Raw genomic sequence first — 89,326 nt, forward strand, 5'->3', positions numbered from 1 at the left:
TATATACAAACGATTGTTTCACACTCCAGAGGGGCGGTAAACCACTCTGTTAAGGGCGCGATATTCTAATAACAATTGAATAACTCACAGCAAAGGGCCAAGTTATAAACAGAAGATACGCTACATAGGCGATTTTATTCACCTTTTCTGTGGATATAGTTGTGAAGAAGTACGGAATTACTATGGGAAAACCCGGAACAGTCTGAATAAGACATCCGTCACATAACAAAAATAGTCTTATATATTCATTAAGTTAAAAGCAACAACTGTAGCTAAACATGCAGAAATGTGATGTGCATCACGCATACAATCTCCGACCTGATGAAAGATCGACCAGCGTTGGTTTTATCCACAGATTATGCCAATAAGTTAGGCACAATTTGTGTGAAAATTCGATTTTCGTCGCACGTCAAGGCTGTAAATTGAAACAGTAGTGGGGGTTTTTCACAGTTATCCCATCTTTCTGTGGATAACATGGTGTAAGATCCTGTTCATTGTCAGTGACCAGAATTGGAAAACCCAGTTTTCTGTTGCGCAACACTTTACATAAAAATATAAAAACCACTATAAATCATGCAATTGGATAAAGCATGTGGAAAAAGATAAACTCTGTCCACACGGTATAAAATCATTGCTCATTTTTTAACCCAAGGGTAAACCTGATGCCAGAACTCCATCCATTGCTTTCGCCTCCTGAATCCGAAGCCCAGTTGCTGCGCCAGGCACGGCAACTTTCGGGCTACACGCTGGGAGAACTGGCGGCGATGGCTGGACTCGTCGCGCCAAAGGATCTGAAGCGGGACAAAGGCTGGATTGGCGTGCTGCTGGAAATTTGGCTTGGGGCCAGTGCGGGCAGTAAACCGGAGCAGGATTTTGCCGCGCTGGGCGTGGAGTTAAAAACGATCCCTGTGGATAGCCTTGGCAGACCGTTGGAAACGACCTTTGTCTGCGTGGCACCGTTAACCGGCAATACCGGCGTGACCTGGGAAACCAGCCATGTTCGACACAAGCTTAAACGCGTATTGTGGATACCCGTAGAAGGTGAACGCAGCATCCCTGTGGCTGAACGTCGCGTTGGATCCCCGCTGTTGTGGAGTCCGAATGAAGAGGAAGATCGACAGTTACGTCTGGACTGGGAAGAGTTAATGGACATGATTGTGTTAGGGCACGTCGAACGTATCACCGCCCGTCATGGTGAAGTTTTACAACTACGCCCAAAAGCCGCCAACGCCCGGGCGCTTACCGAGGCTATCGGTGCCCATGGTGAACCGATCCTGACTCTGCCACGCGGATTTTACCTGAAGAAGAACTTTACGCGCGCACTGCTGGAACGGCATTTTCTATTCCAGCCGCAATAACACACCCTAACCTTTCGCCCGTCGCGTTACGCGCCTATAATTACCGCTTCTTTTTTTTGGCAGGACTTTGTTCGATGTTATTTGCATGGATAACCGATCCTAACGCCTGGCTGGCGCTCGGTACGCTGACGCTGCTGGAGATCGTTCTCGGGATCGACAATATTATTTTCCTTTCTCTGGTTGTAGCAAAACTCCCAACAGCACAACGCAATCATGCCCGACGAATCGGGCTGGCGGCGGCGATGGTGATGCGTCTGGCGCTGCTGGCATCCATCGCATGGGTAACGCGGCTCACTAACCCGTTATTCGAGCTGTTTGGCGAGGCGATTTCAGCGCGCGATTTGATCCTTCTGCTCGGCGGATTGTTCCTGATTTGGAAAGCGAGTAAAGAGATCCACGAGTCCATTGAGGGCGAAGAGGAAGGGCTGAAAACCCGCGTGTCCTCTTTTCTCGGCGCGATTGTGCAGATCATGCTGTTGGATATTATCTTCAGTCTGGACTCAGTAATCACCGCAGTAGGCTTGTCCGATCATCTGTTTATTATGATGGCAGCCGTCGTGATTGCCGTGGGTGTAATGATGTTTGCAGCCCGCCCAATCGGTGAGTTTGTTGATCGTCACCCTTCGGTAAAAATGCTGGCACTCTCTTTCCTGATACTGGTTGGCTTCACGCTAATTCTGGAAAGCTTCGATGTCCATGTGCCGAAAGGATACATTTACTTCGCTATGTTCTTCTCTATCGCTGTAGAGACTCTGAACCTGTGGCGCAATAAAAAAAATCCGCTCTGACAGATACTATCGCTCCCCGTATGGGGAGCGAATACTCCCTGCGCACCTTCCCTCTCTCACAGATTAAGATTTTACTGCTTTCGCCCTGCACAACTTCGCGTTATTACTAAACTAGTGTCAGACGCAGGCCATGTGAGGATAAGCAGATGAAAAAATGGGCAGTTTTAATTTCCGCCGTCGGGCTGGCTTTTGCCGTTTCCGGATGCAGCAGTGATTATGTGATGGCAACAAAAGATGGTCGAATGATCCTGACCGATGGTAAACCAGAAATTGACGATGATACCGGTCTGGTGAGTTACCACGATCAGCAAGGCAATGCGATGCAAATTAACCGCGACGAAGTCTCTCAAATCATTGAGCGTTGATGGTTAAGGTCAGCCACGCTGCTGGCCTTAACAATTTTGCTTCCCTTTTTCCCTTCCCTCAGCCATTTTTATAATCCTTATGTCGTGATTATAAAAAGGAAACGGCTATGCAATATCACCGTATACCCCACAGCTCGCTGGAAGTCAGTACACTGGGGCTGGGCACAATGACGTTTGGTGAACAAAACAGCGAAGCCGACGCACATGCACAGCTCGACTATGCCGTTGCACAAGGCATAAATTTAATCGACGTTGCCGAGATGTATCCGGTACCACCTCGCCCTGAAACCCAGGGACTCACCGAAACTTATGTGGGCAACTGGCTTGCCAAACACGGCAGCCGCGAAAAACTGATCGTTGCCTCTAAAGTCAGCGGCCCGGCACGTAACAATGACAGCGGTATTCGACCGAATCAGGCGCTGGATCGTAAAAACATCCGTGAGGCACTGCACGACAGTCTGAAAAGACTGCAGACCGATTATCTCGATCTCTATCAGGTCCACTGGCCGCAGCGTCCAACAAACTGCTTTGGTAAGCTGGGATATAGCTGGACGGACTCCGCGCCAGTCGTTTCCCTGCTGGATACGCTGGACGCGTTGGCAGAGTTTCAGCGTGCAGGTAAGATTCGTTACATCGGTGTTTCCAACGAAACGGCGTTTGGCGTAATGCGTTACCTGCACCTGGCAGACAAACATGACCTGCCGCGTATCGCCACTATCCAGAACCCGTACAGCCTGCTAAACCGCAGCTTTGAAGTTGGACTGGCCGAAGTGAGCCAGTATGAAGGCGTTGAGCTCCTGGCCTACTCGTGTCTTGGTTTTGGCACCTTAACCGGCAAATACCTGAACGGTGCGAAACCTGCCGGCGCGCGCAATACGCTGTTTAGCCGTTTTACGCGCTACAGCAGCGAGCAAACGCAAAAAGCGGTAGCTGCCTATGTGGATATCGCCAAACGCCATAACCTCGATCCTGCGCAGATGGCGCTGGCCTTTGTTCGTCGTCAGCCGTTTGTCGCCAGCACACTGCTGGGCGCAACGACGATGGAGCAGCTAAAAACCAACGTTGAAAGCCTGTATCTGGAGTTGAGTGAAGAAGTACTGGCGGAGATTGAAGCGGTGCATCAGGTGTATACCTATCCTGCACCGTAACAGTTAGCGCCTGATGGCGCTACGCTTATCAGGCCTACAAAGTGTAGCATCCTGTAGGCCGTATACGGTAACGCCGCCATCCGGCACATTCATAGCATACTTATCTCGCACCGCGACGATTAGCGCCTGATGGCGCTACGCTTATCAGGCCTACAAAGTGAGCGTCCTGTAGGCCGGATAAGGCAACGCCGCCATCCGGCAACAGCATACAACAGACTAATGGCGGCGCTGCCAAATCCACAGCGCCGCAATCGCCAGCGCAAACAGCGCACCAAATCCAACGCCAATGGCTACCGCAGGAATACCCACCAACACCGCCAGTGAGTATATACCGAGCATCAGCAACATCGCGCTGTTTTCACCGAGGTTTTGCACCGCTATCGCATTACCCGCACCGACACTTTTCTTGCCCCGCTCCTGCAGCAACGCATTCAACGGCACCACAAAAAAACCGCCCAACACGCCGATAAGCATCAGTAAGGCATAGGCTGGCAACAGCGCATGCTGGAGCGAGAAAATCAGGACGACCACGCCAATCAGGATCCCCGCGGGCATACAGCGCGACACCGTTTCCAGCGTCACCAGTTTTGCTGCCGCCCCGGCACCCACAACAATCCCAATAGCCACCATAGCGTTAAGATAGGTCGGTGTGGCGTTATCGGTAATGCCCAACGCCACCGGCACCCACAACACCAGAAGAAAACGCAGTGTGACGCCCGCGCCCCAAAACAGGCTGGTTCCTACCAACGAGAAACGTGTTTCGCCGTTACGCCACAGCGAAGAGGCGGCACAGAAGAAACTGCGCGTCATTTTCCCCAAATGCCACGACTGACCGGGGCGAGCCGCGGCCAGTTTCGGGATAAACAGGTTAGCCACCACAGCACCAGCATAGGCCAGGGCGCAGGCGGAAAGCGCAGCAATGACATGCCAATCGGCCAGCACACCGCCAGCAACAGAACCCAGCAAGATAGCGGCAATGGTGGAAGCTTCCATCAGACCGTTGGCTTTCACCAGCTTGTCGCCGGTCGTCAGCTCACCCAGGATGCCATACTTGGCCGGAGAATACGCCGCTGCGCCAATACCCACCAGCGTATACCCCAGAAACGGGTTAAAGCCGAAACAGATACTCGCCGCCCCCAGCAGCTTGAGACCGTTGGCGAACATCATCACTCTGCCTTTCGCAAAGCTATCCGCGACCTGCCCGACAAAGGGAGCAAACAGAATGTAAGCACCCACAAACACCATTTGCAGAATTGGCTGGCTCCAGTCCGGGTAGAACTGCGCCTTGAGCAAAGCCAGGGTAGCAAACAACAACGCGTTATCGCCAAACGCTGACAAAAACTGCGCGGCGATAACGGACATCATCCCTTTTGACCAGATTGAAGTGCTAGTGTGTGCTGACTCACGCATGTTGTTTTCCCGGTTCATCGACCCAGCTTTTCAGTGTGACAAAATCTGGCTTACCGCTGCCGAGCAGAGGGAGTTGTTTCAGGTGGCGGATATCACGCGGTACGGCAAGCTCTGGAATGCCGTGGATGCGCGCATACTGGAGTAATTTTTCACGGGTCAGCTCGCCGTCGGTAGTAAACAGCACCAGCGCTTCCCCTTTATTGGCATCGCTCTTGATAGCTGTGGCATGCATTTTGTCAGCAGATACCGCCAGCGCCAGTTGTTCAACCATTTCCAGTGACACCATCTCACCGGCGATTTTGGCAAAGCGCTTGGCACGCCCCTGAATCTGTACAAAGCCATTTTCATCAAAGCGCACGACATCACCGGTGTCGTACCAGCCGTGTTCTATCTGACCCTGCGCATTTTCTGCGGTTGGGACTTCCAGCACTCCCGGCTTTTCGACACGCAGATAGCCACTCATAATATTAGGACCTTTCAGCTGTAAACGCCCGCCATCTTCAATACCAGGAACCGCTAACAGTCGGGCATCCATACCAGGCAGAATGCGCCCTACCGTTCCCGATTTCGCCGCCATTGGTACGTTAATCGACACCACAGGCGCGCACTCCGTCACCCCATAGCCTTCAAGGACGCGCAGACCGAATTTCTCCTGCCACAACTGCTTCGTGCTGTCTTGCAGCTTTTCGGCTCCGGCAACAACATAGCGCAGACGGTGGAAATCATAGGGATGAGCAAACCGCGCATAATTGCCAAGGAACGTTGAGGTACCAAACAACACGGTGCAGTTACGGTCATATACCAGCTCAGGAACGACGCGGTAATGCAGCGGACTGGGGTACAAAAACACTTCAGCACCGGTCAGCAACGGCGTAAATAACCCTACCGTCAGGCCAAAGGAGTGAAATAGCGGCAATGCTGACATAAAGCGATCGTCGGCGGTGAAATCGGCAATCGTCTTAATCTGTTCGACGTTCGCCAGGAGGCTCTTATGGCTGTGTACGACACCTTTCGGGTGGCCTTCTGATCCCGAGGTAAAGAGGATCACCGCGGCCTCTTCCGGCTGCTGTTTCACCTGTGCCAGGTGCGGAGCCAGCAGATGTGAAAAAATCCACAGCTTATCGCCAAAGGTCACATCGGCCTTCAGGTCTTCCAGGTACACCCAGCGCACTTGAGTAAGTTGTTCCGGCAAATGCCAGAGCTTGCCTTTATCGAGAAACTGCCGGGAGGTAAAAATGGTTTTGATTTCTGACGCGGTAATGGCGCTGGTTAACCCCTTCACACCCGCGGTGTAGTTCATCATGGCCGGGATACGTCGACGCGCAATAGCACCAAAAATAACCGCCGCGCTGATACCCGCATTTGGCAGCATCAGGCCGATTCTTTCCCCCTCGGCGCTGTATTTTTCCAGAATACGTGCGACAAACAGCGTTTTCGTCAGCAGTTTGCGATAGCTGTCCGGCGTGAAATTAATATCTTCAATGCAGTTTTTGCCTGCGCCAAACCGGTATTTTGCCGCCAGCAGAGACTCATATAACGTTTCACGCGGGCGGACGGCCATACGCGCTTCCATCATAATCTGATGCAGCATTTCACCGGCCATTTTGCGACGATCGCGCGCGCGCGGCGCTTCCGGCATCGGCAATGACGTTGGCGGTAGGATATGGATGCTGATTTGCGGGAAGAATCGCTGTTTAACCAGACCTTTCAGACGGCTGAAATGGGTCAGTTCCGCGCCTTCAATACGCACAGGCACCACCGTCGCCTTTGATTTTGCGGCAACAAACCCAGCACCGTCGTAGATTTTCATCAGTGAACCGCTGGTCGAAATACGCCCTTCCGGGAAGATAACCACCGGACGGCCCTGTTCAACCAGGCGTACCAGATGTTTAATCGACATCGGTTTGGTTGGGTCTAACGGTACGAAATCAATCAGTGGAGTGAGCCAGCGCATATACCATTGCTGACTAATAGAAGTATAAACGGCAAACACAGGGCGAATCGGTAAAAAGAGCGCCAGCAGGATACCATCGATAAATGAGACATGGTTAGGCGTGATTAAGACACGTTCTCCCCGTAGCACGCTGACATCGCCCGTGACGCGAACACGAAAAAGTACGCGAAACAGCTTACGAAAAAAGCCAAATAGCATCTCAACTCCCTGTGCCATTAATTATATAAACATCAATGATGGGAGAGTATACGAGTTGGGGAATGGGCGCGACAGGTAACGGGTAAATAGAGTCCGAAAAAAAACCTGCGCATCCGCGCAGGTCGGTGCAAGAGACAGGTACGAAGTGCGTACCGAATAATCTCACCAATCAATACCTCTGGGATCTTGATTGTGGTCGTCACCGCGCCGTTCCGCCAGTTGGAAAACGCAAAGGAATGAACCCAAGTGCAACGAGTTGTGTAAATTATCGGTTACTGTTACAGATACGCTGAACGCAAAAAAAAACCTGCGCATCTGCGCAGGCTGGTGTAAATCTTGTGATCAACCCGAAAGTTGATTTCACCTATCAATACCTCTGGGATCTCAACTTTATCAATCCGCTCTCTCCCCTCACCAGCGAACAATCGCAACAGCACATCGCAAAGTGTAAGCAAAGGTTTTCATTTTCAATTTTCTGTCTTACTTCGCTCGTGTCCGCTCACATTTGCGACGTCCTGACGGGCAATCTGCTTGAACAGACAGCCGTTTTCCGTAACACTGACGGGATGTAAGCGTTTACCCACAACAGGTACTATCATGGCGACCATAAAGGATGTAGCCCGACTAGCTGGTGTATCAGTCGCCACCGTTTCTCGAGTGATCAATGACTCCCCCAAAGCCAGCGAAGCATCGCGTCTGGCTGTAATGAGTGCAATGGAATCACTCAGCTACCACCCCAACGCCAACGCGCGTGCGCTGGCACAACAATCTACTGAAACCGTCGGTCTGGTAGTAGGTGATGTGTCCGATCCATTCTTTGGGGCAATGGTTAAAGCTGTCGAGCAGGTGGCCTATAACACCGGTAATTTTTTACTGATTGGCAACGGCTACCATAACGAACAAAAGGAACGTCAGGCGATTGAGCAGCTTATTCGCCACCGCTGCGCAGCCCTCGTGGTTCACGCTAAAATTATCCCGGATGCCGAACTGGCATCATTGATGAAACAGATCCCCGGTATGGTACTGATCAACCGAATCTTACCGGGATTCGAACAACGCTGCGTTGCGCTGGACGATCGTTACGGTGCCTGGCTGGCAACCCGTCATCTTATTCAGCAGGGCCATACGCGCATCGGTTATCTGTGTTCCAACCACAGCATTTCAGATGCGGAAGATCGTTTGCAAGGCTATTACGACGCGCTGGCGGAAAGCAATATTCCGGTAAACGATCGACTGGTCACGTTTGGCGAGCCCGATGAAAGCGGCGGCGAGCAGGCAATGACTGAGCTGCTTGGTCGCGGCAAAAACTTCACGGCTATCGCCTGCTATAACGACTCAATGGCGGCGGGCGCTATGGGTGTATTAAACGATAATGGCATTGATGTACCGGGCGAAATCTCGCTGATTGGTTTTGATGATGTACTGGTTTCACGCTACGTGCGCCCACGGCTGACGACGGTACGCTACCCTATCGTGACGATGGCAACCCAGGCCGCCGAGCTGGCGCTGGCGCTGGCCGAAAAACGTCCGGTCCCGGAAATCACTCACGTCTTTAACCCAACGTTGGTACGTCGGCATTCCGTTTCAGCGCTGACAGAGCCGGGAAATTCTTCGTCAAACGATTAATCAGGATTGCGTCATGACAACGATGTTAGACGTTTCACGACATGCTGGCGTATCGAAAGCGACCGTTTCACGCGTACTTAATGGTACGGGGCAGGTTAAAGAAAGCACGCGCCAGAAAGTCTTCAAAGCCATGCAGGCGTTAGATTATCGGCCTAATTTTTTAGCCCGCTCACTGGCAAACCGCACCAGCAACAGCATTGGTTTGGTGGTGTCTACATTTGATGGATTCTACTTTGGTCGTTTGCTGCAACAGGCATCGCGCCAGACGGAATCTCACGGCAAACAGCTGATTGTCACCGACGGCCATGATACACCAGAGCGTGAGCAGGAAGCTGTTCAAATGTTGGCCGACCGACAGTGCGACGCCATTATTCTCTACACCCGCTACATGAGCGAAAAAGCGATTATGTCGTTGATGACCCGCATTGATATGCCATTGCTGGTCATTAACCGCGACGTCAGCCAGGCCCGCGACCGTGCGATTTTCTTTGAACAGGAAGACGCGGCGTTTCAGGCAGTCGATTACCTCATCTCGCAAGGACATCGTGATATTGCCTGCATCACCGTCCCCGGCCATACGCCAACCGGTAAATCCCGGTTGATGGGATATCGTAAGGCGCTGGAAAAAAATGGTATTCCCTGGGAACCCACCAAGGTCAAATACGGCGATTCAACGATGACCAGGGGCTATGAAGCCTGTCGTGAATTGTTGGATGAAGGGGTGAAATTCAGCGCACTGTTCGCCTGTAACGATGACATGGCGTTAGGTGCATCGAAAGCATTACATCAGGCTGGACTAAAGATCCCCGAGGATATTTCGCTGTTCGGTTTTGATGATGCGCCCAGCGCGAAATGGCTGGAGCCAGGACTCTCCACCGTCTATCTGCCGATCGATACCATGATAACCACGGCAATCGATCAGGCGATTCGTCTGGCTAATGACGAAGACGTAGAACCCATTCCACCGTTTACGGGCACCCTGGTGTTGCGTGACTCCGTAATGCCTGGACCGTACTTTAAGTAATCAGAGGCCGGATGGTGACTTCGCCTTATCCGGCCTACAGACCCATCGTTAATTTCGTAGGCCGGATAAGCGTAGCGCCATCCGGCATGCAATCAGATAAGCTCCAGCGCCAGTAGCTCTTCAATGGTCTGGCGACGACGAATCAGTCGCGCCACGCCGTTATCAAACAGCACTTCCGGTAGCAGCGGGCGGCTATTGTAGTTCGACGACATCGATGCGCCATACGCACCGGTATCATGCAATACCAGGTAATCTCCCGGCACTACCGCAGGTAATAGACGGGTTTCGACTTTGCCACCTTCCTGTTGGGTAAAAACATCGCCCGATTCGCACAGTGGACCGGCAACCACCGTCTCAATCTGCGCCGCATTATCCAGCGAGCGGCCATCCCCGGCCAGTGCGGAGATATGGTGATAGCTACCGTACATTGCTGGCCGCATCAGATCGTTGAAGCCAGCGTCGATCAACACGAAGTGACGACTGCCCATCTCTTTCACACTGCGCACCTGCGCCACCAGAACACCCGCTTCCGCCACCAGAAAGCGTCCTGGCTCGATCTCAAGCTTCACCGGATGCCCCAGATGTTTGGCTATTTGATCGCGTGCCGCGCTCCACAAACCAAAGTAGTGATCGGTGTTGATCGCCTCTTCTCCTTCGCGATACGGGATCGACAAACCTCCGCCCGCAGATATAGCGTCCAGATCCTGACCTAATTCAACAACCTGACGCACCATCGCGCCACACACTTGCTCCAGATGGCCGTAATCCACACCGGAACCTATATGCATGTGAATGCCCACCAGTTTCAGCTGATAACGCTGAATCACCTCCAGTGCTGCCGGAAGGTCGCTATACCAGATACCGTGCTTGCTGTTCTCGCCGCCGGTATTGGTTTTCTGGCTATGCCCGTGACCAAAACCTGGGTTGACGCGTAGCCATACACGATGCCCTGGCGAAACCTGGCCCAGCTGTTCCAGCATATCAACCGACCCGGCGTTTACAGGAATACGTAGCTCATGCACCCGGGCCAGCGTCGCCTGGTCAATCATATCGGCGGTAAAGACGATTTCATCATTCTCCGGCACAAAACCTGCCGCCAACGCACGCTCAATCTCACCCAGCGAGACTGAATCCACCTTCACGCCCTGCTCACGCATCAGACGCAAAATATGGATATTCGAGCAGGCCTTTTGGGCAAAACGCACCACATCAAACTGACTCAGTTTGGCTATCTGCGCGCGGATAATCTGCGCATCGTAAACCCATACCGGACAGCCGAATTCGGCGGGCAGACGCAGCAGGTTATCTGCGGTCAGGTCAGTATCAGTGCTGTTGAGTGGGCGTGGCATGGTGTGCTCCGGTATTGGCTTTTTTATGATTACGCCACAGCACGAAGAGAATAAAAAATATCGTTTTATCGCGAGTCTATGCAAAAATGATATGGGATGTTTATTTGAGGATCGACAATGCCCGCCGTTAACTTACGCCACATTGAAATTTTTCACGCCATTATGACAGCAGGCAACCTGACGGAAGCCGCACGGATGCTGCATACGTCGCAGCCTACCGTCAGTCGCGAGCTGGCAAGATTTGAAAAAGTTCTGGGGTTAACACTGTTCGAACGTACGCGAGGTCGGCTGCATCCTACAGTGCAAGGTCTACGCCTGTTTGAAGAGGTGCAGCGATCCTGGTATGGCCTGGATCGGATCGTCAGCGCCGCCGAAAGCCTGCGTGAATTTCGTCAGGGTGAACTGTCGATTGTCTGTCTGCCAGTGTTCTCACAGTCCTTTTTACCTCCGTTGCTACACCCCTTCCTCACCCGCTACCCGCAGGTTAACATTCAGATTGTGCCGCAGGAGTCACCGCTGCTGGAAGAGTGGCTATCAGCACAACGTCACGATCTCGGGTTAACTGAGACCCTGCATACCCCCGCTGGGACTAAACGCACTGAGTTACTGTCGCTGGATGAAGTGTGCGTGCTGCCGCAGGGACATCCGCTAACTGGGAAAGCAGTATTAACACCGCAAGATTTTCAGGGGGAAAACTATATCAGCCTGTCGCGCACCGACAGCTATCGCCAGTTGCTGGATACCCTGTTTAATGATCATCAGGTCAAGCGCCGAATGGTCATAGAAACGCACAGTGCCGCATCAATTTGTGCGATGGTGCGTGCCGGCGTGGGGATCTCAGTAGTGAACCCGCTGACCGCACTGGATTACGCAGGCAGCGGGATTGCCATCCGGCGTTTTAGTGTTTCAGTACCTTTTACCGTCAGCCTGATTCATCCACTGCATCGCCCGGCATCCGCGCTGGTTGATGCTTTTACGGCACATCTACAGGACCATCTCCACCGGCTTACCGATCCACTGGATGCTATTTTGCAGTCTCAGGTGAAAGCATAAACGTCACAGCATCCTGCGCATGGATCGCCGCGGTATCGAAGACCGGCAACGGGCTCATTTCAGTGGGAACCAGCAGGCCAATTTCGGTGCAGCCGAAGATCACCCCTTGTGCACCCTGACGAGCCAGTCGCTCAATCACGCTCAGGTAATAATCGCGGGACGTTTCGCTAAATTCACCAAGGCACAGTTCCTCGAAAATAATCTGGTTTATTTTCTGTCGGTCATCAGCGTCAGGGATTAGCGTGCTAATGCCAAATTCCGTCTGTAAACGCCCACGATAGAAATCCTGTTCCATGGTGTAACGCGTGCCCAACAGCGCAACGTTACTCATCTTCTGCTGTTGTATGGCCCGCCCTGTTGCATCGGCAATGTGCAAAAACGGGACATCGCAGGCCGTTTCAATGGCCTCGGCCACTTTATGCATGGTGTTGGTACACAGCACAATCCCTTCAGCACCCGCTTGCTGTAACCCCACCGCAGCCTGCGCCAGGATCTCCCCTGCCCGCTGCCAGTCACCGTTCGACTGACAGGCTTCAATCTCATGGAAATCGACGCTGTGCAGCAGAATTTTCGCAGAATGCAGACCGCCCAGACTCTGCTTAACCCCTTCATTAATCAGACGATAATAGGGAATAGTGGATTCCCAGCTCATTCCGCCTAACAGACCGATCGTTTTCATCATTTGCCCTTATTCGTGGTTGTCCTCCCAGTGAACCAAAGATGTGATCAACTTTCCACATCTGTCGGCGCACATTTCCTTTTTTTATTTTCTGATATAAATTTAATGAAATAATGTTTCATTTTATTGCGAGAATACCGAATGTTTATTTTTCATAAAGAAACCACGCTTGAAGATCTGGGTAACGGCGTTACCCGGCGTATTCTGGCTCACGATGGCAAAATGATGGCAGTGGAAGTGAATTTCGAGCAGGGCGCAGTTGGCCCGATGCACCACCACCCGCATGAACAACTCACGTACGTTTTATCGGGTGAGTTTGAATTTACGATTGGGGAAGAAAAGCATGTCGTCAGTGCAGGAGACACCCTGTACAAGCAACCCAATATCATGCACGGCTGCGTCTGTTTAAAGCCGGGGACATTGCTTGATACCTTCACGCCCATACGCGAAGATTTTCTGCACGGGTAATTTCGCTGTTCTCAAGCCGTGCTACTGAACGGTTTGAGAACACGCTAAAATGCGTACTCAGTTCCCTAAAAATGAATGCGTTACAAGGTGGGGCATTTTCCTTCGATACCAGCTCGCATAAGCGTTAATCACCCAATGCGCCTCGCCATGTGGGCGATTACAGTCACGTTATCTTAATTAACGGTGACGGATCGCCATGACAAAAATGACAACAGCCACTCCACATGACGCAGTCTTCAAACAGTTCTTGTACCATCCCGATACCGCAAGAGATTTTCTGGATATCTATCTTCCATCAACCTTGCGGGAGCTATGTGATCTGCAAACGCTAAAACTGGAATCAGGCAGTTTTATTGAGGATAGCCTGCGAGCCAGCTACTCCGACGTGCTGTGGTCATTAAAAACAAACGAAGGCGATGGGTATATCTATGTTGTTATCGAGCATCAGAGTTCGCCAGACGCTCACATGGCATTTCGGCTGATGCGCTATGCCATGGCTGCAATGCAACGCCATTTGGATGCTGGCCATAAAACATTACCTTTGGTGATACCGATGTTGTTTTATCATGGCGCTCTCAGCCCCTACCCCTTTTCACTCTGCTGGCTGGATGAGTTTGACGATCCCGCACTGGCACGACAGCTTTACTCAGCAACATTTCCGCTGGTGGATATCACAGTAATACCCGATGACGAAATTATGCAACATCGCCGTATAGCACTGCTGGAATTGATGCAAAAACATATCCGCAAGCGTGATTTAATGGGGTTAGTGGAGCAACTGGTCTCGTTGCTGGCTACGGGATACGCTAATGACAGCCAGCTCAAAACGCTATTTAATTACATGATGCAGTTTGGAAATACGCCTCACGTTGATAAATTTATCCGTGAGGTTGCCCATCGGGTACCACAGCAAAAGGAACGTCTGATGACTATCGCGGAAGTCTTGCAACAGGAAGCCAAACAACAAGAGGCATTACGCATTGCCCAGATGATGTTAGCGAATGGTATTAGTCATGAAATTATACTAAAGATAACCGGGCTGTCTGCTAAGGATCTCCTCGTCAGGCAGGCGGCTCCACATTGAAATAGGTAGCAATGGAAGCCCGATAATCAATTGATCTATCGGGCTTCCTGCTCACTTACACCCCAATATCTCTTAGTTTCTCGCCAGCCATCAGCTTGCGCTCGATGTGTTCCAGCGTGACGTTTTTGGTTTCAGGAATAAGCCAGAATGTAATACCGATAAAGACGACGTTCAGTGCGGTATAAAGCCAGAACGTACCCGCGGCGCCAATACTGTCGAGCAACGTCAGGAAGGTTGCGCCGATAATCATGTTCGACACCCAGTTCGTGGTGGTGGAACAGGTGATGCCAAAATCGCGACATTTCAGCGGCTGAATCTCAGAACACAGGATCCACACCACCGGTGCGGCGCTCATTGCATAACCGGCGATACACATCATGGTCATGCCGACTGACAGCCAGGAAAGCCCACTGGATGCGGTGCCGTTATCAAACTGCATCAGGCAATAGCCGAGGACCAGGGTCCCAATGGCCATCACGCTGAAACCAATTTTCAGCGCCGGTTTGCGCCCGGCTTTATCTACTGTAAAAACAGCAATAAAAGTCGCGAACATAAAGGTTAAGCCTACAACCAACGTCGCAATCATCTGCTGTTCAGTGGTGGTAAAACCGGCCATTTTAAAAATGCGCGGCGCGTAGTACATAATGATGTTCATCCCGGTGAACTGCTGCATTGCCTGCAACAACATCCCGAGGAAAACCGCGCGCCGTACGTTACGGTTAATTTTAAACAGTGCCCAACCGCCCTGCTTCAGCTTCAGGCTTTCACGAATTTCGTTCAGCTCATCACGGGCCTTTTCTGAGGTATCACGCAACATGCGTAATACTTCTTCTGCTTCAATATGGCGACCTTTCTCTGCCAGCCAGCGCGGGCTGTTAGGCAGGAAAACGACCAGAACAATCAGCAATACTGCCGGGAGCGCCAATACGCCCAGCATAGCGCGCCAGTTACCGCTGTAGCTAAACGCGGTATCGGATAAAAAGGCCAGCACAATGCCCAACGTAACCATCAGTTGATACATACTGATCATCTTGCCACGCACATTCTCACTGGCCATTTCAGACAAGTAGAGTGGCGCAGTGTAGGAGGCGATACCTACGGCAACGCCCAGTACCACGCGGGCAACAATGAGCATTTCCACGCTGGAAGCCAATGCCGACCCCAGGGAACCCACGACAAACAGGATCGCCCCGGCCATCAGGCTGTATTTGCGCCCCAGTCGGAATGACAACCAGCCGTTAAACAGCGCACCAATTGCCGCACCCAGCATCATACTGCTCACCACCCACTCCTGCAGACGGCTGGTCAATACAAAGTGATCGGTGATAAAAGGCAACGCGCCGGCAATTACGCCGATATCGAGACCAAATAACAACCCTGCGACAGCCGCAGAAATAGAGACAAACAAGTTCATACGTCGCGTATCGCGCTGCGTACGCGGTGTTAAAGCAGCTTCATGATTAATTGAGACCATTTTTTCCTGCCAGATACAGAGTAAGCCATGTCGATGAAAGTAAGGGATCCCTTGCAGGAAGCGTCAGGCGGGAAACGGCAAAAACATGGATGAAATTGCTGCACCACATCGTTATGTGATGGATATTCCAATTTTAAAATTTACCGCTAATTACTCAATTAAATTTAATACACTGATATTAAAGAGTATTAATTATTACCAATCCATACATATATAATTATGTATGGATTAATTTATAAACAGAATATGGATTAAAATAACTTAAAACCAAAAAAAACCCTGCCATTGGCAGGGTTTGTTGATGCTGGACGATAAATTAACGCGCCAGCCAGCCACCGTCGACCGCAACGGTATAACCGTTAATGTAGTCAGATGCGCTGGAGGCCAGGAACACAACAGGCCCCATCAGATCGCTTGGCAGACCCCAACGGCCCGCCGGGATACGATCGAGAATTTCGGCGCTACGCTGCTCATCGGCACGCAGCTGCTGTGTGTTGTTGGTCGCCATGTAACCCGGCGCGATCGCGTTCACGTTGATGTTATGTTTTGCCCACTCGTTGGCCATCAGACGCGTCACGCCCATTACGCCGCTTTTAGACGCGGTGTAAGACGGAACGCGGATACCGCCCTGGAAGGAGAGCATAGAGGCGATATTAATAATTTTACCGCCGTTACCCTGGGCAATGAAGTGCTTCGCCGCCGCCTGAGACATGAAGAACACGCTCTTAATGTTCAGGTTCATCACGTCGTCCCAGTCTTTTTCGCTGAAGTCGATAGCATCTTCACGACGGATAAGACCGGCGTTGTTCACCAGAATGTCGATATGACCGAATTCTGCAACCGCACGCTCCAGCAGTGCCGGAATACCATCAATCTGACGCAGATCGGCGGTCAGGCTTAAAAAACGGCGGCCCAGTGCGGTAACACGTTCGATGGTTTCAGTCGGCTCAACAATGTTGATACCCACGATATCACAACCCGCTTCCGCCAGACCCAGTGCCATCCCCTGACCCAAACCGGTGTCACAACCCGTCACAACGGCGACTTTACCTTCAAGAGAGAATGCATTCAAAATCATTGTAAATCCTTATTTTTTATAATGCCCGTCACAGACAGGCTGAGTAGCCGCCCGCGACTAGCGCAGATCTTTGACTGCAACGTGGTCCATATCATCAAAGACCTGATTTTCGCCAACCATACCCCAGATGAAGGTATAGGCTTTCGTACCAACGCCAGAATGGATAGACCAGCTAGGGGAAATTACCGCCTGCTCATTGTGCATGACGATATGACGCGTTTCCTGAGGCTGCCCCATCATGTGGAAGACACAGGTGTCTTCTTCCATATTGAAGTAGAAATAGACTTCCATACGGCGTTCATGGGTATGGCACGGCATGGTGTTCCACAGGTTGCCTGGCGCCAGTTCGGTCAAGCCCATGCTCAGTTGGCAGGTTTCCAGTACGTCCGGCACAAAATACTTGTTGATGGTACGGCGGTTACTCGTGAGATCATCACCCAACGTCACTGGCGCAACGTCGGCTGGGGTCACTTTTTTGGTTGGATAAGTCATGTGTGCCGGCGCGCAGTTATAATAGAACTTGGCGGGTTTTGCAGGGTCAATGCTTGCAAAAACAACTTCTTTTGCCCCTTTACCGACATACAGCGCATCGCGATGACCAATTTCATAGCACTGGCCGTCAACAGTAATCGTGCCCGGCCCACCGATGTTGATCACGCCTAACTCACGACGCTCCAGGAAGTAGGTTACGCCCAGTTGCTTACCCACTTCGCCACCCACGGATACGGTTTTTCCCACTGGCATAATGCCGCCAACAATAATGCGGTCAATGTGGCTGTAGACCATGGTGTATTCGTCAGCAACAAACACTTCTTCTACCAAAAACTCATTACGCAGCGCCTGGGTATCCAGGGTTTTAGCATGCGCACTATGGATGCTTTGTCTTACGTCCACATTTACCTCCAGTGATAAATTGACCGTGAATTCTTGAGCGATAGCAAAACGCCGTTCCGTTTTACCTAATGCGTTCATGATATCCCTCCCCGAACGGGTTTTCAATTATAACTAAAACGATGTTTCACTTTTTCCGCATCTTATTATCAAAAGTGTAATTGCGATCACGCTAGCCTGGGTAAACTACGAAAGCAGCACCAAAGACAATAAATAAAACACAAACAAAACAGTTAGTTATAAAGATACAACAAAGAGTAGGTAATAAGAGGGACAAGTAGCGTTGTGAAAAAACAGCCCTGCTGAAGAGGAATTCACACACCTTTTCTTACAAAGTGCGTTGTGAATCACACGAAATGAAACGACGTTTTGATAAGTTAACGTTGTTTTAGAGTGGATGTTTCTGTAACTGGCCTTGCCCTCCTTGTGGAGGGCTTTTTTACATGAACCGGAACTGCGCGGTGGTGGTGTATCTGATAGGGGATTTTAAAGAGTTAATCACGTTCGATGGCAAGGGCGACACCCTGGCCACCACCAATACATAACGTTGCCAGCCCTTTATGCGCACGGCGTTTAACCATCTCGTGGACCAACGACACCAGAATACGGCAACCAGAGGCACCAATTGGGTGGCCGAGCGCAATGGCCCCACCGTTCACATTTACCCGACGCTCGTCCCATTCCAGCATTTTCCCAACGGATAATGCCTGCGCAGCGAATGCTTCATTGGCTTCAATCAAATCGACATCCGCCAGTTGCCAGCCGACGCGCTCAAGGCAGCGACGCGTCGCGTACACTGGCGCAATCCCCATGAGTGCGGGGTCAACGCCGACACTGGCAAAAGCGCGAATACGGGCCAGTACCGGTAAATTCAACGCCTGCGCTTTGGACTCGCTCATCATCATCACGGCGGCAGCACCATCGTTTATCGATGACGCATTACCCGCCGTTACCGAACCAAGCCTGTCAAAAGTAGGGTCCAGACGCGCCAGTCCTTCGGCGCTGGCATCGGTGCGCGGTTGCTCATCGGTATCCACCACAAAGGATTGCCCATTACGCTGGGTCACCACCGGCACGATTTCATCTTTAAAACGTCCGGCATCAATCGCCATACGCGCTTTGTGCTGAGAACTCAGCGCATAGGCGTCCTGTAATTCGCGGCTGATACCATATTCCCGTGCCAGATTTTCAGCGGTAACGCCCATATGGTAGTCATTGAAAGCATCCCACAGTCCATCATGAACCAGGCTGTCGACCAGTTGACTGTTACCCAGTTGCGCGCCAGTTCGGCTGTCGGTGAGGACGTGCGGTGCGCGACTCATGTTCTCTTGCCCGCCGGCTATCACGATATCAGCTTCACCACACTGGATAGCCTGAGTCGCCAGGTGCAGCGCTTTCAAACCTGAACCACACACATCATTAATGGTAATAGCGGAAACGGTATTGGGTAATCCACCATTGATAGCAGACTGGCGCGCCGGGTTCTGTCCGGCCCCTGCAGTGAGGACCTGACCAAGGATCACCTCATCAACGGCGTGAACATCCACGCCAGTGTGTTCCAGTAATGCCCTGACCACCATGCTTCCGAGTTCAACGGCAGAGTGGCGCGCCAGCGTTCCCTGGAAGCAGCCAATCGGTGTCCTTAACGCCCCCACTATCACAACCTCTTTCATCACCACCTCAGCGCAAAATAACATCGCAATAGTAGATGATTGTTAAAGATAGTTATCGTAGTTGTTTAAAAATGGTGATTTTTATCACAAAGGAAATAGGTATCATTTATTCGTCATCGCGACGCCACTTTGCTGCAAATGGTCACGTAACCAGCTTCCCGCTACCCCCGGAGGGGATTTCTTATTCCATAACAGATCGATTGAGATAGCTTTTGGCCAACCCGGTATCTTCAACTGAACCAGTGGTTTTTCTGCCGCAAACTCTTCCACCAGCGCGCAAGGTAGTGCGCACCAGCCAAATCCCTGTACCGCCATACTCAGCAACAACAGATAGTTGGGAGCAGACCAGACAGGGCCACGTGCGACGTTGGTCCCACTTTCCAGATAAGTATTCAGACGCAGTTCGCGCCAGGTGTGGAGCTGCTCCCATTGCAGATTTTTTAGCGTTGCCAGCGGATGCGTGGCCGCAACGTACAGTCCCATCCAGGTTTGCATCGGCAAACGCGTGACGCCCATATCTGTCGGATAATTTTCTCGCGCTTCGATCAGCCCAACCTGCGCACGTCCTTTTTGCAGCAGATCGATCACATCGTCATCTTCACCAATCAGACATTCAAATTCTGTGTGGGGGAACTTGCGGTCAAACTGCACCATTAATTCTTCCAGCACATCCGGATGCAGCGTGTCCGAAAGCACAAAGGTCAGACGCGCTTCGGTATCCCCCGACAGCGAAATCGCCGCTTCATCCAGACGCTCGCTGGCTGACAAAATCGCCTGTACGTAGCCAAGCACCCGCTTGCCTTGTTCGGTAAGCGTTGGCTGACGTGACGAACGGTCAAACAGCGCAAAGCCAAGATCGGCCTCCAGATGTGCAATCGCCGTGCTGATGGTGGACTGGCTTTTACGTAGCCGCCGGGCCGCCGCAGAAAATGAACCGCAGGACACCGTCTCAACAAATGCCGTTAATGCTTCAGGAGAGTAACGCATGAACTATCTACTTTATCGATGGATACTATCTTTTAGATATCACATAAAACGATAAAATTACCACCATTCCGTTATCCGGGCATCAAAGAAGGTTTGTAGGTTATGCAACACGATACTGTCCAACGTCGCTCGTTAGTGGAGCGCATTTTTCATGCTGTCTGTTTTGAAGGCATTGCGACCGCGATTCTCGCACCAACCACCGCATGGTTGATGCAGCGCTCGGTACTGGAAATGGGCGGGCTGACCATTCTGCTGGCAACGACAGCAATGATCTGGAATATCATTTATAACGCCCTGTTTGACCGCTTTTGGCCATCACACCTGGTAAAACGTACGGCGAAAGTCCGCGCATTTCACGCCTTAGGCTTCGAGAGTGGTTTTATCGTCATCGGGGTCAGCATCGTGGCGTATGTACTGAACGTTAGCCTGCTTCAGGCATTCACGCTGGAAATAGGTTTCTTCCTGTTCTTCCTGCCATACACCATGTTCTATAACTGGGCTTATGACACATTACGCGAGCGCGTAATGAAGCGTCGTCAGCTGCGCGTTACTGCCTGATAATTCAAAGAATAGTCGGAATTTTCTCAATTCCGGCTATTCATCCATTCACCAGCCCACTTGTTCACACCTCCCCCAGCCCCTCTCATTTGTGGTAAATTGCGCTTCTTTTTGTTTATTTTATAGTTGATACGTTCAAATAATGTCGAAATTTTGGTCAAAAGAAGAGACTCTCTGGAGCTTCGCACTATATGGGACTGCCGTCGGCGCAGGAACCCTCTTCCTTCCCATACAGCTGGGTTCTGCAGGCGCGGTGGTACTTTTTATCACCGCACTCGTCGCCTGGCCTTTAACCTACTGGCCGCACAAGGCGCTATGCCAGTTTATCCTGTCATCAAAAACCTCTGCAGGTGAAGGGATCACCGGTGCAGTCACCCACTACTATGGCAAGAAGATAGGCAGCCTGATCACTACGCTTTATTTTATTGCCTTCTTTGTGGTGGTGCTGATCTACGCTGTCGCGATCACCAATTCACTCACCGAACAGTTGGCAAAACATATCACGATTGATCTACGCGTTCGTATGCTGGTAAGTCTCGGCGTGGTGCTGGTGCTGAATTTAATTTTCCTGATGGGTCGCCAGGCCACCATCCGGGTGATGGGCTTTCTGGTATTCCCACTGATCGCGTACTTTCTGTTTCTCTCGCTGTACCTGACCGGAAGCTGGCAGCCGACGCTACTCACCGGCCAGATGTCTTTCGATCAGCACACGCTGCATCAGGTATGGATCTCGATCCCCGTGATGGTTTTCGCTTTTAGCCATACGCCCATTATTTCCACGTTTGCCATCGACAGACGCGAGAAATACGGCGAGCAGGCCATGGGTAAATGCAAAAAAATCATGAAGGTCGCCTACGTCATCATCTGCCTGAGCGTACTGTTTTTCGTCTTTAGCTGTCTGCTTTCTATCCCGGCAAACTACATTGAAGATGCCAAACATGAGGGTGTAACCATCCTTTCGGCGCTGTCGATGATGCCCAACGCACCGGCATGGCTGTCGATTTCCGGGATTATCGTTGCCGTGGTGGCGATGTCCAAATCGTTCCTCGGCACCTACTTTGGCGTGATTGAAGGGGCGACAGAAGTCGTAAAAACGTCACTACATCAGGTAGGCGTGAAGAAAAGCCGGGCCTTTAACCGCGCCCTGTCCATTATGTTGGTTTCGGCCATTACTTTTATCATTTGCTGCATTAACCCTAATGCCATTTCAATGATTTACGCGATCAGTGGCCCGCTCATCGCCATGATTTTGTTTATCATGCCGACTTTATCGACCTATCTGATCCCGGCGCTGAAGCCGTATCGTTCAGTGGGGAACCTGATCACCCTGATTGTCGGTCTGTTGTGCGTATCGGTGATGTTTTTTGGCTAAATGACGTTATCAACGGCTCATTCTCCTGAACGGGGGGCAATGTCGTTCAGCTAACGACCCAGTTTCAGAAAGTATCAACCTGTGTTGGCGGAAGTAATGAACATGCTATCTCAGAGAAAAGGTTCCGTTCACTCATGTTCATCGCGTCTCTGAAGCACCGATTCATGTGAACGTGCAAGGGAGGCTCACCGCCGCCTCCCTTGCATCCCTGGCTCCCGGCACGGAAAATCGTCGCTGCGCGATTATTCGCCCCATCCCTGGGGCTCACCCCTTCGGGGCCATCGCAAGCGCTGTTCAAAATTGCTCCGGCAATTTTGTCATTCGTCTTATGCCGTCTGCCTGTCGGGTCGGGGCCGAGCCTGCGTCCCTGCAGGCCGTCCCCTCTGCCCGCATCCCTGCGGGCAGCCCCGGTCAGCCGTCAACGCCTTATCGATTTTCAGTCGGATATGGGCCATCGCTTCAACTCTCTGATTTTCAGTTAAATCTGTTTTGCTGTTCAGATATATTCAAATAAAAATACAGATGGTCAGGCGTGGCTGGTCCGGCTGAAAATTGCCGACGTGTTTCCGTAAGGCCGGGAGAGCCAGCATGGATGCTGGCTCAGGGCGCGCTTTGCAGGGACGCTACCTCGCGCCCGGCCCGATAGCCTGGAGGAATAAGCGGAGGGTATTGCGCAGCAACAATTTTCCCGCCGGGAGCCGGGATTGTAAAGGGCGTGGCGGAAAACGCCCTTTACACGTTCACGGGTATCGGTGCTTCAGATAAATGACACTGCTGAGGTGAACGGAACCCTGAACAAGAATCACATGTTCACCCGACATGCTTAGCTGGACGGTATTGAACGTGGATGAGCCGCACCCCGCCTTACTTGATGTAAGAATCCAATACCTTCAGGACCACATCCAAATCCTCTTCACGCTTTATTTCATCGCCCTGATGCACAATATGCTCGGTCAGATGGCCTTTAATCACCTCACGCATTAATCCGTTTACCGCACCGCGGATCGCCGCAATTTGCTGTAACACAGCCGCGCATTCATGCGGTTCATCAAGCATGGTTTTCAACGCCACTACCTGGCCCTGAATCTTACTGGCACGGGCTTTGAGCTTTTGTTTGTCGCGGATCGTATGTGACATAGCATTACCTTAATTAACGTAAATCCGTAGCGACAATACCATCGACATTCTACTGGGGGGTAGTATTTGATACTGGGGGGGAGTAGAATCAAGCAAAATTAGACAACTAAGAATCATTCTCATGGGTGAATTTTCTACGCTTCTTCAGCAAGGCAACGCCTGGTTCTTCATTCCCAGTGCAATTTTATTGGGGGTGTTACACGGCCTGGAACCGGGACATTCAAAGACAATGATGGCGGCGTTTATTATCGCCATAAAGGGGACTATCAAGCAGGCAGTGATGCTGGGGCTGGCGGCTACCCTGTCGCATACGGCCATAGTATGGTTGATTGCACTCGGCGGAATGTATATCAGCAAAGCGTTCACGGCCCAGGCCGTTGAACCCTGGCTACAATTTGTCTCTGCGATCATTATTTTGGGCACTGCATTCTGGATGTTCTGGCGGACCTGGCAAGGCGAGCAGAACTGGCTGACTCAGACACATCACGACCATCATCATGATCATGACCATGGCCACGCTCACCACCATCATCACGAACATGACCACGATCACGATCACCACCATCATCACGAACATGACCACGATCATAACCATGCCGCGTTGGCAGGGCTGAGCGAGGGTTCGAAAGAGTATCAGGATGCGCACGAACGCGCACATGCCAACGATATCCAGCGCCGTTTTCAGGGTAAAGAGGTGACCAACGGGCAAATTTTACTGTTTGGTCTGACCGGTGGCCTGATCCCGTGTCCTGCGGCTATTACCGTCTTACTGATTTGTATCCAGCTCAAAGCCTTTACGCTGGGGGCAACGATGGTACTGTGCTTTAGCCTCGGACTGGCGATAACGCTGGTAACGGTAGGGGTTGGCGCGGCGATCAGCGTACAACAGGCGGCGAAGCGCTGGAGCGGATTTAACACACTGGCGCGTAAAGCGCCCTATTTTTCCAGCGCACTCATCGGCATGGTCGGACTCTACATGGGGATTCACGGCTATCTGGGGATCGTCGGTTAACAGCCAACAGAGGGAAACGCGCAGCAACCTGTGCCGCTGCGCGTGTAGCAAGACTAGCTTGCGACGCTTCCCCACACTAGCTGCCCTTTGTGGAAGGTCGCGGTACGAGGGGAAATCCTCGCGACCGCTTCCGCAGAGCAGGACGCATCAACCAGCACAAAACTTGCGTCATCCTGTGCTTTCGGCCACACACGTTCGCCTTTATCGTTCAGCGGCAGTACATCACCTGTGGCGAGGAATAGCGCGCGCGACAGGTTGAGTTCGTTCGGGCGAATATACAGCTGAGCATACAGATTGGCTTTCTCCAGCATATCCCCCAGCCCATACGGCGACCAGTGGTCAATCACGCTGTCGGTGCCGGTAATCACCTCCACGCCTTTATCTCGCAGCTGTTTCAGCGGCATGTGCAAGGTGCCGATAGGTACCGTCGAGGCAATGGTAATCTGCTGCGCCGCCATACGGGTTGCCAACGCATCAACCTGCTGTTCGTTCAGCGTTGCCAATGCGAAAGCATGGCTGATGGTCAGTTTGCCCTTCAGCTGTGGCGTTTTCTCCACCGTCTCCACCATGTAATTTACCGCTGCCACACCTGCCGGGCTGGTTTCATGCAAATGGATATCCACACCTTTATTGTAATCGAGCGCAATCTGGAACATGGTGTCGAGGGATTTTTCCATGGCCCCATCAACGCTGGTCGGGTCCAGCCCCCCCACATACTGTGCGCCAGCCTGCATTGCTTCACGCATCAGCGGTTCAGACTTCGATAACAGCAGACCATGCTGGGGAAACGCCACGATTTCACAAGCGAAACCGGGCTGACGACGCGCCAGTACCGCCTGCAAGTTCTCCAGATTTTTCAACCCGGAAACTGGCTCAATATTACAGTGGCTGCGGGCAATCGATGTTCCTTTTGATTGCAGTAGATCGATAAGCTTTTCCGCTCGCTCCTGAGTATAAGGCTGCAGTTCAGGTAGCAGCTTTTGTTCCAGGCGGATCATATCCTGAATGGTGGTGCCCGCTGGACGGTTCAATGAGCGCCATGGGCCACCGTAAAAGGTTTTATCCAGATGAATGTGCATATCGCGCATCGCGGGCAGCATGAGCTTTCCGCCCGCATCGTAATGCGGCAGCGCCGCATCCGAATGCTGCTTATTCTCGTGCAGCGCAACAATCTTCCCGTCCTGAATTTCAACGGTTTGCAGTGCAGTACGGGTATGTACCACCACGGCATTTTCGTAATCAAATCCCGCTTCCAGCAGAACGTTATCAAGGTAGTAGTGTTTATCGTTAATCGTCATGGTGTTCTTCGCCCCGCAGGCTGTCCCGACAGGATTAGCAGCATACGCGACTGGTGCTACTGCGCCAAACAGCGCAGCAGCAGTGACCATTTTTCCGCTCTGACTTAAAAATTCGCGGCGGCTGTTACTTTCCTTCATTCGCATCTCCTCTCAGGAATGGACAATGTGGGTACCCGTTTCACCGCGCAGTGCGGCAGGCAGGCATTCCGGCGTGGTGATGATCACCCGCTTTCCGCCACGAGCCAGGAACGTCAGGCTGGCGATAATTTTGGGTAGCATGCTGCCTGGCGGGAAGTGACCTTCCTGCATGTAACGGGTCATTGCCGCGATATCCACTGTGTCCAGCGCCTGCTGGTTGGGCTTGCCAAAGTGAATACACACTTTCTCTACGCCAGTGGTGATCACCAGAATGTCGGCGCGGATCTCCTGCGCCAGCAGCGCAGTGGAGAGATCTTTATCAATCACTGCGTCCACGCTGTGATAATCCCCGTGCTCGCTACGGACTACCGGAATCCCGCCGCCGCCTGCGCCAATCACCACAAAACCTTGCTGAGTCAGCGTTTTGATAGCCTCTGCTTCAACAATACGTTTGGGTTCAGGGGAAGCCACAACCCGCCGGTAACCGCGCCCGGAATCCTCCACAAACCGCCAGCCCGGATTAACCCGCAGCAGCTCGTCACGCTGAGCTTCACTGAAGAATGCGCCGATAGGCTTGGTTGGATTCGCAAACCCTGGATCGTTCTTGTCGACTTCTACCTGCGTAACCACCGTCACCGCTTTCTGCTCACCGCGTCGCGCCAGACGGTTATTCAGCGCCTGTTGGATCAGGTAGCCAATACCGCCCTGAGTATCAGCGACGCAGTTTGCCAGCGGAGTGAGCGGCAAGCCTTCGCGTTCGTGCGCGATTTCAGCACGCCGTAGATCCAGCCCCACCTGCGGCCCGTTACCGTGTGTCAGCACAATGTTGTAGTCCGATGCCAACATCTCCAGCACCGTGTCCGCCACCGCTTTCACCGCTTCAGCCTGGTGCTCAATAGACTGGCTGGCGTTATCTTTGATAATGCTGTTGCCGCCAATGGCAACGACCACAAGTTCTTTCATCGTATTTTCTTCCGCTTGCAGGCGATTCAGGTTGTTTTCGTCGGTTCCTGCTCAGGCGCAGTAGCCGCTTCACGACTGTCGAGAATATGTTTGACGACGAACATGCCGCTCATCATCAGGTAGGCCACAACAAACATCATCGAGCTGCCTTCGGCAAAACCCACTGCCGGGGAGTGAATCACACCAAACAGCGACAGCAGTGCACCGAAGGCGGCGGCAATCGCCCCACGTAACGGCTTGTTCATAATGGCGAAGATAGCGACACAGCCCCACAGCATACTGGCCAGCGGCGCACCGCTTCCCAGATGCACCAGCCCGTCGTAGTACACGCCTTTACTGTGCAGCAGGTCACTGCCCAGTTTCCCCGCAGAGGTTCCGGCGGCCCCCATTACGCTGTTAACGATGGTCAACGCCCAGTTGGCAATCCACGGGAACAGACAAATGAAGATGACGGGAACCTCGACTTTGGGGGTTTCTCGTACCACCTGGTTGGCGGTTACCACGCCGATAAACACCAGAATCGGCACTATCGCAGTCATCGGAATAATGGCGAGCATAAACGCGCCCAGCCCAAACAGCGGTACCAGGAACATGGTGATACCAGATGCCAGGGTATAACCGATGCTGGCACCCATTGCTTTCCAGCCCGCGTGCCCAACATACACAGTCACCGGGAACGGGTTACCCAACATGCAGCCAAGCATGGAGGCAAAACCGTTCGCCATCATAACTTTACGGGTGTTGTACTCATCGCCCGCGGCGTGCGCACTTTCAATGTTCTCGAGGTCAAAAATATAGTTCGCCAGACCCAGCGGAACTGCAGAAGCCAGATACGGCAGCGCATGCGGTAATCCTTGCAGGAAGCTGTCGACATGGATTTCTGGCGGGTTAAAGCCAAAAGACGACATCGAGGCTTTAATCGCTTCCGGGCTTTGCAGACCGGAGATCCATGCCAGGGCCGTACCGGCAATCAGCAGCAGCAAACCGGTCGGAATGCGGGCAAAAATCGGTTTCTTACCGAACCAATTGATGAAAATCAGCAACAGGACGATGAAAGAAACGGTTGGCGCTTCAAACGCCTGCAGCATGGGGTTCATCGCCAACAGCAGCAGCCCCAGGCCGGATAAACAGGAGAGCAGTACCGTACGCGGGATCATCTTGCGGATGGTCTCGCCCAGGAAGGAGCCGCCCACCAGGATCAACGCTTCCACAAAGCACCATACCAGTGCTATCTGGATGGCGAAGTTAGCATCTTTGGTTTGCTGATAAACCGGCATCAGCACCAGGAACGTCACGGTAAAGATTGACGGCGCGCTGGGACCGGACGGCAACGCCGTTACATCATTACGGCCGGTGTGTTTTGCCATCTGCAAACCAAACCAGGCGTAACAGATACTGGCCACCAGCACCGCCAGACCAAAGGCAGGCGCAATGCGACCGTAAACTATTTCAGTCGGGATGCCGACAACAAAAATGAGCAGCCCCATCATTGTCAGCAGGTTAGTCAGGTTGTTGGTCATCAGCCCGAAGTAAGCCGCCCAGTCACCACGTTTCCATTCTAGTTTTATGCTGTTCATGGAATATCCTTTACAGGTTAAGCATCGTTTGCGATCACGGAGATCGCCCAGCCCTGCAGGTAAGCAACGTTTTTCGCTTCGCTACCGTGGGGCTAACGGTGTTAGCCCCGGTTATTGTTATGAGCAGTAGCGGTCACGCCAGTTGAGGATCGCCTTTTCAAAACAGGCGAACGGCGGGTGTACAATTCCGGCACCGATCATGCCGATCCCGGCATCTTTGTGCGCAATCGCAGTATTGATCACCGGCAGAATACCGGTACTACCTACGCGCGTAATATCGATAGCCGTTGGTACCCCCATAAAACCGAGCAACGGAATGGTGACGTTCGGGTTTTCACCCAACGTGATTTCACGCATCTGGCGAGAGAAGTCGACGGCTTCTTCAACCGTACCGCCCACCAGCGCCACGATGGCCGGTGCCGTCGCCATCGCGAAACCACCAATCCCGTAGGTTTCGGTAATCGCGCTATCGCCGATATCGCGCCCGGAATCTTCCGGCTTATAGCCCGCAAACATCGGACCAATCACCTGCTGCGCCGGACCGGTAAACCATTGACCCGGTAAACCACTGATGCGCAAACCGAACTCAACACCGTTACGCGCCATCGTCGTCACCACGGTGCTGTATTCGATACCGTGTGCAGCGTCCATCGCCGCTTTACACATCGCCATCCAGGTCGGGCCGGAGAAGTAATCGCTGCTGAGGACAAACTCGAACACTTCCCGCTGTTGCTCAACCGGATAGCCGGTCTGAATGATCCACGGCGTCAGCGCCTGAATCAGCAGTGCGGTACCGGCATTGTTGCGGTTATGGCATTCATCCCCCATGTGCAGCGCCTGCGCCAACATCAGACGCAGATCGATTTCACCCGCCAGCTTCATGGCATCACGCAGCATTGGGCCCATCACATCGCGCATCCAGTTCAGACGATCGATAACGCTCTGATCGTTCGCACCCATACGCAGGATCTTCGCCATCTGCTCGCTCATATTGGTATATGCGCGGTTGCCGTAGGTTTTGTTCTCAACGATGTGCATGAACATTGAGGCAGAGGTGACGCCCGCCATCGATCCCACACAGTCATGTTCGTGGCATGGGGAGAAGATGATTTCACCAGAAGCTGCCAGTTCTGCGGCTTCATCGAGATCTTTTGCCAGTCCTTCAAAAACCAGCGCCCCGGTGACTGCCCCTTTCATCGCACCGCACATTTTTTCCCAACGGATTGGCGGCCCGGCGTGCAGGATAGTGTTACGGGTCATACCCGGCACCACGTTAATGGCCTGGTCATACCCCACCAGCACCGGATGTGACTGGATAATGCGTTCCAGCGCCAGCTGATTAGCGGCAGCAATTTTGTCTGCCAGCGGAGAATCGGCAATCTGATCCAGCGCCGCGACCACCTGCATGTTGCCCTGCCCTGGCGGAGTCCAGTCGAGTTGGGTCACCGGTACGTTCTGCTTTTTCAGGTCATCGCTGAACATCGCGATGCCGACGTTAATCACATTCAGCGGCTGGTTAAACAGTGTCTGGCTCATCAGGCTTCCTCCCCTTTACAGATAAATTCACGCGCCAGCAATCCGGTGTTGGTGCTACTGCTCGCCCAGATAACCCCGGCGTCGGTCAGCATCTGACACTGTTTTTCCAGCGACGGCGTATCAAGATCGGTTCCCAGCACATAGCCGAGGATCTCAAGCGGACGACCGTCTGCGGCGGCGATCGCTTTGGCTTCAACGATCGCCTCAAGCATCACGCCAACCGGATCTTCGTGCGATCCAAAGCCGAGGACGAAATCCATCACGATCACGCCAACTTCAGGATCGCGCGCTTCCTGCAACAGGCGACTAATACGGTTGGTTGGATCGATCATCGGATGCGGTTTACCGTTGGTGAAATCATCATCACCGAAATCGAGGAAGGTATGTGCGATACTGCGGTTGAGATCCTGTAGTCGGAATGCCGGGTCCGGATGAATGTTGCTGTACACTTCGGCATGTTTTTCCATTGCGGCAAACATCGCTTCATCGCACAGCGTGCCGCCACAGAACAAGCCACGAATGTACTTTTGCTGTGGCGTCAGACGGGCGCGGACCTCTTCAATCAGCGGCCAGTTCAGCGGATGCAGGTCCAGAGTCTCTTTTTTCACCCCCGTCAGCAGTACCGCTTTCAGCGCAGCTTCTTTTGTGCCACGTGCGAACTGCAGCCCCGCTTCATCCGCAGGAGCGGCATCACGTCCGAGGAAACAGACCACGACCGGTTTGCGGCAGGCGCGTGCGCGTTCCAGTACCTTACGGGCCACCGCAGGCGCAGGCGGTTTGGAGATCAGTGCAATGATTTCGGTTTGCGGATCGGCTTCCAACATGCCAATCGCGTCAAGCATCATCAGACCACCAATTTTCTCGCTCAGATCGCGTCCACCCGTACCGATCAGTTGGGAAATACCGCCGCCAAACTCATGAATACGCACGCTCAGTTCCTGGCTACCGGTACCGGATGCCCCCACAATGCCAATGTTGCCGCGACGTACCGCATTACCAAAACACAGCGCCGCGCCGTTAATAATGGCGGTCCCGCAGTCTGGCCCCATCATCAACAGCCCTTTTTCGTGTGCCAGCTGCTTAAGCGCCAGTTCGTCCTCAAGAGAAACGTTGTCTGAGAACAGCATCACATTGAGGTTATTTTGCAGTGCCTGACGTGCCTCACGTGCGGCAAACAGACCGTTAACCGAGATAACCGCCAGGTTGCTGTCAGGTACGTGTTTTTTAGCACTGGCGAGCGTGGCGTAGCGCGCTTCGTGCTGGCCGCCCTGCTCTTTATGCGTGAACAGATCCTCAATCGCCACCAGCGTCTGCTCGTTCGCCGCTTCACTCGCGCCTTTAATGACAATCATCAGATCGCCACTCTTCGCGTCTTCCAGCTCAGGCGTGAGCAAGCCAAGATTCTTCAGCACGCCCTTGTTCATTTCTGTCGCCATTGCCACGAACGCCTGCTCCACACCATCGAGCTTATTTGCGCGTGTTGAAATAGACATCAGTGAGACAGAATCAAAATACGTATTCTTTTTAACAACTATCCTGATCGACATAATTCCCTCCGGACCTGTGGCTCAGGGCGCAGGCATCCGCCATGCCGTATAGCATGTCGCAGCCAGAACTTGAGCCGATATTTTTAATATCAGTTATATATTGCGTAGAAACGTGTTGTTGCTCATTAATAATATGGTTCAGCAGCCGTGCGACACTTTCCCGATAGCGCTGATGAAAAGCCTCATCCAGCGTAATTTTACTGAGTAATGTCGTATTATTTCCGTCACACTGCAAGGCGGCTAAAAACTCTCCCCGATATTTTTCCAGCGGGTGTCCTGGAATAAATAAGATGGTACTTAGACCCACTAAATAATCATCGGATGATGGCGTCAGCCCAATACCCAGACCAATTAAACGGCTGACGGCAGCAGAGATATTTGCTCCTGTTTTCAGCGCCGTCATTAATGTCTGGCGACGCTGTAGTAGTTCACGGGTGATTTCCTGATAAAACGGGTTGTCACCCTGGTACAGAAATAAGGTGTCGTCGTTTTTAAGCTGTTGGCGGATATCCTCTTCCCAGCGCTGCCACCGAATAGCTGTGAACGCGGTTGCATCTGGCGTCCACTGCGGCATTCGCCACGGCAGGCACCCGGAAGTCTCTATCCACTTATCCTTACCAACGACAATCCCTGATTCGGTAAAACTGACCGGCTCACCGGGATGAAACAGGTCTTCACAATGCGTCAGCGCCAGCCGACAGCTGTTGGGCGCGTTATCACAGCCTTCACTCAGTAACGTCAATAATCGCTGCTGCTCGGGTATGAACAGATTCACCGCGCGGGAAAATACCTGTTCTACTCGCCCGGTTCCCCGGAATGAAAGAAACGCGCCGTCTGCGGTTAGCGCCCGAACGCATCGCCGTGATGACGTGGCGATAGCGGCGCTCCTCTGTCAGGCTCCGGCGGCAATCAGCAGCTCGGCAATTTCGTGATACCCCTTTTCCCTCGCCAGCTCTAGCGGGGTTTTACCGTATTTATCCGTCATGTGCGGGTTCGCGCCATGGTTGAGCAGCAGCTTGACGATTTCCTGCTGCTTCGCACCACCGTCATTGAGTACGATAGCTTCCAGCAACGGCGTCCAGCCAACGAAATTAGTGTGGTTGACGTTAATATCGGTATGCAGCAGCAGCTCACGCACGATCTCAACATGACCTTTCTCACTGGCAGGCGTAATGCCGACACCGCCAAAACGGCTCAGGCGCTCAAGATCCGGGTTAGCCGGTAATACCGTGCGCAGCAGTGTTAAATCATTTGTCAGGCAGCTAATCAGAAATGGATTAAAACAGGTTTGATCTTGTTTATTAATATCAGCACCGGCAGCAATCAACAAAGAAACGCAGTCATAATGTTTATTCAGGCTGGCAATAATAATGGCAGTACGGCCCTGGCGGTTGGTGGCATTAATATCCACATTTTTTTCCAGACAGGATTTTAATCCTTCGGCGTTACCCTGTTCTGCCGCCAGCAGAAATTCAGTAATAAGTTCTTTCTCTGACATAATCACTCTCCTGCAGTTTTTTAGACTCTTCGTATTTCCGATAACCTGAGAATAGCAACAGAGTTTAGAGAATAACATCCGCTTAAATTTCATTCATCGTAAGCGTGTCGATTGTTGAATCAAATTTAATAATGAGAGTAAAACGTGCTGTAGTGCAATCTTTCCCTTATGGCTGAAGCCGTTTTAGCGGTGAATCAGAGCCTGGGGAAATCAGGCGGCATGCAGCACAAATAGCGGGTCGCAACTAAAATACAGAAGTGTGATTGCCTTCAAATCAAATGTAACTCTAGTGTTAAATTCTGTTCAAAACTGATTGCTCTCGATAAGGATTACAAATACATTCAACAATCATCGTATCGTGGACATCGCCGCATGGCCTGAGGGGAGAACGGATGAATTCAATTTTTACCGAGGAAAACCTGCTGGCCTTTACGATGGCAGCACGCTATAGCAGTTTCAGCAAGGCCGCTGAGGAGCTTGGCTTAACAACGTCGGCCATCAGCTACACCATCAAACGCATGGAGATGGGACTCGATGTGGTGCTGTTTACCCGCAGTACCCGCAGCATTGAGCTCACTGAGTCCGGTCGCTACTTCTTTCGCAAAGCAACCGACCTGCTGAATGACTTCCACGCCATCAAGCGCAGCATCGATACCATCGCCCAGGGGATTGAAGCCAGGGTGCGCATTTGCATTAACCAGCTGTTGTATACCCCACAGCACACTGCACGGCTGTTACAGGTGCTCAAAAAGCAGTTTCCGACCTGCCAGATAACCGTGACCACCGAGGTCTATAACGGCGTCTGGGACTCGATCATCAATAACCTGGCCAATATCGCTATTGGCGCGCCCGATACCCTGCTGGACGGCGGCGGGATTGATTACACCGAAATCGGCGCGATCCGCTGGTCGTTTGCTATCGCACCGGATCACCCACTGGCCTTTATGCCTGAGCCGATTTCAGAGAGTCAGTTGCGCCTGTACCCAAACATTATGGTGGAGGACACCGCGCACACCATCAACAAGAAGGTCGGCTGGTTGCTGCACGGGCAGGAGTCGATTCTGGTTCCTGATTTTAATACCAAGTGTCAGTGCCAGATTCTGGGTGAAGGCATCGGTTTTTTACCGGACTATATGGTACGCGAAGCGATGGAAAAGTCGCTGCTGGTCACGCGACAGATCCATAACCCTCGTCAGGATTCACGCATGCTGTTGGCAACCCAGCACGCGGCAACCGGTCGCGTAACGCAGTGGATTAAAAAAGAGTTTGGCCCACAAGGGGTACTGACGGGGATTTATCAGGATCTGCTGCATCGGCAGTGATGTGCCGGATAAGACTATCCGGCGGAAATCAGTCTTCAGGCACGAATATCGTCGTACTCGCGCGTTTTATCAAACTCATGTTTGGCAAACGGACACAGCGGGATCACTTTGCGGTTTTCGGCGCGCATTTTCTCCACCACCTTCGCCACCAGCAGTTTACCCACGCCCTGACCTTTCAGACTGGGGTCAACATCGGTATGCTCAATGATGCTCAGATGCTCGCCTGTCGGCACAAAAACAATCTCGGCGACCTGCTTGCCTTCAGCATCGTTGACATAAAACTTGTTATGGCCTGCAAGAATTTCCATGGTTCCCTCACTTATTTCTGGCGATATTTCAGCGCACCACTCGGACAGGTATCAATAACCCTGATAACCGTCGCAACATCGACTTCATCCGGGATGATCCACGGTTTACGCTTCAGGTTGAAAAGTTTTGCGCTTCCCCGCACGCAATTGCCCGAATGTTGGCACATCCCCGTGTTGAAATAGACATCGATCTTCTCGCCGGTATAGGCCCGGTAACCTGCATCCAGTAGTTCCTTATCCACGACATTGCCTCGCATTTTTTTATTGTCTGGGTCTAATCATAGACCCATGCGAGGCTGAAGGAAGCGGCTGAAAGCAGAAATATCACTCGGCCCTTGTGTGCAACGACGGCTGCGGCTCCATCGGCAAATACTCCAGCATCGCCGGTGTTGGCGGCGGTAGGCGGTTATCCGCAATGTGTCTGTCCACCTCAACAGAACTGATTTCACCATTCTCATGATGATGAACCGTGAGCACCCTCGCCTTGTTCAGTTCGATAACCAGTTCCCGGGTAATACTCAAACTTTCGGCCAGCTCATGGTCTTCCAGACCCGGCCTGCGGCTGCGTCGCTCCACCCGGAAACGATACTGGTTGTACTTCGCCCAGCCTATTAGCACCAGCCCGTTGACCAGCGCGATAAGAATGTAAAACGTCACCGTATCCAGGGTCGTGAAAAAGGGACGAACTCCCATATACGGTGAATGCGCCAGTGCGACGATCAGCCCTTTATAAATCAGGTATAAGAACCCAACCCAGGCAATAAGCGTCAACACGACGTCGATGAGGCGCGGCAGCAGACGCCGTTCGGTAAAAATCAGCGGTTGGTTCATGATTCAATCCTCCCGATACCGCGGTCAGGACTGACCCAGCGCGCCCTGCCGCGTTTGCGTTTGAGCATCACTTTGGGGAACGCCACCAGCGTAGTGAACAGACTCAGCATCCAGTACACCACCGGGAACCAGATGATCCAGAACAACGAGGCGCCAATGCCTTTTTCATAGCGTCGTTCAATCATCAGACTCACCGCGAACTGCAACAGGCAGACCACGCCGAGGATAAGTCCAGTGAAGGCTGGCGGGAACAGATGCTGAACATACAGCGTGTCTGGCATTGGGAATAGCAGCCCTAACAGGAACAGCACGATACTAACCGCATAAGCAAATGCCCAGGCGGTAGAGAAACAGAACTCAAGGAACAGTGGCCACATACGGCGGAATTCCCACGACCACAAGCGGCGCATGTTAACGATAAACACCTCCGCACCACCTTGTGCCCAGCGCAGGCGCTGCTTCCACAGTCCTTTCAATGTTTCAGGCATCAGGATCCAGCACAGTGCGCGTGGCTCAAAGAATACCGACCAGTGGCGCAATTGCAGCTTCCAACTGATGTCGATATCTTCGGTGATCATGTCCGGGCTCCAGTAACCAACTTCAGCCAACGCCCGGCGACGAAACGCGGCAACGACACCTGAAACAGTAAATATCTGCCCGTAGACTCGCTGGGTACGCTTGATTAAGCCGATAATCGACGAGAACTCACCGACCTGTACACGGCCAATTAACGTCGAACGGGTGCGAATACGCGGGTTACCGGTCACCGCACCAACGCGCGGGAACTGGATAAGCGGAGCCACGATATAGGCGACCGCATCACGATCCAGTAACGCATCCCCATCGATGCAGACCAGGTAATCACTGCGCGCTGCTGCTGCACCGGTCTTAAGCGCCAGGGCTTTCCCCTGGTTTTCCGCTAAGTGAATCACTCGCAGGCTTGGGTACTCTGTTGCCAGCTGTTCCAGTACATCGTGCGTGTCATCTGTCGAACCATCATTGATGGCAATAACTTCAATATTCTTATATCGCTGAGCCAGTGCTGCCTCGATCGTCTCACGCGCGTTGATCCCTTCGTTAAAACACGGGATCAAAATCGAGACCAGCGGATTTCCCTCCAAAGTAGGCGGCGGCGTTTCATCTCCCCATTTCCAGTGACGCTCGCGGTAAAACCAGAAATAGACCCCGCCGCTTATCCACAATGCAGACATGAACAAGGGCCAGAAGAAGACAAAGTTCAACATCACTTCACCCGTGAAGACGACAGCCACGCCAAACGGCAGGCTGAACATCAGGCAAAGTATCAGGAAAGCAATTATGCGATCGGTCATTTTTGCGGGTACCAGTATGAGGAGAACGTCGAACGAATCTCTGACATCTCAGGTTTATCGCTGATGAAATCATCCGGGTAATAGCCGTAGTTGCCTGCGCCGCTTAACTTAAGCTGACGCATCCATTCGGCGAGTTGTTTACCACTGATTTCGGCCTGTTCCCCGGATTTACGCCAGTCGCGTGCCTGCAGTTCAAACACGGTTTTATCCAGCGCGCCGGGAGTCTGTGCAACAGCATTCACCAGTCGGTCGAGCCAGGCGTTAGCATCATTAGCCGGAATTTTTTCCATGAATGGCATCGCCATGGGGGCTGTCCAGTCATAGGTATTCAGGAAGTCATTCAGGTTTTGTGCAAACCAGGCTTCACTTTCAGGTTCCAGTACCGGCATAGCATAGATATTACGGGCGGTTTGCACCTGCGGACCGCGAATATTGCGTACCGATTGCGTCAACTGCTTAGTGAAGTCGATCAGCATCTTACTTTTCAGGCGAGTCCAGCGCTCAAACGCCTGAGGGTTATTACGGATTTGCTCGATGCTTCCCGGAAGTCCTGCGGCACGGTAGGCGGCTAACGCCTCCGGCGACGCATCTTCAAAATCCGTCAGGAAGGCATCATCATGGAACAAGATACCTTTGAAGCTGGCGTGCTTCGCCAGGTCTTCATAGATCTCGGTAATGCGTTTACGCGCTTCGCTATCCCACGGAGAAAGACGCACATACTGTTCACGATCGATAGCCGTACGTCCGGTTTTTGGATCCCATGCCGTTACACGCGGAATTGAGGCATCCAGATCGAAAGCCAGTACCGGCATCCAGGCGTACACGGTAACCCCAGCACGGGTTTGTAACTGCCAGGAGATATAGTTAAACAGATCGGCGCGCATCGGCAGCCAGCGGTTAGGGAAATAGACCTCGCGAATATTCCCGTCGCCCTGCGGATCGGCATATGCCTGCAGGAAGACATGAGAGATACGCATGTCATAAACACGCTGAATCAGCTTATCGATGTTTCTCTTCTGCTGGGCGGGATCTTTGTCGTAGACGTAATCCAGATCGACATGCATCACGCGCATCGTCTGCGGTTCGCGCACCTGAGCAACCTGGCTGGCAAAACGCTTGAGCGATGGGTTATCAGAAATCAGTACGCGCGGGATGTCATCAAGGAATGCCGCATTCGCCAGCCCTTCATTGAGCGTAAACGCCATCTTATAACCTTGCTCTTTGGCCAGGTTTAAGGTCGTCCCACTGGCGGCACCGTATGGCCAGACCCAGGCACGTGGCGATTTCCCCGTTACCGCTTTAATTTTATTGGTGATCAAAGAGATATCGGTATTAATACGGCGATAGTATTGCTCGTCCGTTTCGTAAGTGCCGGTTTTCTTATCGTAAAGGCGGTTTGCCACAGCAGGTTCTTTACTTCCCTGCGGGTTCGCCTCTGCACCGAAATGCGAGTTCCAGGTATGCGCGCCGATTTCCACCAACGGCGATTTGCCCATTTCCTCGACCATCTTCCAGGTGGCGAATTTATCGCGCGCCGTCATCAGGCCACCAAAATCGACTTTTTTGTCCGCAGGGGCATCCACCCAGCTTCCAACCGGTGCCCAAAGAGCTGGCCAGTTGTAAGCTTTCAGCAGCGGCCAGACGCGGGTATAGAAACTGCTATACCCGTCATCAAAGGTGAGCAGAACTGCTTTTTCCGGCAGCACGATTTTACCGTCATGAGCATCCAGAATTTGCTGGACGCTGATCGGGTTATAACCATTATCACGCAGCCAGGCTATTTGATCGCTCAGCGCGCTGGTACGCACAGAGAGGTAACGCTGATCGGCTGCATCATCCTCTACATCGTGATAGCCGAGAACCAAAAAACTATTTTTCGGCCACGGGTGATCGGCCGTCAGCGGCGTTCTCTCATCAGGAGGAACGTAGCGAGGCGTCGTATTGTGCGCACTACTGCACGCGGTAATCATCAACCAGCCAGCGATGAGTGCGCTAAGCCATAGGCATCTTTTCAGCATGAACAATCCTTAAAACCTGACATTCAAATCGAAAGCGAGGGAGATATTCCGCTCACGTTTACCGTCGTAGGGGCGTTTATCCCACACCAGCATCACCCCGCCATCTACGACGTTGTTCCATTTAAGCCGTTGACCGTAACCCAACTGGACGATGGCCCCTGCGTCTTCACCTTGTTGCCAGTAGCCGCCCACGCCAGCCACTCCCTGCTGTGTCCACACGGTGTCATAGTGTCGGTAAAGAACCTGCTCCGCGGTCAAGCCGGGTACCACGGAGAAATCACTTTTGGGGTTGTAATACGGCACATTCTCTTTGGTGTTGGTGCTACCGCCGATTCCCGGGGTAAAGTCCAGCGTGAAACGCGGTGTTGTCCACATACGCTCTTTTCCGCTAAGCCCGTATTCGATACGATCGTTACCATCCGAGAAATGTGAAGCGGCAAACGACAATTGATACTCTCGCCGTTCGTTTTGGTACCAGCGGACATACATATCGCCGCCGTTGGCATATACGCCGCTACGCAGCGCTCGCAGTGGCGTATTGCGGGAAAGACGCTCAGCTGACCCACCCACACGCCAGTTATCATTGAAGTCATGCCAGGCTGAAAGACGGCCCCCCAGTTTCTGCCCGTCGCCATAATTACGGCCAGACAGTTCCATTTCGGCCCAGTAATCACGTGAAGTCCATTCAGCACCGGCCGCCAGATCGCGGCTGATGCCTTTTCCTTCTTCAAACTCGCCCGTGGCAAAGTTGAAACCGGTAAACAGTCGCCAGTTGTCATTAATCGGCGGGCTGTAAATCGCAGTATTGATGTTGAAGTCATTCTTACCGCTCACCGGGCTATCGGAGGAGATCCCCTGCGTACCGCTGATACGCACTTCCGACATTTTGTGCACATCACGGATTCGTGCCAGGCGCAGCGTCGCTTCGTCATCCGGGCTTCGGGCGATGACATCATCGGTCAGCTCGTCGGCCTGTTTCCACTCCTGAAGATCCAGCGCCACATAGGCCTGCTGACGTTCCAGCTCCAGGTTGCTGGGCTCGATCACTTCCGCAAGCTTAAGCTCTTTTTCCGCCGCATGTGGCAATCCACGGGCTTCTAAAACGGAGGCATAGGTTATGCGCAGCCCCTGGTTACCGGAACCCGTTCGTGCCAGATGTTCTGAGAGTTTTTCTGCTTCTGGCAGTTCATTGGCAGCAAGATGATATTGCGTCAGCAGCGTCTGCCCGAGCAGCCAGTTATCGTTAGGCTGTGGCGTTGGCGAGCCATAGATACGACGCAGATACGGGCTCTCTTTGATCAAGTCATCGACTTGTTTTTTAGCGGCAGCAAAGTTTTCATTATCAATATGCGCATAGAACAGATCCTGTTGATCTTCAGGAGTGAGCGGCGTCACAGGGATAGGTCCGTTCGGATAATAGATGCTCGCCAGCATTGCTTCGGTCTTTTCCGGCTGACGTTCGCTAAGCCACGCCGAAGCCACCCAACGTTTGGCATAGTTGGGCACTTCACCGTCCGCGGAGAGAGATTCGTATTCCTGAATCACGTCGGCAGTACGCTTACGCACCAGCAGGGCGCCCATGCGATCAATTCTCGCCCGGCGCACATCGCCCTGGGCTGCGGGATCATCTTTCCAGGCTGCCAGCAACTGGTCATAGCGGGCAAGCGCTTTATCCGCCACGAGAAAACGCTCATCTTCATTTCGTGCAGAGGTATAAGAAGCGCGCACCTTTTCGGCTGCAGCATCAAGCGCCAGACGCCGCTTAACGGGGTCAGATGTCGGAACCTCTTCCGTCAGTTCCAACGCAGGTTCAGCGACACGGTTGGCTGACAGCGCTGACAACAGCGTGGATTTCGCATTTTTGTTACCCGGATCGACTTCATCCGCCTGGCTGGCGACTAACAGCGCATCCCAGTTTTTCCCCTGTGAATGATACACATAGGCAAGCAGTGCATCAGAGTCAGCCCCCGGATGCGCGCGTGCCCATTTATTTGCTTCAGTCAGGGCCTGCTGATTGTAACGTGCATCCGCCAGCGTCATGATCCAGCCGGTACGTACATCGGCGTTCTCAGGCTCTTCCTGTACAACGCTCTCCCAGAGCGCTAATGATTCATTCCAGCTCTTCTGATTGCGATACGCACGCGCAGCGGCCACTTTACCGCGTGCAGGCACATCCATCTGCCCACGATACCGCTGCCAGATATCAATGGTTGCTTTATCGTTGTTATCAACCCAACCAGATACTTGCAGCCAGTCAGCCACCTGATTTGGCGTTAACGCACTTTTCTTTCCCTGCTCCTCAAGGTAGCGCAATAACGGTGTGCTATTACCACCTCGCGCTTCAATAATCAACGCATCATAATCTGATACTGCTGCAGAGGCTTGCATTGGGAAAAGAACGCTTGCCGTAAATAAACAGGTTACTGACTTAAAGCGTTTAATAAAGTTGGCATGTCGACGCATACTGAACATATCTGCCCTTATATCTTACATCACAGTAAAAATAAGCGTTTTCAATAAGTTATAGTCATTCCCTGACGGTTGCCGACCATGTAAAGTGCACTGCCGCTTATTTCGTAATATGACTAAAATCATTTAATTCTTTCGTCTTATTGACTCTCTATGACTCATCCACTCGTCGTTGAGAGGCAGGCGAAAGCTCAGGAATTTTATCACTCAGTGTGGGGTCTTGCTATGTTATAAGAAAACTCTTAGGCAAAAAAAGTATTTTAAACCAAATTATCCTAATACTCTTGGGATCGAATACTGGATTTAGATTAAGTTTCCGTGACGAAACCACGTAACGATGATAACTATTATCAGCAAATATAGAAACACCAGGTAACTGTTTGCCTGATAAGCATTTTGAGAATTGACAGGAAAAACCTGATAATTAACAGTAACTGATAACACTATAAATAACATCAGTTAATTTTAAACGGCTAAGTTTCAGGGTGAAACGAGCAACACAAAACCAGGTAAAAAGAATTAGATAAAGATATAACAAAATGAAATTAAAGGATTTTATTAACAGTAAGTTTATCCCCTACCAAAAATGGCATTGTGGAATCCCCCAATGAACCACCGCAGGTAATTGTTAATTTCACTATGCCCAAGTGTATTTATCATTCCACAAAACTGTACTTATCTATTTGTTAAATTATTGGCGATATCAACGACAATCAATTTTTACCCTTACAAAATACAAGCCTAATGCTATTGAATGATGTCCATTGAGCCATAAGCGTTTGCGCTTACCCTTTGCGCATTCTTTCAGGTAATCTGGCAAAAGACGCCAACGGGAGCTGGTCAATGAAAATCGTTAACGCAGAAGAAAAGCATATCCCCGCTATCCATACTATCTACGCACATCATGTTCTTCACGGAACTGCCAGCTTTGAGACTGATCCGCCAGATACCCGCGAAATGCTTGTTCGCCTGACTAAGATCCGCGAGCTGGGGTTGCCGTGGGTTGTGGCCCTGCAGGACGAAAAAGTCATCGGTTACTGTTATCTCACCCGCTACCGTGAACGCTATGCCTACCGTTATACGCTCGAAGATTCGATTTATATTGATCCGGCAGCACAACGTCAGGGTGCGGGCAAAGCGCTACTACACCATGTCATTACATGGGCAGAAACACACGGCTACCGACAGATGATTGCCATCGTCGGCGACAGCAATAATCAGGGATCGCTGAAAGTCCACCAACAGGTCGGATTTACCGAGGTCGGCACGCTAAAGAATATTGGCTTCAAGCATGGTCGCTGGCTCGATACCGTATTGCTACAACGTAATCTGGGTGAAGGTAACAGCACACTGCCGCCCGATGCTGGCGTGATACTCTGAGGGAAAACGGAGGGGGGAAGCCCCCCTTAATACTAATTAAGGCCGTTTGCCTGCTTTACCTACCAGCTACACGCCATCTTCCTTTGCGAAAGCACCTTTTTGCGCATCCGGGAGGATTTCCTGCACCTCATCAGGCTCACCGCATCTGCGGGGCGTTTTGGAACATAAAGAATATCTCATTCAAGGATAACCAGTTATCGCAGGTAAATTTATTTTTATAAGCGTTATCAGAGATTGAGTGGTTAATATTAAATCTAATATACTCTTATAATTCTAAAGTGATGCAGGGGGATTATTCAATAGCGAATAATCCCCCTGCACCCCCTATCGTTCTATAAATGGGACACTGCTTCCCACTTTTCAATCTGGACGGGTTATAACACATGAATTATAAATGCATCTGTTTTCTATCTCTGAGGTTACACCATGAACAAGAACATATTGATCGCAGTATGCGCATTAGGTTTTGTGAATATTGCACATGCCGAAATATATAAATTAGATAGTACGCATACGAATGCGACATTTAATATCGACCATTTTCAGACATCAACTAACCATGGTGGCTTTTACTCCATCAGCGGAGAAGTGAAATATCTTCCAGAGAAACAGCAAGGTGAACTGCAGGTAACCATTCCTGTAAAGTCTCTAAATACCGGTCTGGAAGCATTTGACAAGCATATCCGTAGCAGCGATATACTCGATGCAGAAAAATATCCGGATATTGTATTCAAATCAACAAAATGGAACTTCTCTGAGGGCAAACCTACCTCCATTGAAGGGATGTTGACGATGAAGGGGGTTACTAAACCTGTCACGTTAACGACGACAAAATTCGGCTGCTATATGAGTCCGGTTTTCAACGCTCAGGTCTGCGGTGGTGATTTCTCTGCAAAAATTGATCGTACCCAATGGGGGGTTGATTATCTCGTCAACATAGGAATGAGCAAAACAGTTGATATTAACATTCAGGCTGAAGCAATACGCCAATAACAAGGAAGTAAGAATGAAAGTGAATAAAACAGTTCTGGCCATAGCCTCTGTGGCTATGATGATGTCATCGGGTCTGGCGCAGGCCGAAGCATATAAAGCCAGCACCGAAGAGCACCCCATTAAAATGGTTAACATTGACTCTCTTGAAAATCAAGTAAAAGCCAGAATGGAAAAGGGAGCATTTGGTTATATTCGTGGAGGCGCGGAAGATGAAAATAATCTGCGCAGCAATACCGAGAGCTTTGATAAGAAATTTATCGTTCCACGAGTATTGCAAGGTATTGAATTAAAAAATATCAATCTTTCAACCAGCTTGCTGGGCATTCCGCTAAAAACACCAATTATCCAGGCGCCAATGGCAGCCCAGGGTCTGGCGCACGAAACCGGTGAACTCGCCACAGCCAGAGGGATGGCCCAGGTTGGTTCAATTTTCTCTTTAAGCACCTACGGAAATAAAACCATTGAGGATGTTTCCAGAGCATCAGGGGGAAATCCGTTCTTCTTCCAGCTCTATATGAGTAAAAATAATAAATTTAACGAATTTATATTAAATGAAGCGGTTAAACATGGTGCAAAAGCGATCATTCTGACAGTCGATTCACCTGTTGGTGGATATCGCGAAGACGATATAAAGAATAATTTCCAGTTCCCTCTCGGCTTCGCAAATCTTGAGATGTTTGCGAAGCAGAGTGATGACGGTTCAAAAACAGGCAAAGGTTCTGGTATCAGCGAAATTTACGCACAAGCCAAACAAGCCTTCACTCCGGAAGATATTAAATACGTTCACCAAATCTCCGGTCTGCCAGTCATTGTGAAAGGAATTCAGTCGCCGGAAGATGCAGAGGTTGCTATTAAGGCCGGAGCTGCAGCTATCTGGGTTTCTAACCACGGGGGAAGACAACTCGATAGTGGGCCATCCTCATTTGATGTACTGCCCTCTATCGCAAAAGTTGTAAATAAACGCGTGCCAATTATTTTTGATAGTGGTGTACGTCGTGGTTCACATGTATTTAAAGCTATCGCTAGCGGCGCTGATATCGTGGCTATTGGACGTCCTGTCCTGTACGGTCTAAACCTCGGCGGAGCTCAAGGTGTTGCTTCTGTTGTCGAGCAACTCAACAAAGAATTAGTCATCAATATGATGCTCGGTGGAACCAAAGATATCGAACAGGTGAAAAAAACCAAATTGTTGACCTTACGTGATCTGGAAGAATAAGAGCATACTTTGGGTTAACGGCATGAAATATTAGCCCCCTCTATTCCACTCACCAGAGCCATTATTAAAGAATAGATAATAATGCTGAATACCGGCCACTATGGCCGGTATTTTATTTATTCACCAGATAACTATGACAGTGCTAAATCGCGGCAACATCACCGACACCAGACGCTATCTGGATTTAGACGAGCAAGCCGTTAGCCAGGAGGTCAATGAGATGGCCTTTTAAGAAGGTACACATTCTGCATCTACAACAACGCCAATTACACCAAAACCGTCACGATCAGACCGTCCGAACAGTGCAACATTTGAAGAGGAGTTGCCCCCTTTACTGGCTGATACGAAATGTAGTTTTACTTAAGTCTAATACTTGTTGCTCATGCGGTTATTGTTTGTAAAATAGCCAATTAAATTATTTCCATAGCAAGTAGAGGGACCTATGAAGCAATACACCAATGAACTTACCGCCGAAATGCTGGCAGCATTTGACCAGTCACCATTCACAGCCGAACAGCTCGCGGAAATGAACGAAGAAACCCGTAATCTGATCGCTGAAGGAAACGCCTATAACCTCGCTCACCCAGTTACAGCCGCTTATCTGATTGCTACAGAGGGTAGCTTAACCCGCAACGGGGGAACGGTTATCAGTGAATACAACGGGCAGCAGATCGAAATTGAAGACGGAACACGCCTAAATGTATCTCTTGTGGGTGATGAAGTTCGTTATCCAGATGGAACCACCGCGAAAATCAGCACTGGAGTAGGCAATACCTCTGGTGACTCCGCCGCTCTTGTCGGTAGCTTACTCGACAACGGCGACGAAATTATCAGTAGCCCACAGAATGCCGGAAGAAGAGTAGTCCGAGCAGGGGAATCGTTGCCAGAAAACTTTCTGAAATAAGGCGGTCACTATGGCATCGGTTAACAGAGGCTGCACAGTTCACGGTAAGAACGTTGGTCTACACGGAGATAAAACCTCTACAGGCGCACAATGTATTGCCGCCCGCCCCGGTATGTCTGTCATGGGCAAGTGGAAACTCTATATCGGCGATAAGACCACCCCTTGCCCTAAATGCGGGAAAGTGGGGGTGATAGTGAGCGGTGATCCTCGCTGCTCAAATAGCGCCGCAGTCGCCGTGGATGGTGCTGAAATCCTCTGCGGTTGTCCACAGGGTACTAATTTTCTTATCGCGCCGGGCACCGTTGAGGTGAATACCCCTTCTTGGGCGACAGCACCTGTAGAGCCAGTGCAACATGCACAGGCAGCGAAGAAACAAAACAGCTTTGCTGACACCTGCAAGCCAGAAGATAACCAGCTATTGAACGGCGTTTACATCTGGACAGAAATCACCGATGCAGGACACGCTTTCGTTTCGGTGCATGAAAATAACTCGATCTACGTTTACACCTACGGGCGCTTTGGTCGAAGAGGACCAGCTAACTTTACAGGCGATGGAATACTTAACTTCTTTACCGGTGACGATGCTCGTAGCTACTACCGTGAAGAACTTTACAAAGTTAATGCTCGGGTATTCAAAATTGATGATGCATCCATAGTGGAGACACGTTCATTGTTTGAAAACCTTTGGAACTCAGGAGCAAAGCCAATCCCTACTGAGAAAATGGGTGAAAGAACCAAACGCAGGGGAAGAGTAATTGACGTCTATGATCTTACTGGTAGCAACTGTACAACTCACACTGTTCAGGTAATTCGTAAATCTGGCTCAAACATTTTCGAAACAAGCTACACATCGACTACAACGCAATTACCGATTGAAGGCGTGGAAGATTTTGCAGTGCCTTTATCTCTGCAAAATTATCTTATGCGCAAGAGCAGCAGCCTAAACTCAATGCAAGTAACTGAAGTTACCAATGAATTTAAAGAGCAGTATCCAAACATAGATAATTACACTCTTGGTGAAGAAAATGCTATGGAGAAAAACCTTGCTGCGGGAGCCTCTACATTAGGTTCGGCTTCTGGTTATTCTGGCGGTACGGTTGGTGGATTCTTGGGTGGTTCATATGACCTTGACGAGTAGAACAAAATGTTTCATCCGATGGGGGAGCATAATCACGATCTCTTTCCTCTACATAGCATCCATTTTGGTCAATGTATTAGATTATGGGATAACGAGAAAATACACTGACATACTCAATGAAAAAACGATCACTATTGAAGCCTGTAATGCTGTGGTGGCTGATTTTGAACAGTATTACGACAGACTGATTGATGTTTCTCTCTTCGGTTACATCATTTCTACCGTGTTGATCCTGATCATCTTCAAGAAAGTGAGATGACCGTCAAAGGCTGGAGAAATCCAGCCTTTCCCCTTCTCCCTGATTTTAGACAATACAAGCCTAATGCCCGTTGGTGGTAAGACAACGCGCGGAGCCGTCAGGCGACAACATCAGGGTATGTCAGACAGTGAAGTTTATCAGGATGACCATGTACCCGAAGGAGCGAGGCCGAACCGCTGGCAGAGCTTGCATGTGGTGTGCAAGTACCGTGACCACCATAAAACCTGTTTATTCCCTGCAACGTCATCGCGACGTGTAGCATGTGGGAGCATCGGCAAAAAATGCGCTTCACTGTAAGGTTATGAGAATCAATGCCCGGGTCAGGCTTTGCCTTCACGTTGTGCTATCGCGGTGTGAGGTTGGAACTGCCGCCGTCGAATAGTTATACTCTTACTTCCATAGTAACTATCCGTGACAACTAACAGTGTACCTCTTGTTGGTAGATCGTCGTTCAATGGTAGAACGATCATAGACAACTTATGTTAAGTAAGTTGTTGATAGCGAAACACATTAAGCCAGTAGCTGGCGGTGTTTTGCAACAAGGGGAGAGATCTGGAGCGGGCGAAGGGATTAGAACAAGCCAATCAATAACTTGAAAAACATAGAGTTTTCAAGTTATATCTTAACTTATACCCCCAAAGATACCCCCAAAGCACAGAGGCTTTGAATTCAAGTAATTACCTTTGTCGATAAATCAGCAGGAAGCGAGATGATAGCAAATGGCAGGCATACTCGAAAGCAGCGACACCGTTAGTATCAGACTAATTACGATTTAATAAACCCAGATCCCGGCGGGCCCTCATGATATCAATAATCGTGAGATATGGCGTTTGTTCTTGCCAGCTAAACCCTCTGCGATCGATACGAACCAGTTCGTACTTTTCCACTAGAAAGTTAATGGCATCAGCCAGCGTGATACCGGCATCGATATGTTCCTGTATAACACGTTCCTCACTGAATGGTGTGTCGTTGAGGGTGAGACCATAGTGCTGTTCCAGCAGACGTGTCAGTAACATTTGCCAGACATCCACGGGTGACAGGCAGGGCTTCGCCGCCCGCTGAGTTGTTGCAGGTTGAGATTTCATGTTTGCTCTCGTGGAAGTTATTAGCGCTGAGTGGGATAAATGGCGATATATACGTAGCCGCAACTGCCAAGGGTATCGGCTTCGCAGGTGAAACCGTTGCGGTACAGAGTGACGCAGTGGGTGTGGCGAGGATTCAGTTCACCGGTAGTCAGCATGGATTCCATCTGGCGGATAAAGTACGGAAATGCCACATCCAGCTTCCGGCATTCTGCGTCACTGAACTGGCCGGTGATGCTGGCCCGGTCAGCTAAATAATGCAGCCGGTTCCCCTCCTGTACCAGACGGGCTCCCAGGCGTGGCGTAATATCCCGCTGCAGGCCCCATGTGATGTTGCTCATTGATAACCTCCGTTATTGTCAGTTCAGGGTAATACTCATCAGGCAGGCATACGGCCCGTTGCGGTCCTGGCGACGTTCGGCGTATACCGCCAGGACACCTGAGATATCCGGCACGTCCCTGCCGGTGTAATGGCAGACGCTACCGTGCCACTGATATTTTCCACTGCAGTATCGAAAAATGCGTGAGGCCGGATGCTGGCGGTATATCGTCATTGCCCGGCGTTTACTGATAATTTTCATGTCATACCTCACAGCAGACCGTGTTCAGCGAACGAATAAATTTGCCTGCCGCCGACAATCAGGTGGTCAGGGACACGGATATCCACCAGCTGAAGTACCTGCACCAGCCGCTGCGTGAGGGTTTTGTCGGCTAGGCTGGGCGTCGTCTCGCCGGAAGGATGGTTATGCGCCAGTATCACCGCCGCCGCATTGAAGTGCAGTGCACGTTTGACTACTTCCCGGGGATGCACCTCGGTGCGGTTAATCGTGCCGGTAAAGAGCGTCTCATGGGCAATCAGTTGATTCTGGTTGTCCAGATACAATACCCGGAACTCTTCCCGCTCAAGCGCGGCCATATGCAGTCGCAGCCACTCCCGGACGGCGTGAGTGGAGGTGAAGGCCACCCCGGGCTCATGCAGATGCCGGTCAAGAATCCTCAGCGCCCGCTGAATGAGATGCCGGTCCTGTGGCGTCATCTCGCCGGGTAAAAAGGAAAGCTGTTTCATTCGTTGTTCCTCCGGTCAGTCAATGATGCGCAGAATGGCGTGGGCTTCTGGATGCTGCAGGGCGTAGTCCCGCAGGCGGTAATAGTGCGCGGTCATTGCGTCACACTCTGTACGGCAGGCATGGTGGCTGTATTCAATCAGGCAGACCGCGATACCGGCAGCGTCTGCACTCATATCTGCACCATTGCCGTTCATGCTGTTGAACAGATGCCATTTATCGTCACTGTCAGCATCAGGGGCCATAAACGCGCCGCCATTGCTGAGGGTGTAAAAGGACCAGATACCACCGCTGTAATCCGCACAGAAGCGGCCCATCCAGGCGAAAATATGCGGTTCCAGCGTTGTCCATTGTGGAATGGTGCCAAAGTGCTGCGGCCAGAAGCAGATACGCTGTTCGTCAGGTAGCTGCGTTACGGTCAGTTCAAATTCGGATTCGTTAGCAGATGCGAGGTTGTTTTGTGTCGCTGTAGTCATGGGTATATCTCCATTAATAAAAAATGCCAGCGACGATGGCTGGCGCATGGGGTAATAAAGTGGGTTCAGGAAGGTTAAATATTGGTGGTAAATGATTCGGGGTCAGCGGGTGAAAATGTCAGTGCGGATACCTGACCTGCGGATATAACGGTTAAGCCCTTCACCGGCATCCGGTTCAAAGTTCCATGCCCGCCAGACCATCCGGCCTTCGGCGTCGCGAACCACCAGGCGGAAGTGACTACCCTGGTCGTCTTCAATGCCGATGTTGCGATACCGGCGGGTAACTGCTTCGGCCTGCTGTCGGGTAAAAGGTCCCGGTGGCAGCATGTGAGATTCAGGCATTCGATGTACCTTAAAAACAAAAGCCCCTGACGCAGATGCGTCAGGGGCTGTGGGAGTTTGCATGTGTAGGGGGATTGTCAGTAACCGGTTTGCACCTTATACAGCCGTAAGGTTTTGCTGCCCCGGACAATCTTCACATACAGGGCATTATCTTTCGTGCCGCGCACAAACCCGGCCTGCACATCGCCCTTGCAGTCACCACCGTCGTAAGGAATGTTGACACCGGTCTGGTGCACCAGGTCGATAACCCCGAAGCTTAAGTCTTCACAGGCCGGGCCCGGCAGGTCCTGAATCAGGGCAAATTTATGGTCGTCGCTGACACCGGTCAGTGAGCACATGGAGGTGTTGATGTCGTTTCCCTGGCACCAGTACTCCTGGCCGGGATTGTCTTTATCCATCAGGTTTGCCGGAAGCTGAGCGGCACTGGCACTGAAGGTGGCGAGCAACAGAATGAGGGCGGATATGGCTGAAGTGATAATACTTAACATGGCATTCTTCCTGAATTAATGGGTGCCAGATGACACCCGATATATTTGCAGGGCATCTGGTGTGATTTAAAACGTCTTTAATCAGATGCTCAGCAGTTACCGGTACGGCGGCACAGTTCTTTTAGGCTTTGCTGAGAGGCCCACTGTTGCAGTTGGCGATCCTTTTCTGTCTGCCTGGCCTTAATGGCAGCCAGTTGTTGTTTATTTATGCAGCTTTCAGGCAGCACCATCAATACACGGGGCTCCGCCTTTTTATTAACCATCTCAAGCTGCACCTGTGTATCGACGATACTGAAGTAACACCCTTTACCGTTATCCTCACCCTGGTACACCACATCAAGATCAGAAGCATATCCGCTAGCCGTTTTCAGGTTCAGGTAACGGACGGTTTTTGTTTTTTTGTCAGCTAGATACAGAGGGGTGTTATAGGCCTGGCGCAGCAAAAATGTATTCGTCCACGGATAATAACCAATGATGTCAGCCTTCAACCCAAGCGCATTGAGCATTTTCACATCATCATAGCCATTCGCAGAGGTCCAGCCGCTTTTCTTCATGTCGTACCAGTTGGTGAGACGACCGGTGACATCGTAGGCATGTGCGCTGGTCGTGAGCAGCAGGAGCCCTGTGACAGCCAGAGTAGTGAGTCTTTTTTTCATCGTGATATCCTTTTATTGCATCATATAGGCATGTTGTTGTCTGAGCAGGATTCAGGCCATAACGGCCAGAACCAGCATTGCCAGCCATACCCAGAAGTAAGCCGGTTTCTGACCGAGGGTTTTCGCCCGCCGCCACAGATAGAACGGTACCAGCCAGGCCAGTTTGCCGAACGTGGTGGTATCCACTCCGGCCTTACGCAGACGGCGTTCATCGAGATACCCTAGAGCGATATTGAGCAACAGCGTGATAAACCAGTACTGCCCACCCGAGACGGCCTCATACGCTTCCTCAAACGCCATCCCGTTCAGCCCTGCCGTCCAAAGCTCGAGCGCATAACCAATAAAAGGCGCAAATGCCAGCGTCCATACCACTCCGCCCGGAATGCGGCTCCCCGGCAGTGCTGGTGGTGTGGTGCTGTGGAGCAGCGCCGAAGCCAGCGGGGTGGCGGAGACCGGTTGCCAATCCGTCATACCCTGTCGCCACACCAGCGTGGTTGCCGTCAGTTCACCGCGCACAATCAGGCCAGTGATGTCGTCTTCGGTCACATTGTCGTGACGTATGCCATTTTTTTCGTAATGCCAGGTCATAGCTTTTCCTTCTTAACAGAGGTTATTAAAATGAAGTCCATCCCGATTCCCCGTTATCAGCAACCTGTGACAAAACTTCATGGATGAAACTGAAGTGCGGAAGAGCCCGGATAAAGCCCGCCTGTGTGGTTAGCTGGCTGAGACGTTTTTTCGGGATAAAAGTGGTATTGAGGACCGTTACTGCATGAATGGCCGTCAGAGGATGCACGGTGATATGCCCGTTAAGTTCACCGGTGAGGTACCAGCAGCCGTCGAGTGATATCAGGCGGTACGGGGCCAGTCCGTCACAGCGCTCTCCCTCAGCCAGCAACAGTACCCGCTGGCAGGCGGTAATGGCACTGACGAGACGGTAGAACACCAGTGAGATGGCGGGTGACACAGACTGTGGTGGCTGCCACACCAGACAGGGCATCCCTCCTGCTGTGAGCAGCATGCCCGCCAGACGCCGGTCCAGCCCCGGAAAGATATCGGCCAGTCCGGACCGGTGAGCAAAGGTCAGCGCATCCAGCTCGCCCTGTACGCCCCCGCCGGTGCTGCGCAGGCGACATTGCCCCCGTCGATACTCAAGGTCGAGGTACATGAGCCGTTCGCGAAAATCCCGTCGCAGGGTACGGACTGACACACCAAACTCTGCAGCCAGCCGCGCCATGTTCAGCGTTTCACCGGCAACCAGGCGGCTGATTATCAGTGACAGCCTGACAGCCAGCCGGTCATGACGGCGCTCTGCCTGTGTCATCTCGGATCTCCGTAATAATTAACTGACTGAATATGAAATGATTCTAAAGAGGGGGGCGGACAGGGTATGGACATGGAATGAACTATTTTTTATCTGCCACCGGAGGCAGGCCCGACGCGGTACTCCGTGGAATGCGGTGATAAAACACTCAATCCAATGGAGGTAAAACGGACAAGGAGTGTCCCTTCCTAACATATTGATAACAAGCTCAGGACTGAAACCCACTCAGCATCGCTTCCGCCATCACCCAGAGAGCCCGGTTGAGCTTCACATCACCGTCAATACCGCGCACCGCACGGGTATGCGTTCGTCCGCCTTTCGCACTCCGTCCACTGAGCCCGCCCTTAATCAGGTTCTCCTGAATACGCTGGTATGTGGTCCACAGATCATTGCTCTCATCCTGCCAGCGGCGTGGGGAGAGTATCTGAGGTGCTGTCACCGGCTGGTGGTCCTCACCGAAGCGGTACGTCAGTGCAGCCTGTGCCAGAGCCTGTTGTGCCGGCGGGGGCAGCATCAGCGACTGCATGGCATCACGTTTTTCTTCCACACGGTCAAAGATCCCCAGTACTTCATAAGCCCCCTCAATCACCTGACTCACCACATCTCCTTTGTGCGGCACCCGTACCTCGCCAAACGACTCACCGCAGACGAGGCCGTTCTGACATACCGCACGGAATAATCCCGGCAACATCTGATACGAGCTGGTGCCATCATGGGAGTTGAGCAGAATAATTTCCGGCACCTGTTTGCCGATAATTTGCCCCTCCCGACGCAGGCGCAGCATATGCTTTGTATGCTCACGACGCCCTGGGTCACGCACTCGGGTCTGGCAGGCAAAGAAGGGCTGAAAGCCTTCGCGCTGCAGACTGTCCAGCAGGGATATGGTGGGTATGTAGGTGTATTTTTCACTACGTGACTCGTGTTTGTCCTCACTGAACACACTGGGTACCACGCGATACAGCTCTTCACGGGTTAGCGGACGATCACGACGAATAAGGTTTGCTGCGCCAAAGCGCGAAGCCAGACGGGTCATAAGCAGACTCCTTGTTGATTCAGAAAACAGATAAAAGAAAGCCCTGTCGCACAGTGGCGACAGGGCTCTGGAAGTACTGGAACAGAAAAGGGTTAAACTCTCAGAAGAAGAAATCCCAGACGGCGCGAACCGTGCTCACTACCATATCGCGCACACTGAGAATAAGCGATTTCACCGGCTCCGGCACAAAAGGCAGCGAAGCAACTGCATCAACAACCTCACCTGCAGCTTCACCAAAACGGTCCCGGGCCTGCGACTTTACAGGCTCGCTGCGCAACTTATCATGCAGCTGAGCGCTAAGCGGGCTACTGGCACGGGCTGGCAGGCTGCGCATCATTGTTTCCACCAGTGACCCGAGCCCCCATCCCGTTCGTGCTGACACGGCGCGTAACGGATGTGATGGTGTAAATAACTGGCGGATATCACTGAGCTTGAGACTGAGATTGATTTTCTGGTGAGAGGATGGAGAGCCGCTGGTAGCATTCCATTGCTGGCAGGGCTCCAGCTTGTCGACCTGGTTTACCACAAACAATACCTTATGCCGGTGAGTGCCAATAACCTCGCGGTAAAAACGCTCATCCACCGACAACGCCCGGTCATCGGCTTTAATCACCCACAACACCAGGTCCAGTTGCGGCAACTGACGCCGGTACAGCGCCCGATATTCCCGGTCGCGGACCTCACTTTCACCGACACCCGGCAGGTCTATTAGCACCATGCTGTGCCGCCCGACTTGCAACCGGCAGCGCAGGGGCTCACGGGTACAGGCCGACACATCACTGACCGGGGACATTTCTCCGGCAAACAGCGCATTACACAACGATGATTTACCCGCTCCGGTTTTACCCATCACACCAATCACCGGCTCGTAATTTATCAGCTTGCTGATATGCGCCAGAATGTGTTTTCTGACTGTATCGGGTAGCGTAGCAACAGACTGCGTGACACCCTGCAGGCCATCGTGTTCATTCATGAAGTCACCTCTGACAGATAAAAGAAAACCCGCGAGGAACACAGCAATTCTCGTGGGTTTAGGGGGATGGTCATGCCGATAATATCTGTCTGAGATTATTTGGAATGAGAGGGCGTTATTTAGTTAAAATAAATACAACACCCATGAAACATGTGTGCATCTAAAATTTCAACCTTTATCACTCTTTATAATTTCAGAATATTTATGCTCAAGAAGATTCACCATAATTTCCGTTTCCGATACACCATAATGATTCGACAATTTGAAAAGCTGTTTTTTTGATTTAGTAGGTAATTTTAAAGCATCGACGCCAGTTTTAGATTTCTTCCTTCGAAGTTGCTGACCCCAGGCTTTTTCAAGCTCATCCATCAATACTGCTTTGTGTTTCTGGGGAGCAGTAGGTGACTCCGTTAACACAAGAAATTGCTGACTTACTTTTTTACGACTCCTCTTCAACTCTTCAAGCTGCGCATTCGTCCAGCCATTCCAGAAATCAAAAGTTGCGCAGATAAAATACCAACGCTGGTAATTATTAAGAGGATTAAGTGGGGGCGAAACACCTTTGTTTTTCATTGTTTCCCATACCCACACACATTGCTCCTCATTTTTAATGTCCATCCATGAAAAAACTTCTGGAAAATCTGCGTAAACTTTAGACCATGCATCATTTATTTTTGTTGTCAAACTGGCGATATTCTTTGCATCTAAATATAAAAATGTATTTGTAACGAATCTAATAATATTTTCGACACCCTTTACATGTGCAACAAAGTTTGGGAAGAAAACACCATTGGCGGGTTTATTTTTTAACGTAGAAGGTTGAAGTATCCTGATAAGTTCATCTAAATCACCCTCCAGAGTTTCTTGCTTATCGGAGGCTAACAACAACAAGCTGTTTTGTGGTTCTGATGTCTCTGCGTCTGGTTTATTTTCGGGAACATCAAGATTGAAGTCCGATGTCATCACTCCTAATGAGGCCACCCCATCCCCCTGATGGACTGATGGTTTTTCACTTATGGTCAGGTCAAATTTAACTGTACCGAGTGCCTCTGCTGAAAATGGATCAACAAAGCTTTTAGCTACCTTTTGAGCGCACTTATCTATGGTGTTTTCGCCATATAGAGCCAGATAAAAAAAATAAAAAAATGCTGCCCGGGGTTCTTTATTTAGCCATTTTAGCTTGTTTTTTAACCACGAGTGCTTTTCTGAAAATTGCTTATCTAGCCTGATGTACTCTTTTTCGACACGCTCTTTTTCCCATGCGCGGCTTTCTTCAGCGTAACCCTTCCTGTCTTCGTTCATTTTTTCACCAATTGCTGTGATTGATTTTGATTATCTTACGTATTAAAACCGTAAAAAAACAATAGAAATAATGACTAATAATTGATTTAAAGTTAAATAAAAAACAAAACAAAAACGTAGTAAAAACGTAGGGTAAATCCAGATGTTAAAAATAAAAAATCAATGAGTTACAAGCATGTCATGTGATAAACCAACAGGATAATACCATGTCAATGCAAGCATCTATTTTGTCAGGCAGAAGAAACATTACAAGTCATCATCTTTCTCAGGTAGCGCAGGCTACAGGTCACTGAATCTGACATTTAACGAAACGGCTTCATCAACTCGCAGGTAAAACACGAAGTCACAAATGATCGCCGCTGCTTTTTACAACTGCACCGGTACCTATGCAGAGTTGAGCAGCACCTCGTGGTCACTGGTCATCGCCGTGATACATCATGCTTTGCTTCGATTATTTAACGGTAGTCAACCACTGTACTTCTCTGTTGACAGAGAGGTGGGTATTTTCAGCTGACAGAGGTATACGTATACAGGGTAGTGACGTAACCACCATTGCCCGCCGTTTCACCGGAAACACTCGGCGTCACCTGTGGAATAACCTTCCGATATGGAGGCTCTGGTTAAATGGAGCCATCAGCGAATCGTGTTGGCGATGTTGATGTGGGAGCTCAAATATTGCTCTCGCTATAGTCTGGCAGGGACGTGCAAATTGAATGATGTAGAGCCAGAGTTCCGCCTTCAGCATGTGCTTGATTTGGTCGGTAAGCTGGATCATCAAACTGCTACCGTGGCACTTCACACTGCTTGCGGAATAACCCCCCTCGTCAATATGGTTCCCGGCATCCGCTTAACATAAGAGCACCAGTCATACTTTAACGAGCTAAGTCCCCTTTCTATAAAGTTAAATTCTTCGCATCCCGGTTATAAGTCGTAGCAGTCTTCTAGTTCTTAAACGTATTTTTGATAATTAAGGTTAATTGGTATTATAGGGAAGTAGATCTCAGCATATAACAACTATCCCACCAGAGGATAGCGCATTGCTGATAGTAATGAACTGGATCTGCCAGGTAGGTAACATCCCCGGTTACATTACAAAAAAACAGTTCCTGCTGTTCCTTTGAACTCACCCAAAGGAATAACACAATGAAAAGACATTACCCACACTTTAAAAAAATCACTCCCGATGATTTCCTCCTGAATATGATCAATCACCATCTTAATCAGATTCTGATGCGTCACTCTAAAATACTGGCGTTTAGAATGGATTTTGATTATCAGCGAGGTACCAACCGATTCATTCGTAATTCTTCATTTGAGATACAGGATGACCTCCGGGATTTAACCCTGGCTGTAATGCAAATGCCTCAACTCTGTGGTTGTTTCTGGGTGCTGGAATGGACATCAGAAGGGGCAGTTCATGCTCATGCGATTTTTTATCTTAATGGTCAGGAACATCAAAAGTCATTCCCGTTCATTTTACGGGCAGAAGAACTGTGGCTAGAGATTACCCATGGTGAAGGCAAATCTCAGCGATGCAAACCAAATGCATATCATCGGGACAACATTAACAACGTTGTGGAATATCACAATAACGATGCCATAAACAGCCTGAGACGTATAGCCAGCTATCTGGCAAAAGAAGACCAGAAATACGGATTACCAATCTGGGGATACAACGAAATTCCTTCGCCAGCCAGGCAGGGCAGACCGAGGAAGTTTAGTTAGTTTTTTACAGCAGCACCGGTTGCTATGCCGGAGCGGGCAGCAACGTTTAATCACCCGACTCCGGTACCCATTCAGCTACCGGAGAATCAAATCATGACCAGTAAACCTTCCCTGTCTGAAGACCAGTTCGTCGATATGGCTTTTATCACCCGCCTGCTGGGGGTCAGTGATAAATGGATTTACCGACTCATCAAGGATGGCCTCTTTCCAAAACCCATCAAACTGGGTCGAAGTTCACGCTGGTTGCAAAGCGAAGTCGAAGCCTGGCTGCAGGCCCGTATTGATGCATCCCGTCCTCAGCGCTAAACCCCTTCCCGTTCGTTAACCCAAAACCAGTGCGTCATCTCGTATCCGCCTCTTGCGGAGTTTTACGGCTGCATGTCAGTTACTCATTTAAGGAATATCAGAAATGAACAATTCACCCTTACTCAACCATTACCAGGCCTGGCTGGATGATTTTACCCGCGTCAGTCTGTTCCACGGTTTATGCCAGCAGCACATCTCGCAGTGGCACAGGCTGGCGATAACCGCCTGCCCGATGCCAGGCAGTAGCGTAACAGAAGTCGTCATTCCACAGTGTCTGCTGCCGGTCACCCGCACCGGCCGACTGGGATCATGTACTTCCGCCCCCGGTCTGACTAAACACACCGATTATGCCCTTCTGCCCGGTGTGCTGCTTAGCGAATGTTATCGACTGGGGAAAAGTCGGCTGGCAAACCAGTTACAGATGTTATTCCGGCTTAATGTACAGCCCGGTATGCGCCAGGCGCTGACCCTGCTGTGCTGGTGTGAGCTGGCAACAGGTAAGGATATGGAGGAATGGTATGCGCTGCATCTGCCACAGCCTGACACGCTGACGCAATGGTTGGCAGTAAAACAGCGGGCATACCGGGGACTGAAGACGCTGACTGACGGTTACATTCGTGCCACCCAGCCGATGTGAGGGACGGATAATGCTGATACCAAAATGCTATATCGCACAGCGTAAAACCGGTGAGATTTTCGCTGTCAGCCAACTGAATTCAGGCGATGACGAGTGGTTCTGCCATCACTGCCAGTGCCCGTTGATTTTCCATCCACCCACCATAACGTCACCGCCCTGGTTCGAACACGACATACTTCAGGGACAACCAGAAGCACTGCTGCAATGCCCCTATCTGGCCCCCGTCAATGGAAAGCCTTCAGCAGTGGCTAAGCTACAGCGCCTTCTGGCACAACTCCCACCGGTCATCACGACCACACAATGGCAATGTACCATGTGCGGCCTGTCGTATGGTGGTGAGAAACGCTGCCCTCAATGCAGAAAAGGGATATACAGTCGGGAGATACGAATTTAGTGATACGTACCAGGCAATCATGGGATTGATTGGTACACCAGAAAGCTATTATATGGGGGCATATAACTTCGGAGTAAAAATCAATCACTTTCCATCATCCGGCCCCTGGTGCTGGTGGATTCGTAATTCATAATCCATGACGGGTTGGTAATATTAATTAACCAACTGATATATAAACAATATCATCTCAATGCCACACCCGTATACGGCTACTCATACACGATAGCCTTAATGGCTGGTCTTACCCCCCTTTAAATCCTTAATCCCTTTAACTGCCTATTACGGGTAAGGCTTTGCCCTGCCCGTAATTCATTACCCAAGGAAATTATATGTTTGACAATATCTGTCTCGATAGACGACACGCACCATTCAACACCACTTACCTGCAACGTATTCTACGCGTTATCGATAACGCGACTGCAGAACACGCACGCACAATGGCGGTACGGGTAGACCTGCGTCTTCCTGACAATATGCTCATTAACCGACAGGGCCTGATATCTCGCTTCATTGAATCCCTCGATGCGAAGATTGCTGCACGCTACAGAAGTAAGTTGAAACAGGGCACACGAACATATCCATGCCACCTTCGCGATGCCTGGGTTCGGGAGGTGGGTGAGATTAATCAGAAATCGCATTACCACATGGTGTTGTTCGTGAATAACGATACGTTCAATGGACTGGGAAGTTACAAAGAAGGCGGGACGGGCCTGGCGTCTCTGATACGAGAGGCCTGGTTGAGTGCTTTGCAGCTTAGTCACCGCCCAGAGCACTGGACGCTAGCCCGCTTTCCCGATAACCCACTTTATTACCTGGATATTAACTCCCACGGTTACAGCGAGGTATATGATCAACTGACGTTTCGCTTGAGTTACTTCGCTAAAGAGAGAACCAAATCCTACAGCCGTCAAGAGCGTTCTTTTGGCTGTAGTCAGTGTTAATACCTCTTGAGGCATCTATGGAAGAGGGGAATTGCTTCGTAGGCAATTCCAGAAATTAATGAATGCCATTCATAATCCCTATCCTCCCCCCTGTGCTTACAAGTCCGCTTTGAGCGATGAGCGGACCTAAAGATATAGCTTCAAACATGCGATGATGATTGATATCCAGCTAGGTTTCAGAAAGACCGACAGACTGCCGGTCCTGCGGGGAGATTACTTCAGCTCCAGCATACTTATCACATGGGCAATATCCGCGATATTGCCTGCTGACAACGGCTGCAAAGGACGAGGCAGGCAATCCATGTCGGTTAGCCCAAGCACACCAGCAGCTGTGGCAATAACACGAAGACTTCCACCATGTTTACGGAACAGCGCCCACAAAGGTTCAAGGTGGGCTGTCAGGGCAGTAACGCGTTGATGATCCTTTACCGCCGCGGCTTCAGTAATTTGTTTCGCCATCTCAGGGAACAGACCGCCACACACGGAGTACCAGGCTTCACAACCAGCGTTTAATCCCAGCCCCGCATAAGCGTCGCCACTGATACCGATTGTTACACCAGGGCACAGATGTTGACGTAACGCATTCACCCGCTCAGTCGCTGCAGCGGGGCTATCCGGTACGCCAGGGATCTTGACCGAGCGAATCCCCTCAAGTGATGAGAGACGACCGTGGAGTTCATCCGTAAAGGTAAAATGCGTAGTGCCCGGATTATCATAGATACACACCGGTACAGACACGTGCCGGGTAACGGTCTCAAAGAGTGAGAATACTTCTTCGTCACGGAGTGGCTGGTAGCTGACCGCCGGGAGTAACAGAGCATTCGCGCCGGCTGCCTGCGCGTCATCTGCCAGATGCAGGATAGCATCGGTACTGACCGCTCCCACACATACCATCATTGGGATATCCCCGGCATGCTGTTTTGCCAGCGTTGCTACGCGCTTTCGCTGCTCCCGGGTCAGATAGGCGTAGCTTCCGGTTGACCCCAGGATGCCCATAGAATCAACCCGAGCTTCTGTCAGGCGGGAAAGAATATGGCTGAAACCCTTTTCATCCACGCCGCTGGCGGTGAGTGGGGTTAATGGAAACGCCGACAAACCTGTAAACATAAAAGTTTCTCCTGAATGATATTACTGCTGTTGTTCTTCGATGAGAGCAACCTCAAACCACAGACCGGGCATCATTTTTTCCAGGCCGTCGGTCAGCATCTTCCCGGCTTCGTGAAGTCTCTCCAGCGGCATCTGCGGCAGGCTTTCCAGAATAAACCACATTTGCTGAGCTTCCACACCTAAGCGGGTTCTGAGCCCCTGTCGCCAGTTCCAGCGACGGCAGGTCACGCCGATATCATCACACCAGATGATCTCGCCTTGTGAAGGATATTCAACGGCCTTTTCCCCCTCTTTGACTGTATCAAAAGGCTCTGTTCCTTTTGCTACAGCCAGACATGGTGAACCCTGATAGGCAGCGATATTCTCTCCACCCACCGGAACGGCGTAGCGGAGACTAACGGCATTATAAAGATCAACGATGGGATCAAGTGCTGGCATCGTTCCGTCACGTAATACGCGCTTGCGTAACGCATCCGCTGAGCAAGGGGTACGTTTAGGTTTAGCACCAAACTTTTGAAAAACCTCTGCCCATGCGGTCAGATGCGCTTCCGCCCACTCAGGCTCACCGGCCAGAACCGCTTCACAGGCTTCTCGCAGCGCTGTTTCTCCGATATCGGAGTTAAGCACTGGTGCAGCTTTTACGTAGACACTGAGTGCCCGAAAACCAGGCGCAATGCGATAAATTTCAGGGGCAATTGACGGAGAGACTGTTAACACGTGATAATCCTGTAATGACCAATTTATCCCATGATAATGACCGATGACCAAGAAAGTCAATTTAATGACCGATGCAGATTCTATCGTCAGCACCGTAAATGAAGCCGTATCTCAGCGGATTAAGCTGTATCGTAAGCAAAAGAAAATATCGCTCGATGAACTCTCCCGCCGGGCGGGCGTCAGCAAGGGCGCGCTGGTTGAGATTGAGGGATGCCGGGCAAATCCCAGCATAGCCCTGTTATGCCGCCTGGCTGCCGCGATGGGGGTTTCGGTAGCCGATTTTGTGGATGTCAGTTCCAAACCGACCGTGCATCTCATTGCTGAAGATGAGATCCCAGAATTGTGGGCTGGTGAAAAAGGAGGGAGAGCAAGGTTGCTCGCTGGTTCGGGCGGCCCTGATATGACCGAGCTCTGGATGTGGGAAATGCAACCGGGGGAAAAGTTTGCTTCGCCCGGCCACACGGAAGGGACGCTTGAGCTGTTTTATGTTCAGACAGGCACGCTCACGCTGGGTGTGAAGGACCACCTGTATCAGGTAAAAACCGGCTGTTCAGCAACAGCCAGAACGGACGTTCCTCATTTCTATGAAAACCAGGAGGAGGGACCATTGGTGTTCATCATGACAGTACATGAGAAAACATCCTGATTGTCGCCCGGCAAGCAATAGGGCTTGTTTTATCACAGGTAAGTTTGCATGGAGTGGTTCAGTGGATAATCAACATCTGAGTTTTGCCAAAAGCCAGTTTACTATCACAACCGATCCCGCTTTTTTTCAACTGGAAGCCATTCACGATTACCTCTCGCAATCGTCCTGGGCTCCAGGCATTGATGCCGAAACGGTCAGAATATCAATCCAGAACAGCCTTTGTTTTGCGCTTCTGGATGGAACAAGACAAATCGGCTTCGCCCGCCTTGTCACAGACTATGCCACTTTTGGTTATTTGTGTGACGTCTACGTATTAAACGATTATCAGAAAAGTGGTCTCGGCCGCTGGCTGATCGAATGCTGTCACGCCCATCCATTGATGTCACGCCTGCGACGGATAATGTTGGTCACTGACAGCGCGCCCTGGCTATACCAAAAACTGGGTTATAACCCATTGAACCGGAAAGATTTTGTCTGGCAGATCAATCGGCCCGACATTTATCGTAATGCCGGACAAAAATAAGAATACTTTTCAGAGAGTAATGATAAATGTTAATCCGTAGGGCCAGTTCCTCTGATGCTGAAGAGCTGGCTATTTTAGCCGAGCGAACCTTCAGAAAGACTTTCCAGGATGGTAATACTCAGGAGGATATGGATCTTCACTGCCATGCAAGCTATTCAACTAATATCCAGTTGAAAGAAATCCTCAGACAAGACTGGATTACATTAGTCTGCGAATACGAGAGCAAACTGATTGGGTACGCTCAACTAAGGTGGGAAGAGTTTCCTCCCTGTGTCAATAGCATCCATGCCGGAGAAATTCTGTGTCTGTATGTCGATGAACCCTACCATGGTAAAGGATTTGCACAGGCACTGATGCAAAAGTGCTTTGCTGAATTTGAGGCAAAGGGATCGGATCCTGTCTGGTTAGGTGTCTGGGAACATAACCCAAGGGCCATCTCTTTTTACCGTAAGCTTGGGTTTACCGAGGTGGGTGAGCATATCTTTCAGGTTGGGTCAGACCCGCAGAGAGATATCATTATGAAACGCTCAACTTACGCTAGCTGAACACACATTTTGACGTCCGCTTTTGGCCCAAAGCGGACCGCCTGAAGCGTTGCGAGGTCTGCTATGAGCGAAAGGTGGACGCCCGCATAGCGTTAACAGGCGTCCGATATTTTGAAGTGGGCAGATTACTTAACACGCTTCCCCGTTTCGCCAATGACCTTCTCGCCATCCTCTTTGGTAAACGCTCCTTTCTGACGTTCCGGAAGAATATCCAGTACCTCTTCGGAAGGGCGACACAGTTTAGTTCCCAGTGGCGTCACCACAATCGGACGGTTAATCAGAATCGTATGTTGCAGCATAAAGTCGATTAGCTGGTCGTCAGTAAATTTATCTTCTACAAGACCCAGTACCTCATACGGCTCGACGTTCTTACGCAGCAAAGCACGGACGGAAATGCCCATATCCGCAATGAGTTTGACCAGCTCATCGCGTGAAGGTGGGTTTTCGAGGTAAAGAATAACGGTCGGTTCAGTACCGCTGTTTCGGATCATCTCCAACGTATTACGCGACGTGCCGCAGGCTGGATTGTGATAAATGGTGATGTTGCTCATATCAGTATCTCATTACAAAGTGAAAGAGAGACGTAGCGCCAGCGCGGCCAGCGTTACAAACAGCACAGGCAGAGTCATGACGATCCCGGTGCGGAAATAGTATCCCCAGGTGATGGTCATGTTCTTCTGTGAAAGGACATGCAGCCAGAGCAGCGTTGCCAGGCTACCAATCGGTGTAATTTTCGGTCCCAGATCGCAGCCAATCACGTTGGCATAAATCATCGCCTCTTTGATAACGCCTGTTGCGGTGCTGCCATCAATAGAGAGAGCGCCAACCAGCACGGTAGGCATATTGTTCATGATGGAAGACAGGAAAGCCGTCAGGAAGCCGGTACCAAACGTCGCGGCCCAAAGTCCTTTATCTGCCAGCACGTTCAGCACACCGGAGAGGTATTCTGTTAGTCCGGCATTACGCAGACCATAGACCACCAGATACATCCCCAGCGAGAATATGACGATCTGCCATGGCGCACCACGCAGCACTTTGCCAGTGTTAATGGCATGGCCTCGTTTCGCCACCGCAAACAGGATTACAGCGCCAACAGCCGCAATCGCGCTAACGGGAATACCGAGCGGCTCAAGAACGAAAAAGCCAACCAGAAGAAGGATCAACACGATCCAGCCGGTTCTGAAGGTTGCCAGATCTTTAATCGCTTTTGCCGGTGCTTTCAGGAGAGCCAGGTCGTAAGTAGGCGGAATATCTTTGCGGAAGAACAGATGCAGCATAACCAGCGTGGCAAAAATGGCTGCAATATCAACCGGCACCATTACCGACGCATATTTGGTGAATCCCAGACCAAAGAAGTCCACCGAGACGATATTCACCAGGTTCGACACGATAAGCGGCAGACTGGCTGTATCGGCAATAAACCCGGCGGCCATGACAAATGCCAGCGTAGTACCTTTACTGAACCCTAATGCCAGCAGCATGGCGATGACTATCGGCGTCAGAATAAGTGCCGCACCATCGTTGGCAAACAGTGCCGCTACCGCTGCGCCGAGCAGGACGATCCAGGTAAAGAGCAAACGACCACGACCATTCCCCCAACGAGATACGTGCAGCGCTGCCCATTCGAAAAAACCTGATTCATCAAGCAGCAGGCTGATGATAATCACGGCAATAAAGGTCGCTGTCGCGTTCCAGACGATATTCCACACCACCGGAATATCGCTTACATGCACAACACCAGATATCAGAGCCAGCCCCGCACCCAGCATCGCACTCCAGCCAATCCCTAATCCCTTCGGTTGCCAGATAACCAACACGATGGTCAGGACAAAAATAGCGCCTGCCAGTAACATAAAACCTCCTGACAGGGCGACTTTGTCGCCCTGTATATGCCAAAAAATTAACTCATCAACTCTCTGAGCTTTTCAATACCGGCGGGCTCTGACGCCAGCACCGGAACAAGCGCTATACGGTCAGCGTGCTGATTCTTAACAGCCTCAATCTGAGGCACTTCCTGCCGGGCACGCTGGCAAAGCAACGGAGAACACGTATCCGCAATGGAAAGGCTGTTATTGATAATCCAGCCCCACGGATGAATCCCCGTTCTTTCAAGGTCAGTCTGCAGGTTAGCCGCTTCCAGTACCGGTGTGGTTTCAGGCAAAGTGACCATCAGGACTTTGGTGCGTTCCGGGTCCTGAAGCTGCATCATCGGAGTGGAAAAATGACCTTTATTCCCCATCTTCTTGGCAATCTCACGGTGATAAGCCCCGGTAGCATCAAGCAGTAATAGCGTATGCCCGGTAGGTGCCGTATCCATGACCACAAACCGTTTGCCTGCTTCACGGATTACGCGTGAGAACGCCTGGAACACCGCAATCTCTTCCGTGCAAGGAGAACGTAAATCCTCTTCGAGCAGCCGTTTCCCTGCCTCATCCAGATTCCTGCCTTTCGTCTCAAGAACATGCTGCCGATAGCGTTCAGTTTCATCGTGAGGGTTAATTCGGCTGACCTGCAGATTTTTAAGACTTCCATTGAGCGTTGCACTGAGATGTGCAGCGGGATCTGAGGTGGTGAGATGGACATCAAATCCCATATCCGCCAGCCTGACGGCGATGGCAGCAGCCATCGTGGTTTTACCTACGCCACCTTTGCCCATCAGCATAATCAAACCGTGTTCACTGCGAGCGATATCATCAACCAGGACAGAGAGCGATAAGTTTTCAGGCGTGTACAGGACGTTCCTTGCAGGCAGCGGTAATGCTCTTGCACTGGTGTCCAGTAGTCCCTTCAATGCAGACACGCCAACCATGTTGACTGGCTGGAGTAATAAGGTATCTGTCGATAGCTCAGATAAACCGGCAGGAAGATTTGCCAGTGCTTCCTGTTCCCGTTGCCATATCGCAGCGGCAAGGGCGTCATGTTCAGCTTCTGCTTTAGGCAGCACACCATTAATAACCAGGTACTGGTTTTTCAGGCCAATTGCAGCCAGTTCTTCATGAGTGCGGGCGACTTCCTGCAGCGTAGATTTTTGCAGTCGTGCAACCAGAACCAGGCGGGTACGTTCAGGATCGGATAGCGCCTCTACTGCATGAGCATACTGCTCACGCTGCTTTTCCAGCCCGGCCATTGGGCCAAGACAGGAAGCACCATCTGGATTACTTTCAATGAAGCTACTCCAGGCACAGGGAAGCTGGAGAAGGCGAATCGTGTGGCCCGTCGGCGCTGTATCAAAAATGATGTGATCAAAGCGGGTCAGCAGAGAAGCGTCGGTCAGTAAGCCAGTAAACTCATCGAACGCCGCAATCTCAGTCGTACAGGCTCCTGAAAGCTGTTCGCTGATACTGTTAACAACGTCATCAGGCAGAAGACCTTTGATAGGATCAACGATTCTGGAGCGGTATTGTTGGGCGGCTTCCTGCGGGTCAATCTCCAGAGCAGAAAGCCCAGGAACTGCCGTCACAGGGCGAATGGTGTTACCGATAGCCTGGTCGAATACCTGGCCGACATTCGAGGCAGGATCGGTACTGACCAGCAAAACCCGCTTACCCTGTTCGGCAAGGCGGATAGCCGTCGCGCAGGAAATGGAAGTTTTTCCTACGCCTCCCTTACCGGTAAAAAACAGATAAGGCGGGATGTTCTGTAAGAATTTCATATGTCCTCCTGACATATCAGCAACAGGAAGTATTACCACCACAGCAGCTGGTGGGAGCTAACCCTACCCTCTCCAGCGGTATACCAAACCAGCGAGCTATCTCAGCACGTTTTGGGTACCGCCCTGCCATCACCGTTTCACCGTCCAACAGCAGTAGCGGAAGCCCTTCTGCTCCAGATGCTTCGAGGAATACTTTCGCTTTCTCATTATGAACAAAGCTCATGGGCTGCTGCGCCAGGTTGTAACGTTCAACCTGTACGCCACGTCCTTTCAGCCACTGCACATCAGCAGAGAAATCAACCAGAACCTGATCGATATCTGAGCCACATACGCCGGTACTGCAGCACATTACCGGGTCAAACACCGTTAACGTTTTCATCTTTAACACCTCATATCCGGAAAAGCATATATGTGCAGGCAAAATTTTTAGAGGCAAACAGCCTTACCGCTGCCAGAGCAGTTGGTTGATGCGAGCTTACGGGCGATGGCCTGTACGTCGTCCTGTTGGCTTAACCAAGCCTGCTCAATCACCTGAGCGGCCCAGGAAGGAATATGCGGGGATAAGCGGTAGTGAACCCACTTGCCCTGCTTGCGATCCAGCAATAGTCCACTTTCCCGGAGCATTGCCAAATGACGGGAGATCTTTGGCTGCGACTGATCCAGCGCCGTACAGAGATCGCACACGCACAACTCTCCCATTTCCCTGAGCAGTAACACGATGCCCAAGCGGGTTTCATCGGAGAGATTTTTGAAGAGTCGTAGGGAAGTTAGTAGCATCTGTCCTCCGGTTGATTTAATAACAGGATACTCTGTAGGTTTACAATCGCAACAATACATTCGAAAAAACATATGTAACTGTTGTCGTGGAACATTTTATCCTGATATCAGAAACTTGGTTAACTTATTGATATTCATATTTTTATACGTTTCCTTAAAGGGTGTAACTCCCATTCTGAATGCAAATAAAATATTTGGGGATTCAAGAAATGTTGATAGAACAAACTTCTTATGGCGTTACGCCGATGCTAAACTGAACTAAAGGTTTTACTTGTATGGGTATTGAATCGCCACGGAAAATCTAGACACTTCCGAGCCGTTGATAATACTGGTTTTCATATTCTGTCGGTGACATCTGATCGCTAGAACCATGCCGACGCTTACTGTTATAAAACATTTCGATGTAATCAAAAATATCGCTGCGGGCTTCTTCCCGCGTTCCGTAGATCTTTTTCTTTATCCGTTCGCGTTTCAACAACTGGAAAAAGCTTTCTGCAACCGCATTATCATGGCAGTTACCGCGACGGCTCATGCTGCCCTCCAGGCCGTGTGATTTCAGGAACGACTGCCACTCATGGCTTGTGTACTGACTGCCCTGATCCGAATGAACCAGCACCTGTTTTTGGGGATTACGCCGCCATACAGCCATCAGCAGTGCGTTCAGGACAATGTCCTTTGTCATCCGGGATTGCATGGACCAGCCGATAATTTTGCGTGAGAACAGATCAACAACAACGGCAAGATACAGCCAGCCTTCGTGGGTCCTGATGTAGGTTATGTCCGTTACCCAACGCTCATCCGGAGCATCCGGATTGAACTGTCGCTGGAGCCTGTTGGGCGACACGATACTGGCCTCGCCTTTACGTGCCCGCGGGCTCCGGTATCCGACCTGAGCCTTTATCCCGACACGTTTCATCAGTCGCCAGACCCGGTTCACTCCGCACTGTTGCCCGCTGTCCCGCAGATCCAGATGGATTTTGCGATAACCATAGACGCATCCCGATTCCAGCCAGAACTGTTTAATCTGTCCTGTCAGTCTCAGGTCTGCCTGATGGCGTTGTGAATGCGGCTGCTGAAGCCAGGCGTAAAAACCACTAGGATGAACATCCAGCACCCGACAGAGCAGGCGAACAGGCCAGCAACAGGAGTTGTCACGGATAAAGGCGTACCTCAGTCGGACAGCTTTGCGAAGTACGCCGCTGTGAGTTCAACAGGTGGATGCAACACATTGGTTAAAACGCTCTGCGGGTGATTCATAGTCTAGCGTTTTTCTTGGCCTCTCGTTGAGCTGCCTGGCAACACTGTTTAGTCTTTGCTGGCTGTGAACTGATAAGTCAGTTCCTTTTGGAAAATACTGTCTGAGTAATCTGTTTGTATTTTCATTTGAGCCGCGTTGCCAGGGAGATTGAGGATCGCAGAAGTAAACCTGAATATCTGTGGCTACGGTCGTGGGGGCAGTCCAATGGGAAAAAAACGCTCCCGGACGGGAGCATAAGCCAGTGACTTCGGCGTCAAATGAGGGTCTAACAAGTGGAGCTGCGGGTTAATTCTGGGTGATCTGGCTGCGATGCTTTTCAGCCTGCTGCTGATGAATAACGGAAGATTGACCATTATTCGCCTTCTCATGCATAACAGCGGCTTTCTCATGCTCGTTCATTTCGGAAAATGATTTTGCTGTTTCGTTAGAAGCTGCTGGCTTGGATTTCATCATTTTTTTATGCATTTCAGCCATGTCCTGATGGGCAGCAGAATTGCCGTTTTGCATCATTTCATGGGACATTGCGGCCTGATCGTGACCGCTCATATCCATCATTTTCATGCTCTCCCCCTGAACTGCACTTTTTTCAGCGGATGATTGCATCTGATGGGCAGGCGCCTGGGCATTATTTACCTGGTCATGCATGTTCATTGTCTCTGCAGCCCAGGCAGATGAAGCGACAGCCATCATGGCAATAAAGGATACAAGGATCTTTTTCATGGTTGGGTCTCCGGTGTTTTCATACCCGAACAATCAATGCTTATAACAGAGAAAGCATTTGATCTCAGGGCTGGTTGATCATCACGCCAGGAACCGGGCGATTGAATTATCACGCTGTCCTGATTTATGGCTGATTATAAAAAACCGACTCTGTTTATCGCGTGACTGAACGATGACATTTTTGTCACCTTCCGGGTTTCTCCTGAATAACGGTATTAATCCATTAACAGACGCACACTGAACACAATTTCCCGCCCCTGCTGTTCTGCTGACAGCTCGCCGCCGTGAGCATGAATGATCGACCTTGTAATTGATAATCCCAGCCCCGCGCCTTCCGTGTTGTAGAACCTTGATGAGTCTGCGCGATAGAACCGGTCAAACAAACGTTCCAGATTAGCGGGAACCTGGCCGGACATCGTATTCGTAATCATCACGTTCACACAGTCACTGTCACGCTCAAGGTGTATCGCTGTACAGGTGTTATCGGGAGAATACTTGATTGCATTGGAAAGCAGGTTACTGAAAGCACGTCGGAGCATATCGCTGTCTCCGGTAACAACGCCCTCTCCTTCAACCGTGATTGTCTTTCCTGTTTCGTCTGCCAGGGGCTCGAACAACTCACGTAATTCATTCAGTTCGGCTGCCAGATCCACATCATGTTTATCCAGCCGCAGCAGACCATGCTCTGAACGTGCCAGAAAAAGCATGTCACTGGTCATTCGTGACAACCTTTTCAGTTCTTCCAGGTTAGCGAATAAAATTTCGCGGTAATGCGAAACATCCCTTTCCTTAGCCAGTGCAAACTGCGTCTGCATCATCAGATTACTGACTGGTGTGCGCAGCTCATGCGCGATGTCAGACGAGAAATCTGACAGTTTCCGGAATGCCCCCTCCAGGCGATCAAACATATTATTGAACTCCTGCATGGTCTCAGAGATTTCCGGCGGAGCCAGATCGGGATTTAGACGCTGATCCAGGCTGTGTACAGTCATGGAGGAAGCCAGACTGGTCATTTCCCGTAACGGTTTCAGACCAATACGTGTGGTCAGCCAGCCCAGAAAAACAGAAATAAAGACCAGACCGATATTGAACCAGAACAGCCAGGTACTGAGTTTGTCCATAAACAGGGTGTGATACCCAGTATCCGTGGCAACCGTAATGATGACATGTTTGCTTTTACCCTGTTCCGGCGTCACGGCAACCCGCCGCGAGATACTGCGGTACACGGTGTTATTTTCTTCCGTCTGGATCATATAGTCGAGAATATCACCCGACTTATTAAGCAGGACCGCTGGAACAACAGAATTTTTGGCATAGAGTTCAACAATTTTTTCATTTTCCATGTTTTTTATAGAAATGAATAAACCATTGTGCCCTACCATCGCATCGTTTATTTTTTCTGATAATGACTTAATATCCGTTTTGTTCCGGAACGTCTCTGTTTTAAGAAACTCTTCGGTGAGCTGAAGTTTACCTGTCAGAAAATCGCGGTCCTGATTATCGAAATAGCCATTAAGGGTGCTAATCAGGATAAAACTTGATAACCACCATACCGTAAGCATCACCGCAGAAAAAATCAGGCTCAGGCGTGTGGTCAGGGAAATTTTGAACCTCACTCTTCTCTGATCTCCAGGACATATCCGGCACCGCGAACGGTATGGATCAGTTTTGGCTCAAAGTCATCATCAATTTTACTTCTCAGACGTCTCACGGCGACATCAATCACATTCGTATCACTGTCAAAATTCATGTTCCAGACCAGGGACGAGATAAGACTCCTGGGTAACACTTCTCCGGTGCGTTGCAGCAGCAACTCAAGCAGAACGTATTCTTTACCGGTGAGATGGATCTTCTTCCCCGAACGGATCACGGTCCGGCGCACCATATCAACGGTCATATCGGCGATGGTGCAGACTGTTGCGGCCTGCGAACGTGCCCGGCGCAGCAGGGTTCTTACACGTGCAACCAGCTCCGTAAAATCAAAGGGCTTAATCAGGTAGTCATCTGCGCCAAGCTCCAGTCCTTTCACTTTGTCCCGCACGTTGTCCTTTGCGGTTAAAAACAGGACCGGTTCTTCGTGCCCGGACTCCCTCAGTGCGCTGATGATTTGCCACCCGTCGAGGAAAGGCAGCATCACGTCCAGTATTATCAAATCATACTGTCCCTTCGACGCGGCCCCGAGACCATCGCGGCCATTATTAAAGAGATCGGCCTGATAGCCTTCCTCAACCAGTCCCTGCTGCAGGTAACGACCTGTTTTTTGTTCGTCTTCAACGATTAAAATACGCTGCATGGTCAACTCGCTGATATGAAAGTAAAAATCTCACGCATGAGCTTTGGCTGTCCCCTAGCTGACCTGAGACGGAGCAAGCATTCCGAGCCACGCTACGGCGCCCAGAATGATAATCGCAACAACGAATTCTGTCAGGATGCTGTTTCGCATCAGGGCAACGCTGCGATCATAATTCCCTTCCCTGACCATAACTTCAAGCCGGGGACCCAGGTGAAACCGGTTTGCTGCAGCCAGAAGAAGCATCAGAACAAACAGAGCCGTCTTGGCAAGCAATATCCTCCCCCAGGAACTGTTGAATAAGGGAGTTAAGTTACCCTCAGCAATATACAGATAGTTGACCAGCGCACTCAGGATCAGGGCTACAACAATCACCGTTCCTGCCGTGGCAAATTTTGCCAGGGAGTCAGATATCACAATGACGCTCTGTGCATTATGCTCGTTTCTGCGCATCAGCAGGATAGCAAATGCAACCAGAGCACCTGTCCAGGCACCTGCAGCGCCGAGATGGGTCAGATCGCTCAGTAAATGGAGATAGTAATGCAGACCGTCATGCATAACGGCGTGTCCTCCCCAGGCAAGTGTAGCCAGCGCCACGCCCCCACTCATCGTCATCAGCAGGCAGGACAATACTCTCTTATTAGTGTAAAGGAACAAAGCACCGAGTGTGGTAAACAGGGCACAGAGCCTGACAATCCAGCTAATACCCACATCAGTTTCTTCTATCACCATCTCGATAACATGGATGGATAATTCTCTGAGGTCAGTTACTCCACTCATGGCATTAGATACCAGGAGCATATTAATGCCAGTAAGAATGATGCCTGTAACAACAGCAAAGGTTATAAACGACCTGAAATTAGTCAGGTTATAGGTTTCATGTCTGACACCGCTTATTCCATATATCTGAAAAAATGGCAATCCAAATATTACCATCAAATCCAGATAAAGAAGAAAACGAATAACAATCATAATCAGGTCGTTCATAATATTACTTCACTGTAAAGGTGTAATTACCGGTAATAGGGTGCGTATCTGAAGAAACCGCGCGCCAGTCAACACGATAAGTGCCAGCGGGTAAAGGCTCTCGCGGAATAATGACCATCGATTTAGGGTCAGCGCCTGGCGCCACTTTTGCCGCGACCGGCATCGGAGAATGTGATGACATGCCTTTCATACCCGTCATCGTTAATTTTGCACCTGAGAATTTCACGGTCAGATTTTCCGAGAAATTAAGCTGAATCTTTTCCGGGGCCGCTACGGCTGAATCAGCCTGTGGCACAGAGCTTTTTAATTCCGGATGGGCCATAGCAGAGAAAGCAACGCCCATAACGAGGCCACCTGTAAGAATGGCTTTATTTAAAATCGACATTTTATTTACCTGTTTAGTTGAGTGTTTTATATCAGTGCGTTAAAACCAGATTCTGGCTCCCGCCAGGAATGCTACCTGATGGTCTTTCTCACCTTCTCTTTTCGCCATATCGGATGTTTTCCCGTAAAGTTGATTCCAGGAAACGCCTATATAGGGTGCAAACTCACGGCGTATTTCATAGCGCAGCCGGAGCCCCAGCTCTGTGTCAGTCAGTCCCCTGCCGCGACCCCGCGATTCATCATCCTGACTGTAGAAATTCACCTCATAGGATGGCTGGAGTATGAGCCGGTTAGTCAGTAAAACGTCGTATTCTCCTCCCAGACGAAGGGCTGCTTTTCCGCCATTACTGACAAAACCCGTAATTTCAGACTCAAAATTATAGAGTGCCAGCCCCTGAAAACCGACAGCAGCCCAGGTCCGGGCAGAAGCAGGTCTGAAATCCTGCCTGACACCCGCAACCAAATCCCACCATGGGCCAACCGCATGTCCCCAGAGTAACTGCGCTTCAGCCGCCTCCGTTTCCCCATTGCTTCGTTCACCTTCACTCTTTAGCCAAATCCGATCTGTGTCGCCTCCAATCCAGCTGTTAACACTCCAGCTGAAATTGTTGGTGTTATCCGACCGTTGCCATTCCAGTTGATCCAGCAGAACCAGATAATTAATCGCACTGTCGTGAATCGCATGCCCCTGTAAATTGCCGAATGCAGCCTTCCGGTCGGCATCGGTAACAGGCGGAATTGGCGTTCTGCTCTCAGTTACAATGGGCTCCATTGACGTCATCTCAGTGAAATTCTCATCTGCTGGCATCTGCATGGCAGACATGTCGTGCCCGGCGTGGGGATCTGCAGAGACGGAGCCCGCCGCAATAGAAAGCTGTGAGGTAAACAAACCGGCGACCAGAACAGGTATGGCCTTCAAATTTCTCTTCATTCGCATCATTCCTCCACCCGGACTTCACGAAACATTCCCATTTCCATGTGATAGAGCAAATGGCAGTGATACGCCCAGCGGCCAAGCGCATCTGCTGTCACTCTGTAACTGCGTTTTGTACCAGGGGGAACATCTATTGTGTGTTTACGAACCATGAAATTACCGTTTTCATCTTCCAGATCGCTCCACATACCATGCAGGTGAATGGGGTGAGTCATCATGGTATCGTTGATCAGCGTGATCCTGAGCCGCTCACCGTATTTCAGCAGCACCGGTGCGGCATCTGAAAACTTGATTCCGTTAAATGACCAGGCAAACTTTTCCATGTGGCCGGTTAAATGCAGTTCTATGGTACGGCCAGGTTCACGTCCGTCAGGATCCTCAAAGCGGCTTTTCAAATCCGCGTACGTGAGAACCTTTCTTCCGTTATTTCGAAGACCAATACCCGGATCATTTAATTTCGGAGAGACGCTCATCGCCTGCATATCAACCAGTGGGTTATCCGTTTCTGACGCAGGATGACTTTGCATACCCGGCATTCCGGCCATCCGGGAATGATCCATACCGGCCATGCTGCTGTGATCCATGGGCGCGGAGGATGTCCCGCTATCCGGAAGGTCAGCACCGTCCATAGACATCATCTCTCCGCTGTTATCCATGCCTCCCATCTGGCTGTGGTCCATTCTTGCCATATCATGTCCCATTCCCCCCATACCCATATCTTCCATGGTCAACAGAGGACGGGGATCGAGGGGGGGAACGGCAGCACTTAACCCCTCTCTCGTGGCCAGTGTCCCTCGAGCGTAACCGGTCCTGTCCATGGATTGTGCGAAGATGGTATAGGCCTCACCCTGAGGCTCCACAATGACATCATAGGTTTCGGCAACGGCAATCCTGAATTCGTCAACGGTAACCGGGTTTACATACTGGCCATCTGCAGCCACGACCGTCATTTTCAGCCCGGGGATACGGATATCGAAATAGGTCATTGCCGAGCCGTTGATAAACCGTAAGCGTATCTTTTCACCGGGACGGAACAGTCCGGTCCAGTTTTTCAGCGGGGCCTGCCCGTTCATGAGATAGGTGTAGGTGTAGCCACTGACATCCGCGAGGTCAGTCGGATTCATTTTCATTTCAGCCCACATTTTCCGATCGGCAATGGTGGCTGACAGCCCCCTGGTATTCACGTCGCGGAAAAAAGAGCCAACGGTTGGTTTATTGAAATTGTAGTAATCCGACTGTTTTTTTAATTTTTTCAGCAGGCTGTGAGGATTTTCATCGGTCCAGTCAGACAACATGACCACATGCTCACGATCGTAAGCAAACGGTTCTGGCTCCCTGGCATCGATGATAATGGCACCGTATACCCCCTCCTGTTCCTGCAGACCGGAATGGCTGTGGTACCAGTAAGTCCCGTTCTGCTTAACCTTAAAGGTGTAAACGTAGGTATCATCAGGCTCTATGCCCATAAAACTCAGCCCCGGAACACCATCCATATCGGCCGGAAGAATAATGCCGTGCCAGTGAATGGACGTCTGTTCATTAAGACGGTTTTTGACCTTCAGGGTAATGGTGTCACCTTCTTTCCAGCGAAGAACGGGCCCCGGCAGGCCTCCATTGATTGTTTTGGCCTGACGCTCACTGCCCGTGATATTGACGGCCGTTTCACCAATGGTCAGGTCAAACTGAGTACCCTGCAGGGATGCGGCAACTGGCAGGCTCAGACTGGAACGCGCATTGAAACTCCATACGCCAAGACTTCCGGCTACGCCAGAGAGGGTTAACCCCTTCAGGAAAGTTCGTCGAGACGTTTTCAACAGCATGCGCATTCCCTTATTTAAAGTATGGTTACTGACAGAATTCGAGAACCGATTTAAATTAAATTACTGGTTCATCCACTTACAATGAAATGAATCTAGCACACCTTAAGAAACAAATTCATTACAATCGTGTAATGTACATAGCTGTATTACATTTACGTCATCTTCCCCACAGGTTGATTATTTTTATATATGATCATAAGGACATCTTTTATGTACCTCAGAAGGTAATTACACATGAATATATTAATCACGGCCACTGCGTTTACAGCTTTATTTTGTGGGGCAGCTTTTGCTCAGTCCAGTGATATTGCCCATGAAGCACATCGATTTGTTAATAATGCCTCAGCCGTCAGTCATGTGAATTCCTCGACGCATGAAAACTTACCGGACAGGGTTAATAAAAACAACACGCCCTCATTCTCTGAAATGAATGAACATGAAAGGGCCATTGTTGCTCATTCATTTATGAACAACAGCGCGTCCTATGCACATCAGAAAATGATTGAGGAACATAAAAAAATGCTGTCCGACAGTGGTGCAAATTCAAAGACCTCCTCTTCTTCTTTTAACGAACTGAATGCCGGAGAGAAAGCCGCCCTCGTGCATGAGCAGGTCAATAATGCCGGTGCGGAAGCTCATCAGACACAGGCAAGAAAGCTTCGCGGCCTGTATTCCTCCAGGTAACTGCAGGCGGGTTAGTGCTTAGCAGGGCTTTACTGACGGGTTACGTAGCAGGACATGAGCCCCATATTGCTCTGCCGTAACCTGTTTCAGTCCCGTTAATCATCACCGTCAGGCTGGTCATACAGTTCCCAGATCTTCAGGAGCAAACGGGAAACAAGATATGTTACAAAAATGACGACCATCAACGGTGCTCCCGATTAACTGGCAGATGACACGCCTCCTGAAAACCCCTAGCATACGCCGCAGTGTTCATGCTAACGGCGAATTCCAGTAAATGTATTCTACCGATGTCGTAAAAGAAAATGCTTACCTTTCAGCCACCCGCTCGGGGCTGGAATCGAACGAGATCGCTATCCTTCAGCGCTCTTTGCCTTCCCGCTTTAATCTTCGGCATTTGAAAAAAAATGAATCATTAAAACTCGTACTGCAAAAGAAAGCGGGAAAATCACGTGTAGTGGCTTATAAATTTACGTCCGGCTCATTTAATTACACGGCGTATCGTATATCAGACAAAAAGTTCTATAATCTTTCCGATACTTCCGGGAAAGGCAGTCTCGATTATCCGTTACCAGCCACAGCAAGACTCAGTTCACCTTTCAATCCTGCAAGACTTAACCCGGTATCGGGAAAAGTGAGTCCCCATAATGGCATTGATTATTCCATGCCCATGAACACGAAAATAGTCAGCGTCATCGACGGAAAAATCACCCGGGCCGAATACAACAGTACCATGGGATATTTTGTTGAAGTAACGGGAAAAGCCGGTGTTAAAACTCGCTATCTCCACCTCAATAAAATACTCGTTACTAAAGGGGCCAGAGTTACCCGGGGAGGTGCTATTGCGTTATCCGGTAACAGCGGACGTTCATCCGGTCCTCATTTACATTACGAGCTGGTCATCAATAACAATCCTGTTAATTCACTGGCGTTCCGGGCATCGGCACCCGCTGATAACAAACTCGAACAGCATGCCTTTGCGCATGCCAGAGACTACGAACGATACCTGGACTGATAACGGGACCGCGACGCGGCCCCGTTTGCCGGATTAATTTTTTTTATCGTTTTCACTTCCGCGATGTTGGTGATCCCCATGCCCTCCGTGGCCGTGGAAAAGATGCATTAGCGGGCAGACCAGCAATAACAGATATGGCCAGTAACCTGCCACATGTGACCAGTGTTCTCGCAGGAGGGCAAATGCCGCGATCGCGGCGACAGCAATAAGCGCATAGGTGGTACTTTTCATACTGGACTCCTTCTGTTCATAACAGACCCTTCACTCAGTGTTATTTCCCGAGCCTGACACTTTTCAGACGCAACGCATTCACAATGACGCTGACGGAAGAAAGAGCCATGGCCGCCGCCGCAATAACTGGCGACAGCAGTATTCCATACACAGGATAAAGCAGGCCTGCAGCCACCGGCACACCAAGTGCGTTGTAGATAAATGCAAAAAACAGATTCTGTCGGATATTTTTCATGGTGATCTCTGACAGATGACGGGCCCTGTTCAGTATCATCAGGTCGCCTTTGAGAAGGGTGACTCCGGCACTTTCAATTGCCACATCTGTACCCGTTCCCATGGCTATTCCCACGTCAGCCGCTGCCAGCGCCGGGGCATCATTCACACCGTCTCCGGCCATCGCAACCACATGGCCAGACGCTTTCAGTCGGGTTATCACTGCTTTTTTGCCATCCGGCAGAATCCCGGCTTCAACCTCATCTATTCCCAGTTTCCGTGCGACTGCTTCAGCGGTAAGCTGGTTATCCCCGGTGAGCATAACGATGCGGATCCCCGCCTGACGCAACGCTTTAAGTGCATCCGGCGTGGTTGCTTTCACGGGATCCGAAATAGCTATCAGGCCTGCAAGGTCCCCGTCCGTGGCCACATAGATAACGGTAGCGCCTTCCATCCGCAACGTATCCGCAACGGCCTTTTGATTATCAACAACGATACTGTTTTCCTGCATAACCAGTTCATTACCAATAACAATCCGTTGACCTTCGACATCGCCTGTGACACCTTTACCCGACGGCGCATCGAAATGAGTGACTGCGGGTATTGCGATCCCCTTTTCCTGTGCTGCTCTGACGACTGCCATACCCAGCGGATGCTGCGAGCCTTTTTCCACTGCGGCCGTTACACGCAAAAGAGAGGCTTCCCCACCCGGACTGAGACTGATAATTCCTGTCACCGTAGGCGAACCTTCCGTGAGCGTGCCTGTTTTGTCGACAACCAGCGTGTCCACTTTTTCAAGACGCTCAAGGGCTTCGGCATTTTTGATTAACACCCCGGCCTGGGCTCCTTTGCCCACCCCCACCATTATCGACATCGGCGTGGCCAGCCCCAGCGCGCAGGGACAGGCAATAATCAGGACCGACACAGCCGCAATCAGACCGTGCGCCATCCTGGGCTCGGGCCCCCAGACAGACCAGATCACGAAAGCAACAACCGCGATAAGTATCACCAGAGGAACAAACCAGCCTGAAACGCTGTCAGCCATTCTCTGGATGGGGGCTCGCGAACGCTGTGCATCAGCGACCATCTGAACAATTCGTGAGAGCATCGTTTCATCTCCGACTTTCTCTGCACGGATGATAAGACTACCTGTCTGATTAATCGTCCCCCCAATGACAGGGGCACCCTCCGTTTTGGTAACCGGCATAGACTCCCCGGTCACCATCGATTCATCAACGGTTGTTATGCCTTCGACCACGATACCGTCGACCGGAATACTCTCCCCAGGTCTGATGCGGAGCTTATCGCCAGGCAGGACATCTTCCGCATTAATATCCGTTTCATGACCGTCATGGTCCAGCCGCCTGGCGGTTTTGGGGGCAAGGTTCAGAAGCGCAGTAATGGCACCTGAGGTTTGTTCCCGTGCCCGCAGCTCAAGAACCTGTCCCAGCAGTACAAGCACCGTAATTACTGCCGCGGCTTCAAAATAAACGGCCACCAGGCCATCCATGTTTCTGAACGATGCAGGAAACCAGGAGGGGAAGACGGTTGCAATGACGCTGTAAACCCAGGCTACGCCGGTCCCCATTGCAACAAGGGTAAACATATTCAGGGAGCGGTTACGTAACGACATTCCGGCCCGGGCGAAGAATGGCCAGCCACACCACAACACGACAGGGGAGGCCAGAAGCAACTGCAGCCATGTGTTGTACTGTGGCGGTACTGTATTCCTCAAGTCGGGAAACAGATGAGATCCCATTTCGAGTACCAGAACCGGAAACGCCAGCAACAACCCCAGCCAGAAGCGTCTTGTCATGTCGTGAAGTTCATCACTCGGCCCCGTGGATGCCGTAGCTACGAGCGGCTCCAGTGCCATTCCACAGACAGGACAGCTTCCGGGACCACTGCGGCGTATCTCCGGGTGCATCGGACATGTCCACACACCTTCAGAATTCTCTTTTTCCGCCTGGTTGTGAGGCTGTTTTATCTGATCAGGGCTGACTTCGTGATGATCGTGGTGATGGTGATGGGAATGTTCACTGGCATCTTCGGTAAGATAACGATCGGGATGGGCTTTAAATTTACTCTCACAGCTGGCGGAGCAGAAATAAAGTTGGTGGTCCTGGTATCGAATGCTGCTGTGCGCCCTGTCGGGCAGGATGGCCATCCCGCACACGGGATCTCTCACCTTATGCAATACGTGGCCCTCGTCCGGGGATAATGTCTGCTCAGAAGCAGTCTGGTTGTTGTGTTGCACTGCATTGTCATTTTTCACAGTAACTCTCCTTATGCATACCGAAGCATCTTCTGTCTTCAGGGTATGTCATGGATGCGATTACCACGAATATCGCCGGCACAGGAGTGCCTGCTACCGGCGTCCCGTTATCAGCCGTTCCGCTGACTATTCGATTCGCTGGAAGACTTTTTTACTTCCATCCGGTGAGAATGCGATAACATCGTAAGCCTCTTTTCGGGCTCCCATCTCCATTCCAGGACTTCCTGCTGGCATACCGGGGGTGGCGAGACCGTATATACCCGAACCAGACTGCATTGCCTTATGTATCGTTGTCGCAGGCACATGGCCTTCAATGATCAAATTACCGGCAACCGCGGTATGACAACTTCGTAGTCCTGCAGGAATAGCATGCTTTTCTTTCAGGGCTGACAGCGCCTGATCATTCATGACGTGAGTTCGTACTTCAAACCCGTCTTTTTCCATCGCTTTGCCCCACAGGGAACAACAGCCACAGTTTTCAGATTTGTACATATCAATCACTTTTTCACTCGCCATCGCGGGCAGTGAAAGGCCGAGAGCCAGCGCCATCAGAACCACTTTTTTCATACTCACCTCTGTATATTATCGATATAAACCCTGACGTCAGGGTGAATCAGTAAAGAAGGACACCCACAGGGGGTGCCCTTTCAGGTTCAGGACACGCTTTTTTTATGTCTGCGCAGCCAGATTAATTTGTAGGCGGCAGGAATAATGAACAGGGACAGCAGCGGAGCCGTGATCATCCCACCAATCATGGGTGCCGCGATACGGCTCATGACTTCTGAACCTGCACCGGTTCCCCAGAGTATTGGCAGCAGACCCGCAATGATCACCGCCACGGTCATGGCTTTCGGCCGGACACGCAGTACGGCACCATGATAGAGGGCTTCATCAAGGCCTTCCGGTGTGAACGTCTCTTTACGGGACAATTCCGGGTGCGCTTCAATGGCATGACGCAGATACATCAGCATGACCACGCCAAACTCTGCTGCCACCCCGGCCAGGGCGATAAACCCGGTTCCGGTCGCCACTGACATATGGAAGCCCTGCCAGTACAGGAACCATATCCCGCCAACCAGGGCAAACGGCAGGCTCATCAGAATAAGTAAGGCCTCATCAGCCCGGCGGAATGCCAGATATAACAGGATGAAGATGATCATCACCGTCATCGGTACCATCAGTTTTAATTTCTTATTGGCGTGCTCGAGTAATTCAAACTGTCCTGAGAATGCCACACTGGTCCCCGGTCTCAGTTTCACTTTCTCACTGATGGCCGTCTTAATATCGTTCACCACCGACACCATGTCCCTGCCGCGGGCATCAACATAAATCCAGCTGGCTGGCCGGGCATTTTCGGTTTTCAGCATGGTTGGTCCGGAAACGACCTTAATATCGGCAACATCGCCCAGCGTAATTTGCTGCTTCATTGGGGTCAGGATTGGCATCTCTCTCAACGCCTGCGGACTGTTACGGTAATCCTGCGGATAGCGAATGTTAATAGGGTACCGGGCCACGCCTTCAACCGTCTCACCCACCATAGCCCCACCGATTGCTGAAGAGACGAACAGCTGGACGTCGCCCACAGTCATCCCGTACCGGGAAGCTTTCTCCCGGTTGATATCGATATCGATGTAGCGCCCGCCCTCAAGTCGCTCAGCCAGGACAGACACCACGCCAGGCACGGTTTTGGCGACCGCCTCGATACTCTGCGCCGTCGCGTCGATATCGGACAGAACAGTCCCGGACACTTTGATACCTATCGGGCTTTTGATCCCGGTTGAGAGCATATCAATACGGTTACGGATAGGCGGCACCCAGAGGTTTGCCAGACCCGGTAAACGGACGGTCCTGTCGAGTTCATCAATAATCTTGTCAATTGTCATGCCGGGACGCCACTGATCCTCAGGTTTGAGCTGGATCGTGGTTTCCACCATTTCGAGCGGCGCGGAATCCGTTGCGGTCTCTGCTTTACCGGTCTTGCCAAATACAGAAGCCACTTCAGGAACGCTTTTGATTAACTTGTCTGTTGTCTGCAGGAGCGCTGCAGCTTCTGCCGGAGAGACACCCGGCAGGGTCGACGGCATATACAGCAGATCGCCCTCGTTAATCTTCGGCAGAAACTCACCGCCCACCTGACTCAGTGGCCAGATAACCGTGAAAATGGACAAGGCCGCAACCAGCAGGGTTGTTTTTGGCCAGTGGAGGACCCGCAGCAGCAAAGGATGATACGCTTTGATCAGCACCCGGTTCAGGGGGTTACTTGTCTCGGCAGGAATTTTCCCCCGGATCCAGAATCCCATCAGAATAGGAATGACGATGATGGCCAGTGCGGCCGCTCCCGCCATGGAGTACGTTTTCGTGAATGCCAGCGGGCCAAACAGACGACCTTCCTGCCCTTCCAGGGTAAAGATAGGAATAAAGGACAGGGTGATGATCAGCAGGCTAATGAACAACGCGGGTCCCACTTCCACGGAGGCGTCGGTAATCACCTTCCAGCGGGTGGCGTTGTCAATCTGCTCACCCGGATGCTGATGATCCCACTCCTCAAGCCGTTTGTGCGCATTTTCAATCATCACAATGGCGGCATCCACCATCGCACCGACGGCAATCGCTATCCCTCCCAGCGACATGATATTGGCGTTCAGTCCCTGGAAGTGCATGACGATAAAGGCGATACACAGGCCAAGTGGCAGAGAAATAATCGCCACCAGGGCAGAACGGACATGCCAGAGGAACAGTGCGCAAACGACAGCAACAACGATAAACTCTTCAAGAAGCTTGTAACTGAGGTTATCAATCGCCCGGTCGATTAACTGGCTGCGATCGTAGGTGGTCACGATTTCAACGCCTTCCGGCAGGCTGGCCTTCAGCGTCTCCAGTTTATCCCTCACTGCCGTGATAACGTCGCGCGCATTTTTACCCGACCGCAGGATCACCACGCCGCCAGCGACTTCTCCCTGGCCGTTCAGCTCGGCAATACCACGCCTCATTTCGGGCCCGGTCTGCACGCGGGCAACATCCCGCAGATAAACCGGCACGCCGTTCTCACCTGTTTTCAGGACGATGTTATTAAAATCATCAATGCTCTGAAGATAACCGCTGGCACGGACCATATACTCCGCTTCGGCCATTTCAACGGATGAGCCACCGGCCTCCTGGTTAGACGATTCAAGTGCCTGTTTCACTTCGGGCAGGCTGATACCGTACTGGGACAGTTTTACCGGATTGACCTGAATCTGGTACTGTTTCACCACGCCGCCAACCGAAGCGACCTCAGCCACGTTCGGGATGGTTTTCAGCTCAAATTTCAGGAACCAGTCCTGCAGAGAGCGCAGTTCTGAAAGGTCGTGTTTTCCGTTGCGATCGACAAGGGCATATTCAAAAATCCAGCCCACACCCGTGGCATCAGGACCGATTTCAGAACTCACACCGGCAGGCAGTTTTCCCTGAACCTGATTCAGATATTCCAGCACGCGGGAACGGGCCCAGTACAGATCGGTGCCGTCTTCAAAAATGACATACACATACGAATCCCCGAACTGTGAAAAACCACGCACGGTTTTTGCGCCAGGTACGGACAGCATGGTGGTGGTAAGTGGATAGGTGACCTGGTTTTCTACAATCTGCGGGGCCTGGCCGGGATAGCTGGTTTTGATAATGACCTGCACATCTGACAGGTCAGGCAAGGCATCGACCGGCGTGTTAATAATCGTCCATGTACCCCAGATGCTGAGAAACAGGGCCCCCATCATGACCAGGAAACGGTTGGCGACAGAGCGCCGGATAATCCATTCAATCATCGTCGTCTCCTCAGTGCCCTGAATGCATATTTACAGGCTGGTCAGACATTGCTGGCATACTGCTTTCTGTTTTTTCAGGGTGGCGCATACGTTCCAGCGCGCCCGTAATATTGGCTTCGGAGTCAATGAGGAACAGGCCACTGACCACCACGGTATCGCCTTCATTCAGGCCGGAACCGATGCCGGACTGTTGCTGTGATTCATGCAGAACGTGGATCTGTTTCGGCACAAACTTGCCTTCATCATCAACAGTAATCACGCGCTGTTCTTTGCCGGTATCGATAACGGCCTGGCTTGGTATCAGCAGCATCTCCTGGCTCTTGGTATTCAGTTTCAGATAGGCATTCATGCCCGGCTTGAGAAACTCATCCTTATTAGAAACCTGGAGACGGACCTGAAGCGTACGGGTTGTCTGATCCACGCTGGGAAGAATGTTCCATTTTTCGACATGGAATGTTTTATCCGGATAAGCCGGTACCGAAATTTCAAACTGCGACGTATCTTTCAGCAGATATGCGATAGATTCTGGCACTGCAGCGCTGATCCAGACCGGGTCCATCCCCTGAATCTGAGCCACTACTTTATCTTTCGAAATATTCATGCCGGTGCGCAGGTCAAACGCAGTAATGACACCATCAATAGGTGCTTTAATGGTAAAACGGGTCTGGATTGCGCGGGTTGAACGCAGCCTTTGAATATCCTCTTCCGGCATACCAGCCAGACGAAGTCGCTCCAGAACCCCTTTTATCTGGGTTGACGTACCACCGGTGCTGGATAACAGAAGGAATTCACTCTGTGCTTCCACCCAGTCCGGAATGGTAATATCGATAAGTGGCGTCCCCTTCTTCACATGATCGCCAATCGTCATGGGGTAGACTTTTTCGACAAACCCGTCAGAACGCGCCTGCACAATAACAAACTGATACTCGTTATAGCTGACATTAGCCGGGATTGTCTGAGAATAATTCAGCATTCCTCGCGTGACTTTTTGCGTTTTTAATCCCAGATTCTGAACCTGGGTTGGGTCGATACGGATCCCGCCACTGCTTTTATCGCCACTGTCATCAGCATATTTTGGCACCAGGTCCATATCCATAAAGGGCGATTTTCCGGGTTTATCAAATTTGGTATCCGGTTTCATTGGGTCATACCAGAAAAGCACCTTTCGTTCCGGTGCCTTTTGTTCTGTTTTTTCTGTCTTTTGTGCTGAGTTTACATACTGCCAGGCAGTAACCGATATCAGCCCCCCTGCTATGAGGCTGCTGATAATTATTGCAGCATATTTTATCTTTAAAGAAGCCATACAATTTTCCGCTAAAAAATCAAAACACCTGGCATATGCGCCTGACGGTTAACTCACACATATACCTATGTGAATGTACAGGCGCACAGGATGTAATCGCTCCGGACAGCCAATCAGGACTGCGTCACGTTAATGCTTTTGAGTAAGGAGATATTGCCCTGCTGAATAAACGAGAAATCGACATGGTTGCCTGTTTTCAGGGCATTAATAGCATCGTCTGCATTAACAAAAGTAAAGCGCATGGTCATTGCAGGCCAGCCCACCGCTGGAATTGCTTCATGCGAAATGGTGATTTTCTTAGTATTCATATCAATGTCTTTAACGACACCGGTGCCCTTGATAACTTGCTGTACCGAAGCATCACTGGCAGTATTCATATCGCCATGCTGATGTGTTTCAGCATGAAGACCGGCAGAAAACATGACAGAGAAGGCACCAAATAAAACGGCTTTAAGTGAATTACGCATTTTAAATTTCCTGATTAATGAAATAAATTTACTCTACCCAACCGCCACCCAGTGCGGTAAACAGATTAATTTCGTTAACCTGCCGGGAATAGGTAAGATCGAGAATGGTTTGCTGCGTAGCGAAGAGAGAACGCTCTGCATCCAGCACTTCAATGTAACTGACAGCACCACTGGAATATAATCCTCTGGCACGCTGGAGAGTTATCTGAAGTGAATCAAGATAACGCTGCTGTGACTCAAGTTGCTGGCTAAGGCTGTCGCGCAGCGCAAGCGTGTCGGAAACATCCTTAAAGGCTGACTGAATTTTTTGTTCGTAATTAACCACCGACTGTTGCTGGCGAATTTCAGCCAGCTTCAGATTGGCTTTATTCCTGCCAGCATTAAATATAGGAATTTCAATTTTAGGGATAAAATTCCACATTCCACTTCCTGACGTAAACAGGCTGGACAGCTCCGTACTGCTTGCGGAAAGACCACTGGTCAGGGTAATTGAGGGGAAAAAGGCCGCTCGCGCTGCGCCAATATTGGCATCAGCCGCTTTCAGCTGATATTCCGCTTCCATAATATCCGGTCGCTGCAGCAAAATTTGTGAAGACAGATTTGGTGGCAATTTTACTGGGGCTATCTCCCCGCCTTTCATCCCTTTTTCTGACGGAAGTGCGCGGTACGTTCCCAGCACCAGTTGCAGGGCATTGTTTGCCTGAGCCAGATCGCCTTCTCGTTTGGCTATTTCGGCGCGGGTACTTTCGATTTGTCCTCGCGCCTGTTCAAGTGCCAGAACGTTCGTACTCCCGGTCACGAGCTGCTGCTCAACGAAAGCATAGGACTGTTGATAATTTTTCAGCGTTTCCCGCGCAATACGAAGTTGTTCGTACGCCAGTTGCTGGCTGAAATAGCTTTGTGAAACGTTGGATACCAGCAGGATGTGTACGGCCCGACGGGCTTCTTCGCTGGCAAAGTAGTTCTGGCGATCAGCATCACTCATGTTCTTAAGTTTGCCGAAAAAATCGAGCTCATAACTGAACTCCAGACCTGCGTCGTACTCCTGTGTGGTCGGCTTGTCACCTTTCAGACCACCGCTGTATGTGATCCCGGATGAGGCATTCAGCTGGGGATAACGATCTGCATCCGTGACGTTGAACTGGGCCCGGGCCTCTTCAACCTTCAGTGCAGCCATTCTCAAATCACGGTTATTAGTCAGGGCTTCAGTAATCAGCCGGGTGACCTGGGGATCGACAAAAAAGTTACGCCAGCCCGTATCCTGATAGCCATTCACCGCTGGCGTCAGGCTGTTACGGGACAGTGAAAACTGCTGGGGTACCGGTGCTGCCGGACGCTGATATTCAGGCGCCAGAGAGACACAACCAGCCAGAATGAAGATTGTGCTGATGCTGAGTAGTTTTAATTTGAACATATTGCTTCTCGTCCAGGCAGACCTGGTAAATGGTTCAAATGAAGTTCAGAGTATTACCAGGGTTACTTTACAGAATGCACTCTGTTTGTCGGGTGACAGAATAATGACAATGTTGTCATTTTTACGGTAATTCGTTGATTACGATCGTGTGCGCAATAGAATGACATTAGCAGCCAGACGGGGAGCAAGATGAAAATATTGATCGTCGAAGACGAAATTAAAACAGGTGAATATCTCAGCAAAGGGCTTACAGAGGCAGGGTTCGTAGTGGATCACGCTGATAATGGTCTTACCGGATATCATCTCGCCATGACAGCCGAGTATGATTTAGTCATTCTGGACATCATGCTGCCTGATGTGAACGGCTGGGATATCATCCGCATGCTGCGCACTGCCGGAAAGGGTATGCCGGTCTTACTACTGACGGCCCTCGGCACGATCGAACACAGGGTCAAAGGACTGGAACTGGGTGCGGACGATTATCTGGTTAAACCCTTTGCGTTTGCCGAACTGCTGGCCCGGGTGAGAACCCTTCTGAGGCGGGGAAACGCGATGATCACGGAAAGCCAGTTTAGGGTGGCTGATCTCTCGATGGATCTCGTATCCAGAAAAGTCAGTCGCGCCGGAAACCGCATTGTGCTCACCAGTAAAGAGTTCAGCCTGCTGGAATTTTTCATTCGCCATCAGGGCGAGGTTCTTCCCCGTTCCCTGATTGCCTCTCAGGTCTGGGACATGAATTTTGACAGCGACACTAACGCGATTGATGTCGCCGTAAAGCGACTCCGCGCTAAAATAGACAACGATTACGGGACAAAGCTGATCCAGACTGTCCGGGGCGTGGGCTATATGCTGGAGGCCCCGGATGCATAGCAAACCTTCCAGGCGCCCTTTCTCACTCGCCCTGCGGCTGACCTTTTTTATCAGCCTGTCCACGATACTGGCTTTTATCGCCTTCACCTGGTTTATGCTGCATTCTGTTGAAAATCATTTTGCCGAGCAGGATGTCAGCGATCTTCAACAAATCAGCACTACCCTGAACCGTATACTGCAGTCCCCGGTGGATCCGGATGAAAAAAAAGTAAGCAAAATAAAGGAGTCGATTGCCAGCTACCGCAACGTTGCCCTTTTGCTCCTCAATCCCAGGGGGGAAGTGCTCTTTAGTTCAGCGCAGGGGGCGGCACTACACCCGGCCGTGAATTCCGCAGATTTTAGCGAGCACAGCCGCGCACGGGATGTCTTTCTCTGGACGGTGGAGGATCCTGCGAGACCGATGGATACCGGGTCTGAAATGAAGATGGAAACATACCGGATTATCGCCTCCTCTGGCCAGGCGATATTTCAGGGCAAACAGCAGAATTATGTCATGCTGACTGGCCTCTCCATTAATTTCCATCTCCATTACCTCGATGCGC

General features: G+C 50.9%; 86 protein-coding genes and 3 pseudogenes. 30 read left to right on the forward strand and 59 right to left on the reverse strand.

Annotated features, from left to right (window positions below; genetic code table 11):
* The first annotated feature begins 662 nt into the window (after positions 1–662).
* From mutH to QMN38_RS18465, 4 genes are all read left to right on the forward strand, one after another.
* Positions 663–1,358 carry a DNA mismatch repair endonuclease MutH gene (gene mutH, locus QMN38_RS18450; protein WP_323605564.1) on the forward strand — a complete coding sequence of 232 codons (696 nt, stop codon included), beginning with the start codon at positions 663–665 and terminating at the stop codon, positions 1,356–1,358.
* Positions 1,359–1,432: 74 nt separating this feature from the next.
* Positions 1,433–2,146 (forward strand): TerC family protein, encoded by a 714-nt coding sequence (locus QMN38_RS18455; RefSeq protein WP_040232169.1) that lies wholly within the window; start codon positions 1,433–1,435, stop codon positions 2,144–2,146.
* Between the two features lie 146 nt (positions 2,147–2,292).
* Positions 2,293–2,511 (forward strand): lipoprotein YgdR, encoded by a 219-nt coding sequence (gene ygdR / locus QMN38_RS18460; protein ID WP_005123410.1) that lies wholly within the window; start codon positions 2,293–2,295, stop codon positions 2,509–2,511.
* A 107-nt stretch (positions 2,512–2,618) separates the two neighbouring features.
* Positions 2,619–3,659 (forward strand): NADP(H)-dependent aldo-keto reductase, encoded by a 1,041-nt coding sequence (locus QMN38_RS18465; protein ID WP_137382692.1) that lies wholly within the window; start codon positions 2,619–2,621, stop codon positions 3,657–3,659.
* 216 nt (positions 3,660–3,875) lie between these two features.
* On the opposite strand, the gene lplT is transcribed toward QMN38_RS18465, so the two are convergent.
* Positions 3,876–5,069, reverse strand: coding sequence for a lysophospholipid transporter LplT (lplT, locus tag QMN38_RS18470; RefSeq protein WP_323605565.1), 1,194 nt, complete (start codon positions 5,067–5,069; stop codon positions 3,876–3,878).
* A complete protein-coding gene (aas, locus tag QMN38_RS18475; RefSeq protein WP_323605567.1) occupies positions 5,062–7,221 on the reverse strand; it encodes a bifunctional acyl-ACP--phospholipid O-acyltransferase/long-chain-fatty-acid--ACP ligase in 2,160 nt (719 codons plus the stop codon). The genes lplT and aas overlap by 8 nt, the downstream gene beginning before the upstream one ends.
* Before the next feature lie 597 nt (positions 7,222–7,818).
* Here aas and galR point away from each other — a divergent pair.
* A complete protein-coding gene (galR, locus tag QMN38_RS18480) occupies positions 7,819–8,847 on the forward strand; it encodes an HTH-type transcriptional regulator GalR (protein WP_202037850.1) in 1,029 nt (342 codons plus the stop codon).
* Between the two features lie 22 nt (positions 8,848–8,869).
* Positions 8,870–9,871, forward strand: coding sequence for a LacI family DNA-binding transcriptional regulator (locus QMN38_RS18485; protein ID WP_323605618.1), 1,002 nt, complete (start codon positions 8,870–8,872; stop codon positions 9,869–9,871).
* A gap of 92 nt (positions 9,872–9,963) precedes the next feature.
* On the opposite strand, the gene lysA is transcribed toward QMN38_RS18485, so the two are convergent.
* Entirely contained in the window at positions 9,964–11,220 is a 1,257-nt protein-coding gene (gene lysA, locus QMN38_RS18490; protein ID WP_271454839.1) for a diaminopimelate decarboxylase, read from the reverse strand.
* A 117-nt stretch (positions 11,221–11,337) separates the two neighbouring features.
* Here lysA and QMN38_RS18495 point away from each other — a divergent pair, with 117 nt between their 5' ends.
* On the forward strand, positions 11,338–12,273 hold the full coding sequence (locus tag QMN38_RS18495) for a LysR family transcriptional regulator (RefSeq protein ID WP_271441075.1): 936 nt from the start codon (positions 11,338–11,340) through the stop codon (positions 12,271–12,273).
* Here the strand turns inward: QMN38_RS18495 and QMN38_RS18500 are convergent.
* A complete protein-coding gene (locus QMN38_RS18500) occupies positions 12,245–12,952 on the reverse strand; it encodes an aspartate/glutamate racemase (RefSeq protein WP_271456191.1) in 708 nt (235 codons plus the stop codon). The two genes, QMN38_RS18495 and QMN38_RS18500, sit on opposite strands and share 29 nt — an antisense overlap.
* A 141-nt stretch (positions 12,953–13,093) precedes the next feature.
* Between QMN38_RS18500 and QMN38_RS18505 the strand changes: the two genes are divergently transcribed.
* Positions 13,094–13,420, forward strand: coding sequence for a cupin domain-containing protein (locus tag QMN38_RS18505; protein WP_323605569.1), 327 nt, complete (start codon positions 13,094–13,096; stop codon positions 13,418–13,420).
* A gap of 196 nt (positions 13,421–13,616) precedes the next feature.
* Complete coding sequence (locus tag QMN38_RS18510) at positions 13,617–14,504, forward strand: Rpn family recombination-promoting nuclease/putative transposase (protein ID WP_323605570.1); 888 nt, start codon at positions 13,617–13,619, stop codon at positions 14,502–14,504.
* A 55-nt stretch (positions 14,505–14,559) separates the two neighbouring features.
* On the opposite strand, the gene araE is transcribed toward QMN38_RS18510, so the two are convergent.
* The 5 genes from araE to QMN38_RS18535 form a co-directional block, all read right to left on the reverse strand.
* The gene (araE, locus tag QMN38_RS18515) at positions 14,560–15,978 is read right to left on the reverse strand and encodes an arabinose-proton symporter AraE (RefSeq protein WP_202037846.1); all 1,419 of its coding nucleotides are present in this window, start codon (positions 15,976–15,978) and stop codon (positions 14,560–14,562) included.
* A gap of 316 nt (positions 15,979–16,294) precedes the next feature.
* Positions 16,295–17,056, reverse strand: a complete 762-nt coding sequence (gene kduD, locus QMN38_RS18520; RefSeq protein ID WP_005123393.1) for a 2-dehydro-3-deoxy-D-gluconate 5-dehydrogenase KduD — start codon at positions 17,054–17,056, stop codon at positions 16,295–16,297.
* A 57-nt stretch (positions 17,057–17,113) separates the two neighbouring features.
* Positions 17,114–17,950: a 5-dehydro-4-deoxy-D-glucuronate isomerase gene (gene kduI / locus QMN38_RS18525; RefSeq protein ID WP_005123391.1), complete on the reverse strand. Its 837-nt coding sequence runs from the start codon at positions 17,948–17,950 to the stop codon at positions 17,114–17,116.
* A 491-nt stretch (positions 17,951–18,441) separates the two neighbouring features.
* Complete coding sequence (locus QMN38_RS18530) at positions 18,442–19,620, reverse strand: acetyl-CoA C-acetyltransferase (RefSeq protein ID WP_323605571.1); 1,179 nt, start codon at positions 19,618–19,620, stop codon at positions 18,442–18,444.
* Between the two features lie 102 nt (positions 19,621–19,722).
* On the reverse strand, positions 19,723–20,607 hold the full coding sequence (locus QMN38_RS18535; protein ID WP_271449908.1) for a LysR family transcriptional regulator: 885 nt from the start codon (positions 20,605–20,607) through the stop codon (positions 19,723–19,725).
* 102 nt (positions 20,608–20,709) lie between these two features.
* On the opposite strand from QMN38_RS18535, the gene QMN38_RS18540 reads away from it, so the two are divergent.
* On the forward strand, positions 20,710–21,165 hold the full coding sequence (locus tag QMN38_RS18540; protein ID WP_271454694.1) for a multidrug/biocide efflux PACE transporter: 456 nt from the start codon (positions 20,710–20,712) through the stop codon (positions 21,163–21,165).
* A gap of 142 nt (positions 21,166–21,307) precedes the next feature.
* Positions 21,308–22,537, forward strand: coding sequence for an amino acid permease (locus tag QMN38_RS18545; protein ID WP_137382681.1), 1,230 nt, complete (start codon positions 21,308–21,310; stop codon positions 22,535–22,537).
* An 864-nt stretch (positions 22,538–23,401) separates the two neighbouring features.
* On the opposite strand, the gene rcnR is transcribed toward QMN38_RS18545, so the two are convergent.
* Entirely contained in the window at positions 23,402–23,674 is a 273-nt protein-coding gene (gene rcnR / locus QMN38_RS18550) for a Ni(II)/Co(II)-binding transcriptional repressor RcnR (protein ID WP_005123385.1), read from the reverse strand.
* Between the two features lie 121 nt (positions 23,675–23,795).
* Here rcnR and QMN38_RS18555 point away from each other — a divergent pair, with 121 nt between their 5' ends.
* Positions 23,796–24,686 (forward strand): nickel/cobalt efflux protein RcnA, encoded by an 891-nt coding sequence (locus QMN38_RS18555; protein WP_323605573.1) that lies wholly within the window; start codon positions 23,796–23,798, stop codon positions 24,684–24,686.
* A 53-nt stretch (positions 24,687–24,739) separates the two neighbouring features.
* Here QMN38_RS18555 and QMN38_RS18560 read toward each other — a convergent pair whose 3' ends face one another.
* The 7 genes from QMN38_RS18560 to QMN38_RS18590 form a co-directional block, all read right to left on the reverse strand.
* On the reverse strand, positions 24,740–26,122 hold the full coding sequence (locus tag QMN38_RS18560) for an amidohydrolase family protein (RefSeq protein WP_271449905.1): 1,383 nt from the start codon (positions 26,120–26,122) through the stop codon (positions 24,740–24,742).
* A gap of 12 nt (positions 26,123–26,134) precedes the next feature.
* Positions 26,135–27,085 (reverse strand): carbamate kinase family protein, encoded by a 951-nt coding sequence (locus QMN38_RS18565; RefSeq protein WP_323605576.1) that lies wholly within the window; start codon positions 27,083–27,085, stop codon positions 26,135–26,137.
* A 26-nt stretch (positions 27,086–27,111) separates the two neighbouring features.
* Entirely contained in the window at positions 27,112–28,662 is a 1,551-nt protein-coding gene (locus tag QMN38_RS18570) for a xanthine permease (RefSeq protein ID WP_137382677.1), read from the reverse strand.
* A gap of 117 nt (positions 28,663–28,779) precedes the next feature.
* Positions 28,780–30,198: a YlbE family protein gene (locus tag QMN38_RS18575; protein WP_137382676.1), complete on the reverse strand. Its 1,419-nt coding sequence runs from the start codon at positions 30,196–30,198 to the stop codon at positions 28,780–28,782.
* Positions 30,198–31,745 (reverse strand): acyl-CoA synthetase FdrA, encoded by a 1,548-nt coding sequence (gene fdrA / locus QMN38_RS18580; RefSeq protein WP_323605577.1) that lies wholly within the window; start codon positions 31,743–31,745, stop codon positions 30,198–30,200. The genes QMN38_RS18575 and fdrA overlap by 1 nt, the downstream gene beginning before the upstream one ends.
* The gene (locus QMN38_RS18585; RefSeq protein ID WP_323605579.1) at positions 31,723–32,520 is read right to left on the reverse strand and encodes an oxamate carbamoyltransferase subunit AllH family protein; all 798 of its coding nucleotides are present in this window, start codon (positions 32,518–32,520) and stop codon (positions 31,723–31,725) included. Before QMN38_RS18585 ends, fdrA begins: the two co-directional genes overlap by 23 nt.
* Positions 32,521–32,637: 117 nt before the next feature.
* Positions 32,638–33,243, reverse strand: a complete 606-nt coding sequence (locus tag QMN38_RS18590; RefSeq protein WP_323605581.1) for an ankyrin repeat domain-containing protein — start codon at positions 33,241–33,243, stop codon at positions 32,638–32,640.
* Positions 33,244–33,635: 392 nt separating this feature from the next.
* On the opposite strand from QMN38_RS18590, the gene QMN38_RS18595 reads away from it, so the two are divergent.
* Positions 33,636–34,565: a LysR substrate-binding domain-containing protein gene (locus QMN38_RS18595; RefSeq protein ID WP_005123372.1), complete on the forward strand. Its 930-nt coding sequence runs from the start codon at positions 33,636–33,638 to the stop codon at positions 34,563–34,565.
* A gap of 35 nt (positions 34,566–34,600) precedes the next feature.
* Here the strand turns inward: QMN38_RS18595 and QMN38_RS18600 are convergent, their stop codons facing one another.
* The 6 genes from QMN38_RS18600 to pgaA form a co-directional block, all read right to left on the reverse strand.
* A complete protein-coding gene (locus QMN38_RS18600) occupies positions 34,601–34,873 on the reverse strand; it encodes a GNAT family N-acetyltransferase (RefSeq protein ID WP_101741591.1) in 273 nt (90 codons plus the stop codon).
* A gap of 11 nt (positions 34,874–34,884) precedes the next feature.
* Positions 34,885–35,115 carry a 4Fe-4S mono-cluster protein YjdI gene (yjdI, locus tag QMN38_RS18605; protein WP_005123368.1) on the reverse strand — a complete coding sequence of 77 codons (231 nt, stop codon included), beginning with the start codon at positions 35,113–35,115 and terminating at the stop codon, positions 34,885–34,887.
* An 82-nt stretch (positions 35,116–35,197) separates the two neighbouring features.
* Positions 35,198–35,704: a poly-beta-1,6-N-acetyl-D-glucosamine biosynthesis protein PgaD gene (gene pgaD, locus QMN38_RS18610; protein ID WP_323605584.1), complete on the reverse strand. Its 507-nt coding sequence runs from the start codon at positions 35,702–35,704 to the stop codon at positions 35,198–35,200.
* A complete protein-coding gene (gene pgaC, locus QMN38_RS18615; protein WP_040232145.1) occupies positions 35,701–37,035 on the reverse strand; it encodes a poly-beta-1,6-N-acetyl-D-glucosamine synthase in 1,335 nt (444 codons plus the stop codon). The genes pgaD and pgaC overlap by 4 nt, the downstream gene beginning before the upstream one ends.
* Complete coding sequence (gene pgaB / locus QMN38_RS18620) at positions 37,032–39,053, reverse strand: poly-beta-1,6-N-acetyl-D-glucosamine N-deacetylase PgaB (protein ID WP_137382670.1); 2,022 nt, start codon at positions 39,051–39,053, stop codon at positions 37,032–37,034. The genes pgaC and pgaB overlap by 4 nt, the downstream gene beginning before the upstream one ends.
* Before the next feature lie 9 nt (positions 39,054–39,062).
* Positions 39,063–41,525, reverse strand: coding sequence for a poly-beta-1,6 N-acetyl-D-glucosamine export porin PgaA (pgaA, locus tag QMN38_RS18625; protein ID WP_323605586.1), 2,463 nt, complete (start codon positions 41,523–41,525; stop codon positions 39,063–39,065).
* Between the two features lie 840 nt (positions 41,526–42,365).
* Here pgaA and QMN38_RS18630 point away from each other — a divergent pair.
* The 5 genes from QMN38_RS18630 (at position 42,366) to QMN38_RS18655 (ending at position 47,153) form a co-directional block, all read left to right on the forward strand.
* Positions 42,366–42,902 carry a GNAT family N-acetyltransferase gene (locus QMN38_RS18630; RefSeq protein ID WP_271442345.1) on the forward strand — a complete coding sequence of 179 codons (537 nt, stop codon included), beginning with the start codon at positions 42,366–42,368 and terminating at the stop codon, positions 42,900–42,902.
* 426 nt (positions 42,903–43,328) lie between these two features.
* Entirely contained in the window at positions 43,329–43,895 is a 567-nt protein-coding gene (locus QMN38_RS18640) for a YceI family protein (RefSeq protein WP_323605587.1), read from the forward strand.
* Between the two features lie 13 nt (positions 43,896–43,908).
* A complete protein-coding gene (locus QMN38_RS18645; protein ID WP_271449895.1) occupies positions 43,909–45,111 on the forward strand; it encodes a lactate oxidase in 1,203 nt (400 codons plus the stop codon).
* A gap of 442 nt (positions 45,112–45,553) precedes the next feature.
* Positions 45,554–46,015 carry a hypothetical protein gene (locus QMN38_RS18650; RefSeq protein WP_323605590.1) on the forward strand — a complete coding sequence of 154 codons (462 nt, stop codon included), beginning with the start codon at positions 45,554–45,556 and terminating at the stop codon, positions 46,013–46,015.
* A gap of 10 nt (positions 46,016–46,025) precedes the next feature.
* Positions 46,026–47,153, forward strand: a complete 1,128-nt coding sequence (locus QMN38_RS18655) for a PAAR domain-containing protein (RefSeq protein WP_271454685.1) — start codon at positions 46,026–46,028, stop codon at positions 47,151–47,153.
* A 1,020-nt stretch (positions 47,154–48,173) separates the two neighbouring features.
* On the opposite strand, the gene QMN38_RS18660 is transcribed toward QMN38_RS18655, so the two are convergent.
* The 13 genes from QMN38_RS18660 to QMN38_RS18720 form a co-directional block, all read right to left on the reverse strand.
* Positions 48,174–48,497, reverse strand: coding sequence for a TA system toxin CbtA family protein (locus tag QMN38_RS18660; protein WP_048997879.1), 324 nt, complete (start codon positions 48,495–48,497; stop codon positions 48,174–48,176).
* 20 nt (positions 48,498–48,517) lie between these two features.
* On the reverse strand, positions 48,518–48,835 hold the full coding sequence (locus tag QMN38_RS18665; RefSeq protein ID WP_048997880.1) for a type IV toxin-antitoxin system YeeU family antitoxin: 318 nt from the start codon (positions 48,833–48,835) through the stop codon (positions 48,518–48,520).
* An 18-nt stretch (positions 48,836–48,853) separates the two neighbouring features.
* Positions 48,854–49,075, reverse strand: a complete 222-nt coding sequence (locus QMN38_RS18670; RefSeq protein WP_048997881.1) for a DUF987 domain-containing protein — start codon at positions 49,073–49,075, stop codon at positions 48,854–48,856.
* Between the two features lie 8 nt (positions 49,076–49,083).
* Positions 49,084–49,560, reverse strand: coding sequence for a JAB domain-containing protein (locus QMN38_RS18675; RefSeq protein WP_049016517.1), 477 nt, complete (start codon positions 49,558–49,560; stop codon positions 49,084–49,086).
* A gap of 15 nt (positions 49,561–49,575) precedes the next feature.
* A complete protein-coding gene (locus QMN38_RS18680; protein ID WP_049016518.1) occupies positions 49,576–50,034 on the reverse strand; it encodes an antirestriction protein in 459 nt (152 codons plus the stop codon).
* A 102-nt stretch (positions 50,035–50,136) separates the two neighbouring features.
* Positions 50,137–50,376 (reverse strand): DUF905 domain-containing protein, encoded by a 240-nt coding sequence (locus QMN38_RS18685; protein ID WP_048998188.1) that lies wholly within the window; start codon positions 50,374–50,376, stop codon positions 50,137–50,139.
* Positions 50,377–50,453: 77 nt separating this feature from the next.
* A complete protein-coding gene (locus tag QMN38_RS18690; protein WP_048998189.1) occupies positions 50,454–50,864 on the reverse strand; it encodes a hypothetical protein in 411 nt (136 codons plus the stop codon).
* An 89-nt stretch (positions 50,865–50,953) separates the two neighbouring features.
* Positions 50,954–51,520: a hypothetical protein gene (locus QMN38_RS18695; protein WP_323605594.1), complete on the reverse strand. Its 567-nt coding sequence runs from the start codon at positions 51,518–51,520 to the stop codon at positions 50,954–50,956.
* Positions 51,521–51,571: 51 nt separating this feature from the next.
* Positions 51,572–52,108 carry a DUF4339 domain-containing protein gene (locus tag QMN38_RS18700; protein ID WP_048998191.1) on the reverse strand — a complete coding sequence of 179 codons (537 nt, stop codon included), beginning with the start codon at positions 52,106–52,108 and terminating at the stop codon, positions 51,572–51,574.
* A 25-nt stretch (positions 52,109–52,133) separates the two neighbouring features.
* Positions 52,134–52,844, reverse strand: a complete 711-nt coding sequence (locus QMN38_RS18705) for a DeoR family transcriptional regulator (RefSeq protein WP_048998192.1) — start codon at positions 52,842–52,844, stop codon at positions 52,134–52,136.
* A 208-nt stretch (positions 52,845–53,052) separates the two neighbouring features.
* Positions 53,053–53,877 (reverse strand): DUF932 domain-containing protein, encoded by an 825-nt coding sequence (locus tag QMN38_RS18710; RefSeq protein ID WP_048998193.1) that lies wholly within the window; start codon positions 53,875–53,877, stop codon positions 53,053–53,055.
* Between the two features lie 100 nt (positions 53,878–53,977).
* Positions 53,978–54,850, reverse strand: a complete 873-nt coding sequence (locus QMN38_RS18715) for a GTPase family protein (protein WP_049016519.1) — start codon at positions 54,848–54,850, stop codon at positions 53,978–53,980.
* 168 nt (positions 54,851–55,018) lie between these two features.
* Positions 55,019–56,152, reverse strand: coding sequence for a hypothetical protein (locus QMN38_RS18720; RefSeq protein ID WP_048998195.1), 1,134 nt, complete (start codon positions 56,150–56,152; stop codon positions 55,019–55,021).
* A gap of 1,143 nt (positions 56,153–57,295) precedes the next feature.
* Between QMN38_RS18720 and QMN38_RS18730 the strand changes: the two genes are divergently transcribed.
* The 5 genes from QMN38_RS18730 to QMN38_RS18750 all read left to right on the forward strand — a co-directional run bounded on the left by QMN38_RS18730 (position 57,296) and on the right by QMN38_RS18750 (position 60,155).
* A complete protein-coding gene (locus QMN38_RS18730) occupies positions 57,296–57,877 on the forward strand; it encodes an inovirus-type Gp2 protein (RefSeq protein WP_048998197.1) in 582 nt (193 codons plus the stop codon).
* Between the two features lie 93 nt (positions 57,878–57,970).
* Positions 57,971–58,183 (forward strand): helix-turn-helix transcriptional regulator, encoded by a 213-nt coding sequence (locus QMN38_RS18735; RefSeq protein ID WP_048998198.1) that lies wholly within the window; start codon positions 57,971–57,973, stop codon positions 58,181–58,183.
* 103 nt (positions 58,184–58,286) lie between these two features.
* A complete protein-coding gene (locus QMN38_RS18740) occupies positions 58,287–58,820 on the forward strand; it encodes a hypothetical protein (protein WP_048998199.1) in 534 nt (177 codons plus the stop codon).
* A gap of 10 nt (positions 58,821–58,830) precedes the next feature.
* Positions 58,831–59,214: a putative zinc ribbon protein gene (locus QMN38_RS18745; protein WP_071687429.1), complete on the forward strand. Its 384-nt coding sequence runs from the start codon at positions 58,831–58,833 to the stop codon at positions 59,212–59,214.
* 329 nt (positions 59,215–59,543) lie between these two features.
* Positions 59,544–60,155 (forward strand): inovirus Gp2 family protein, encoded by a 612-nt coding sequence (locus tag QMN38_RS18750; protein WP_048998200.1) that lies wholly within the window; start codon positions 59,544–59,546, stop codon positions 60,153–60,155.
* Positions 60,156–60,368: 213 nt separating this feature from the next.
* Here QMN38_RS18750 and QMN38_RS18755 read toward each other — a convergent pair whose 3' ends face one another.
* Together QMN38_RS18755 and QMN38_RS18760 are read right to left on the reverse strand one after the other, a co-directional pair.
* Positions 60,369–61,262 carry a dihydrodipicolinate synthase family protein gene (locus QMN38_RS18755; RefSeq protein ID WP_071701232.1) on the reverse strand — a complete coding sequence of 298 codons (894 nt, stop codon included), beginning with the start codon at positions 61,260–61,262 and terminating at the stop codon, positions 60,369–60,371.
* Positions 61,263–61,283: 21 nt separating this feature from the next.
* Positions 61,284–61,979, reverse strand: coding sequence for a B3/B4 domain-containing protein (locus QMN38_RS18760; RefSeq protein WP_048998202.1), 696 nt, complete (start codon positions 61,977–61,979; stop codon positions 61,284–61,286).
* 43 nt (positions 61,980–62,022) lie between these two features.
* Here QMN38_RS18760 and QMN38_RS18765 point away from each other — a divergent pair, with 43 nt between their 5' ends.
* From QMN38_RS18765 to QMN38_RS18775, 3 genes are all read left to right on the forward strand, one after another.
* Positions 62,023–62,625 (forward strand): helix-turn-helix domain-containing protein, encoded by a 603-nt coding sequence (locus tag QMN38_RS18765; RefSeq protein WP_048998203.1) that lies wholly within the window; start codon positions 62,023–62,025, stop codon positions 62,623–62,625.
* A 61-nt stretch (positions 62,626–62,686) separates the two neighbouring features.
* Positions 62,687–63,148, forward strand: a complete 462-nt coding sequence (locus tag QMN38_RS18770) for a GNAT family N-acetyltransferase (protein WP_048998204.1) — start codon at positions 62,687–62,689, stop codon at positions 63,146–63,148.
* Between the two features lie 26 nt (positions 63,149–63,174).
* Positions 63,175–63,693 carry a GNAT family N-acetyltransferase gene (locus QMN38_RS18775; RefSeq protein ID WP_035897605.1) on the forward strand — a complete coding sequence of 173 codons (519 nt, stop codon included), beginning with the start codon at positions 63,175–63,177 and terminating at the stop codon, positions 63,691–63,693.
* A 125-nt stretch (positions 63,694–63,818) separates the two neighbouring features.
* Here the strand turns inward: QMN38_RS18775 and arsC are convergent, their stop codons facing one another.
* The 14 genes and pseudogenes from arsC to pcoA all read right to left on the reverse strand — a co-directional run bounded on the left by arsC (position 63,819) and on the right by pcoA (position 76,515).
* Positions 63,819–64,244, reverse strand: coding sequence for a glutaredoxin-dependent arsenate reductase (arsC, locus tag QMN38_RS18780; protein ID WP_048998205.1), 426 nt, complete (start codon positions 64,242–64,244; stop codon positions 63,819–63,821).
* Positions 64,245–64,256: 12 nt separating this feature from the next.
* A complete protein-coding gene (gene arsB / locus QMN38_RS18785; RefSeq protein ID WP_049014746.1) occupies positions 64,257–65,546 on the reverse strand; it encodes an arsenite efflux transporter membrane subunit ArsB in 1,290 nt (429 codons plus the stop codon).
* A gap of 47 nt (positions 65,547–65,593) precedes the next feature.
* Positions 65,594–67,345, reverse strand: coding sequence for an arsenite efflux transporter ATPase subunit ArsA (gene arsA, locus QMN38_RS18790; protein ID WP_049014748.1), 1,752 nt, complete (start codon positions 67,343–67,345; stop codon positions 65,594–65,596).
* Positions 67,346–67,361: 16 nt separating this feature from the next.
* The gene (gene arsD, locus QMN38_RS18795) at positions 67,362–67,724 is read right to left on the reverse strand and encodes an arsenite efflux transporter metallochaperone ArsD (protein ID WP_048998181.1); all 363 of its coding nucleotides are present in this window, start codon (positions 67,722–67,724) and stop codon (positions 67,362–67,364) included.
* A gap of 47 nt (positions 67,725–67,771) precedes the next feature.
* The gene (arsR, locus tag QMN38_RS18800; protein WP_049025755.1) at positions 67,772–68,122 is read right to left on the reverse strand and encodes an As(III)-sensing metalloregulatory transcriptional repressor ArsR; all 351 of its coding nucleotides are present in this window, start codon (positions 68,120–68,122) and stop codon (positions 67,772–67,774) included.
* A gap of 301 nt (positions 68,123–68,423) precedes the next feature.
* A pseudogene (locus QMN38_RS18805) lies at positions 68,424–69,317 on the reverse strand (IS3 family transposase); the annotation flags it as partial.
* A gap of 12 nt (positions 69,318–69,329) precedes the next feature.
* Positions 69,330–69,581: pseudogene (locus tag QMN38_RS18810) on the reverse strand (IS30 family transposase); the annotation flags it as partial.
* Between the two features lie 84 nt (positions 69,582–69,665).
* A complete protein-coding gene (pcoE, locus tag QMN38_RS18815; RefSeq protein ID WP_038633679.1) occupies positions 69,666–70,100 on the reverse strand; it encodes a copper resistance system metallochaperone PcoE in 435 nt (144 codons plus the stop codon).
* 215 nt (positions 70,101–70,315) lie between these two features.
* Positions 70,316–71,716, reverse strand: coding sequence for a copper resistance membrane spanning protein PcoS (gene pcoS / locus QMN38_RS18820; RefSeq protein WP_009654301.1), 1,401 nt, complete (start codon positions 71,714–71,716; stop codon positions 70,316–70,318).
* A complete protein-coding gene (gene pcoR / locus QMN38_RS18825) occupies positions 71,713–72,393 on the reverse strand; it encodes a copper response regulator transcription factor PcoR (RefSeq protein ID WP_001188930.1) in 681 nt (226 codons plus the stop codon). The genes pcoS and pcoR overlap by 4 nt, the downstream gene beginning before the upstream one ends.
* A 54-nt stretch (positions 72,394–72,447) precedes the next feature.
* Positions 72,448–73,326 carry a copper resistance inner membrane protein PcoD gene (pcoD, locus tag QMN38_RS18830; protein ID WP_229692861.1) on the reverse strand — a complete coding sequence of 293 codons (879 nt, stop codon included), beginning with the start codon at positions 73,324–73,326 and terminating at the stop codon, positions 72,448–72,450.
* Positions 73,327–73,381: 55 nt separating this feature from the next.
* On the reverse strand, positions 73,382–73,762 hold the full coding sequence (gene pcoC / locus QMN38_RS18835; protein WP_000025662.1) for a copper resistance system metallochaperone PcoC: 381 nt from the start codon (positions 73,760–73,762) through the stop codon (positions 73,382–73,384).
* Positions 73,763–73,801: 39 nt separating this feature from the next.
* On the reverse strand, positions 73,802–74,692 hold the full coding sequence (gene pcoB / locus QMN38_RS18840; RefSeq protein ID WP_323605608.1) for a copper resistance outer membrane transporter PcoB: 891 nt from the start codon (positions 74,690–74,692) through the stop codon (positions 73,802–73,804).
* A gap of 5 nt (positions 74,693–74,697) precedes the next feature.
* On the reverse strand, positions 74,698–76,515 hold the full coding sequence (gene pcoA, locus QMN38_RS18845; RefSeq protein ID WP_323605610.1) for a multicopper oxidase PcoA: 1,818 nt from the start codon (positions 76,513–76,515) through the stop codon (positions 74,698–74,700).
* 234 nt (positions 76,516–76,749) lie between these two features.
* On the opposite strand from pcoA, the gene QMN38_RS18850 reads away from it, so the two are divergent.
* Both QMN38_RS18850 and QMN38_RS18855 read left to right on the forward strand, forming a co-directional pair.
* Entirely contained in the window at positions 76,750–77,199 is a 450-nt protein-coding gene (locus QMN38_RS18850; RefSeq protein WP_001023231.1) for a hypothetical protein, read from the forward strand.
* 274 nt (positions 77,200–77,473) lie between these two features.
* On the forward strand, positions 77,474–78,211 hold the full coding sequence (locus tag QMN38_RS18855) for a peptidoglycan DD-metalloendopeptidase family protein (protein ID WP_000287499.1): 738 nt from the start codon (positions 77,474–77,476) through the stop codon (positions 78,209–78,211).
* 33 nt (positions 78,212–78,244) lie between these two features.
* On the opposite strand, the gene QMN38_RS18860 is transcribed toward QMN38_RS18855, so the two are convergent.
* The 7 genes from QMN38_RS18860 to silC form a co-directional block, all read right to left on the reverse strand.
* A complete protein-coding gene (locus QMN38_RS18860) occupies positions 78,245–78,442 on the reverse strand; it encodes a DUF2933 domain-containing protein (protein WP_323605613.1) in 198 nt (65 codons plus the stop codon).
* Between the two features lie 40 nt (positions 78,443–78,482).
* Positions 78,483–80,930: an Ag(+)-translocating P-type ATPase SilP gene (silP, locus tag QMN38_RS18865; RefSeq protein WP_323605614.1), complete on the reverse strand. Its 2,448-nt coding sequence runs from the start codon at positions 80,928–80,930 to the stop codon at positions 78,483–78,485.
* Between the two features lie 126 nt (positions 80,931–81,056).
* Positions 81,057–81,497, reverse strand: a complete 441-nt coding sequence (locus tag QMN38_RS18870) for a DUF411 domain-containing protein (RefSeq protein ID WP_000758228.1) — start codon at positions 81,495–81,497, stop codon at positions 81,057–81,059.
* Between the two features lie 86 nt (positions 81,498–81,583).
* Positions 81,584–84,730 (reverse strand): Cu(+)/Ag(+) efflux RND transporter permease subunit SilA, encoded by a 3,147-nt coding sequence (silA, locus tag QMN38_RS18875; protein WP_004098958.1) that lies wholly within the window; start codon positions 84,728–84,730, stop codon positions 81,584–81,586.
* Positions 84,731–84,740: 10 nt separating this feature from the next.
* Positions 84,741–86,033: a Cu(+)/Ag(+) efflux RND transporter periplasmic adaptor subunit SilB gene (silB, locus tag QMN38_RS18880; RefSeq protein WP_323605616.1), complete on the reverse strand. Its 1,293-nt coding sequence runs from the start codon at positions 86,031–86,033 to the stop codon at positions 84,741–84,743.
* Positions 86,034–86,146: 113 nt separating this feature from the next.
* Entirely contained in the window at positions 86,147–86,500 is a 354-nt protein-coding gene (gene cusF / locus QMN38_RS18885; RefSeq protein ID WP_001246155.1) for a cation efflux system protein CusF, read from the reverse strand.
* 28 nt (positions 86,501–86,528) lie between these two features.
* Positions 86,529–87,914, reverse strand: coding sequence for a Cu(+)/Ag(+) efflux RND transporter outer membrane channel SilC (gene silC / locus QMN38_RS18890; protein ID WP_038633711.1), 1,386 nt, complete (start codon positions 87,912–87,914; stop codon positions 86,529–86,531).
* 189 nt (positions 87,915–88,103) lie between these two features.
* Between silC and silR the strand changes: the two genes are divergently transcribed.
* Both silR and silS read left to right on the forward strand, forming a co-directional pair.
* Entirely contained in the window at positions 88,104–88,784 is a 681-nt protein-coding gene (gene silR / locus QMN38_RS18895; RefSeq protein WP_038633715.1) for a copper/silver response regulator transcription factor SilR, read from the forward strand.
* Positions 88,777–89,326, forward strand: a pseudogene (silS, locus tag QMN38_RS18900) (copper/silver sensor histidine kinase SilS); the annotation flags it as partial. The gene silR and the pseudogene silS, both read left to right, overlap by 8 nt.

The sequence above is a fragment of the Citrobacter sp. R-1.5.2 genome (assembly GCF_035064245.1).
In the GTDB taxonomy this organism is placed as follows: domain Bacteria; phylum Pseudomonadota; class Gammaproteobacteria; order Enterobacterales; family Enterobacteriaceae; genus Citrobacter.

Bases quoted from the DNA above. Each gene is read 5' to 3' on its own strand.
- mutH (WP_323605564.1), top strand. From the start codon at position 663: ATGCCAGAACTCCATCCATTGCTTTCGCCTCCTGAATCCGAAGCCCAG.
- QMN38_RS18455 (WP_040232169.1), top strand. From the start codon at position 1,433: ATGTTATTTGCATGGATAACCGATCCTAACGCCTGGCTGGCGCTCGGT.
- ygdR (WP_005123410.1), top strand. From the start codon at position 2,293: ATGAAAAAATGGGCAGTTTTAATTTCCGCCGTCGGGCTGGCTTTTGCC.
- QMN38_RS18465 (WP_137382692.1), top strand. From the start codon at position 2,619: ATGCAATATCACCGTATACCCCACAGCTCGCTGGAAGTCAGTACACTG.
- lplT (WP_323605565.1), bottom strand. From the start codon at position 5,069: ATGCGTGAGTCAGCACACACTAGCACTTCAATCTGGTCAAAAGGGATG.
- aas (WP_323605567.1), bottom strand. From the start codon at position 7,221: ATGCTATTTGGCTTTTTTCGTAAGCTGTTTCGCGTACTTTTTCGTGTT.
- galR (WP_202037850.1), top strand. From the start codon at position 7,819: ATGGCGACCATAAAGGATGTAGCCCGACTAGCTGGTGTATCAGTCGCC.
- QMN38_RS18485 (WP_323605618.1), top strand. From the start codon at position 8,870: ATGTTAGACGTTTCACGACATGCTGGCGTATCGAAAGCGACCGTTTCA.
- lysA (WP_271454839.1), bottom strand. From the start codon at position 11,220: ATGCCACGCCCACTCAACAGCACTGATACTGACCTGACCGCAGATAAC.
- QMN38_RS18495 (WP_271441075.1), top strand. From the start codon at position 11,338: ATGCCCGCCGTTAACTTACGCCACATTGAAATTTTTCACGCCATTATG.
- QMN38_RS18500 (WP_271456191.1), bottom strand. From the start codon at position 12,952: ATGAAAACGATCGGTCTGTTAGGCGGAATGAGCTGGGAATCCACTATT.
- QMN38_RS18505 (WP_323605569.1), top strand. From the start codon at position 13,094: ATGTTTATTTTTCATAAAGAAACCACGCTTGAAGATCTGGGTAACGGC.
- QMN38_RS18510 (WP_323605570.1), top strand. From the start codon at position 13,617: ATGACAAAAATGACAACAGCCACTCCACATGACGCAGTCTTCAAACAG.
- araE (WP_202037846.1), bottom strand. From the start codon at position 15,978: ATGGTCTCAATTAATCATGAAGCTGCTTTAACACCGCGTACGCAGCGC.
- kduD (WP_005123393.1), bottom strand. From the start codon at position 17,056: ATGATTTTGAATGCATTCTCTCTTGAAGGTAAAGTCGCCGTTGTGACG.
- QMN38_RS18530 (WP_323605571.1), bottom strand. From the start codon at position 19,620: ATGAAAGAGGTTGTGATAGTGGGGGCGTTAAGGACACCGATTGGCTGC.
- QMN38_RS18535 (WP_271449908.1), bottom strand. From the start codon at position 20,607: ATGCGTTACTCTCCTGAAGCATTAACGGCATTTGTTGAGACGGTGTCC.
- QMN38_RS18540 (WP_271454694.1), top strand. From the start codon at position 20,710: ATGCAACACGATACTGTCCAACGTCGCTCGTTAGTGGAGCGCATTTTT.
- QMN38_RS18545 (WP_137382681.1), top strand. From the start codon at position 21,308: ATGTCGAAATTTTGGTCAAAAGAAGAGACTCTCTGGAGCTTCGCACTA.
- rcnR (WP_005123385.1), bottom strand. From the start codon at position 23,674: ATGTCACATACGATCCGCGACAAACAAAAGCTCAAAGCCCGTGCCAGT.
- QMN38_RS18555 (WP_323605573.1), top strand. From the start codon at position 23,796: ATGGGTGAATTTTCTACGCTTCTTCAGCAAGGCAACGCCTGGTTCTTC.
- QMN38_RS18560 (WP_271449905.1), bottom strand. From the start codon at position 26,122: ATGAAGGAAAGTAACAGCCGCCGCGAATTTTTAAGTCAGAGCGGAAAA.
- QMN38_RS18565 (WP_323605576.1), bottom strand. From the start codon at position 27,085: ATGAAAGAACTTGTGGTCGTTGCCATTGGCGGCAACAGCATTATCAAA.
- QMN38_RS18570 (WP_137382677.1), bottom strand. From the start codon at position 28,662: ATGAACAGCATAAAACTAGAATGGAAACGTGGTGACTGGGCGGCTTAC.
- QMN38_RS18575 (WP_137382676.1), bottom strand. From the start codon at position 30,198: ATGAGCCAGACACTGTTTAACCAGCCGCTGAATGTGATTAACGTCGGC.
- fdrA (WP_323605577.1), bottom strand. From the start codon at position 31,745: ATGTCGATCAGGATAGTTGTTAAAAAGAATACGTATTTTGATTCTGTC.
- QMN38_RS18590 (WP_323605581.1), bottom strand. From the start codon at position 33,243: ATGTCAGAGAAAGAACTTATTACTGAATTTCTGCTGGCGGCAGAACAG.
- QMN38_RS18595 (WP_005123372.1), top strand. From the start codon at position 33,636: ATGAATTCAATTTTTACCGAGGAAAACCTGCTGGCCTTTACGATGGCA.
- QMN38_RS18600 (WP_101741591.1), bottom strand. From the start codon at position 34,873: ATGGAAATTCTTGCAGGCCATAACAAGTTTTATGTCAACGATGCTGAA.
- pgaD (WP_323605584.1), bottom strand. From the start codon at position 35,704: ATGAACCAACCGCTGATTTTTACCGAACGGCGTCTGCTGCCGCGCCTC.
- pgaC (WP_040232145.1), bottom strand. From the start codon at position 37,035: ATGACCGATCGCATAATTGCTTTCCTGATACTTTGCCTGATGTTCAGC.
- pgaB (WP_137382670.1), bottom strand. From the start codon at position 39,053: ATGCTGAAAAGATGCCTATGGCTTAGCGCACTCATCGCTGGCTGGTTG.
- pgaA (WP_323605586.1), bottom strand. From the start codon at position 41,525: ATGTTCAGTATGCGTCGACATGCCAACTTTATTAAACGCTTTAAGTCA.
- QMN38_RS18630 (WP_271442345.1), top strand. From the start codon at position 42,366: ATGAAAATCGTTAACGCAGAAGAAAAGCATATCCCCGCTATCCATACT.
- QMN38_RS18640 (WP_323605587.1), top strand. From the start codon at position 43,329: ATGAACAAGAACATATTGATCGCAGTATGCGCATTAGGTTTTGTGAAT.
- QMN38_RS18645 (WP_271449895.1), top strand. From the start codon at position 43,909: ATGAAAGTGAATAAAACAGTTCTGGCCATAGCCTCTGTGGCTATGATG.
- QMN38_RS18650 (WP_323605590.1), top strand. From the start codon at position 45,554: ATGAAGCAATACACCAATGAACTTACCGCCGAAATGCTGGCAGCATTT.
- QMN38_RS18655 (WP_271454685.1), top strand. From the start codon at position 46,026: ATGGCATCGGTTAACAGAGGCTGCACAGTTCACGGTAAGAACGTTGGT.
- QMN38_RS18660 (WP_048997879.1), bottom strand. From the start codon at position 48,497: ATGAAATCTCAACCTGCAACAACTCAGCGGGCGGCGAAGCCCTGCCTG.
- QMN38_RS18665 (WP_048997880.1), bottom strand. From the start codon at position 48,835: ATGAGCAACATCACATGGGGCCTGCAGCGGGATATTACGCCACGCCTG.
- QMN38_RS18670 (WP_048997881.1), bottom strand. From the start codon at position 49,075: ATGAAAATTATCAGTAAACGCCGGGCAATGACGATATACCGCCAGCAT.
- QMN38_RS18675 (WP_049016517.1), bottom strand. From the start codon at position 49,560: ATGAAACAGCTTTCCTTTTTACCCGGCGAGATGACGCCACAGGACCGG.
- QMN38_RS18680 (WP_049016518.1), bottom strand. From the start codon at position 50,034: ATGACTACAGCGACACAAAACAACCTCGCATCTGCTAACGAATCCGAA.
- QMN38_RS18685 (WP_048998188.1), bottom strand. From the start codon at position 50,376: ATGCCTGAATCTCACATGCTGCCACCGGGACCTTTTACCCGACAGCAG.
- QMN38_RS18690 (WP_048998189.1), bottom strand. From the start codon at position 50,864: ATGTTAAGTATTATCACTTCAGCCATATCCGCCCTCATTCTGTTGCTC.
- QMN38_RS18695 (WP_323605594.1), bottom strand. From the start codon at position 51,520: ATGAAAAAAAGACTCACTACTCTGGCTGTCACAGGGCTCCTGCTGCTC.
- QMN38_RS18700 (WP_048998191.1), bottom strand. From the start codon at position 52,108: ATGACCTGGCATTACGAAAAAAATGGCATACGTCACGACAATGTGACC.
- QMN38_RS18705 (WP_048998192.1), bottom strand. From the start codon at position 52,844: ATGACACAGGCAGAGCGCCGTCATGACCGGCTGGCTGTCAGGCTGTCA.
- QMN38_RS18710 (WP_048998193.1), bottom strand. From the start codon at position 53,877: ATGACCCGTCTGGCTTCGCGCTTTGGCGCAGCAAACCTTATTCGTCGT.
- QMN38_RS18715 (WP_049016519.1), bottom strand. From the start codon at position 54,850: ATGAATGAACACGATGGCCTGCAGGGTGTCACGCAGTCTGTTGCTACG.
- QMN38_RS18720 (WP_048998195.1), bottom strand. From the start codon at position 56,152: ATGAACGAAGACAGGAAGGGTTACGCTGAAGAAAGCCGCGCATGGGAA.
- QMN38_RS18730 (WP_048998197.1), top strand. From the start codon at position 57,296: ATGAAAAGACATTACCCACACTTTAAAAAAATCACTCCCGATGATTTC.
- QMN38_RS18735 (WP_048998198.1), top strand. From the start codon at position 57,971: ATGACCAGTAAACCTTCCCTGTCTGAAGACCAGTTCGTCGATATGGCT.
- QMN38_RS18740 (WP_048998199.1), top strand. From the start codon at position 58,287: ATGAACAATTCACCCTTACTCAACCATTACCAGGCCTGGCTGGATGAT.
- QMN38_RS18745 (WP_071687429.1), top strand. From the start codon at position 58,831: ATGCTGATACCAAAATGCTATATCGCACAGCGTAAAACCGGTGAGATT.
- QMN38_RS18750 (WP_048998200.1), top strand. From the start codon at position 59,544: ATGTTTGACAATATCTGTCTCGATAGACGACACGCACCATTCAACACC.
- QMN38_RS18755 (WP_071701232.1), bottom strand. From the start codon at position 61,262: ATGTTTACAGGTTTGTCGGCGTTTCCATTAACCCCACTCACCGCCAGC.
- QMN38_RS18765 (WP_048998203.1), top strand. From the start codon at position 62,023: ATGACCAAGAAAGTCAATTTAATGACCGATGCAGATTCTATCGTCAGC.
- QMN38_RS18775 (WP_035897605.1), top strand. From the start codon at position 63,175: ATGTTAATCCGTAGGGCCAGTTCCTCTGATGCTGAAGAGCTGGCTATT.
- arsC (WP_048998205.1), bottom strand. From the start codon at position 64,244: ATGAGCAACATCACCATTTATCACAATCCAGCCTGCGGCACGTCGCGT.
- arsB (WP_049014746.1), bottom strand. From the start codon at position 65,546: ATGTTACTGGCAGGCGCTATTTTTGTCCTGACCATCGTGTTGGTTATC.
- arsA (WP_049014748.1), bottom strand. From the start codon at position 67,345: ATGAAATTCTTACAGAACATCCCGCCTTATCTGTTTTTTACCGGTAAG.
- arsD (WP_048998181.1), bottom strand. From the start codon at position 67,724: ATGAAAACGTTAACGGTGTTTGACCCGGTAATGTGCTGCAGTACCGGC.
- arsR (WP_049025755.1), bottom strand. From the start codon at position 68,122: ATGCTACTAACTTCCCTACGACTCTTCAAAAATCTCTCCGATGAAACC.
- pcoE (WP_038633679.1), bottom strand. From the start codon at position 70,100: ATGAAAAAGATCCTTGTATCCTTTATTGCCATGATGGCTGTCGCTTCA.
- pcoR (WP_001188930.1), bottom strand. From the start codon at position 72,393: ATGCAGCGTATTTTAATCGTTGAAGACGAACAAAAAACAGGTCGTTAC.
- pcoD (WP_229692861.1), bottom strand. From the start codon at position 73,326: ATGGTAATATTTGGATTGCCATTTTTTCAGATATATGGAATAAGCGGT.
- pcoC (WP_000025662.1), bottom strand. From the start codon at position 73,762: ATGTCGATTTTAAATAAAGCCATTCTTACAGGTGGCCTCGTTATGGGC.
- pcoB (WP_323605608.1), bottom strand. From the start codon at position 74,692: ATGAAGAGAAATTTGAAGGCCATACCTGTTCTGGTCGCCGGTTTGTTT.
- pcoA (WP_323605610.1), bottom strand. From the start codon at position 76,515: ATGCTGTTGAAAACGTCTCGACGAACTTTCCTGAAGGGGTTAACCCTC.
- QMN38_RS18850 (WP_001023231.1), top strand. From the start codon at position 76,750: ATGAATATATTAATCACGGCCACTGCGTTTACAGCTTTATTTTGTGGG.
- QMN38_RS18855 (WP_000287499.1), top strand. From the start codon at position 77,474: ATGTATTCTACCGATGTCGTAAAAGAAAATGCTTACCTTTCAGCCACC.
- QMN38_RS18860 (WP_323605613.1), bottom strand. From the start codon at position 78,442: ATGAAAAGTACCACCTATGCGCTTATTGCTGTCGCCGCGATCGCGGCA.
- QMN38_RS18870 (WP_000758228.1), bottom strand. From the start codon at position 81,497: ATGAAAAAAGTGGTTCTGATGGCGCTGGCTCTCGGCCTTTCACTGCCC.
- silA (WP_004098958.1), bottom strand. From the start codon at position 84,730: ATGATTGAATGGATTATCCGGCGCTCTGTCGCCAACCGTTTCCTGGTC.
- silB (WP_323605616.1), bottom strand. From the start codon at position 86,033: ATGGCTTCTTTAAAGATAAAATATGCTGCAATAATTATCAGCAGCCTC.
- cusF (WP_001246155.1), bottom strand. From the start codon at position 86,500: ATGCGTAATTCACTTAAAGCCGTTTTATTTGGTGCCTTCTCTGTCATG.
- silC (WP_038633711.1), bottom strand. From the start codon at position 87,914: ATGTTCAAATTAAAACTACTCAGCATCAGCACAATCTTCATTCTGGCT.
- silR (WP_038633715.1), top strand. From the start codon at position 88,104: ATGAAAATATTGATCGTCGAAGACGAAATTAAAACAGGTGAATATCTC.